At 72.3% G+C, this 93881-nt stretch carries 83 protein-coding genes and 2 riboswitches; of the genes, 44 read left to right on the plus strand and 39 right to left on the minus strand.

Annotation, left to right across the window (positions count from 1 at the left end):
- Positions 1-191 precede the first annotated feature (191 nt).
- Positions 192-1049, plus strand: a complete 858-nt coding sequence (locus ACFWI4_RS22065; RefSeq protein ID WP_387198758.1) for a ribonuclease BN — start codon at positions 192-194, stop codon at positions 1047-1049.
- 61 nt (positions 1050-1110) lie between these two features.
- Here the strand turns inward: ACFWI4_RS22065 and ACFWI4_RS22070 are convergent, their stop codons facing one another.
- The 4 genes from ACFWI4_RS22070 to ACFWI4_RS22085 form a co-directional block, all read right to left on the minus strand.
- Entirely contained in the window at positions 1111-2040 is a 930-nt protein-coding gene (locus ACFWI4_RS22070) for a hypothetical protein (protein ID WP_387198761.1), read from the minus strand.
- 180 nt (positions 2041-2220) lie between these two features.
- Entirely contained in the window at positions 2221-3030 is an 810-nt protein-coding gene (locus ACFWI4_RS22075; RefSeq protein ID WP_387198764.1) for a YoaK family protein, read from the minus strand.
- Between the two features lie 114 nt (positions 3031-3144).
- Positions 3145-4746, minus strand: a complete 1602-nt coding sequence (locus ACFWI4_RS22080; RefSeq protein WP_387198767.1) for an FAD-dependent oxidoreductase — start codon at positions 4744-4746, stop codon at positions 3145-3147.
- Positions 4743-5342, minus strand: a complete 600-nt coding sequence (locus tag ACFWI4_RS22085; protein ID WP_387198770.1) for a TetR/AcrR family transcriptional regulator — start codon at positions 5340-5342, stop codon at positions 4743-4745. The genes ACFWI4_RS22080 and ACFWI4_RS22085 overlap by 4 nt, the downstream gene beginning before the upstream one ends.
- 74 nt (positions 5343-5416) lie before the next feature.
- On the opposite strand from ACFWI4_RS22085, the gene ACFWI4_RS22090 reads away from it, so the two are divergent.
- A complete protein-coding gene (locus tag ACFWI4_RS22090) occupies positions 5417-7006 on the plus strand; it encodes an FAD-binding oxidoreductase (protein WP_387198773.1) in 1590 nt (529 codons plus the stop codon).
- Positions 7007-7124: 118 nt separating this feature from the next.
- Positions 7125-8006: a diacylglycerol kinase family protein gene (locus ACFWI4_RS22095; RefSeq protein ID WP_387198776.1), complete on the plus strand. Its 882-nt coding sequence runs from the start codon at positions 7125-7127 to the stop codon at positions 8004-8006.
- Between the two features lie 28 nt (positions 8007-8034).
- Here the strand turns inward: ACFWI4_RS22095 and ACFWI4_RS22100 are convergent, their stop codons facing one another.
- Together ACFWI4_RS22100 and ACFWI4_RS22105 are read right to left on the minus strand one after the other, a co-directional pair.
- Positions 8035-8988 (minus strand): Ig-like domain-containing protein, encoded by a 954-nt coding sequence (locus ACFWI4_RS22100; protein ID WP_387198779.1) that lies wholly within the window; start codon positions 8986-8988, stop codon positions 8035-8037.
- Positions 8989-9170: 182 nt separating this feature from the next.
- Positions 9171-10628, minus strand: a complete 1458-nt coding sequence (locus ACFWI4_RS22105; protein WP_387198782.1) for an MFS transporter — start codon at positions 10626-10628, stop codon at positions 9171-9173.
- Positions 10629-10856: 228 nt separating this feature from the next.
- Between ACFWI4_RS22105 and ACFWI4_RS22110 the strand changes: the two genes are divergently transcribed.
- A complete protein-coding gene (locus tag ACFWI4_RS22110; RefSeq protein ID WP_387198785.1) occupies positions 10857-11645 on the plus strand; it encodes an SAM-dependent methyltransferase in 789 nt (262 codons plus the stop codon).
- A gap of 354 nt (positions 11646-11999) precedes the next feature.
- Here ACFWI4_RS22110 and ACFWI4_RS22115 read toward each other — a convergent pair whose 3' ends face one another.
- From ACFWI4_RS22115 to ACFWI4_RS22140, 6 genes are all read right to left on the minus strand, one after another.
- Positions 12000-12524, minus strand: coding sequence for a DUF6328 family protein (locus ACFWI4_RS22115; RefSeq protein ID WP_387198788.1), 525 nt, complete (start codon positions 12522-12524; stop codon positions 12000-12002).
- Positions 12525-12553: 29 nt separating this feature from the next.
- Positions 12554-12880 carry a plasmid stabilization protein gene (locus ACFWI4_RS22120; RefSeq protein WP_387198791.1) on the minus strand — a complete coding sequence of 109 codons (327 nt, stop codon included), beginning with the start codon at positions 12878-12880 and terminating at the stop codon, positions 12554-12556.
- A gap of 82 nt (positions 12881-12962) precedes the next feature.
- Entirely contained in the window at positions 12963-13466 is a 504-nt protein-coding gene (locus tag ACFWI4_RS22125; RefSeq protein ID WP_387198794.1) for a DUF3618 domain-containing protein, read from the minus strand.
- A gap of 117 nt (positions 13467-13583) precedes the next feature.
- The gene (locus ACFWI4_RS22130; protein ID WP_387198797.1) at positions 13584-14597 is read right to left on the minus strand and encodes an NAD(P)/FAD-dependent oxidoreductase; all 1014 of its coding nucleotides are present in this window, start codon (positions 14595-14597) and stop codon (positions 13584-13586) included.
- Complete coding sequence (locus ACFWI4_RS22135) at positions 14594-15127, minus strand: isoprenylcysteine carboxyl methyltransferase family protein (RefSeq protein WP_387198968.1); 534 nt, start codon at positions 15125-15127, stop codon at positions 14594-14596. Before ACFWI4_RS22135 ends, ACFWI4_RS22130 begins: the two co-directional genes overlap by 4 nt.
- A 39-nt stretch (positions 15128-15166) precedes the next feature.
- Positions 15167-16225, minus strand: coding sequence for a type III polyketide synthase (locus ACFWI4_RS22140; RefSeq protein ID WP_387198800.1), 1059 nt, complete (start codon positions 16223-16225; stop codon positions 15167-15169).
- A gap of 141 nt (positions 16226-16366) precedes the next feature.
- Between ACFWI4_RS22140 and ACFWI4_RS22145 the strand changes: the two genes are divergently transcribed.
- On the plus strand, positions 16367-17239 hold the full coding sequence (locus ACFWI4_RS22145; protein WP_387198803.1) for a UbiA family prenyltransferase: 873 nt from the start codon (positions 16367-16369) through the stop codon (positions 17237-17239).
- A 234-nt stretch (positions 17240-17473) separates the two neighbouring features.
- Here ACFWI4_RS22145 and ACFWI4_RS22150 read toward each other — a convergent pair whose 3' ends face one another.
- Positions 17474-18031 carry a lamin tail domain-containing protein gene (locus ACFWI4_RS22150; protein WP_387198806.1) on the minus strand — a complete coding sequence of 186 codons (558 nt, stop codon included), beginning with the start codon at positions 18029-18031 and terminating at the stop codon, positions 17474-17476.
- A 713-nt stretch (positions 18032-18744) separates the two neighbouring features.
- Entirely contained in the window at positions 18745-18948 is a 204-nt protein-coding gene (locus ACFWI4_RS22155) for a cold-shock protein (RefSeq protein ID WP_037622929.1), read from the minus strand.
- Positions 18949-19516: 568 nt separating this feature from the next.
- Here ACFWI4_RS22155 and ACFWI4_RS22160 point away from each other — a divergent pair.
- Both ACFWI4_RS22160 and ACFWI4_RS22165 read left to right on the plus strand, forming a co-directional pair.
- Positions 19517-21028, plus strand: a complete 1512-nt coding sequence (locus tag ACFWI4_RS22160; protein ID WP_387198809.1) for a hypothetical protein — start codon at positions 19517-19519, stop codon at positions 21026-21028.
- A gap of 258 nt (positions 21029-21286) precedes the next feature.
- Positions 21287-25375 carry a molybdopterin-dependent oxidoreductase gene (locus ACFWI4_RS22165; protein ID WP_387198971.1) on the plus strand — a complete coding sequence of 1363 codons (4089 nt, stop codon included), beginning with the start codon at positions 21287-21289 and terminating at the stop codon, positions 25373-25375.
- Between the two features lie 24 nt (positions 25376-25399).
- Here ACFWI4_RS22165 and ACFWI4_RS22170 read toward each other — a convergent pair whose 3' ends face one another.
- Positions 25400-25900: an NUDIX hydrolase gene (locus tag ACFWI4_RS22170; protein ID WP_387198813.1), complete on the minus strand. Its 501-nt coding sequence runs from the start codon at positions 25898-25900 to the stop codon at positions 25400-25402.
- Positions 25901-26002: 102 nt separating this feature from the next.
- Between ACFWI4_RS22170 and ACFWI4_RS22175 the strand changes: the two genes are divergently transcribed.
- The 4 genes from ACFWI4_RS22175 (at position 26003) to ACFWI4_RS22190 (ending at position 32375) form a co-directional block, all read left to right on the plus strand.
- Positions 26003-27814, plus strand: coding sequence for a methylmalonyl-CoA mutase family protein (locus ACFWI4_RS22175; RefSeq protein ID WP_387198816.1), 1812 nt, complete (start codon positions 26003-26005; stop codon positions 27812-27814).
- Positions 27814-29988 carry a methylmalonyl-CoA mutase gene (gene scpA / locus ACFWI4_RS22180; RefSeq protein ID WP_387198819.1) on the plus strand — a complete coding sequence of 725 codons (2175 nt, stop codon included), beginning with the start codon at positions 27814-27816 and terminating at the stop codon, positions 29986-29988. The genes ACFWI4_RS22175 and scpA overlap by 1 nt, the downstream gene beginning before the upstream one ends.
- Complete coding sequence (meaB, locus tag ACFWI4_RS22185; protein WP_387198822.1) at positions 29985-30968, plus strand: methylmalonyl Co-A mutase-associated GTPase MeaB; 984 nt, start codon at positions 29985-29987, stop codon at positions 30966-30968. Before scpA ends, meaB begins: the two co-directional genes overlap by 4 nt.
- Positions 30969-31523: 555 nt before the next feature.
- A complete protein-coding gene (locus ACFWI4_RS22190) occupies positions 31524-32375 on the plus strand; it encodes a hypothetical protein (protein ID WP_387198825.1) in 852 nt (283 codons plus the stop codon).
- An 83-nt stretch (positions 32376-32458) separates the two neighbouring features.
- On the opposite strand, the gene ACFWI4_RS22195 is transcribed toward ACFWI4_RS22190, so the two are convergent.
- The 4 genes from ACFWI4_RS22195 to ACFWI4_RS22210 all read right to left on the minus strand — a co-directional run bounded on the left by ACFWI4_RS22195 (position 32459) and on the right by ACFWI4_RS22210 (position 35414).
- On the minus strand, positions 32459-33217 hold the full coding sequence (locus ACFWI4_RS22195; RefSeq protein WP_387198828.1) for a CbtA family protein: 759 nt from the start codon (positions 33215-33217) through the stop codon (positions 32459-32461).
- 20 nt (positions 33218-33237) lie between these two features.
- Positions 33238-33459, minus strand: coding sequence for a CbtB-domain containing protein (locus ACFWI4_RS22200; protein WP_387198831.1), 222 nt, complete (start codon positions 33457-33459; stop codon positions 33238-33240).
- Positions 33460-33498: 39 nt separating this feature from the next.
- Positions 33499-33646: riboswitch (cobalamin riboswitch) on the minus strand.
- A 65-nt stretch (positions 33647-33711) separates the two neighbouring features.
- Positions 33712-34785, minus strand: a complete 1074-nt coding sequence (locus tag ACFWI4_RS22205; RefSeq protein WP_387198834.1) for an enoyl-CoA hydratase/isomerase family protein — start codon at positions 34783-34785, stop codon at positions 33712-33714.
- 119 nt (positions 34786-34904) lie between these two features.
- Entirely contained in the window at positions 34905-35414 is a 510-nt protein-coding gene (locus ACFWI4_RS22210) for a cupin domain-containing protein (protein WP_385408703.1), read from the minus strand.
- A gap of 139 nt (positions 35415-35553) precedes the next feature.
- On the opposite strand from ACFWI4_RS22210, the gene ACFWI4_RS22215 reads away from it, so the two are divergent.
- From ACFWI4_RS22215 to ssuE, 11 genes are all read left to right on the plus strand, one after another.
- Positions 35554-35994 carry an RrF2 family transcriptional regulator gene (locus ACFWI4_RS22215; RefSeq protein ID WP_387198837.1) on the plus strand — a complete coding sequence of 147 codons (441 nt, stop codon included), beginning with the start codon at positions 35554-35556 and terminating at the stop codon, positions 35992-35994.
- Between the two features lie 56 nt (positions 35995-36050).
- Complete coding sequence (locus ACFWI4_RS22220; RefSeq protein WP_387198974.1) at positions 36051-36968, plus strand: DsbA family protein; 918 nt, start codon at positions 36051-36053, stop codon at positions 36966-36968.
- Between the two features lie 597 nt (positions 36969-37565).
- Entirely contained in the window at positions 37566-39140 is a 1575-nt protein-coding gene (locus ACFWI4_RS22225; protein WP_387198841.1) for an ABC transporter substrate-binding protein, read from the plus strand.
- Positions 39141-39172: 32 nt separating this feature from the next.
- A complete protein-coding gene (locus ACFWI4_RS22230; RefSeq protein ID WP_387198844.1) occupies positions 39173-40201 on the plus strand; it encodes an ABC transporter permease in 1029 nt (342 codons plus the stop codon).
- A gap of 2 nt (positions 40202-40203) precedes the next feature.
- Entirely contained in the window at positions 40204-41100 is an 897-nt protein-coding gene (locus ACFWI4_RS22235; protein ID WP_387198846.1) for an ABC transporter permease, read from the plus strand.
- Complete coding sequence (locus ACFWI4_RS22240; protein ID WP_387198849.1) at positions 41097-42008, plus strand: ABC transporter ATP-binding protein; 912 nt, start codon at positions 41097-41099, stop codon at positions 42006-42008. The genes ACFWI4_RS22235 and ACFWI4_RS22240 overlap by 4 nt, the downstream gene beginning before the upstream one ends.
- Positions 42005-42886 carry an ABC transporter ATP-binding protein gene (locus tag ACFWI4_RS22245; protein ID WP_387198852.1) on the plus strand — a complete coding sequence of 294 codons (882 nt, stop codon included), beginning with the start codon at positions 42005-42007 and terminating at the stop codon, positions 42884-42886. The genes ACFWI4_RS22240 and ACFWI4_RS22245 overlap by 4 nt, the downstream gene beginning before the upstream one ends.
- 26 nt (positions 42887-42912) lie before the next feature.
- Complete coding sequence (locus ACFWI4_RS22250; protein WP_387198855.1) at positions 42913-44238, plus strand: LLM class flavin-dependent oxidoreductase; 1326 nt, start codon at positions 42913-42915, stop codon at positions 44236-44238.
- 127 nt (positions 44239-44365) lie between these two features.
- A complete protein-coding gene (locus ACFWI4_RS22255; RefSeq protein WP_387198858.1) occupies positions 44366-45415 on the plus strand; it encodes an LLM class flavin-dependent oxidoreductase in 1050 nt (349 codons plus the stop codon).
- 1 nt (position 45416) lies between these two features.
- Positions 45417-46193 (plus strand): alpha/beta hydrolase, encoded by a 777-nt coding sequence (locus ACFWI4_RS22260; protein WP_387198861.1) that lies wholly within the window; start codon positions 45417-45419, stop codon positions 46191-46193.
- A gap of 120 nt (positions 46194-46313) precedes the next feature.
- A complete protein-coding gene (ssuE, locus tag ACFWI4_RS22265; RefSeq protein WP_387198864.1) occupies positions 46314-46871 on the plus strand; it encodes an NADPH-dependent FMN reductase in 558 nt (185 codons plus the stop codon).
- 29 nt (positions 46872-46900) lie between these two features.
- Here ssuE and ACFWI4_RS22270 read toward each other — a convergent pair whose 3' ends face one another.
- The 9 genes from ACFWI4_RS22270 to ACFWI4_RS22310 form a co-directional block, all read right to left on the minus strand.
- Positions 46901-47989 carry an NADAR family protein gene (locus tag ACFWI4_RS22270; RefSeq protein WP_387198867.1) on the minus strand — a complete coding sequence of 363 codons (1089 nt, stop codon included), beginning with the start codon at positions 47987-47989 and terminating at the stop codon, positions 46901-46903.
- A gap of 160 nt (positions 47990-48149) precedes the next feature.
- Positions 48150-49277, minus strand: a complete 1128-nt coding sequence (locus tag ACFWI4_RS22275; protein ID WP_387198870.1) for an MsnO8 family LLM class oxidoreductase — start codon at positions 49275-49277, stop codon at positions 48150-48152.
- A 14-nt stretch (positions 49278-49291) separates the two neighbouring features.
- Entirely contained in the window at positions 49292-50500 is a 1209-nt protein-coding gene (locus ACFWI4_RS22280) for an LLM class flavin-dependent oxidoreductase (protein ID WP_387198873.1), read from the minus strand.
- Positions 50497-51873 (minus strand): NtaA/DmoA family FMN-dependent monooxygenase, encoded by a 1377-nt coding sequence (locus ACFWI4_RS22285; protein ID WP_387198876.1) that lies wholly within the window; start codon positions 51871-51873, stop codon positions 50497-50499. Before ACFWI4_RS22285 ends, ACFWI4_RS22280 begins: the two co-directional genes overlap by 4 nt.
- Positions 51874-51892: 19 nt before the next feature.
- Positions 51893-53101, minus strand: coding sequence for an LLM class flavin-dependent oxidoreductase (locus ACFWI4_RS22290; protein ID WP_387198879.1), 1209 nt, complete (start codon positions 53099-53101; stop codon positions 51893-51895).
- A 204-nt stretch (positions 53102-53305) separates the two neighbouring features.
- Positions 53306-54331: an ABC transporter substrate-binding protein gene (locus ACFWI4_RS22295; RefSeq protein ID WP_387198882.1), complete on the minus strand. Its 1026-nt coding sequence runs from the start codon at positions 54329-54331 to the stop codon at positions 53306-53308.
- A 49-nt stretch (positions 54332-54380) separates the two neighbouring features.
- A complete protein-coding gene (locus ACFWI4_RS22300; RefSeq protein WP_387198884.1) occupies positions 54381-55166 on the minus strand; it encodes an amino acid ABC transporter ATP-binding protein in 786 nt (261 codons plus the stop codon).
- The gene (locus ACFWI4_RS22305; RefSeq protein ID WP_387198886.1) at positions 55163-56167 is read right to left on the minus strand and encodes an amino acid ABC transporter permease; all 1005 of its coding nucleotides are present in this window, start codon (positions 56165-56167) and stop codon (positions 55163-55165) included. Before ACFWI4_RS22305 ends, ACFWI4_RS22300 begins: the two co-directional genes overlap by 4 nt.
- Before the next feature lie 163 nt (positions 56168-56330).
- Positions 56331-56465: a hypothetical protein gene (locus tag ACFWI4_RS22310; RefSeq protein WP_387198889.1), complete on the minus strand. Its 135-nt coding sequence runs from the start codon at positions 56463-56465 to the stop codon at positions 56331-56333.
- 158 nt (positions 56466-56623) lie between these two features.
- A riboswitch (SAM riboswitch) is annotated at positions 56624-56766 on the plus strand.
- 213 nt (positions 56767-56979) lie between these two features.
- Between ACFWI4_RS22310 and ACFWI4_RS22315 the strand changes: the two genes are divergently transcribed.
- Positions 56980-57771 (plus strand): cell envelope biogenesis protein OmpA, encoded by a 792-nt coding sequence (locus ACFWI4_RS22315; RefSeq protein WP_387198892.1) that lies wholly within the window; start codon positions 56980-56982, stop codon positions 57769-57771.
- Positions 57772-57848: 77 nt separating this feature from the next.
- Here the strand turns inward: ACFWI4_RS22315 and ACFWI4_RS22320 are convergent, their stop codons facing one another.
- Positions 57849-58139, minus strand: coding sequence for a hypothetical protein (locus ACFWI4_RS22320; RefSeq protein ID WP_387198895.1), 291 nt, complete (start codon positions 58137-58139; stop codon positions 57849-57851).
- A gap of 129 nt (positions 58140-58268) precedes the next feature.
- Here ACFWI4_RS22320 and ACFWI4_RS22325 point away from each other — a divergent pair, with 129 nt between their 5' ends.
- Positions 58269-59228, plus strand: a complete 960-nt coding sequence (locus ACFWI4_RS22325; protein WP_387198898.1) for an expansin EXLX1 family cellulose-binding protein — start codon at positions 58269-58271, stop codon at positions 59226-59228.
- Positions 59229-59346: 118 nt separating this feature from the next.
- Here the strand turns inward: ACFWI4_RS22325 and ACFWI4_RS22330 are convergent, their stop codons facing one another.
- The 5 genes from ACFWI4_RS22330 to ACFWI4_RS22350 all read right to left on the minus strand — a co-directional run bounded on the left by ACFWI4_RS22330 (position 59347) and on the right by ACFWI4_RS22350 (position 63463).
- Positions 59347-60585, minus strand: a complete 1239-nt coding sequence (locus ACFWI4_RS22330) for a PP2C family protein-serine/threonine phosphatase (protein ID WP_387198900.1) — start codon at positions 60583-60585, stop codon at positions 59347-59349.
- 91 nt (positions 60586-60676) lie between these two features.
- Positions 60677-61435, minus strand: coding sequence for an IclR family transcriptional regulator (locus ACFWI4_RS22335; protein ID WP_387198903.1), 759 nt, complete (start codon positions 61433-61435; stop codon positions 60677-60679).
- Positions 61436-62073: 638 nt separating this feature from the next.
- The gene (locus tag ACFWI4_RS22340; protein ID WP_387198906.1) at positions 62074-62532 is read right to left on the minus strand and encodes a MarR family winged helix-turn-helix transcriptional regulator; all 459 of its coding nucleotides are present in this window, start codon (positions 62530-62532) and stop codon (positions 62074-62076) included.
- 60 nt (positions 62533-62592) lie between these two features.
- The gene (locus tag ACFWI4_RS22345; protein WP_387198909.1) at positions 62593-62952 is read right to left on the minus strand and encodes a DUF6204 family protein; all 360 of its coding nucleotides are present in this window, start codon (positions 62950-62952) and stop codon (positions 62593-62595) included.
- Positions 62953-63106: 154 nt separating this feature from the next.
- Complete coding sequence (locus tag ACFWI4_RS22350; protein ID WP_385404078.1) at positions 63107-63463, minus strand: hypothetical protein; 357 nt, start codon at positions 63461-63463, stop codon at positions 63107-63109.
- Between the two features lie 375 nt (positions 63464-63838).
- On the opposite strand from ACFWI4_RS22350, the gene sigK reads away from it, so the two are divergent.
- The 8 genes from sigK to ACFWI4_RS22390 all read left to right on the plus strand — a co-directional run bounded on the left by sigK (position 63839) and on the right by ACFWI4_RS22390 (position 71859).
- Positions 63839-64435 carry an ECF RNA polymerase sigma factor SigK gene (sigK, locus tag ACFWI4_RS22355; RefSeq protein ID WP_387198911.1) on the plus strand — a complete coding sequence of 199 codons (597 nt, stop codon included), beginning with the start codon at positions 63839-63841 and terminating at the stop codon, positions 64433-64435.
- Positions 64432-65166 (plus strand): anti-sigma factor domain-containing protein, encoded by a 735-nt coding sequence (locus tag ACFWI4_RS22360; protein WP_387198914.1) that lies wholly within the window; start codon positions 64432-64434, stop codon positions 65164-65166. Before sigK ends, ACFWI4_RS22360 begins: the two co-directional genes overlap by 4 nt.
- 196 nt (positions 65167-65362) lie before the next feature.
- On the plus strand, positions 65363-66208 hold the full coding sequence (locus ACFWI4_RS22365) for an MIP/aquaporin family protein (protein WP_385404085.1): 846 nt from the start codon (positions 65363-65365) through the stop codon (positions 66206-66208).
- A gap of 24 nt (positions 66209-66232) precedes the next feature.
- Positions 66233-67750 (plus strand): glycerol kinase GlpK, encoded by a 1518-nt coding sequence (gene glpK, locus ACFWI4_RS22370; RefSeq protein WP_387198917.1) that lies wholly within the window; start codon positions 66233-66235, stop codon positions 67748-67750.
- A gap of 288 nt (positions 67751-68038) precedes the next feature.
- A complete protein-coding gene (locus ACFWI4_RS22375; protein WP_387198920.1) occupies positions 68039-68530 on the plus strand; it encodes a peptidylprolyl isomerase in 492 nt (163 codons plus the stop codon).
- A 366-nt stretch (positions 68531-68896) separates the two neighbouring features.
- The gene (locus ACFWI4_RS22380) at positions 68897-69508 is read left to right on the plus strand and encodes a hypothetical protein (RefSeq protein ID WP_387198923.1); all 612 of its coding nucleotides are present in this window, start codon (positions 68897-68899) and stop codon (positions 69506-69508) included.
- Positions 69509-69808: 300 nt separating this feature from the next.
- Entirely contained in the window at positions 69809-70246 is a 438-nt protein-coding gene (locus tag ACFWI4_RS22385; RefSeq protein ID WP_387198926.1) for a DUF485 domain-containing protein, read from the plus strand.
- Positions 70243-71859 carry a cation acetate symporter gene (locus ACFWI4_RS22390; RefSeq protein WP_387198929.1) on the plus strand — a complete coding sequence of 539 codons (1617 nt, stop codon included), beginning with the start codon at positions 70243-70245 and terminating at the stop codon, positions 71857-71859. The genes ACFWI4_RS22385 and ACFWI4_RS22390 overlap by 4 nt, the downstream gene beginning before the upstream one ends.
- A gap of 49 nt (positions 71860-71908) precedes the next feature.
- On the opposite strand, the gene ACFWI4_RS22395 is transcribed toward ACFWI4_RS22390, so the two are convergent.
- Together ACFWI4_RS22395 and ACFWI4_RS22400 are read right to left on the minus strand one after the other, a co-directional pair.
- Positions 71909-73402, minus strand: a complete 1494-nt coding sequence (locus ACFWI4_RS22395) for a long-chain fatty acid--CoA ligase (protein WP_387198932.1) — start codon at positions 73400-73402, stop codon at positions 71909-71911.
- Positions 73399-74580 carry a TauD/TfdA family dioxygenase gene (locus ACFWI4_RS22400; protein ID WP_387198935.1) on the minus strand — a complete coding sequence of 394 codons (1182 nt, stop codon included), beginning with the start codon at positions 74578-74580 and terminating at the stop codon, positions 73399-73401. Before ACFWI4_RS22400 ends, ACFWI4_RS22395 begins: the two co-directional genes overlap by 4 nt.
- A gap of 158 nt (positions 74581-74738) precedes the next feature.
- Here ACFWI4_RS22400 and ACFWI4_RS22405 point away from each other — a divergent pair, with 158 nt between their 5' ends.
- From ACFWI4_RS22405 to ACFWI4_RS22445, 9 genes are all read left to right on the plus strand, one after another.
- Positions 74739-75740, plus strand: coding sequence for an AraC family transcriptional regulator (locus ACFWI4_RS22405; protein ID WP_387198938.1), 1002 nt, complete (start codon positions 74739-74741; stop codon positions 75738-75740).
- 377 nt (positions 75741-76117) lie between these two features.
- Positions 76118-77170 carry a 3-keto-5-aminohexanoate cleavage protein gene (locus tag ACFWI4_RS22410; RefSeq protein ID WP_385404110.1) on the plus strand — a complete coding sequence of 351 codons (1053 nt, stop codon included), beginning with the start codon at positions 76118-76120 and terminating at the stop codon, positions 77168-77170.
- A gap of 317 nt (positions 77171-77487) precedes the next feature.
- On the plus strand, positions 77488-78462 hold the full coding sequence (locus tag ACFWI4_RS22415) for a quinone oxidoreductase family protein (RefSeq protein WP_387198941.1): 975 nt from the start codon (positions 77488-77490) through the stop codon (positions 78460-78462).
- A gap of 49 nt (positions 78463-78511) precedes the next feature.
- Entirely contained in the window at positions 78512-79420 is a 909-nt protein-coding gene (locus ACFWI4_RS22420; RefSeq protein WP_385404114.1) for a TauD/TfdA dioxygenase family protein, read from the plus strand.
- A 100-nt stretch (positions 79421-79520) separates the two neighbouring features.
- Entirely contained in the window at positions 79521-80807 is a 1287-nt protein-coding gene (locus tag ACFWI4_RS22425; protein WP_387198944.1) for an MFS transporter, read from the plus strand.
- Complete coding sequence (locus ACFWI4_RS22430; RefSeq protein ID WP_387198946.1) at positions 80804-81382, plus strand: RBBP9/YdeN family alpha/beta hydrolase; 579 nt, start codon at positions 80804-80806, stop codon at positions 81380-81382. Before ACFWI4_RS22425 ends, ACFWI4_RS22430 begins: the two co-directional genes overlap by 4 nt.
- Positions 81383-81411: 29 nt before the next feature.
- The gene (locus tag ACFWI4_RS22435) at positions 81412-83394 is read left to right on the plus strand and encodes an acetoacetate--CoA ligase (RefSeq protein WP_387198949.1); all 1983 of its coding nucleotides are present in this window, start codon (positions 81412-81414) and stop codon (positions 83392-83394) included.
- 170 nt (positions 83395-83564) lie between these two features.
- Positions 83565-83939: a hypothetical protein gene (locus tag ACFWI4_RS22440; protein ID WP_339127370.1), complete on the plus strand. Its 375-nt coding sequence runs from the start codon at positions 83565-83567 to the stop codon at positions 83937-83939.
- A 247-nt stretch (positions 83940-84186) separates the two neighbouring features.
- Positions 84187-84561, plus strand: coding sequence for an ArsR/SmtB family transcription factor (locus ACFWI4_RS22445; protein ID WP_385404235.1), 375 nt, complete (start codon positions 84187-84189; stop codon positions 84559-84561).
- A 27-nt stretch (positions 84562-84588) separates the two neighbouring features.
- Here ACFWI4_RS22445 and ACFWI4_RS22450 read toward each other — a convergent pair whose 3' ends face one another.
- Positions 84589-85563, minus strand: coding sequence for a helix-turn-helix domain-containing protein (locus ACFWI4_RS22450; RefSeq protein ID WP_387198952.1), 975 nt, complete (start codon positions 85561-85563; stop codon positions 84589-84591).
- A 202-nt stretch (positions 85564-85765) separates the two neighbouring features.
- Between ACFWI4_RS22450 and ligA the strand changes: the two genes are divergently transcribed.
- Complete coding sequence (gene ligA / locus ACFWI4_RS22455; RefSeq protein ID WP_387198955.1) at positions 85766-87844, plus strand: NAD-dependent DNA ligase LigA; 2079 nt, start codon at positions 85766-85768, stop codon at positions 87842-87844.
- Between the two features lie 545 nt (positions 87845-88389).
- Here ligA and ACFWI4_RS22460 read toward each other — a convergent pair.
- Both ACFWI4_RS22460 and ACFWI4_RS22465 read right to left on the minus strand, forming a co-directional pair.
- Positions 88390-88881 (minus strand): GNAT family N-acetyltransferase, encoded by a 492-nt coding sequence (locus tag ACFWI4_RS22460; protein ID WP_387198977.1) that lies wholly within the window; start codon positions 88879-88881, stop codon positions 88390-88392.
- A gap of 124 nt (positions 88882-89005) precedes the next feature.
- Positions 89006-89416, minus strand: coding sequence for a Fur family transcriptional regulator (locus ACFWI4_RS22465; protein WP_387198959.1), 411 nt, complete (start codon positions 89414-89416; stop codon positions 89006-89008).
- Between the two features lie 613 nt (positions 89417-90029).
- On the opposite strand from ACFWI4_RS22465, the gene katG reads away from it, so the two are divergent.
- Together katG and lpdA are read left to right on the plus strand one after the other, a co-directional pair.
- Positions 90030-92252, plus strand: coding sequence for a catalase/peroxidase HPI (gene katG, locus ACFWI4_RS22470; RefSeq protein WP_387198962.1), 2223 nt, complete (start codon positions 90030-90032; stop codon positions 92250-92252).
- 126 nt (positions 92253-92378) lie between these two features.
- On the plus strand, positions 92379-93779 hold the full coding sequence (lpdA, locus tag ACFWI4_RS22475) for a dihydrolipoyl dehydrogenase (protein WP_387198965.1): 1401 nt from the start codon (positions 92379-92381) through the stop codon (positions 93777-93779).
- The last annotated feature ends 102 nt before the right edge of the window (positions 93780-93881 follow it).

Here is a 93881-nt window from a genome sequence, read left to right on the forward strand (position 1 = left end):
GTTCTACCCTGCGGCCGGCGTCTTTGTTGTTGCCTGGTGTTGCCCGCCCACCCAGCCCACGCGGGCCCGGCGGAGCCGCTGGGGGGCGGGGCCGACCCGTCATGGGTCCGGGGCCACGCGCCCCGCATCCTTCCTGTCGTGTCCTGTCCTGATGCTGTCGGCGCGGACACCGTCTGTGGTAGTCGGTCTGCATGCCGAAAACGGTCCCACCGGAAGCCGACGGCCCCGACCGGCCCACCCCGTGGGTACGGCTGCGCGCGGCGCTTCGCGACTCCGCGGCCGGCCGGGGCTGGCGGCACGGCAGGGACATCGAACTCGGGCAGTGGTCACTGGGCTTCGCGGCCCTCGGCTTCCTGACGCTCGTACCGCTGCTGATCGTCGTCTCGGCCGCGGATCCGGCGCACGGCAGGGGGTTCGCCCAGTGGCTGGGCGACGGACTCGGGGTGTCGGCGGCCGCGAGGGACGAGGTGGCGCGGCTGTTCGCGGGGCCCGCGCAGGTACGGCGGACCACGACGGCCTTCGGGCTCGCCGCGCTCGCGGTCTTCGGCCTGAGCTTCGGCGCGGCGGTGCAGACCGGTTACGAGAAGGTCTGGAACCTGCCGCCGGCCCGCTGGTACGCCCGCTGGCGCCACGTCCTCTGGCTCGCCGTGCTCATCGGCACCCTCTACGTGACCGCGACGACCACGCTGTGGCGCCACTCGGCCGCGGGAACGCTGGCCGCGACGTTCAGCGCCGTGCTCTTCTTCTGGTGGTCGCAGTGGATGCTGCTCGGCGGAAGGGTCCCCGGCAGGGCGCTGCTGCCGGGAGCGGTGCTGACGGCTCTCGCCCTGCTCGGCCTGCGGGTCTTCTCCCGGCACGTCTTCTCACCGCTGATCGCGTCCAGCGCCGTCGCCTACGGGCCGTTCGGCACCGTCCTGGTCGTCCAGTCCTGGCTGGTCGGTGTCGGGGTCGTCGTGTTCGGCGGTGCGCTCGCGGGGCGGCTCGCGCACGAGGTGCTCTCCACCGGGACGGGTGTTCCAGGGCGGCGGACCGGGCGCCGGGGGCGCTGAGCCCGGGCTGTCCCGTTGAGGGTGTCAGGGGCGCTGAGTCACGACCGTCCCGCTCCGGGTGTCAGGGGCGCTGAGCACGTACGGTCCCGCTCCGGGTCGGCGAGCGCGGGCCGGGCGGGGCGTCGGCCTGGTCGCCCGGCTCGGGAGGTCCGGCCGCGGCATCGTCCTGTTCTCCCGGCGCGGGAGGGCCGGCCGGGGTGCCGGCCGGGTCGCCCGGCGGGGGTGTCGGGGACGGCTCGCGGTCCCAGCGCAGGGCGAGGATCGTGACGGGGACCGCGATCAGGGCTCCGAGGACCACGGACATCACCACTGCCGTCCACGCGTCCCAGAAATGGCCCGCGACGAAGGCCATGGCGAACGGCACGACGATCACGGCCAGGGGCTTCGCCCCGATCGGGACCCGGGGGATCACGGGGCGGCCTGTGGCGAGGCAACGGGCCCGCCGTCCGGCGCCGAACGCGCCGATGAAGGCGAGGGCCGCCGACCAGACGACCGCCAGGGCCACCGCGGTCAGGACGGCGGGTTCCTCGTCCGGCAGTCCCGAGAGCGTCTCGCGCACCTCGCCCCTGCTCACGGCGATCATGTCGTTCCGCCACGTCGTGACGTCGACCTGCCTTCCGGGCCGAACGCTCTCCGCCAGGTCGCCGCGCGGGTCGAGGTCGATCGCGCCGTCGGCGGGAGCGGGGACCGGCGGCCGCAGGCGCACCCGGAGGACCTCCGTACGCCCGCTCTTGACGGTCCGGGCGGAGAGGACCGTCCCGCGGATCGTCCGCAGGCAGTTCGCGCCGTCGTCCCGCGCGGCGGCCCGGCCGGCGCAAGGCTTGGCGCCCTCGAAGGCCGTCTCCGCGGCCACCCTCCCGGGGATCAGGAAGCCCGGCACCACGGCCACGGCCGACAGGACCAGTCCGAGCAGCGTCCAGCCGGCCGCGCTCCACCACTCCCGCCGGATCCGCCGTGACGTCGCCCGCTCGTCCACCGTCCGCACCGTCACTCCCGTGTCTCCTCGCTTCCGGGAGCATTAGGTCACAGCCGCCCGTCCTGCGTGAACGGGGGGTCCTGGAAACACTCGACCCCGGCGGGACTGCCGGGTTCCGGCAAGGTCGCGAGCGGCAGGTCCCACGTACGAGGCGATCCCGCGTACGAGGTGATCCCGTCAGGGTGCCGCAGGGGTTCAGCCGATGAGCTCGGGCGAGAGCAGCCGGTACCGCGCCAGGACCACGTTGAGGGCGGCGGTGACCAGGACGGCGCCCGCGACGGCGAGCAGCGCCCGGCCCGTTCCCCACGGCGTGATGAGGGTGCCGAGCGCACCGCCCGCGAAGATGCCGCCGACGGTGGCGACGAGCCGGACGCGGGCGGTGGGCGCCTGCCCGGTCACCGGGCCTCCCTCGGCGCCGGGCCTCGCCTCCGACGGCGCATCCGACCCCGACGCACCGCCGGTTGCGGCTCCTGCTCCGACTCCGGTGAGACCGTGGATGAGGCGGACCAGGGACACCTGGACCAGGAGGGTCGGCATGCCGGGAACGGCCGCGCGCAGGGCGGTGTCGGCGCGCAGCCCCATGGCGAAACCGACCATGGCGATGACCAGGTTGTCCGGGTGTTCGGTGAGGGAACCGGAGCCGTGCCGCCACAGCACCGTGGCACCCGCGAGGGCCAGGAGCGCCCCTTCGACGGCCAGGGCGGCCGCGAACCAGTGCCGGTGCCGTGCGACGAGCTCGCTGGTGACGAGCGCCCCGGCGGCGGCCCCGAGGACGAAGGCGAGCAGGGCGACGGCCGGACGGGCCACCGGCAGCTCTCCCTCCCCGGCGACGGCGAAGGAGAGGAAGAGCAGGTTGCCCGTGGCCAGCGCGGTGAAGACGTGTCCCATGGTGAGGAAGCTGATCGCGTCGACGGCGCCGGCCAGGACGGTGAGGGTCGCCATGACGACGGTCCGCTGGCGTTCCCGTCGTCCGTCCGGCGCCGGCGGTCCGGTGTGTTCGGTCATGGGCTCAGTCTCGGGAACGAGGGCCGGGCGACGACGGTGCCCGGCCCGACACGCGACGCGCGTGCCGCCAATGGACGGCGCCGCGCGGCCCGTGCGAAGCCCCGCGGTCCCGCGTCAGGCCGACCGGGACGCGGCCGCGTCCAGGGCTTCCCGGGCCGAGGGGACCGCCGCGGAGCGGTCCTCCGGCACCAGGCCGATGCGGGTGCGGCGGTCCAGGAGGTCGGACTCGTCGAGGGCGCCCTCGTGCAGCACGGCCCAGAGCAGCGCGGCCCGCGTGACGGGGTGTCCCGGCACCACGGACTCGCCGAGCCGGGGATCGCGGGCGGCCAGGGCGTGGACCGCGGGTGCCTCGGCGCCGTACCGGCGGATCAGCGGCCCGGGGGCGGCGAGCGATCCGAGCCGGTGCGGGGCCGCCGCGCCCACCAGCGGCAGCGAGGCGGTCGTCGACGGACCCGCCGTCAGACCCCGGGCCTCGACGGCCGCGTCGACGGCGTCCTGGGCCATCCGCCGGTAGGTCGTGAGCTTGCCGCCGACCACCGTGATCACCCCGTCGTCCGAGGTGAGGACGGCGTGCCGGCGCGAGATGTCCGAGGTGCGGGCGGCCTCGCCCGAGCGGGCGGGCACGGTGTCGAGCAGGGGCCGCAGTCCCGCGAAGGCGCCGACGACGTCCTGGCGCCGCACCGGGGCGTCCAGCGCGGAGCCGACCACGTCGAGCAGGAAGCCGATGTCCGACTCCGGCGGCTCGGGCACGTCGGGCACCTCGCCGTCGACGGGTTCGTCGGTCAGGCCCACGTACACGCGTCCGTCGTCCTGCGGCAGGACGAGGACGAACCTGTTGGTCTCGCCCGGGATCGGGATGTGCAGTCCGGCGGGCAGCGGTCCGAACAGGTCGGCGCGCAGCACCAGATGGGTTCCGCGGGAGGGGCGGATGCGGATGCCCTCGACCAGTTCGCCGGCCCAGACGCCGGTGGCGTTGACGATCGCCCGGGCCCTGATCTCGCCCTGTTCTCCCGTGAGTTCGTCGCGGACGCGGGCGACGGTGCCGCCGGTCCCGAGGACCCTGACCCGGGTGAGGATCTTCGCGCCGTGGGCAGCGGCGGTACGGGCGAGCGCGGTGACGAGCCGGGCGTCGTCGGTCACCTTGCCGTCCCAGGACAGCAGGCCGCCGCGCAGTCCGGCGGGGCGCACCGACGGTGCCAGGTGGCGGGCCTCGACGGCGGAGAGCCGGCGCGGCGCGGGCAGGGTGGCGCGTGATGTGCGGGCCGCGAGCCGCAGGGTGTCCCCGGCGCGGAACCCGGCCCAGGCCAGGGAGGCCTGGCCGCGGGAGACCAGCGGGGTCAGCGGCAGCACGAAGGGCTGGGCGCGTACGAGGTGGGGGGCGGTGCGTTCCATGAGGGTGCCGCGTTCGACCGCGCTCTCGTGCGCGACGTCGAGCTGCCCGGAGGCCAGGTAGCGCAGTCCGCCGTGGATGAGCTTGGAGCTCCAGCGCGAGGTGCCGAAGGCGAGGTCGTGGGCGTCGACGGCGACGACGCTCAGACCGCGGGCGGCAGCGTCCAGGGCGACCCCGGCGCCGGTGGCGCCGAGTCCGACGACCAGGACGTCCACGGTGTCGCCGCCCACGGCCTCGGCGAGTTCACGGCGGCGACGGGCGGCGGAGAGCGACGATCCGGACGCCGGGCCGGACGGACCGCCGGAGGGACTGCTTGTGGGGCTCATGGCGTGAGGGTCCTCTCCAGAAGGGTGCGCAGCTCGTCGAGAAAGGCGCTGCTGGTGAGTTCGGGGTCTTCCTCGTCGGTCATGGTCCGCAGCGACAGGGTGAAGGACTGCACCACGAGCAGCACGGCCCGGGCCTGCCGCCGCGTGGGGGCGATCCGCACCGACCCGTCGGCGTGCCCCTGTTCCAGGGCGTCGGCGAGGAGTTCCAGGAGCGCTTCCTGACTGGCTCCGCGCCGGTCCAGTACGTACGGGAGCAGAAGTTCCGGGTCGACGTCGATGATCTTGCGGAAGAGCGGGTGGGCCCGGAAGCCCTCCACCCCGGCCACCAGACCGTCCACGATCAGGGTCCGCGTCTGCCCGTCCGGCTGCGGCTCCGGCAGGGCGCGGGTCGCCACGTCGATCCACTCACGGGTCATCAGGTCGCCGACGAGCGAGCGCACATCGGGCCAGCGCCGGTAGAGCGTCATGCGGGAGACACCGGCGCGGCGGGCCACGTCGGTCAGGGTGGTGCGGCGGACTCCGACCGCCAGGACGCAGTCGCGTACGGCGTCGAGGACGGGGTCGCCGTCCGAGTGGTTGTGACGAATGGGCGCCATGTGTCACAGTGTAACGCCCTGAGCGGCCGTGCGGGAGCCGGCGCGTCGCGAACCGACCGATGAGGACTACGTTCATGGACATGCTGTGGAGTGGCTGGGGCGACCCGGCGAAGGCGGCACCGCTGCCCGACTCGGTGACCGGCCTGCTGCGGGATCTGCTCGGCGTGAAACCGCGGGACACCGCCCCACACACCCTCGACGAGATCTCCCTCGCCGAGCCCCCGCCGGCCCCGGTCCTGCACGCGCTCGCGGACGCCGTCGGCGACGCGGCCCACGTACGCACCGACGCCGAGACCCGGATCAGGCACACCCGCGGGAAGTCGACGCCCGACCTCCTGAAGATCCGCGCGGGCGACGCCCGGGACGCCCCCGCGGCGGTGGTGCTGCCCTCGACCCACGACGAGGTGCTGGCCGTCCTGCGCGTCTGCGCCGAACACGGCCTCGCCGTCGTCCCGTTCGGCGGCGGCACCTCCGTCGTCGGCGGACTCGCCCCCGAGCGCAGCGCGTTCGTCGCGCTCGACCTGCGGCGGATGAACGCCCTGCTCGGCATCGACCCCGTCTCCCGGACCGCGACGCTCCAGCCGGGCCTGCGCGCCCCCGACGCGGAGGCCCTGCTCGCCGAGTACGGCTTCACCCTCGGGCACTTCCCGCAGTCCTACGAGTGGGCCACCATCGGCGGGTTCGCCGCCGCGCGGTCCAGCGGCCAGGCGTCCGCCGGATACGGCCGCTTCGACGAGATGGTGCTCGGCCTCACCGTCGCGACCCCGGAGGGCACCCTGGACACGGGCCGCGCCCCCCGCTCGGCGGCCGGCCCCGACCTGCGCCAGCTGATCCTCGGTTCCGAGGGCGCCTTCGGCGTCATCACCTCGGTCACCGTACGGATCAGGCCGGTGCCGCGGACGCGTGTCTACGAGGGCTGGCGGTTCGCCTCGTTCGAGGAGGGCGCCACCGCGCTGCGCAGGCTCGCCCAGGACGGTCCGCGGCCCACAGTGCTGCGGCTGTCCGACGAGACCGAGACGTTCATCGGCCTCGCCCAGCCCGATGCGATCGGTTCGGCCGAGGCCCCCGCGGTCACCGGCTGCACGGCGATCGCCGGGTACGAGGGGACCGAGGAGGAGACCGCGCACCGCCGCGAGGAGGCCGCGGCCGTCCTGCGCGCCGCCGGGGGCACGTACCTGGGCGCCGAGCCCGGTGAACGCTGGGCGCACGGCCGCTACTCGGCTCCCTATCTGCGCGACGCGCTGCTCGACGCCGGGGCGTTCGCCGAGACCCTGGAGACGGCGACCTTCTGGTCACGCGTGCCCGAGCTCTACGCCGCCGTGCGCACCGCGCTGACGGACACGCTCACCGCCGCCGGGACCCCGCCCCTGGTCATGTGCCACATCTCGCACGTCTACGAGAACGGCGCCTCGCTCTACTTCACGGTGGTCTCGGCGCAGGGCGAGGACCCCGTGGCCCACTGGGCACCGGCCAAGGAAGCCGCCTGCGAGGCCGTGCTGAACGCGGGCGGGACCATCAGCCACCACCACGGGGTGGGCACCGACCACCGTGACGGGTACCTGCGCGAGGCGGGCCCCCTGGGCATCGAGGCGCTGCTGGCCGTCAAGCGGCGGCTGGACCCCGACGGCGTTCTCAACCCGGGGATCCTGCTGCCCCTCGACTGACACCCACCGCGATCGACCCGCGGCGGCCGTCCCGACGGCGCCGCCGCACCCCGCGTTCCGCCCCCGCTCCGTCCGGCTCCGCCCCGCTCCCCACCCGTCACAGCCCGGAGGCACACCGATGCGACAGTTCACCGCGGTCGTCAATCCCACCGCGGGCGGCTCCACCGGGGCGGCCGCGCTGCTCCCGGTCGCCCGCCTGCTGCGGGAGGCCGGAGCCGGACTGGAGACCGAGTACAGCCGCAGCCTGGCCCACGCGCAGGAGCTGGCGCTGCGCGCGGGAGAGCGGGGCAGGGTCGTCCTGGCCGTGGGCGGCGACGGGATCGCGGGCGGGATCGGCGGGGCCCTCAGCGGGACGGACACCGTCCTCGGGCTGGTCCCGGCCGGGCGGGGCAACGACTTCGCCCGCGCGCTCCGGCTGCCCACCGCCCCGGCGGACCTGACCCGCGTCCTGCTGCGCCACGAGCCCCGCCGCGTGGACACCATCGAGGTGGAGTCGGCGGTGCACGCGCGCACCGTCGTGCTCGGCAGCGTGTACGCGGGGGTCGACGCGCTCGCCAACCAGCACGCCAACCAGGCGCGCGTGCTGCGCGGGGCCGCCTCGTACTACGCGGGAGGTCTGCGCGCGGTCGCGGGCTGGCGACCGGCGTCGTACCGCGTCACCGTCGACGGTGAGGAGCACTTCCACCGGGGCTACACGGTGGTGGCCGCCAACTCCGCCTACTACGGCTCCGGTCGCATCATCGCCCCGCTGGCCCTCACGGACGACGGGCTGCTGGACGTCGTCATGATCCGCCAGGCCCCGCGCCGGCTGTTCTTCACCCTCATGAACGAGCTCAGGACCGGCGCGCACGTGGCCCGGCCCGAAGTGGTGATCCTGCGGGGCCGGGAGATCCGCATCGAGGCGGACCGTCCCGTGCCCTACGGAGCCGACGGGGAGGTCGAGGCCACCCTCCCCGTCACGGCCCGGGTGTGGCCGGGTGATCTGGCCATGCTCTTCTGATCACCCGGCCCGGCCGTACCGGCCCGACTCAGCCGGCGGTGGTCTCGCCGCTGGCGCTGCCGGCCAGCCACTGGTCCCAGCTCAGGTTGAACGAGGCGAAGCCGTTGTCGGCGGAGGCCTTCGCCCGCGGGGAGCCGGTGACGGACACCGGGTCGCCCTGCTTGACCTGGTTGTAGAACCACTCGGCGTCGGAGATCGACAGGTGGACACAGCCGTGCGAGCCACGGGCGCTGCCGCTGCCCGGGTTCGGGTCACCGGTCGAGTAGTGGACGTACGTCCCGGACTGGGTCAGGTGCACGTCCCAAGGCAGCGTCAGGTCGTAGTAGTTGGGGGCGCCCTTGGTGCAGCTGATGCCGACGCTGCAGGAGGTCATGTGGACCGTCTTCGCCTTGTCGATCACCGCCATCACCCCGTTCCACGTGGGGTACTGGGCGCTGCCCGCGTTGATCGAGAGCGTGCGCACGGGCGCGCCGTTCTTCGTGACCTTCATCGTGTGACCGGTGACCGACACATCCGCGCGGACGTCGTCGCCGACGGTGAAGTCGTGCACGTAGGTACGCGTCCCGAAGCGGCCGTTGCCGTTGGCGACGCCCTTCAGATCGGCGGTGACCTTCACCTTGGTGCCGGTCGCCCAGTAGGACTTCGGCCGCCAGTCGGCGCGCCGGTCGCCGAACCAGTGCCACGCACCCGTCATCGGCTGGGAGCTGGTGACCTTCATGTGCTTCTCGATGTCGGCACGGGCCTTCTGCCCCACCGGGTTGGTGAAGATCACCGAGATCGGCATCGCGACGCCGACCGTGGCGCCGCTCTGCGGCGTGATGGTCTCCAGGAGCATCGGCGGCCCGGCGGGCTTCGATGGAGACGGCTTCACGCTGGCCGTCGGCTTGCTCGCCCCGGCCTTTCCGTCGTCTGAACTCGCCTTCGGTGTACCCCCGCCACAGGCGCTGGCGCCCGCCAGCACCGCCGCCATGACGAGTGCCATCGATATCCCGCTACGTCGCTTCACTTTTACCCCGGCTCACAATCGTGCCTGCCTCACTCTCTCTTTTGGACTGCGGGCGCCCGTCCGCGGTTGCAGTGGATGTGTAAAGCGCGGTTCAAAACCCGACTCGGGAGGCCCTGGTACCCCCGGACGCGGGGTGAAACACCTCCGGTGCCCGGGTGTTACGAGCGCGTCCGCGGAGCCGCGTCGACCTCCCCCGCCGTCGCCGCGGGCCGGTCCGCGGGTGTCCCGGCGCCCGAGCGGACGAGCGGCACCAGCACGGCGGCGCCGGCCACGGCGAGCAGGGCCACCACCCGCAGCACGAGGTCGATCGCCGAACCGTAGGACGCCGCGACCCCGGCGGAGCCGCTGAGCTCCTCCACGACGGTCGCGGCCACCGTCACGGCCACCGCGCCCCACAGCACCAGCGAGGTGAGGACCAGTCCCGAGGCCGCCGCCAGCCGCCCGGCGGGCACGTAGGACTGGGTCGCCGCGTTGGTCAGGGCCCAGCCCAGGCCCACGCCCGCTCCCACCACCGCGAACACGGCGGCGTAGAGGGGCAGCGGACGCGCCCAGGTCAGCGCGCCGAGCGCCACCCCGCTCAGCAGCAGCCCGACCGCCATCAGCACCTCCGCCCGCCACCGGCGCGCCAGATGACCCGACCAGTAGCTCGCCGCGCCGACGCCCGCCGACAGCGCGAGGAAGACCACGCCCGAGTCCAGCGGCGACAGCCCGCGCGCCTGTTGCAGGTACAGGGCGGCCAGCACGGCGACCAGGCAGTACACGATGTTCGAGACGGTCCCGGCCGCCGTCACGGTCACGAACGGCCGGTTGCGCAGCAGCGACAGATCGATCAGCGGTTCCTTCGTCCGGCGCTCGATCACCACGAACAGGGCGAGCGCGAGGGCGCCCAGGGCGAAGCACAGCAGGGTGGCCGCGGAGTCCCAGCCCCAGGCCGATCCCTGGTCGACGGCGAGCATGCCCGCGGTCAGGCCGCAGGCCAGCACGACCGCGCCGGGCAGGTCCATCCCCCGCGCGGCCCCCTCGTCCCGTGACTCGGTGACGTACCGCAGCACGAGCAGCACCGCGAGCAGGCAGAACGGCACGTTCAGCAGGAAGACCGCGCGCCAGCTGACGAGCTCGGCGAAGGACCCGCCGACGAAGGGCCCGAGCGCGGTGCCGACGGCGCTGAAGGCGAGGACGGTGCCGACCGCCCGGCCCTGGCGGCCGTCACGGAAGTGCGCGGTCACCACGGCCACCGCGATCGGCAGCACGAGGGCCGCCGTCATGCCCTGGACCACGCGTCCCGCCGTAAGCCAGGCCGCGTTCCGGGCGGTGCTGCACACCACGGACATCACGGCGAAGCCCGTCAGACCGATGACGATGACGCGTCTTCGGCCGTAGAGGTCGGCGGCCCGCCCGCCGACGATCATCAGGGCGCCGAGGGTGAGCATGTAGCCGCTCACCAGCCACTGGAGGTCGGTGGAGGGCGTCCCGAAGTCGCGGGCGATCACCGGCAGCATGAGGTTGAGCGCGAACCAGTCCAGCTCCACCAGCAGCATCGCGATCGAGGCGGCGGCGATGACCGCGCGGTCACGGCGGGAGAACAGTCTCGTCGTCCGGCGTGCGGCTCCGCTCACGACGACCATCCCCTGCCACGGGTCACCCCTCAAGCCAGCGTGCGTGCGCTCACGGAGCCCCGCAACCGGAACCCGTCCGGCCCGGCGCCGGAACCCGTTCCCGTCCGCGCGCCGGACCCGTGTTCACCGTTTGCTCAACTCCCGTATCACGCCGACCACATGGCCGTTCCGAGTAGGATGATCGAACATTTGGCCTGCCGCGTTTCCGTGGTGCGATGGGAGCTTGCCATGACGATCGACCGACAGTCGTTTCCTCCGCTCGACACCAGCAAGGCGCATCCCGCGCGGGTCTACGACTGGCTGTTGGGCGGCAAGGACAACTACCCGGTCGACGAGGCGGTGGCCGAGAAGCTGCCGCCCGAGGCCAGGGACGCGGCCCGGCAGAACCGGGAGTTCATGCACCGGGCGTCCGCCTGGCTCGCCGAGCAGGGCATCGACCAGTTCCTGGACATCGGCACCGGGATCCCGACCCAGCCGAACCTGCACCAGATCGTCCAGGACATCACGCCGTCGGCGAAGGTCGTCTACACCGACAACGACCCGATCGTGCTGCGTCACGCCGAGGCGCTCCTGGTCAGCCGGCCCGAGGGGGTCACGGACTACATCCAGGCCGATGTGCGGCAGGCCCAGGAGATCGTCCAACACGCGCGGCACGTCCTGGACTTCAGCCGTCCCATCGCGCTGTCGCTGATCGCGCTGATGCACTTCATCCCCGACGACGAGGACGCCCACTCCATCGTCCGCAATCTGGTCGCCACGCTGCCCTCGGGCAGTTACCTGGTGCTGTCGCACGCCTCCTCCGACGTGTACCCGGAGCTGTCCGCGCAGGTCACCGCCGAGTACGCGAAGGGCGGCATCCGGCTCGGCTTCCGTACCCGGGCCGGGGTGGAGCGCTTCTTCGAGGACCTCGACCTCGTGGACCCCGGTCTGGTGACGGCGACGGACTGGTTCAAGTCGGGTCCGGTGCCGACGCCGGAGAACAGCGGCATCTACACGGCGGTGGCGCGGGTCCGCTGACCGGAGCGGGCACCCGCGCACGGGCCCGGCGAACCGCGCCGGGCGGTCCTCGGTCGCGTCCATGCGGGTGGCGTATGGGGCGGTGGCGAGCCCCCGACGGCATGACCGGCGTTGTGCAGGGTGCCAGCTCACGATCAGTCAGAGAGGACGTCCTGTGCGTCGAACCATGCTGTTTTCTGTCTGTGCTCTCGTCGCCGCCGCCGCCACCGGATTCTTCACCACCAGCGCCATCCGCAACCGCTGACGGCACGACGCCCCGACGCGGCCGCGCGGGACACGCGACCGCGGCGCCGCCGGGACGGGACGGCCGGTCAGGCCGTCCCGCCCCGGATGCGCACGGGACACGGCCCCGGTTCAGTCCGGCCCGCCGGCGTTCCTGCCGGAAGCACGGCCGGTACGGCCCGCCCGCATCCGCAGGACGACCGGGAGGACGATCCACCACACGACGTACAGTCCGGCCACGCCCGCGACGATCCACGGCACGTACGAGTCGTCGTGGGTGGCCGTACGCAGCACCAGCAGCAGCGAGGCGGTCATGGTGAGCAGCAGGAGCGTCAGACCCAGCAGGGTCAGCCTCGACGCCCACACGACGGCCTCCGGCTTGATGAAGCGGCCCGTCACGATCCGGTGGAAGGCCACCGGGGCGACCAGCGCACCAATGGCCGTGGCCCCGAGGACGATCGTGACCATGTACAGGGTCCGGTCCGCGGCCGACAGCCGCCAGTAGGCCGGCTGGAACACCACGGTCAGCAGGAAGCCGAACAGGATCTGTACCCCGGTCTGCGCCACGCGGATCTCCTGGAGCAGGTCGCCCCATTTCCGGTCGGCCCGCTCCTCGGGCGATTCGTCGCGCCCGTCGTCCCGCACGCCGCCCCGCACCGGCGGTCTCCCTTCCGGCGGCACGGCTCTCAGCGGCCCAGCGCGTGCTTCAGCTGCTGTTTGCTCATGGAGGAGCGTCCGGGGACATCGCGCTTCCTGGCCTCCTCGTAGAGCTGGTCCCTGGTGGGGCCCTGGGCGCCGGAGTGCGAGCGCTCGCCGCCCCGCTGCGAGGCCGACCTGGGGTCGTGCAGGGACGCCTTGCTCGCCGTCCTGGACTCTCCCGCCCTCGCCCGCTCCTTGTTCACCGTGCGCGCCGCGATCTCCTCGGCGCGGCTCTCGGACTCCCCGCGGTCCCGCGCGCTCTCCTTGATGTGCTCGTACTGCCGCTGCCGCTTCCTGCTCGATCCCGCGGGCATGGTGCTCACCTTCCTTGATGCGACCTGTGCGTGGACACCGGTACCCCCGTCGGCGACGACTCCCTGCCGCGGGGTGCCCGCGTCACGCCTTGCGGTGGCGGGCCGCCAGCCAGAGGACGATCGCGGTGCCCGCGGCGGCCAGGACCAGGGTGCGGTTCTCGCGCGCCAGCCGCGCCCCCTGGGCCGCCCGCTGCCGCAGTGGTTCCGGCGCCTTCTCCTGCCACACTCCACCGGCCCACGCGGCGCCGCCCCGCACCTGCTCCGCGGCCTGGGCCGCCCTGTCCCTGACCGGGTCGGGCACCTTGTCCTGGACCGCGTGCGCGGCCTTGGCGGCCCCGGCCTTCAGCTCCCCCGCCCTGGCCACGGCCTGCCCGGCGACCTCGGCCGTCCTCTCCCTCGCCTGCCCGGCGACCTCCACCGTCCTGTCCTTGACCTCGGCGCCCTTCTCCCTGGCGCGCGCCGCGACGTCGGTCTTCTCGGCCGGCGTCTGGACGGTCGCCCCCAGCTCGGCGCGGGTGCGCTCGACCTGTTCACGCAGCTCGCCCGGGGTGGTGGCGGTGTGCTTGTCGTGCGACGGTTCGCTCATCGGTGGGCCCTCCTCCATGGGTTCTCCAGCCATGTCCGAGGTACCGGGTACCCCGAATCCGACGGTCGCTCGCTCCCTTCGCCCGAAGGCGACGGACGCACGGACGGCCCACCGGCCCTACTGCAACGCGCGGACCGCGGCCGTGAACACCGGGGGCAGCCGGGACGCGGCCGGGACGACGAGACGGGCGGTCGCGGGGCGGCGGGCCGCGGCCAGCAGCGCTCCGGTCAGCAGCCGGTGCCGCCTGGTCAGCACGGCCCAGGCCCGCTCGTACTCCGGTGTGCGGCCCGCGACCAGGCAGCGTACGGCGGCACCGGCCGTCGCGAGGCCCAGCGCGATCCCCTCCCCGGTGAGCGCGTCGACGTAGCCGGCGGCGTCCCCGACGAGCAGGACGCGCCCGGCGACCCTGCGGCGCGCCCGCTGGAGCAGCGGCCCGGCCCCGCGCACCTCCGTGGCCCCGGCCCCGCGCAGCAGCGCCCCGAGGTCCGGGAACCCGGCCAGGTGCGCGTCGTAGCCGCGACGCACCCGGCTCAGGACCGCGACCCCGACCAGATCGCCGGCGACCGGTGTCACATAGGCCTCGCCCGGGCCGGACCAGTGGACCTCGACGAAGTCGGTCCAGGGCTCGACACGGTAGTGGCGGCGCAGGCCGTAGCGGCGGTGCGGTCCGGCCGGCAGGTCGAGCCCCAGGCCGCGGCGGACGGCGGAGTGCAGTCCGTCGGCGGCGATCAGCCAGCGTGCGGTAAGCCCCGCCGCGGTGACGGTGTCCGCGCTCTGGCTCACCTCCCCCACCCGGCCCGGCACGATCCGTACACCGAGCCCGAGTGCGCGCTCGTACAGCGCGCGGTGCAGTTCGGTACGGCGGATCCCGAGGCCGCTCGGGCCGCTGAAGCCGGCCTCGGCGCGGACGGTTCCGGCCACGTACCGGATGCCGCGCAGTTCCCGGCCCGCGGGCTCGACGCCCAGCGCCCGCAGCCCGGCCACTCCGCTGGGCATGACGCCCTCCCCGCAGGCCTTGTCCACCGGCGCGGTCCGCGGTTCGACGACCACCGCCTCCAGGCCCGCCAGCGCGCTGTGGATCGCCGCGGCCAGACCGGCCGGGCCGCCGCCGGCCACCAGGACGTCGATCATGCGGGGACGGACTCGTACGGGGGCGTCGCTCCGGCGAGCGCCCGGTTCTCGCAGCGGACGCGCACGGTGAGCAGCACGGCGTCGGCCAGGGTGAACAGGAGCGCCGTGATCCAGGCGGTGTGCACCAGCGGGAGGGCCAGTCCCTCCGCGACGACGGCCACGTAGTTCGGGTGCCGCAGGAAGCGGTAGGGGCCCCGGGCCACGAGCGGCAGACCGGGGACGACGATCACGCGGGTGTTCCAGCGGAACCCGAGGGTGGTGATGCACCACCAGCGCAGCGCCTGAGCACCCAGGAGCACGGCCAGCATGGTCCAGCCCAGGGCCGGCAGGAAGGGCCGGTCCCCGAGCCGGACCTCGGCCGCGCAGCCCAGTAGCAGGGCGGTGTGCAGGGCGACCATCGCCGGGTAGTGGCCCCGGCCCGCCTCGATCGCGCCGCACGCGCGGCTGCGGCGCTCGTTGCGGCGGGCGACGGCGAGTTCGCCCACGCGCTCGGCGGCGACGGCGGCCACCAGAAGTCCGTACCAGTCCATGTCCTCGCGTTCCACCGTTCCATGTCGTGCGCGGGCGGCCTACCAGCGCAGCAGCACCAGTTCGCAGGCGAAGCCCGGGCCCATCGCCAGGAGCAGACCCGGGGTGCCTGCGGGCGGGGGCCGGGTGTCCAAGGTGTCGCGCAGGATGTGCAGCACGGACGACGAGGAGAGGTTGCCCACGTCGGCCAGATGACGCCTGCTCAGATCGAGCGCCCCGTCGGGCAGGTCGAGTGCCTCGCCGACGGCTTCCAGGATCTGCGGGCCGCCGGGATGGCAGACCCAGGCGCTGACGTCCTTCGGCTTCAGACCGTGGCCGTCGAGGAAGTCCCGTACGTCGTCGGCGAGATGACGGCGCACCACGTCGGGGATCTCCGGGCCCAGGACGACCCGGAACCCCGAGTCCTTGATCTCCCAGCCCAGGATGCGGCCGGTGTCGGGGTACAGCCGGCTGCGCGTGTCCACGATCGTGGGGCCGGCGACCGTGCCCGTACGACGGGATCCGCGGGCCACCACCGCTCCGGCGCCGTCGCCGAACAGGCCGGTGGCGACCAGGTTGGCCAGGGAGGGGTCGTCGCGCTGGAAGGTGAGGGAGCACAGTTCCACCGACAGCAGGACCGCCACCTCGTCGGGCCTGCCCAGCAGATAGTCGTGCAGCCGGGCCAGGCCCGCGGCGCCTCCGGCACAGCCGAGGCCGAACATCGGCACCCGTCTCACGTCGGGCCGCAGTCCGAGGCGGCCCACCAGCCGGGCGTCGACGGAGGGGGCCGCGATGCCGGTGACGGAGGTGAAGACGAGGAGGTCCACGTCGGCCGCGGTCAGACCGGCCAGCCGCAGTGCCTCGCGTACGGTCCTGGCGCCCAGGTCGGTCGCGGCCTGGATGAAGACGTCGTTGGCGGCGCCGAATCCGTCGAGTGTCCCGTACGCGTCGAGCGGCAGCGTCATATGGCGGGCGCGGACCCGCGCGGCGCGGTGCAGCCGGTCGAGGGCGCGTCGGTCGGCACCGTCCGGCAGGCATCGGCGGGCCACCATGTCCGTGATCGCGGACTGGTCGTAGCGGTGCGGCGCGAGGGTTCCGTGAACGGCGGCGATCCGCGTCATAGGGCTCCCGTCCGAACCGACTGGGGTGGGCTGCAGACAGGCCTTCCCCGGCGGCTCGCATCGCCACCAGGGATCCCCCGTCCGGCCGTTCCTCCCGTGGCGCGGGAGGACCGCGCGGGCCCGGGCTCCTACCATCGCCGGGTGGGTACTCCCGAGCACACGACGGCCGGTGGCACCGCGGGACGCGGGTACGGCCTGGTGGGCGCTCTGGGCCGGGCGTGCCATCCCGGGCCGGTGCTGGCCGTCACGTCGCTGGCGGCGGCGCTGGCCGTGATCACCGGCCGTGGGCCGCAGGGCTGTGTCCTGGCCGGGGCGGCCGTGCTGACGGGGCAGTTGTCCGTCGGCTGGTGCAACGACGCGTTCGACGCGCGGCGGGACAGCGCGGCGGGCCGCCGTGGCAAGCCGGTCGCGGACGGCGCGGTCGGAGCGGGGCAGGCGTGGGCGGCCGCGTACGGCGCGCTGCTCCTGTGCGTGCCGCTGTCGCTGTTCAGCGGCGTGGGGGCCGGCACCGTCCACCTGGCCGCGGTCGCCGCGGGATGGGCGTACAACCTGCGGCTGAAGGCGACCCGTTGGTCCTGGGCGCCGTACGCGCTGGGGTTCGGAGCGCTGCCCGCCTTCGTGACGCTGGGGCTGCCGGGCCGTCCGTGGCCGGCCTGGTGGGTGCTCTGCGCCGGGGCGCTCCTGGGTGTCGGGGCGCATCTCGGGGATGTGCTCCCGGACATCCGCGAGGATCTGGCGACGGGTGTACGGGGGTGGCCCCAGCGGCTGGGGCCCGAGCGGGCGCGGCTGCTGCTCCCGGTGCCGCTGGTGGCCGCGTCGGCGCTGCTGGCGCTGGGGCCCGCGGGTCCGCCGGGCCGACGCGAGGTGGTGGCGCTGGCCCTGGTCCTCGCGGTCGCGGTGACGGGGACGGTGCTGGGGCGCCGCCGGGAGCGGCTGGCGTTCGCGACGGCGGTCGTCGTGGCCGCCGTGGACGTGCTGCTGCTGCTCGGCGGCTCCTGGACGGGGCCCGCCTGACGGTCCCGCTCCCTCCGCGAAGAGAGCGGAAGGGTTCTGCGTTCCGTTCGGCCCGGCGGTGACGGCGCACCCGGGGCCGGGACCGGAAACGCGGAGGACCCGCACCGTGCGGTGCGGGTCCTCCTCAGCGAGGCCGTCCGGCGAGCCGAGTGATCACGGGGTCTGGCGGTGTCCGGCCCTCGGCCGGTCAGCTGCCATCACCCGGCTCCGGACGGGCGTGCCGTCAGGGGCCGTTCAGTGACCGTGGTTGTCGCCGTGGCCACGGTGGTCGTCGCCGTGACCCCGGTGGTCGTCGCGGCCGCGGTTGTCGTCACGGCCGTGGTCGCGGTCGTGACGGCTTCCCCACGAGACGCTGTCGACGAAGCGTCCGCGCTCGGTGCGCAGGGTGGCGACGTCTGCGTGGTTGTTCCACACCTCGTTGCGGCGGTCCTGGTACAGGTCACGGTTGGTGTCGCGGCCGAAGCCGGTGTGGACGCGGACGGTGGAACGCGGAGCCAGACGGTAGTGGTTGAAGGTGTAGCGGTTGCCTTCGCGGTCGGACAGCGTCCAGCCGTCCAGGTTCACGCCACGGCGGCCCGAGTTGGTGAGTTCCACCCACTCCGCGTTCAGGGACCGAGCGGAGCGGTCGTCAAAGCCCGGAGCGTCGGCCTGGACCCGGCTGATCGCGACGTGGCTGCGCTCGAAGCGGGGCTCCGCGGCCGAGGCCGATACGGAGGCGGAACCGACCAGAGCGCCGGCCGCCAGAGCGGCGGCCACCATACGGCGGGCAGTGACAGACGTGGAAACGGACATGAAAGCTCCTCAAGGTTCGAGAGCCGGCACACCTTTGCGGGACTCCTCACGGAGAACCCGCACGGTGCGACCCTGTGCTGGTCCCGGCCCGGTGGCCGAGGACTCATAACTTGCTGCACATCCCCGCCCAGGACGGGCGACACCAGACCCCTGTTACGAATTACGAACATGTCGGTTACAGATGCTTGTATCAGCCCTTTAACCGCTGAAAGCCGATGCGTGACATGTCGTCACCCTCAACTCCCTTGCACCTGCGGCCTCCTGGAGATGAGGGACGGCCCTCCGCTTCTGGACGCCCCGACCGGCCGTCACCCGAAAGTGAGTAACACCGTTCCGGTCCGCGGGGCCCCGGAATCGGCGCGGAGTGCGGCACCACGGCTCACGGCTCACGGCTCACGGCTCACGGCTCACGGCTCACGGCTCACGGCTCACGGCGAACGGCGTCGCGACAAGGGGCGTCGGCCGCGTGCCGGTGAGATTCGCGGGCCCGGAATCCCGTGCGCCGGGGCGAGGCCTCGTGCGAGGGACGCCGGACACGGAGTGAAGGGGGACGGCTCTCCGGCCGTCACAGCATCGGCGCAGAGGGCGCCGGAAGGGCGGTGCGGGCCGCTCGTGGGCGTGTCGCACACTGCCGGTGTGTCAGGACGCTTTACGGCGGCCTCTCCTGGAGGCCGCGGGGCGGGCGTCGTCCGCCGTACGGCGTGACGCGAAGGTCAGGCGGGGGTGATGTTCTCCGCCTGCGGGCCCTTCTGGCCCTGGGTGATGTCGAACGTCACGGCCTGGCCCTCCTGGAGCTCACGGAAGCCAGTGGCGTTGATGTTGGAGTAGTGCGCGAAGACGTCGGGGCCGCCGCCGTCCTGCGCGATGAAACCGAAGCCCTTTTCGGCGTTGAACCACTTGACAGTTCCGCTGGCCATGCCAGTGCCTCTCACTCGATGACGGGTCCGCACCGCGCGAACCCGGAGGTAGTCGTCCTGGTCCTCGGGCACTGCACAGCAAAACGCCCGCACCACGGCGCGGGCAGGTACTGCGAACCACGACATCTGCCAGCGACGTTACACGGCGAGAGCGCCTCTCACCAGAGAGCGAGGGCCGTCAGGTGGAGCGGCACTGGAGACACACACGCCCCACCGAGGCCCGGGAACCGCCTCACGGACCCGGTCGCCGAGGAGGATCGGAGCACGGCCGGGGCACCGCACGCCGTCACGAACCACCCGTCAGGACGGCACCGGAAGGGACTACGGAAACGCGCCCGCGTGTCCCCCGACCTCAGCGGCGACCAGGCCGCGCGACACGAACGCACGGTGCGCGAGGGACGGGCGTGGACGGTGTGTCCCGCGGGTCGCAGACGGTCGACGCCCGCTCTGTCGCGGGCCACTGACTGTCCGTACGCTGACAAGTGAGGCAACTTCAGGCGTGATCGACGGGGGGACCGTCATGTCCTGGGATCATCAAGGTGCTCGTGACGGCTTCGTCGTTCCACCGATGCCGACCGCGCCGCCACCCGCTCCGGCCAGCCCGTGGCGGGCGCTCGCCGTGGCGCTGCTGAACCTGAGCGGGCTCGGGCTCGGTTACGCGGTGGTGCGCCGGTGGTGGCTGATGGGCGTGTGCTGGGCCGCGACCGCGGTCCTGCTCCTGGTGGCGCTGCCCGCGGATCCCGACGGGGTCCCCGGTGCCGCGCTCGTGCTCTACCTGGTCCTGCTGGCGCTGGCCGCCGCGCACGGCGCTTCCGTCGGTCTGCGGACCCGGCTGGCGCTGCTGCCGAGCGCCCTGATCGCGGCCGTGCTCGGTGTGGTGCTGCTGGCCGTGCCCGCCGCGGGGGTCGTGCTGTACGACGGGGCGCGCGACGAGGCGACGGAGCGGATGCTCCTCGACCGGCTGGACCGGGCCGACGCACTCGTCGCGAAGTCGGGGAAGCAGGACTTCGCGTCGGCCGAGGCCGGCTATCGCCGTGCCCTGTCCGCCTACGGCGCGCTCAGCGACGACCACCCGGACTCCCGCGCGGCCCGGCGCGTGCCCGACCGGCTCAGGGCCTACTACGAGACCGTCGCGGCCCCCTACGCGCGCGAGGACTACTGCTCCGCCGTGGCGCCCTTGAAGTACCTGCGTACGGTGCCGCGCACGATCGGCACCAAGGACCTGGGCGACCTCGTCGGCTGGCCGGACGACCGGCTGGCCACCTCGCTCTACTCGTGCGCGGCGGCCTCGCTGAGCGCGGGGAGCGAGGGCTGGACCACGCAGTTCGGCGAGCTCCTGTCGACCTTCCCCAGGTCCGCTCAGGCCGGGAAGGTCGAACCCGCCGTGAAGAGCGCGGTCGACAAGGCGGTGGCGTCCGTGGGCGGCGACGACCCGTGCGCCGCGGTGCAGCGGCTCGACGGCCTCGACACCCAGGTCCGCGGACTGCCGGGCGAGCAGGCCGGCGTGGCGGACGCCCTCGGCAAGGACGCCGACCGGGCCTCGCGCAGCGCGCGTTCGGGCGGGTACGCCTGCGGTGTGCACCAGTACAAGGACGGGGACTTCGCCGACGCCGTCACCACCATGAACGACTTCGTCCGGGAAAACCCGCACGACGGGAACCGGACGCGCGCCCAGAAGACGGCCATCGCCGCGGAGGTCGCGCAGACGGTGCCCGCGGCCGGAAAGCACCTGCCGACCACCGCGTCGGGCGGCAGCATCGCCGTCACGGTCAAGAACGACAGCCCCGACGACATCACGGTCCTGTACACGGGTCCGGTGACCGGGAGCTTCACCCTCAAGGGCTGCGCGAGCTGCACGTCGTACTCGCTCGGCACCACGCTGGGCCTCGGCTTCAAGCCGTGCAGCGACAGCGGCAGGCACTACCCGCAGCGGACCATCCACCTGCCGGTCGGCACCACCTACTTCGTGCACAAGTCCCGCACCAGCACGAGCAAGACCCCGGCCTCGGACACGGCCAGACTGACCCCCGGCTACATCTACACGGAATGCGCGTACACCACCACGGGCCTCGCCTACTGAGGACGGCGGCGGACGTCCGGAAGCGGGACCGGGCGCCCGCCGCCGCCGTGCGCGACAACACGCGGTCCGCACCTCACAGGGCCCGTCGTGGCGGTGTGTGGAGTGCGTAACCCCTGGTGGGCGAGCGGCGTGACAGGGGTGTAATGGGGGCTTCGTAGCGTCGGTGGGGAAAGGTGCCGATCACACGGAGGACCGCTCGTGACCACGACCACCCAGCAGGTGCGGACGGTCTGCTCGTACTGCGGTGTCGGCTGCGGGATGGTCCTCGACATCGGCATGGGGCCCGACGGACGGCGTACGGTGCTGAAGGCCTCCGGCGACAAGGCGCACCCCGCCAACTTCGGCCGGCTGTGCACCAAGGGCGCGACGACGGCCGACATGCTCGCCGCGCCCGGACGGCTGGCCTCGGCCCTCGTGCGGGAGGAACGGGGAGCGGAGGCCGTGCCCGCCCCGGTGGACGCCGCGATCGCGGAGACGGCCCGGCGGCTGCGGGCGGTGATCGACGAACACGGCCCGGACGCCTTCGCGTTGTACGTGTCCGGGCAGATGAGCCTGGAGGCGCAGTATCTGGCGAACAAGCTGGCCAAGGGGTTCGTCGGGACCAACCAGATCGAGTCCAACTCCCGGCTGTGCATGGCCAGCGCGGGCACCGGCTACAAGCTGTCGCTGGGCGCGGACGGCCCGCCCGGCTCGTACCAGGACTTCGAGCACGCCGACGTCTTCCTGGTGATCGGCTCCAACATGGCCGACTGCCATCCGATCCTGTTCCTGCGCATGATGGAGCGGGTCAAGTCGGGCGGCGCCAAGCTGATCGTCGTCGACCCGCGGCGCACCGCGACCGCCGACAAGGCGCACCTGTTCCTGCCGGTGCGGCCCGGAACGGACCTCGCGCTCCTCAACGGTCTGCTCCACCTGCTGTACGAGAACGGGCACACCGACCCCGCGTTCATCGCCGCGCACACCGAGGGGTGGGAGGCGATGCCGGAGTTCCTGGCCGGCTATCCGCCCGCCGCGGTCGCGGACATCACGGGAGTCCCGGAGGACGACCTGCGCGAGGCGGCCCGGCTCATCGGCGAGGCCGGGGAGTGGATGAGCTGCTGGACCATGGGCCTCAACCAGTCGACGCACGGCACCTGGAACACCAACGCGCTGGTCAATCTGCATCTGGCGACCGGCGCGCTCTGCCGGCCGGGCAGCGGCCCCTTCTCGCTGACCGGCCAGCCCAACGCCATGGGCGGCCGGGAGATGGGGTACATGGGTCCGGGACTGCCCGGCCAGCGGTCCGTCCTCGTCGAGGAGGACCGCGCCTTCGTCGAGGACCTGTGGGACCTGGCCCCCGGCACGCTGCGCGAGGACGGGGTCGGCCGGGGCACGGTCGAGATGTTCCGGAGGATGGCCGAAGGGGACATCAAGGCCTGCTGGATCATCTGCACCAACCCGGTCGCCTCCGTGGCCAACCGCAGGACCGTGATCGAGGGCCTGGAGCGGGCCGAGTTCGTCGTCGCGCAGGACGTGTTCGCCGAGACGGAGACCAACGCGTACGCGGACGTCGTCCTGCCCGGCGCGCTGTGGACCGAGACGGAGGGCGTCCTCGTCAACAGCGAGCGCGATGTGACACTCGCCAGGCCCGCGGTCGAGCCGCCCGGGGAGGCGATGGCGGACTGGCGGATCATCGCCGCCGTCGCCCGAGCGATGGGCTACGAGCGGGGCTTCTCGTACGACAGCGCGGAGGAGGTCTTCGCGGAGATCAGGCGCGCCCACAACCCGAAGACCGGCTACGACCTGCGGGGCGTCAGCTACGACCGGCTGCGCTCCACCCCTGTGCAGTGGCCCTCGGCGCGCGAGGACGGTCCCGACCGCAACCCGATCCGCTATCTGGACGAGCACGGCGGGGGTCCCGTGTTCCCCACCGCGAGCGGGCGGGCCAGGTTCTTCGCCCGCCCGCACCTGCCTCCCGCCGAGATGCCGGACGACGACTACCCGTACGTCCTGAACACCGGCCGGGTGCAGCACCAGTGGCACACCCTCACCAAGACCGGCCGGGTCGCCAAGCTCAACAGACTCAACCCGGGCCCCTTCGTGGAGGTGCACCCGGACGACGCCGCCGCGCTCGGGGTCGCCGACGGCGACTCGGTGGAGGTCGCCTCGCGGCGCGGCCGGGCGGTGCTGCCCGCGGTGGTGACCGACCGGGTGCGGCCGGGCTGCTGCTTCGCGCCCTTCCACTGGAACGACCTGTTCGGCGAGTACCTGAGCGTCAACGCGGTCACCAGCGACGCCGTGGACCCGCTGTCCTTCCAGCCGGAGTTCAAGGTGTGCGCGGTGTCCCTGACCAAGGTGGCGACCCCGGTGACCGTGACGGCGCCGCACACGGCCACGGCCGCGGTCTCGGTACCGGCATCGGCCACGCCGGGAACCGGGACCGACGCGCAGGCGGCCGTCGCGGTGGCCGCCCTGCCCGCGGGCCCCGCAGGCGCCTTCGGCCTGGAACCCGCCCCGCCACCGGTCCTGGCCGAGCACGAACGCCGCTATCTGATCGGGTTCCTCTCCGGCATCGAACCGGGCGCTCCCGGCGTGCCGGTGCTGCCGCCGGGCGCGCCCTTCAGTCCCGAGCACGCCCTGTGGGTGAACGGCGTCCTCGCCGGCCTGTACTCCCGGGCCGCACCGGGAACCGCGCCCGAGGCCCCGGCGCCGGCGGGCCCCGTCAGGGAGGTCGTCGTCCTGTGGGCCTCACAGACCGGCAACGCCGAGGAGTTCGCCACGGCCGCCGCCGACCGGCTCACCACCACCGGGCACAAGGCCACACTGGTCGGCATGCACGACACCCACCCGGGTGAACTCCCGGCGGGCGCCGACGTCCTGCTCATCACCAGCACCTTCGGCGACGGCGACGCCCCCGACAACGGCTCCGGTTTCTGGGACGCGCTGGCCGCGCCCGACACGCCCCGGCTCGACGGCCTGCGCTACGCGGTCCTCGCGTTCGGCGACTCCTCGTACGACGACTTCTGCGGGCACGGCCGCCGGCTCGACCGGCGCCTCGGTGAACTGGGCGCCGTACGGCTCGCGCCGCGCACGGACTGCGAACCCGACTACGGGCCCTCGGCCACGGCCTGGCTCGACCAGGTCCTCGCCTCCCTGACCGGCGCCACCGAGACAGCGGCGGCGGGGACACCCTCCACCCAGGGCCCGCCGTCCGTGGCACCTGTGGCACCGCCCGCCTCCCCGCCGAGGCGACCCGCCCCCGTCACCGCGCGCCTGACCGGGAACGAGCTGCTCAGTCTGCCCGGCGCGGGCAAGGAGGTACGGCGGTTCACCTTCGACACCCGGGACAGCGAGACCCCGCTCGTCTACCGGGCCGGCGACGCGCTCGGCGTACGTCCCGTCAACGCCCCCGGACTCGTGGCGGAATGGCTGGCCACCACCGGACTCGCCCCGGACGGCGCGGTACGTCTGGAGGGAGGCGGGGAGATCGCGTTCCACGACGCCCTGCACCGGCATCTGGACATCACCCGGATCACTCCGGGCCTGCTGCGCTTCGTCGCCGAACGCACCCACGACCGGGCGCTGAAGAAGCTGCTGCGCCCCGACAACAAGGACGAACTGGCCCGCTGGTCCTGGGGACGCCAGGCGGTCGACCTCGTCGCCGAACACCCGGTCCGGGCCGGCGCCCAGGAGTGGGCGGACGTGCTCAAGCCGCTACAGCCACGGCTGTACTCCATCTCCTCCAGCCCGCTGACCGACCCCGGTCTCGTCTCGCTGACGGTCTCCGTCGTGCGCTACGAGAACCCCCGCGGGCGTCCGCGCCAGGGAGTCTGCTCGCCGTTCCTCGCGGACGCGGCCCCCGGCACCCCGGTACCGGTCTTCGTCCAGCCCTCCCCCAGGTTCCGCCCGCCCGCCGACCCGGCCACCCCCATGGTGATGGTCGGCCCCGGCACCGGGATCGCGCCCTTCATCGGCTTCCTGCACGAGCGTCGCGCCCTCGGCCACTCCGGACCCAACTGGCTGTTCTTCGGCGAACAGCACCGGGCCACCGACTTCTACTACGAGGACGAGCTGGCCGCCCGCCTCGCCGACGGCACCCTCAGCCGCCTGGACACGGCGTTCTCCCGCGACCAGCGGACCAAGGTCTACGTCCAGGACCGGATGCGCGAGCACGGCCCCCAGCTGTGGTCCTGGCTCCGGGACGGGGCGCACTTCTACGTGTGCGGCGACGCGTCCCGCATGGCCAAGGACGTCGACCAGGCCCTGCGGGACATCGCCGTCACCCACGGCGGCCACAGCGCGGAGGGCGCCGCCGCCTACGTCAAACAGCTCACGGCCGAGAAACGGTACGTCCGCGACGTGTACTGACCCCGGCCGGGGCCCGGAAGCCGCTCACGACTGAGCGGGTCCTCCGCCGGGGGTGAAACCCAGGTCGACGGGGGTCGTGGGAGGACCGTCCCGCCGTACGGACTCGAGGAGTTCCGGAAGCCTCGGCGGCCACAGCGCCTCCACGGCGGCCGACAGGTCGTCCGGCGACCACCACCGGCCCCCGAGGATGCCCTCCGCCGCCTGGAACGCGCCGAGTTCGCCACCCGGCAGCCTGCGCGGCCCGTAGGCGAGGAAGATGTGCTCGTACTGCCGCACCGGAACGCCGACGCGGGTGAAGTCGTGCTCCCAGAACCACAGGGGCGTGCCGCCGAGTTCGATGTCCGTCCAGCCGGTCTCCTCCCGCACCTCGCGCACGGCCCCCTGGTGCGGGGTCTCCCCCGGGTCCAGTCCGCCGCCGGGCAACGCCCAGTGGACGCCGACCTCCTCGTTGTCGTACCGGAACATGAAGACGGCTCCCGCCGGGTCCAGCACCGCGACCCTGGCCGCCTGTCGGGGTATCCGCATCGGCTCAGCCTGGCAGAGAGATCTGGATCACCGCCACCGAGAGGTCAAGGTCACAGGCGCCGCCTCTGCTGTCGCCCTAGTGCTCTGACCTAGCATCCGAGCATGACAGTCCTGCCCAACGACGGGCTCGCGCTGGCCGCCGAGTTCCCTTCCGCGACCCATGACCAGTGGCAGCTCCTGGTAGAAGGCGTGCTGCGCAAATCGGGCAAGGAGGCCTCGGGCCCGGCAGCCGAAGACGCGCTGTCCACCCGGCTCGAGGACGGGCTCACCACCAGGCCCCTCTACACCGCGCGCGACACGGCCGCCGACGCCGGTTTCCCCGGCTTCGCCCCCTTCGTCCGGGGCGGCAGGCCCGAGGGCAACACGGCGGGCGGCTGGGACGTACGGCAGCGGCACACCGCGGCGGACAACGCCCTGGTCCTCGGCGACCTGGAGAACGGCGTCACCTCGCTGTGGCTCACGGTCGGCGAGGGCGGCATCCCGGTGGCCTCGCTCGAAACGGTCCTGGACGGGGTGTACCTCGATCTGGCGCCCGTCGTCCTCGACGCGGGAGCCGACGTCGAGGCGGCGGCCGAGGAGCTGCTGCGGCTGTACGCGGCACGCGGTGTCGCGTCCGGTGCCGCGCGCGGGAACCTGGGCGCGGACCCGCTCGGCCACGAGGCCCGCACGGGCGTGGCGACGGAGCTCGCCACGATCGTCCCGCTCGCGCTGCGCTGCGCCCGGGAATACCCGGGACTGCGGGCCCTGACCGTCGACGCGCTCCCGTACCACGAGGCCGGCGGCTCGGCGGCGCAGGAACTGGGCGCCTCGCTGGCGACCGGCGTCGCCTATCTGCGCGAGCTGACCGAAGCCGGACTGTCCGTCGAACAGGCCTGCGCGCAGCTGGAGTTCCGGTACGCGGCGACCGCCGACCAGTTCCTGACGATCGCCAAGCTGCGGGCGGCGCGACGTCTTTGGGCGCGGGTGGCCGAGGTGTGCGGGGCGCCCGCCGCGGGTGCGCAGACGCAGCACGCCGTGACCTCGCCGGTGATGATGTCGCGCCGCGACCCGTGGGTGAACATGCTGCGCGCGACCATCGCGACGCTCGCGGCCGGCGTGGGCGGCGCCGACTCCGTCACCGTCCTGCCCTTCGACCACGCGCTCGGTCTGCCGGACGCGTTCGCGCGGCGCATCGCCCGCAACACCTCGACGATCCTCATCGAGGAGTCGCACCTGTCCCGGGTGATCGACCCGGCGGGCGGCTCCTGGTACGTGGAGAAGCTGACCGACGAACTCGCCCACGCGGGCTGGGAGTTCTTCCAGGGGATCGAGCGGGACGGCGGCCAGGCCGCGGTGCTGCGCTCGGGCCGGCTGGCGGGCGACCTGGCGGAGACCTGGGCGGCCCGTTCGGTGAAGCTCGCCAAGCGGCGCGAACCCATCACCGGGGTCAGCGAGTTCCCGCATCTGGCGGAGCGCCCGGTGGAGCGCGAGCCGGCTCCCGAGGCGCCCTCCGGCGGTCTGCCGCGGGTGCGCCGCGACGAGGCGTACGAGGAGCTGCGGGCCCGCTCCGACGCGCACCTCGCCGCCACCGGGGCCCGGCCCCGGATCTACCTGGCCACGATCGGCCCCGCCGCCGCGCACACCGCGCGCAGCACCTTCGTCGCGAACCTGTTCCAGGCCGGCGGCATCGAGCCGGTCACCGACGGCACGTTCGAGGACAGCGGCGCCACCGAGGCCGTCCTGTGCTCCAGCGACGCGCTGTACGAGGAGCGGGCCGCGAGCACGGCCGAGGCCCTCGCCGCGGCCGGTGCCCGGCACGTCTTCCTGGCCGGCCGCCCCGCGGACCACGCCGGGGTCGACTCCTACGTCTTCGCGGGCTGCGACGCCGTCGCCGTCCTCTCCGCCACCCTCGACCGCATGGGAGTGTCCTCCTGATGGGAATCCCCGACTTCTCCGGGATCGACCTGGGGACGCCCACCGCCGACGGCGGCGCCGACGCGTGGAAGGCCGCCGCGGGCAAGGCCACGGGCGCCGGTGACACGTTCTGGGAGACCCCGGAGGGCATCGCGGTCAAGCCGCTGTACACCGGCCGGGACGTGGAGGGCCTGGACTTCCTGGAGACGTACCCGGGCGTGGCGCCGTATCTGCGCGGCCCGTACCCGACGATGTACGTCAACCAGCCCTGGACGATCCGCCAGTACGCGGGTTTCTCCACGGCCGAGGAGTCCAACGCCTTCTACCGCCGCAACCTCGCCGCGGGCCAGAAGGGTCTGTCGATCGCCTTCGACCTGCCCACGCACCGCGGTTACGACAGCGACCACCCCCGGGTGACGGGCGACGTCGGCATGGCGGGCGTGGCCATCGACTCCATCTACGACATGCGGCAGCTGTTCGACGGCATCCCGCTGGACAAGATGACCGTGTCGATGACGATGAACGGCGCGGTGCTGCCCGTCCTCGCGCTGTACATCGTGGCGGCGGAGGAGCAGGGCGTACCGCCCGAGAAGCTGGCCGGAACCATTCAGAACGACATTCTGAAGGAGTTCATGGTCCGCAACACCTACATCTATCCGCCGAAGCCGTCGATGCGGATCATCTCCGACATCTTCGCGTACACCTCGCAGCGGATGCCGCGCTACAACTCCATCTCCATCTCCGGGTACCACATCCAGGAGGCGGGCGCGACGGCCGACCTGGAGCTGGCGTACACCCTCGCGGACGGTGTGGAGTACATCCGGGCGGGCCGCGAGGCGGGCCTGGACGTGGACGCGTTCGCGCCGCGGCTCTCGTTCTTCTGGGCGATCGGCATGAACTTCTTCATGGAGATCGCCAAGATGCGGGCGGCGCGCCTGCTGTGGGCGAAGATGGTCCGGCAGTTCGACCCGAAGAACTCCAAGTCCCTCTCCCTGCGCACCCATTCGCAGACGTCGGGCTGGTCGCTGACCGCGCAGGACGTGTTCAACAACGTCACGCGTACGTGTGTGGAGGCCATGGCCGCGACCCAGGGGCACACCCAGTCGCTGCACACCAACGCCCTCGACGAGGCGCTGGCCCTGCCCACCGACTTCTCCGCGAGGATCGCCCGCAACACCCAGCTGCTGATCCAGCAGGAGTCCGGCACCACCCGGGTCATCGACCCGTGGGGCGGCAGCGCGTACATCGAGAAGCTGACCTACGACCTCGCCCGGCGTGCCTGGCAGCACATCGAGGAGGTCGAGGCGGCGGGCGGTATGGCCCAGGCCATCGACGCCGGCATCCCCAAGCTCCGCATCGAGGAGGCGGCGGCCCGCACCCAGGCCCGCATCGACTCCGGACGCCAGCCGGTCATCGGCGTCAACAAGTACCGCGTGGAGACCGACGAGCAGATCGACGTCCTCAAGGTCGACAACTCCTCCGTGCGCACGCAGCAGATCGAGAAGCTGCGCCGGCTGCGGGCCGAGCGCGACGGCCGGGCGGTCCAGGAGGCGCTGGAGGACCTGACGCGGGCGGCGGCCGGTGAGGGCAACCTGCTGGAGCTGGCGGTGCGCGCGGCCCGCGCGAAGGCCACCGTCGGCGAGATCTCCGACGCGCTGGAGAAGGTCTACGGGCGGCACGCGGGCCAGATCCGTACGATCTCCGGGGTGTACCGCAACGAGGCAGGGGAGTCCCCGTCCGTGGACCGTACCCGCACGCTGGTGGACGCGTTCGAGGAGGCCGAGGGCCGGCGCCCGCGCATCCTGGTCGCCAAGATGGGCCAGGACGGTCACGACCGCGGCCAGAAGGTGATCGCGACCGCCTTCGCCGACCTCGGTTTCGACGTCGACGTCGGCCCGCTGTTCCAGACGCCGGGCGAGGTGGCCCGGCAGGCGGTCGAGGCGGACGTGCACATCGTGGGCGTCTCGTCGCTGGCCGCCGGACACCTCACCCTCGTACCGGCGCTGCGCGAGGAGCTGGCGGCGGAGGGGCGTGAGGACATCATGATCGTGGTCGGCGGGGTGATCCCGCCGCAGGACGTGCCGACGCTGCTGGAGATGGGCGCGGCCGCGGTCTTCCCGCCCGGGACGGTGATCCCGGACGCGGCGTACGACCTCGTCCAGCGGCTCTCTGCCGACCTCGGGCACGACCTGTGATCGAACTCGACACCTATGTCAAGGGTGTGCTCGACGGGAAGCGGTCGCTGGTCGCCCGCGCCATCACGCTCGTCGAGTCCACCCGGCCCCAGCACCGCGCGCTGGCACAGGAGTTGCTGACCGAGCTGCTCCCGTACAGCGGGAAGGCGCGGCGGATCGGTGTCAGCGGGGTGCCGGGCGTCGGCAAGTCGACGTTCATCGACGCGTTCGGCACGATGCTGACCTCGCTCGGGCACCGGGTCGCGGTGCTCGCCGTCGACCCGTCCTCCAGCCGTACGGGCGGCTCGATCCTGGGTGACAAGACCCGGATGGAGCGCCTGGCCGTGGACCCGGCGGCGTTCATCCGCCCCTCTCCCACCGCCGGGACGCTCGGCGGCGTGGCGAAGGCGACCCGCGAGTCGATCGTGGTGATGGAGGCGGCCGGCTACGACGTGGTGCTGGTGGAGACGGTCGGCGTCGGTCAGTCCGAGACCGCCGTCGCGAACATGGTCGACTCCTTCCTGCTGTTGACGCTGGCGCGGACCGGGGACCAGTTGCAGGGCATCAAGAAGGGTGTCCTGGAGCTGGCGGACGTGATCGCCGTCAACAAGGCGGACGGCCCGCACGAGCGGGACGCGCAGTCCGCCGCCCGTGAACTGGCGGGCGCGCTGCGGCTGATGCACGGCAAGGACGCCGTCTGGACTCCCCCGGTGCTCAGTTGCAGCGCCCGGGAGGCGGCGGGTCTCGACACCGTCTGGGACCGGCTTGAGCAGCACCGGACGCTGCTCGACTCGACCGGCGCGCTCGCCGGGAAGCGGCGTGACCAGCAGGTGGACTGGACCTGGACCATGGTCCGGGACGAGCTCCTGGGCCGTCTGCACGCCGATCAGGCCGTACGCGCCGTCGCCCCCGACCTCGAACGGCAGGTCCGCGAGGGCGGGTTGACGGCGACGCTCGCGGCGGAGCGGATTCTGAAGGTCTTCGGCGGCGAGAGCCGCTGATCTGAACGGCGGTGGCGGGGCAGGTCGGAGCCCGGCCACCGCTCGGACCCGTGGCCGTGGGCCGGGCACCCGCACCCGTGCCCGGGCCCGGCCGCCGCGGCGCCGGGTGATCGCCCGAACGGCCGACGAAGCGGCCCTGCTCGTCGAGCCACGAGCAGCCCTGCTTGCCGAGTCCCGAGCGGCCCTGCTCGAACAGCCCCAAGTGGCCTTGCTCGTCCAGCCCCGAGCGACCGTGCGCGTCGGGCCCCGAGCGGCCCTGCACGTCGGGCCCCGCCGCACGGCATGAACACCGGCCGCCCGGCCGCCGTACACAGGAGCACCGGAGACCTTCCGGTGCTCCTGCTCGTGGACCCTGCGGCGTTCCCGCCCCGGGTCCCCGAGCCGGACGGGCGTCGCTATCGGGCGAGGTGCAGACGGTGCCGAGAACCAGAGTGGGATCAGCACGGGCGCAGTACGTCAATACGTATGCCGCGCCCGTTCAGGACGCGTTCAGGTTGACCTTGTCAAGGTTCGACAGAGATCAAATCCCCCACATGCCGCAGGAGAACCCTTTTGATGACGAAGTCCGTGATGAAGAAGCTCCCCGAGGTCACCCTGGCCTTCTGGATCATGAAGATCGCCGCGACGACCCTGGGTGAGACGGCGGGCGACCTCTTCGCCCAGACCCTCAAGCTCGGTTACTTCGTGACCACGATCATCCTGTTCCTGCTCTTCGTCGTGACGCTGGTCGTCCAGCTCAGGTCCCGCCGGTACAACCCGTTCTTCTACTGGACCGTGATCCTGTCGACCAGCATGGCCGGCACCACGATGTCCGACTTCATGAACCGCGACGCCAGCGCCAAGTACCTCTCGGGCGGAGCCACTTCGCTCGGCTGGGGCCCCCAGGGCCTCGGTCTGGGGTATCCCGAGGGCGCCGCCATCCTGATCTCGCTGCTCCTGGCGATCTTCCTCGTCTGGAAGCTGAGCGGGATGACCTTCCAGATCCGGGACATCGTCACCTTCCGCGGCGAGGCGCTGTTCTGGTCGGCGATCCTCGTCTCCAACACGCTCGGCACGTCGATGGGCGACTTCCTCTCCGACAGCTCCGGCCTCGGCTATCTGGGCGGGGCGCTGCTCGTCACGGGGCTGCTCGCGGTGCTCGTCGCGCTGATGAAGGTTCCGTCGGTGTCGAACGTCCTGCTGTTCTGGATCGCCTTCGTGCTCACCCGCCCGCTCGGCGCCACCGCCGGTGACTTCCTCACCAAGCCGCTCGCCAAGGGCGGACTCGACCTCGGCACCGCCGGCTCGTCGGCCGTGCTCCTCGTCGTCCTGTTCGGCCTCATGGCCTACGCGCAGGTCCAGGAGCGCCGGGGTGCCGAGCCCGGTCCGGAGGCGGAGGCGGTCCGCCAGGAGGCCGGCAGCCGGTGAGGCCGGACCCGGGCCCCTCTCGGCGGGCATGACGCGCGAGAGCCCCTCGGAAGGACCGAGGGGCTCTCGCGTACGGGAAGGACTCAGCTCGCGGTCGGAACCGTTCGCCCGGAGGCGACCGTCGCGGGCTTGGGGTTGAGCATGCGTTCGGCCAACTCGCCGAAGACCAGGCCGAATCCGGCCCACAGGACGGTCTGGATGGCGAGGGCGGAGAGCCTGAACCGCCACAGCAGGGTGGCCGGGAAGTCCTTCGGCACCTCGTTGATGACGGGCAGGAACTCGTAGGCCAGGCCGATCACGACGGCGAAGGCGGCGACCGCGACGACGGTGGCGTACCAGGTGCCGAGGCTCGGGGCCAGGCGCTTGCCGAGGAGGGTGGCACTCACCGCGAGGAGCACGCTGAGGACCATCATCAGGAAGTACAGGGCGGTCCGCTTGCCGATGGTGTCGGGGTCGCCGACCGACGGCGGGTTGGCCGGGTACTTCAGGAACGGCACGACGTACACGGCGAGCAGCGCGGTCCCGGACAGCAGGAGCGCGGTCGCGCGCGGAGAGAAGCGGCCCACGCGGCCGAGCGCGAAGCAGTAGGCGAGCGCGGCGATGCCGCCGAACGAGACGCCGTAGACGAGGACGCCGGTGGCGAGGCCGGCGGTGGACTGGAGGCTGCGGGAGACGAGTTCGACCTCGTGCCCGTGGGCGTGCGAGTGGGCCTCCTCGAAGCCGATGGCGCTGTCGACGGTCGGTTCACCGAGCAAGTAGGCGACGACCAGGGCGAGTACACCGGCCGCGAGGCCGGCGAGCATGCCGCGGACGAGCAGGTTTCTTACCGTTGCGGAGTTCATGATGAGCGCTCTCCCTCGCGTCAGTGGCAGGGGAAGCCGAGCAGGTGGCGGGCGTCGTGCACCCACTCGTGGACGTCCTCGCCGGAGACGACGGAGGTGGCGCCCTGTTCGGCGCCGACGAAGTAGAGCAGGACCAGCATGAGGATGCCGAAGAAGACCGCCCAGGGAGCGATCGCCTTCAGCGGCAGCTTGGCGGGGATGGCGGGGGTGTTGGCTGTCGGCTGAGCGACGGTCTGCGCCATGGCAGGACCTCCTCGGGAGTTCGCGTCCCATCTCGGTGGTGCACAGGATGCCGTCTACGGGTCTGACTCACGCGGCGCCCGGTGTGGCCGGGCGTCGCGCTCACAGTGGCGCGACCGTGCCGGATTTTCGCCGGCTTCCGTCTTGACGTCATCGATATCGGACCGACCGTACCGCGTGCCGCGTGGCTGGCCAAGACCGCGCCGACCGGGGTGATCTTCCTCTCGTCCCAGGTGACGGGTCCTCGCGGACCGTCAGAAAGCCCCGCCGGACAGCCCGAGTTCACGGTCGCCGAGCGGCGCGAAGAAGCGCTCCACGTCGGCGTCGGTGACCTCGTCGAGGGTGGCCGGGGACCAGCGGGGCCGGCGGTCCTTGTCGATGATCTGGGCGCGGACGCCCTCCACCAGGTCGGGGGCGGACAGGGCGGCGCAGGACACCCGGTACTCCTGGTCCAGGACGGCCTCCAGCGAATCGAGCCGCCGGGCCCGGCGCAGTGCGGTCAGGGTGACCTTCAGCGCGGTGGGCGACTTGCCGAGCAGGATCTCCGCCGTCTCCTTGGCGTCCGGGTCTCCGGCCGCGAGCAGCCGCCGGATGATCTCCTCGACGGTGGCGGCGCCGTAGCAGGCGTCGATCCACTCGCGCCGGCTCGCGAGTTCCCCCGTAGGCGCCGGCCGGGCGTGGGCGGCGACCGCCTCCTCCACGGGCCGGTCCGCGAGGTCGGACAACAGCCGCGGGAGCGCGGCGGACGGCACGTGGTGGTCGGCGAGACCGCACAGGATCGCGTCCCCGGCGCCGATCGAGGCGCCGGTCAGGGCGAGATGGGTGCCGAGTTCGCCGCGGGCGAGGCTGAGCAGGCGGGTGCCGCCGACGTCGGGGACGAATCCGATGCCGGTCTCGGGCATGGCGACGCGCGAGCGTTCGGTGACGATCCGGACGCCGCCGTGCGCGGAGATCCCGACGCCGCCGCCCATGACGATGCCGTCCATGACCGCCACGTACGGCTTGGGGTAGCGCGCGATCCGGGCGTTGAGGTGGTACTCGTCGCGCCAGAACGCGGCGGAGGCGGTGCCGTCCCCGTCGCGGGCGTCGTCGTGGACGACCCGGATGTCGCCGCCCGCGCACAGTCCGCGTTCTCCGGCGCCGGTGATGACGACGGTCTCGACGGCGGGGTCGTGTTCCCAGTCGGTGAGTGCCCGGTCGATCCGGCGCACCATCGCGTGGTTCAGGGCGTTCAGCGCTCCGGGCCGGTTGAGGACGATGCGCGCGGCCCGTCCTTCGGTGCGGAGCAGGACGGATTCCCCGGCGCCGGACGCCTCGGTGCCGTTCACTCGGACACCTCCGCCGGGCGGCCGGCCACGATGACGCGCATGATCTCGGTGGTTCCTTCCACGGTCCGCTGGGATCGCCGGTGCCGACGATCTCCCCGCTACCGTACCCACCGGGCCGGTCAGGCCTCCTCGCCCTCCCCGAGCGCGTACAGCCGCGGCAGGTTGACCACGATCGCCTCCTGGGTGCTGCGCGCGATGACGACGACGGCCTCCTCGTCGGGGTCCGGGTTCTCCTCGCGGTGCGGGACGAACGGGGGCACGAAGATGTAGTCGCCGGGCGAGGTGCGCAGGCGTACCTCCTCGGGCCCGTCGCCCGAGTCGTCGACGAAGACGAACTCGGGGTGCCCGCTCACCACGTGGATCGCGGTCTCGGACTCCCCGTGGTGATGGTCCGAGGACGCCGTGGAGGGGGCGACGTGGGTCTGGCCCATCCACAGTTTCTCGGATCCGACGGTGGCGCCGCTGACGGCGGCGAATCGGCGCATGCCTCCCGTCTGCGCCGTGTCGCCGTCGAGGGCGTCGGCGCGGATGTGGTGCAGACGGGCCCGCAGCGGGCGCCCGGACTGCGCTGCGGCGTCCGGGAGATGGGGGTGGAAACCTTCACCGGGGATCGTGGGCGGCTCGCTCATGGAGGGGGACGCTAGAGCGGCCCGGAAAAGGATGTCAAGAGGTGTCCATTGCCGTTCACCTGCGGCAATGTTCCCGCAATGTAGGCGGGGAAGGGAGCGAAACCCGTTCGGCGGACACCGTGTCGGGCATCATGTGCGCATGCATATCTCCGCGAAGGCGGACTACGCCACCCGGGCTCTGCTGGAGCTGGCCCGCGAACCGGCCCGCCCGCTCACCTGCGAGGCGATGGCCTCCTCCCAGCACGTTCCGTTCCGTTTCCTCAAGTCCGTGGTGGGCGAGCTGCGCCGGGCCGGTCTCGTCCGCAGCCAGCGGGGCTGCGAGGGCGGGTACTGGCTGGGCCGGCCCGCCGACGAGATCACCCTGCTGGACGTCGTACGGGCCGTGGACGGCGAGCTGATCACCCTGCGGGGCGAGCCGCTGACCGGGCTCGACTACCCGGGGCCCGCCTCCGGTCTCCCCGGGATATGGCGCCGTATCGAGGCGGACGCCGCCGCGGTCCTGGGCGGGACGACGCTGGCCGCGCTGCTGCCCGCCGGGGCCGGGGCGGCCGGACGGATGGACCGCGAGGGAGCCGCGTGAGCCACGCCCCGGACCGGGCGGCGCCGGAGACGGACGCGGTGGACGGGGGCGAGGCCATGCACCGGGTCGAGGCCATGCACGGGGTCGAGGTCGTGGAGTACACCGACCCGCTGTGTCCCTGGGCCTGGGGGTCGGAGCCGGTGTTCCGCGGGCTGCGCGCCGCGCTGGCCGGCCGGGTCCGCTGGCGACGCGTGTACTGCGTCCTGTTCGATGACGACGACGACCCGCCGCCCGATCCCGCCGCGGAGACCGCCTGGTACGCCGAATACGTCGAGGAGATCGGCACCCATACGGGGGCTCCGCGGGCGCGGCGGCTGAGCCGGGTCGCGGCGAGTTCCTGGCCCTCGTCGCTGGCCGCCAAGGCCGCGGAACGGCAGGGCGACGAGACAGCCGAGCGGGTGCTGCGGCGGCTGCGGGAGAGCGTGTTCGTGCTGGGTGAACCGGCGGACACGATGGCGCTGGCGCTGTCCGCGGTACGGGGCGTGCCCGGCCTCGACCGGGAGCGGCTGGCCGCCGACGCGGCGTCAGCGGCCGTACGGGAGGCGGTACTCGCCGACCGGGCCGAGGCGCGGCGGCCGGTCGCCGAGGTGCTCTCGGTGCGGGGCGGCTCGCCGCATCCCGGTGCCGCGAAGGAGACCGCCGAGGGCGGGCACCGCTACGCCCTGCCGACGCTGCTGGTGCGCGCTCCCGGAGGCCATCGCGTCGTCCCCGGCTGGCGGCCGTACGAGGAGTACGCGGCGGCGTTCGAGGAGTTGAGCCCCGGGCTGCCGACGAGGCCCGCGCGGCCCGCGGCATCGGAGGCGCTCGCGCGGTACCGGAGTCTGACCGGCCCCGAGGCGGCGGCCCTGAGCGTCGGACCCTGGCCTCCCCCGGCCGCCGTGCGCGTCGAGACGGGCAACGGCCCCCTGTGGCTGCACCCGGACGAGGCCGCCGTGCACCCGGCGCGCGACGACGACGCACCCACGGCACCCTGACGGCCCTGAGACCTCCGGCGCACGATCCGCCGGGTTCCCGCCGGGGGGGTGGGCCGTTACGACCGGCGTGAGGAACATCCACGACCGGCGTGAGGCACATCCCCCGTCCCCGCGGGCTTCTGATCAGCGGTCAGCACCCGTCCCGCCCAATGAGACACCAATAGGTGTCCATTGACAGCCGTCGAGAACCGGCCCCAGGATGTGCACCATGCTCACGACGCACCCCGGCGTGGTGTGCCGCTACGTGGACCTGCGGCGCACTTCCAGCGCTCTCTGTCGCTGACCGCCTGCCGACCACGGCCCCCAGGCGCCTGACTCCCGTCCCGCCGGTACCGGCCCTCCGCCGTACCGACGACCGGTCGCCGTCATCGCGCGCCGCCCTCTCGGCGTTCCTCCGCCGCTCCTCCCCCAGTCTCCCGGCTCGCCCCGCGGCCGGCCGACGCCTCCTGCCCTGACACGGCATGCCTCCGTGTGCGCCCGAGCACGCACAGGCATGCCCTTCGCCGGGCTGCGCGTCGCCCGCCGTCGGGGTCCGCCGTCCTTCGCTCCCCCTCCGTCGCCCCGGCGCGGGCGGGAGCTCTCGCAGAAAGCGAACCGATGTCCGGACGCATCACGCCCCGTAACTCCGCAGCGGCAACCCGCTCCTCCCGGCGCCCCGGTCGGCTCCGCGCGGCCGCCCTGGGAACCGCCCTCGCCTCCGTGCTCGTCCCCGCGCTGAGCGCCTGCGGCGGCGAGGCCGCGTCGGCCACCGGCTCCGCCGCGCTGAAGTGGACCTCCTCCTACTTCCCCGCCCACTGGGACCCGGTCGTCAGCGGCAGCGGCGCCCAGTTCCGTGAACTCGCCCTGGTCTACGCCTCGTTGACACGAACGGACGCGACCGGGAAGGCCGTCCCCGACCTGGCCAAGAGCTGGGACTACAACGCCAAGGGTGATGTGATCACCTTCCATCTGCGGCCGAACCTGAAGTTCAGCGACGGCGCGCCGGTCGACGCCGGCGCCGTGAAGGCCGCGATCGAGCGGGCCAAGAAGCAGAAGAACTCCGCCCTGTTCGGCGATCTGACCTCCATCACGTCGGTGGACGCCAAGGGTCTCGACGCGGTGATCCACCTGAGTCAGGTCGACTACCAGATCCCCCAGCTCCTGGGCGAGCGCGTCCTCCAGATCGCCAGCCCCAAGGCCGCGGCGTCTCCCGGCAAGCTGGACCAGAGCCCGGTCGGCGCGGGCCCGTTCGTCGTCACCCAGCTCGTCCCCGGCACCAAGGCGGTACTGAAGAAGAACCCGGACTACTGGGACGCCAAGAACATCCACATCGACCGTGTCGAGCTGAGCTCCGCCCCCGACGCCTCCACCGTCGTCTCCGGACTCCAGACCGGCGTCTACAACTTCGCCGACATCACGCCCAGTCAGGCCGACGCGGCCAAGAAGGCCGGACTCGACGTCTTCGTCCAGCCGGGCTTCAACGCCTCCAACCTCAGCCTCAACACCAACAAGGCGCCGTTCGACAACGACAAGGTCGTCGACGCGGTCCGCTACGCGATCAACCGTCAGGAGTTCGTCGACAAGCTGACGTTCGGCTACGGCTCGGTGACCGACCAGCCGTTCCCCAAGGGGTACGTCGCCTACGACCCGCAGTCCGAGAACGCGTACGCCTACGACCCCGCGAAGGCCAAGAAGCTTCTGAGCGAGGCCGGTTACAAGGCGGGCGCCCTCAAGCTCAACCTGGTCATCCCGGCCGAGGACCCCCAGGCCGAGATCGTCCAGGCGCAGTTGGCGAAGGTCGGCGTCAAGGTCACGATCAAGATAGACAAGAACTGGGCCACCCCGTTCTTCGCCAAGGACCTGACGTTCTCGCTCTACGGCACCACCGGGCGGGACTCCGCGGCGCAGACCCTGACCGCGCACTTCGGCCCGAACGGTCCGCTCAACCTCAGCTCCCCCTACGAGCCGGCCGGCTTCGAGGCGGCCATCGCCAAGGTGCGCCGGACCCCGCTGGACTCGCCGGACTACGCGAAGGTCCTCCAGGCGGCGACCCGGGCCGGCCTCAAGAGCAAGGCGCTGGTCTTCACGTACTCCTCGCCCAACCTCATCGCCAAGAGCAAGTCCATCTCGGCCCTGCCGAAGAACCCGGCCCACATCGACTGGACCGGCGTGACCATCGCCGGCGGCAACTGACCACCCGCCCATAACAGTTAAGGGGGCAACCCATGACGACGACGGAGGCACCGGCCCCGTCCGGTGTCCGTCTCCCGGGGGCCGCGGTCAGGACCGGGCACACCCTGGGCCGTGCACTGGCCGTCCTCGCCCGGTCGGCCGCGATCTTCGTACCCGTGTTCGTGGTCGCGACCTTCGTGACCTTCGCCCTGCGCTCGCTGAGCGGACTGAGTCCGGCGCGCATCCAGCTGGGCGAGGAGGCGACGCCCGCGGCGGTGGCCCGGGTCGAGGCGCACTGGGGCCTCGACCGGCCGTTCCTCGTCCAGTACGGGGACTGGTTCGGGGGCGTCCTGCACGGACGGCTCGGCACGAGCTGGACCAACGGCGCCGACATCTCCACCCTCATCGGCCTCGGCCTCGGCGTGAGCCTGTCGGTGGCGACGTTCGCGCTGGTCATCGGCGTCGTCGCGGGGTTCGGCCTCGGCACGATCGCGGCGGTGCGCCGCTCCACCTGGATCGACCGCGCGATCACGGGCTTCGTCACGCTGATCTCGGTGATGCCGGCCTTCGTCGTCGGGATCGTGCTCGTCGCCGTCCTCTCGGTGGGACTGCACCTGTTCCCCTCCGCCGGGTACGTTCCGGCGGAGGAGGGGTTCGGGCCGTGGCTCGCCCACATCACCCTGCCCGCCGTCGCGCTCAGCTTCGACGTCGTCGCCGACGTGGCCCGCCAGCTGCGCGGCAGCCTCGTCGGCGCCTACCGCGAGAACTACGTGACCGGCGCGGTCGTCCGGGGCCTGAGCCCGCGCCGGATCTTCTTCGGCCATGTCCTGCGCAACGGCCTCGGACCCGCGCTGGCCACCCTCGGACTGAAGTTCCCCGCCCTGGTCGGCGCCTCCGTCGTCACGGAGTGGATCTTCGGTCTCCAGGGGTTCGGGCGGTTCGCCAACGACTCCGCGCAGGCCGGCGACGTACCGGCCGTCCAAGGGGTCCTCGTGGTGTCGATCGTCCTGGTCGTCGCCTTCAACCTGCTCGTCAATCTGGTGCTGGCCCGCGTGACGCCGGCCGCCCGGCGGGGGGTGTGACCATGGTGCGCCGCGTCCTCGCCCTCACCCCGGCCCGGATCGCCCTGGCCGTCCTCGCCGCGATCGCCGTGCTCGCCCTGTTCGGGCCGCTGCTCGCTCCGCAGGATCCCCTGGCCACCAGCGACCACACGCTCGCCGCCGCCTCCGGTGCCCACTGGCTGGGGACGGACTACCTCGGCCGTGACGTGCTGAGCAGGCTGCTGGCCGGCTCCCGCGTCAGCGTCCTCGGTTCACTGGAGGTCGCGTTCACCGCGCTGGCCATCGGCGCCGTCCCCGGCATCCTGTCGGTCCACCTCGGCCGCGCCTTCGAATGGGTCACGCTCCGGCTCGCCGACACCCTGGTCGCCCTGCCCTTCCTGCTGTTCGCCGTCGCCGTCGTCGCGCTGCTAGGCAACGGGCTCACCCAGGCCATGCTCGTCACGGGCGCCCTGGTGTCCCCGCTGTTCTACCGCGTGGCCCGGGCCGCCACCCTGGCCGTCGCCCGCTCGCCGTACGTGGAGGCGGCGATCGTCTCCGGCGCCTCGACCGGCTGGATCGTACGCCGTCACGTGTGGGCCAAGGTGCTCCCGCCGATCGCGGTGGCGCTGGCCCAGACCGTCGGCGTCGGCTTCGTGATCGTGTCGAGCCTGACCTTCCTCGGCATCGGGGTGCAGCCTCCCGCGCCCACCTGGGGCGGTCTGCTCGCGTCCGATCTGGGGTATCTCAGCCACCAGCCGTGGGCGCCGCTCGCCCCCGCCCTGCTGATCATGGTCACCGTCTGGGCGTGCAACGTCCTCGCCGACGCCGTCCGTGACGTCTCAGGCGAGGCGGGCCGCACACCGGCCGGCCGCGCCGGGGCCCGCCCCGACCGCCGCTCCCAGGCCGGTCCCGCTCCCGCTCCCGCCGGAGGTGCGCGATGACGACCCTGTCCGGGAAACTCCTCACCGAGACCCCGAAGGGCGAAGAAGCCCCGCGGAACGTCGAGTTGACTCCCCGGGTGCCGGCCGAACCGCCGGCCCCCGTGCTGGCCGTACGCGATGTGCGCATCGGCGAGAGGGGCGGCGGCCGGGAGATCGTCCACGGCGTCGGCTTCACGCTGGCGCCCGGCAGCGCCGTCGGCATCGTCGGCGAGTCCGGCAGCGGGAAGACCCTCACCTGCCGTGCCGCGCTCGGGATCCTGCCCGCGCCGTTCGAGATCACCGGCGGCTCCGTGGAGATCGACGGCCACGACATCGCCGGTCTGTCGCCGGCCCGGTGGACGGAGCTGCGCGGCGCCACGATCAGCGCCGTCTTCCAGGACCCGGCCTCCTATCTCAACCCCTCGATCCGCGTGGGGGCGCAGATCGCCGAGGTGCTCCGGGTCAAGACCGGTCTGAAGCGGCGCGCCGCACGGCGCCGGACGACCGAACTGCTGCGGTCGGTCCATCTGCGTGACCCGGAGCTCGTCGCCTCGCAGTACCCCCACGAACTGTCCGGCGGCATGCTCCAGCGGGTCCTCATCGCCGTGGCCATCGCGGCGGGCCCGCGCATCCTCATCGCCGACGAGGCCACCACCGCGCTCGACGTCACCGTCCAGGCCGAGATCCTCGACCTGCTGGCCGACCTGCGCGAACGCACCGGCCTCGCCCTGGTGGTGGTCTCCCACGACCTGGCCGTCGTCGCCCAGCTGTGCGACGAGGTCCTCGTCATGCGCCACGGCGAGGTGGTCGAACAGGGCCCGGCCGAGGACGTGCTCCACCGTCCGCGGCACGAGTACACCCGGCTGCTCATCGCCGAGCACGAGCAGTACGGCCTGGAGAAGTTCCTCGCACCCCAGGAGGAGTCATGACCACGCTGACCCTACGGTCCGCCCCCGCCCCCGGATCCGCCGCGTCCGGGGAGCCGAAGCGGCCGGTCCTGGAGATCAGGGACCTCGGCGTCCGCTACGGAGCGCGCAGGCGGTCCCGACTCGCCCTGCACGGCGTCTCGTTGAGCGTCGCGCCGGGCGAGACCGTCGGGATCATCGGCGAGACGGGTTCGGGCAAGTCCACCCTGGCCCGGGCGGTGCTCGGTCTGGTGCGGCCCTCGGCGGGGTCCGTGGTCGTCGACGGCGAGGACGTCACCGCGTACGGCCGCAGGCAGTGGCGTGCGCTGCGCCGCCGCGGCCTGGTCCAGTACGTCTTCCAGGACCCCCTGCGCAGCCTCGACCCGGACCTCACCGTCGAGGCCTCGCTGAGCGAACCCCTCCTCGTCCAGGGTGTGTCCCGCGCCGAGACGGCACTCCGGGTCCGCGCCTTCCTGGCCCGTGTCCACCTCTCCGAGGACCTGCTGGACCGGCTCCCCGGTGAACTCTCCGGCGGTCAGCGCCAACGCGTCGCGGTGGCACGGGCGTTGGTGACCGAGCCCCGGCTGGTCATCCTCGACGAGCCGGTCAGCGCCCTGGACTCCGCCAACCGCGTCCAGATCCTGCGCATCCTGGAGGAACTCCGCGACGACGGGGTGGCCCTCGTCTTCATCTCGCACGACCTCGGCTCCGTCGCGGGGATCGCCGACCGCATCGCCGTGCTCTACCGCGGCGAACTGGTCGAGACCGGCGCCGCCCGCGAGGTCATCGGCCGCCCCCGGCACCCGTACACCCGCCTGCTCGTCCGTTCCGCGCCCACCCTGCGCTCCGCCCCGGCCGACCGGGCCGAACGCGCCTCCCTGCGCGCCCTGCTGAACGACTGAAGCCCTCGAAGGACAGGAAGAACACCATGACCCGCACCATCCATCTCGCGCTGCACCCCTACGGCGTCGGCGGTCCCGGCCAGCACGGGCTGTGGAAGGACCCGCGCGTCGCGAACAACGCGAGCATCGACATCGACTACTACATCCGGCTGGCGAAGGCGGCCGAACACGCCCTGTTCGACGCCCTGTTCATCGTCGACAGCCAGTTCATCAACGCCACCTACCCGGCGCACTACCTCAACCGACTCGAACCGCTCACCCTGTTGTCGGCGGTCGCCACCCACACCCGGCACATCGGCCTGGTGGGAACCGCCAGTTCGACCTACAACTCCCCGTTCAACCTGGCCCGCCGGTTCGCCTCCCTCGACCACATCAGCGGCGGCCGGGCCGGCTGGAACGTGGTCACCAGCTTCGACACCGGAACGTCCCGGAACTTCGGCCTCGACGAACACCTCGACTACACCACCCGCTACGGCCGCGCGCTGGAGTTCGTCCGCGTCGCCCGGGGCCTGTGGGACTCCTACGAGGACGACGCATTCCCGGCCGACGTGGACCGGAACGTCTTCCTCGACCCGGCCAAGCTGCACGCCCTCGACCACGACGGCGAGCACTTCAAGGTGGCCGGACCGCTGAACCTCTCCCGCTCCCCGCAGGGCCAGCCGGTCATCTTCCAGGCCGGGGTCTCCGAGGAGGGACGCGATCTCGCGGCGCAGGTCGCCGAGGGCATCTACGCGCCCGGCGGCACGCTCCAGCAGGCCCAGGAGTACTACGCCGACATCAAGAAGCGCACGGCCTCCTACGGACGCGACCCCGACCACATCAAGATCTTCATCCACGGGAGCCCGGTGGTCGCCGGCACCGACGAGGCGGCCCGGCGCAGGGAACGGGAGATCTTCGAGGAGGACAACGACTTCGACCGCAATCTCGCGCTGCTCGGACGCTCCTTCGGCGCCTACGACTTCAGCGCGCACGACCTGGACGCGCCGTTCCCCGACGTCGCGCACCTCGCGGAGAAGGGCGGCCGCACCGGAGCGTCGGCACTCATCGAACGGGCCCGGTCCGAGAACCTGACACTCCGCCAAGTGGCGGAGTCCGTGAACCAGTTCCGCGGCTCACCGTTCGTCGGCGCGCCCGAGACCGTCGCCGACACCATCGAGAAGTGGTTCGACGCCGGCACCTTCGACGGCATCAACCTCGCCTTCCGCACCGAGGACGAACTGAACCTCTTCGTCGACGGGGTCGTGCCGATCCTCCAGAAGCGCGGACTGTTCCGTACCGAGTACGCGGCCGACACCCTCCGCGGCAACCTCGGCCTGCCCGTCCCGGCCAACCGGTACACCCGGAACGACTGAGAGCCCGCCGCGCGCGGCCGGTGGAGGCGGACCCGCCGCCACCGGCCGCGACCGGGCAGCCTCACCCGAGCGCCGTGCGGCACGACCGCCCCGACGAGACGACCCGCCACCGAAAGGCCGACATCCCATGACGAGCGAGCGACCACGCCTCCGGCTCGGCTTCCTCACCCACGTCCAGGGACGCGATCAGGACATCGCCCGCACCTACCGCAACGCGCAGGAACTGTTCGCCGTGGCCGACGAGCTCGGCTTCGACGTCGGCTGGGTGGCCCAGCACCACGTCGCCCACGGCGGTGGCGGACTGTCCTCGCCCTGGACCTTCCTCGCCCACGCGGCCGCACGGACCCACCGCATCCGCCTGGGCACGGCCGTCACCGTCCTCCCGCTGGAGGACCCGGTCCGCCTCGCCGAGGACATCGCCACCGTCGACGCCCTGAGCGGCGGCCGCGTCGAGATCGGCGTGGGCAGCGGATCGAGCGCCCAGGAGTACGCCGCGTTCGGCAAGGACGCCGCCCGCAAACGCGAACTGACCAGCGAGAACCTGGACGTCCTGCGGCGGGCCCTGGCCCACGAGGAGGTGGGCACGGCCGGCTTCCGCGTCCAGCCCCGCCCCGGCGACTTCGGCCGCCGCGTCTGGCAGGGCGTGTTCAGCGCGCAGGGCGCCGAGTACGCGGCGCGCCGCGGTTCGAACCTGCTGCTCAACCGGGCGGCCTACGGGTACGACTCCCCCACCGACGAGGTGCAGCGGCCCTGGGCCGACGCCTTCCTCGCCGCCTGGGACCGGCCGCACCGCCCGCGCGTCGGACTGTCCCGCTTCGTCTTCCCGGCCAAGGACCGGCGCACCGCGCTCCGCGCGATCGGCGACGACGTGCACCGGGCGGCCCTGCGCATGGCGGAGAGCGGCGCGTTCCCCAAGGGCCTCGACCGGGACGAGGCGCTGCGCCGCTTCCACTCCTTCCACGGCCATCCCGAGGAGATCGTCGAAGCTCTGGGCCGCGAGCAGGTCCTGCCCGTCGCGACGGATCTGATCGCCCAGTTCAACCCCGCCGTCCCCGACCACGACGCCGCCGTCCGCGCCCTCGAACTCATCGCGACCGAGGTGGCGCCCGCGCTGGGCTGGAAGCCCGCGCACCGGGGCGAGCCCGCACCCGTCGAACCCGTATCCGCAGGAGCCTGACATGCCCCAGTACACCGACCACCACGGGCCCGAAGGGCTCCTCGTCCGCGGCACGATCCTCGTGGTCCCCGGCCGCGGCGAGACCCGGGCGACCTACGCGCGCCTCGGTGCGCGGCTCGCCGCCGACGCGTACCGGGTCCGGGTGATCGACCCTCCGGCCCTCGACGCCGACGACCCGGCCGCCTCGCTGAACGAACTGGAGGCCGAGCTCGCCCGGGCCGTCGAGGACACCGCCCCGCAGGAGGGTGTCGTACGGCCGGTCGTCCTCGTCGGCGCGGACTCGGGGGCCCTGGCGCTCGCCGCGCTCCTCGGCGGGTCCGGGACGCCGGCCGCCTGGTGGCCGAACGCCGTGGTCCTCGCCGGCCTTCCCGGCCCGTCCGCGAAGACCGGCGCCGTGGGCGAGACGTGGGACGCCGAGCTCGACGTCCGCACCGCGTGCCCCACGCATCGGGGCCGCCTCACCGAGGACCCCGAGGTGCGGCGCGGGTCGCTCGACGACGCTCTGCCGGACGCGCTGCTCGCGGCGGCGTACGACAGCGAGTCACCGCTGCCCACCCTGCTGCTCGTGGGCGACTCCGATCCGCTCGCCGACGACGAGGCACTCGCCCGCCTCGCCAAGTCCCTTCCCCTGGCCCGCCTTTCGGTCGTCCACGGCGCTCACCACGACGTCCTCAACGACCTCCAGCACCGCTCGGTGGCGGCCGAGGTCGTCGGCTTCCTGGAAGCCCTGCGGGGTGAACTGCGGCCGCTGATCAGTGTGCGGTCCAGCGCCTGGTGAGCCCCTCGGGCGGGCCGGCCGACGTGCACCGGCCGGCCCGCCCGGCGCGAAGGCCCGCCCGACCGGCCGGCGCACGGCCCCCGCTTTCACCCAACCGCATCCCGACCCGGAAGGTCCGCCATGGCCACCATCGTGTCCGTCTCCGGAAGCCCCTCCCCCACCTCCCGCACCACACGGCTCCTGCGCCACCTCGACGACCGGCTCCGCCGCCAGGGCCACGAGGTCGTCCCCCTGGACGTCCGTACGCTGCCCGCCCACGCCCTGCTCGGAGCCGACTTCGGGCATCCGGCGATCGTCGAGTCGGCGGCGCTGTTCGAGCGGGCGGACGGCGTGGTAATCGGCACGCCGGTCTACAAGGCCGCCTACTCCGGCCTGCTGAAGGCGTTCCTCGACCTGCTCCCGCAGTACGCGCTGGCCGGCAAGACCGTGCTGCCGCTCGCCACGGGCGGCAGCACGGCCCATGTCCTCGCCATCGACTACGCGTTGCGTCCGGTGCTCACGTCCATGGGAGCGTCGCACATCGTGCCCGGCTGGTTCACCCTCGACAAGGACATCACCACCGGCGAGGACGGCACGGCCGTGATCGCACCCGGCACGGCCCAGGCCCTGGAGCAGGTGACGGACCACTTCTCCGTCGCCCTGGGCGGCCGAACGACGGCCCTCGCGTCGACCGGCTGAACGCGGGCGCCGGCGTCCCCGGAGCGGAGCTACTGCCGGGCGGCGAGCTCGGAGCGGGTCAGTTCGAGCAGCCGCCCGACCCAGTTCCGCCCCCGGCCGCCGGATTCGTCTCTCCAGAACGGTGCGTCCCAGAGGCCGGTGTAGCTGATCCGGGCGTCTCCGGTGGAGACGAGGACCTGGGCGAGTTCGGGGTGCTGGGTGAACTTCGCGCGCAGGAGTCCCGCCATGACCGCGAGGCGGACGTCCGGCCAGTCGCTCCGGTGTTTCACCTCGCCGCCCAGGTCACGCGCCTCCCGGCCGGAGGCCGCGTCCTTGATCCTGCTTCTGTCGGCGTCGTCGGCCGCCGCCATGGCCCAGTAGCCGTGGAGCACGGACGCGTAGCACTCGCCCGCGAACTCGATCCGCGCGGGGAAGTCGTTGCGGAGCATGAACAGCCCCGGCTCCTCGGGCCAGCCGTGAGGGTAGACGGTCTCGTGCGAGACGAGGGCGGGCCGGCCGGGTCCTGAGGGATCGTCGGAATGCTGGACGGCTCGCCGCTCTCGCTCCCCCTGCACTCCCTGGTCTCCGCGGTCGAAGTAGTCCAGGACGTCCTGATGCATCGTCTCCGTCACCACGGGGCCGTCGCCGCCGACGCTCTCACCGATGTCCGTGAGCAGGATCCTCAGGGGCCGGTCCTGACGGTCCATGTCTCCGAGGACATAGATCCGACGATGCGCCGGCACCGCCAGATACGCCGCTCGCAGAAGCGCCCGGTTGCACTCGGTCGGCTCCCGCTGAAAGCGCCGGATCGCCTCCCAGCAGCGCTCCCCGGCCGTCGGCCGCTCGTTGAGCTCTTCGATGCGGTCGGCGACGTCCAGGAGAAATCCCTCCGGCGTCAGCGGTTCGCCGCCACGAGAGGCCCACTTAGAGGGTTCCGCGGGAAGCGGCGGCCTGCCGGGGCGGGTCACCGCCAGCCGGCCCGTTTCCAGCATTCTCCCGAGCCCGGCCAGGTCCGTGCGTTCTCCGCAGGTGATCGCTCCGTCCGCGAAGACGATCAGGTCCTCGGGGTAGTACTCGCCATCCGGTCGGTACCGCAGCCAGACGTGGCACCAGGCCCCGTCGATTCGCTCTCCATCCACCGTCCGATAGGTCGGTCTCCGCCATGTCATGGGCGCACGCTATCGCCCGTCCCTCGTGAGGAGCGCGCGGGCGCCCATGGCGCCGCCCCGTGCCCGGAACTCCGGGCACGGGGAGCCTTGTTCGTCGGACACGGCGGTCTCGCCAGGGGCCGGTGCCGGTTCACCGCTTGCGCCACTCCTCGGCCAGCAGCTCGTACGACCGCACCCGGTCGGCGTGTCCGTGGGTGATCGTGGTGATGAGCAACTCGTCTGCCCCGGTGGCCTCTTGAAGCTGTTCCAGCTGGTCGGCCACCCGCCGGGGCGAGCCGACGAACTGGGTGTCGAGGCGGTCCTGGACGAGGGCCAGGTCCGCGTCCGACCAGACGTGGGCGCGCGCCTCGTCCGGGGTGGGGAACGCGATGGCCCCCTCGGCGTTTCGGATGCTGCGGACCCAGAGGCCGTATCCCGTGGCGAGTTCACGGGCCCGTTCGTCGTCCTCGGCGACCACGACGTCGGCGGACACGCTGACGTACGGCTTGTCCAGGACGTCGGAGGGCTGGAACGCGGCACGGTAGGCGTCCACAGCCTCCAGCACCGTGGCCGGACTGACGTGGTAGTTCGCCGCGAACCGGAGCCCGCCCCGGCCCGCGACCTCGGCGCTCTGCCCGCCGCTGCTGCCGAGTATCCACAGTTCCAGGTCGGCTCCCTCGCCGGGGACGGCGTGCGCCTCGACGCCGTCCGCCGAACGGTAGGTGCCCGCGAGCAGCGCGAGGATGTCGTCGATCTGCTCGCCGTAGTCCTGCGACTCGGCGTTGGGCTGCTGGAGAAGGGTGCGCTGGAGGGCGACCCTCGGTGACCCGAGGAGGTGCTCGAAAGAGAAGCGGGCCGGGATGCGGAGTCCGTTCGGAGCGAGGCCGTCGGTCACGGGCGTCGCGGTCACCGGCGCTGCGGCCGGCGTGGCGGGCGGGCGGCCGCCGGAGCGTCCGAGGCCCAGGTCGAGGCGCCCGGGGTGCAGCGCGTCGATCAGGCCGAACTCCTCGACCGTGGACAGGGCTGTGCGGTGGCCGAGCTGCACGGCGCCGGAACCGAGACGGATGGTCGAGGTCGCCGAGGCGGTCAGGGCGATGACGACCGCGGGCGAGGTTCCGGCGACTCCCGGGTTGAGATGGTGCTCGGCGAACCAGTAGCGCGCGTAGCCGAGGCTCTCGGCCCTGCGGGCCAGGTCGATGGAGTTGCGCAGGGCGTCGCCGGCGGTGGAACCGGAGGAGACCGGGACCAGGTCAAGGACGCCCAGAGGGATTTCGGACATGTGCGGAGGCCTCCTCAGCGCTCGGTGGTGGTGTGGAGGGGCCCGAGTGCCGGTATGGCTTGGGACCCCGGAGATGCCGGTACGGCTTCGGACCCCGGCCCGGACGACGGCTCGGGCCAAGACCCGGACGAGGGCTCGGACCAGGGCTCGGGCAAGGGCTCGGCCTTCCCGAGGACCGGCCCCCAGGGGAACGGCGGATCGGGAATCTCGCGGCGCAGCACGGGCGCCACGGCCGACTGGAACAGTTCCAGCGAGTCACGGTGCTGAGAATCCGTCAGTCCACCCGCGTCCGCGTGCAGATGCAGCACGCTGTGCCCGAACTCGGCGTGATACCGGTGCACCTTGTCGATGATCTGCTGGGGACTGCCGATCAGCGCCGAGCTGCGCTCCACGAAGTCCTCCAGCGTGGTGAACACCGGTGCGAGACCGAGCCGCTTCTGGAACGCCAGGTTCCCCTCGAAGACGGGCCGGTAGGCGGCGAGGGCCTCCTGGGAGGTCCGGGCCACGTGGACGCCTGCGGTTCCCGCGCCGACCGCGATGGCGGCCGGATCGTGTCCGTGGTGTTCCCAGCGTTCGCGGTAGTGGCGGATCAACTCGGCGTACGGCTCGATCGGGTTGGTGACGTTGGCGGAGAAGAGCGGGTCGCCGTGACGGGCCGCCAGATCGACCGACTCCTTGCTGGTGGCGCTGCCGTGCCAGACGCGGACGGGCCGCTGGAGCGGGCGGGGCCACACCTCGGCGTCCCGGAGTTCCGGGCGGAAGCGAGTCGCCGCGGTGACCTTGTCCTGCCGCCAGATCCGGCGGAACACCTCGTAGCTCTCGGCGTTGCGGTCCCACTGGTCCTCGGCGGTGACCCTGAACAGGTCCCGCTGCGCGGCGCCGTTGCCCTTGCCGACGATCAGCTCCAGGCGTCCGCCGGACAGATGGTCGAGGGTCGCGTAGTCCTCGTACGCGCGCACCGGGTCGAGCAGGCTCAGCGTGGTCACCGCGGTGAACAGCCGGATCCGCGAGGTGAGGGCGGCGAGGTGGCTGAGGACCACGGGCGGCGACGACGAGATGAACGGCCGCTCGTGCCGCTCCCCCACCCCGAAACCGTCGAAGCCCAGTTCCTCGGCGAACAGGGCGTTGTCGATCACCTCGCGGAAGCGCTCGTTCGTGGACTTCCGGATCCCCGTGACGGGATGGGGGGCGTGCACGATCAGGGTGATCGCCAGGAACTTCACGACGCCGCCCGGTCGGCGAGCGCCTCGCCGTCGGGATGGGCGAGGCCGAGGTGGTCGCGCAGGGTGGTGCCCTCGTACTCGGTGCGGTGGACGCCTCGTTCCTGGAGCAGCGGTACGACGGTGTCGGCGAAGGCGTCGAGCCCGCCCGGGGTGATGTGCGGGACCAGGATGAACCCGTCGGAGGCGTCGGCCTGGACGAACGCGTCGATGGTCCGGGCGACCGTCTCCGGACTGCCCACGAAGGCCTGCCGGTTCCCCGTCTCGATGACGAGGTCGCGGATGGACCAGTTGTTGGCGGCCGCCCGCTCGCGCCACTCGCGGGCGGTGGCCAGCGGGTCGCGGTACATCCGGACCTGGGCGCGGCCCCGGGCGACGGTGTGTTCACCGAGGTCCGGGTCGATGTCGGGCAGCGGCCCGTCCGGGTCGTACGCGGACAGGTCGCGGTTCCACACGAACTCCAGGTGCTTGATGGCGGTGGCCCCGCTGACCTGGAGGCGCCGCACCTCCCTGGCGTTGTCCTCGGCCTCGGCGTCGGTGTCCCCGAGCACGAAGGTCGCCGCGGGCAGGATCAGCAGCTGGTCGGGGCGGCGGCCGTGGCGGGCGAGGCGGGCCTTGACATCCGTGTAGAAGGCCTGGCCCTCCTTGAGGGTGGAGTAGCGGCTGAAGATCGCGTCGGCGCTCGACGCGGCGAACTCGCGGCCCTCCTCGGAGTCACCGGCCTGGAAGATCACCGGACGGCCCTGCGGGGAGCGCGGGACGTTGAACCGGCCCTCGATGTCGAAGTGCCGGCCCTCGTGGACGAAGGCTCCGGCCTTGGCGTCGTTCAGGAACGTCCCGGTCTCCTGGTCGGCGACGATCTCGTCGCCCCGCCAGGAGTCGAAGAGTTCGTTCGCCGTGCTCAGGAACTCCTTGGCCCGGGAGTAGCGCTCCTCCTGCGGGAGGAAGCCGCCGCGGCGGAAGTTCTCGCCGGTGAAGGCGTCCCAGGAGGTGACGACGTTCCAGGCGGCGCGCCCGGCGGAGAGGTGGTCGAGGCTGGCGAACTGGCGGGCCACCTCGTAGGGCTCGTTGAACGTGGAGTTGATGGTGCCGGTCAGACCGAGGCGATCGGTGACGGCGGCGAGCGCGGCGAGGACGGTGAAGGTGTCGGGCCTTCCCACGACGTCCAAGTCGTAGATTTTTCCGCCCTGTTCACGCAGCCGCAGGCCCTCGGCGAGGAACAGGAAGTCGAACTTGGCGCGCTCGGCGGTCCGCGCGAAGTGCGCGAACGAGCTGAACTCGATGTGGCTGCCGGCCTCGGGGTCGCTCCACACGGTGGTGTTGTTGACGCCGGGGAAGTGCGCCGCGAGGTGGATCTGCTTGAGCGGCTTGCTCATGATCGGGGGTCCTTCCGGCTCAGGCGGTGGTGGAGTAGCGGTTCGCGGGGCGGGTGAGTCCGAGCAGTCCGCGCAGGGTGCCGGCCCCGTAGGCCCGCCGGAACACGCCCCGGCGCTGGAGCTCGGGCACGAGGCCTCGGGTGATCGCGGGCAGGTCGTGTCCGGCGACGCCGGGCCGCAGCCGGAAGCCGGACAGTCCCGCCTCGCTCAACTCCTGCAACAGGTCGGCGAGTTGCGCCGGTGTTCCGGTGAAGATCCGGGCGTCGCTGGTGTACGGGTGGTCCGCGAGGGCGTCCAGTCGCTCGCGGCGGGCCTCGGCGGCCCGGCGGTCGTCGTCCAGGAAGACCACGAGGTCGCCGAAGACGTGCACGGTCTCGTCCCCGCGCCCGGCCGTCGTCTGCTCGGCGCGGATCTCCTCGACGGCGGCGCGCGCCTGTTCCGCGTCGTGCGGGGTGACGTAGCCGACGTCGGCGGCGCGGGCCACCAGCCGGTTGGGGACGGTGGCGTGGGCCAGGGCGCTGACGACGGGCTGCCCCTGCGGAGGCCGGGGGGTGATCGAGGGGCCCTTGACGCGGAAGTGGGCGCCCTCGAAGTCGATGTAGTGGAGCTTGTCGCGGTCGATGAAGCGGCCGGTTGCGGCGTCGCGGATCTCGGCGTCGTCCTCCCAGCTGTCCCAGAGCCTGCGGACGACCTCGACGTAGTCGGCGGCCTCGTCGAAGAGCTCGGTCACCAGTTCCTGGGCCGCGGGCGTGTCGTATTCCTCCAGCCGGAACGGCGGGAAGGTGCGCCGTCCGAAGTGCGCGGCCTCGTTCGGGCGTGCGCTGACCTGCACCCGCAGGCCCGCGCGGCCGGAGCTCACGTAGTCGAGGGTGGCGATCGCCTTGGAGAGGTGGAACGGTTCGGTGTGGGTGGCCACGACGGTCGGCACGAGGCCGATGTGGCGGGTCACCGGCGCGACCCGGGACGCGATGAGGACCGCGTCGAGGCGGCCGCGTACCTGGTCGGTGCGTCCGTCGGGTCCGGTGGACGAGGAGGACTGGAGGCCGAGTCCGTCCTCGATGGTCACGAAGTCGAGCAGTCCGCGCTCGGCCTCGGTGACCAGGCCGGTCCAGTAGCCGGCGGTCAGCAGTTCGTGGGGGCGGGCCACGGGCTCGCGCCAGGCGGCCGGGTGCCAGCCGGCGCCGTCCAGGGCGACGGCGAGGTGCAGCGAAGAGGGTGACGAGGACACGGGGTTGCCTTCCTGATCGACCGTACGGGGAGGCCCGCCCCGGCGAGCGGGGCGCGGCCGCGTGAGGGGGGGCGCCTCGGCGAGCGGACCGCGGGCCGCGTGGGGGGCGACGCCCCGTCGACCGGGGTGGTGCCTCCCACGCGGGCGGGCCGGGGCGGTACGGGGTGCCGGTGCCCCGCGGTGGTCCGAAGTGCGGCCGATGGTTCAGGAGTTGTCGAGCGGCAGGCCGGGCGGGTTGACCTCGGAGGTCTTCACCGCCTCGTTCGAGAGGTTCCAGGCGGCCAGCCACTTGGCGTACTGCCCGTTCTCGATCAGGTGGTTGATGGCGTCGGCGACGGGCTTGGCGAGCCCGCTGTCCTTCTTGGCGGTGGCCGCGATCAGCCCCTGGATCGTCGCTCCGGCCCCCGAGAACTGGCCCGCGTTGCGGGTCGGGTCGGGGGACTTGGCGTTCTGGGTGACATGGTAGGCGACCGCCGGGTTGGGGCCGAAGGAGGCGTCGATCCTCCCGCTGTTCAGGGCAAGGGCGGTGGCGTTGCTGTCCTGGTAGTACTTGACGGTGAGCTTCTTGCCCTCCTGGGCCAGCTTCGCCTTCCACTCCAGGAGGATCTTCTCCTGGTTGGTGCCGGCGCCGACCGCGATCGTCCTGCCCGCCAGGTTCCGGTAGTCGCCGTCGAAGTTCCAGGTGCTCTTCTTCGGCACCTCGAAGGCGAGGTTGTCCTCCCGGTAGGAGGCGAACTCGTACTTTCTCTTGCGTTCCTCCGTGTCGGTGACGTTGGAGAAGGCGACGTCGACCTTGCCGCTGTCGACACCGACGAACAGGTTCTCCCAGGTCGAGTTCCTGACCACCGGCTTCAGTCCGAGGACCGCGGCGACCAGCCGGCCGAGGTCGGGTTCGCTGCCGGTGAGCGTCCGCTGGTCCGAGCCGACGAAGTTCAACGGCGGTGATCCGGCCGGCAGGGCGCCGACGCCCACCACCAACGTGCCCTTCGCGGCTATCGACTTGGGGAGTTCGGCGCTGATCGACTTCACCTCGGACACCTTCAGCGTGGTCTCCTGGGCGGCCCCGTTGGACAGGGCGCCGACGGTCACGGTGCCGGCCGCGTCGGTCCGTGTCCGGGTGGCCGCGTCGCTGTCCGCGCCGCACGCGGCGAGCGACACGGCGAGGGAGGCGACGGCGGCGGTCGCGGCGACGCCGCGGAGGGTCCTGCTGTTCGGGCCGGGGGTGCGCATGGCTGTCCTTTGCGGTCGTACGTGAGGAAGACGGGAGAGGCGGGAGCGGTCAGAGCACCTTGCTCAGGAACTCCCTGGTGCGCGCTTCGCGCGGATGGTCCAGCACCTGCTCGGGCGGTCCCTGCTCGACGATCCGTCCGCCGTCCATGAAGACCACCCGGTCGGCGATCTCACGGGCGAAGCCGATCTCGTGGGTGACGATGACGAGCGTGGTGCCGCTGTGGGCCAGGTCCTTGATGACGGCGAGGACCTCGCCGACGAGTTCGGGGTCGAGGGCGGAGGTCGGTTCGTCGAAGAGGATGATCCCGGGGCGCAGGGCGAGGGCGCGCGCGATGGCCACGCGCTGCTGCTGGCCGCCCGACAACTGCCGTGGATAGGCGGCGGTCCTGTCGGCCAGGCCCACGCGTGCGAGCAGTTCGCGGGCCAGTTCTCGGGCCCCGGCCCGGGACAGCCTGCCGGTCGCCACCGGGGCGGCGGCCACGTTGTCGAGCACGGTCAGATGGGGGAAGAGGTTGAAGTTCTGGAACACGAACCCGATGCGGCCGCGCTGGGCCAGGATGACCCTTTCGCTCAGCTCCTTGAGCCGGTCGCCGTGCCTGCGTACGCCGATGAGCTCGCCGTTCAGGCTCACATGGCCGCGTTCGGGCTTCTCCAGGTGGTTGATCACGCGCAGGAGGGTGGACTTCCCGGAGCCGGACGGACCCACGACGACCGTGACCTCGCCGGGCCGCACGGTCAACTCGACTCCGTTCAGGACCTGCTGGTCGCCGTACCACTTGTGGACGTCGTGCACCTCGACCGCCGCCGGCCGCGGTCCGCTCGTCACGCCGGTCATGTCGCCGTCTCCCTGCGGACCCGGGCCCGCGCCTCGCGCAGACCGCCTCGTACCTTCTGCAACGGGGTCGGCGGCAGGGTGCGCAGGGCGCCCCGCGCGTAGTACCGCTCGACGTAGAACTGGACGACCGAGACGACGCTCGTGAGGATCAGGTACCAGGCGGTGGCGACGAGGAGCAGGGGCACGATGTCGCCCGGGTAGGTGCTGCCCATGCTCTGCACGGTTCCGAACAGGTCAAGCAGGGACACGTAGAAGACCAGCGAGGTGCCCTTGACCAGACCGATCAGCTGGTTGACGTAGTTGGGGACGATGGAGCGCAGGGCCTGCGGGAGGACGATCCGCGTGAACCGGTAGCGCAGCGGCAGGCCCAGGGCGGCGGCGGCTTCGTGCTGCCCCTGGTCGACGGAGAGAAGGCCGCCCCGTACCACTTCGGAGGCGTACGCCGCCTCGTTCAGACTCAGTCCCACGACGGCGACGGCCATGTCGGTGGCCAGGCGGGACTCGTCGAAGGTGAAGAAGGACGGGCCGAACGGGACGCCTACGCTCAGCGTCCGGTACAGCGCACTGAAGTTGTAGAGGAACAGCAGGACCACGATGAGGGGCACCGAACGGAACAGCCAGGTGTAGACCCAGCTCACCGCGCGCAGCACCGGGCTCGGGGAGAGCCTGCCGAGAGCCAGCAGGACGCCGCCGAGCAGGCCGAGGACGGCGCTGAAGAGGGTGACTTCGAGGGTGATCAGCAGTCCGTCGAGGACGGTCGGGCGCAGGAACCAGTACGAGAACCGGTCCCACTGGTAGAAGGGGTTGGTCACCAGGCCGTGGGCGATCTGGGCGACCAGGACGAGCACCAGGGCCGTGACGATCCAGCGGCCGGGGTGCCGAAGGGGCAGCACCCGCTGGGCCGCCGGAGGCGCGGGGGCGGCGGGGACGTCGGTACGGGGGATCGCCTCGGCGGGCGGCGCCGTACCCAAGGGCACGGCGCTGCCGGGGAGTTGACTCATGGAGAGCTCCAGCGGACGCGGACACCCCGGATCCACGCGGGCGCGGCGCCGCGCCGAGCGGGAGAGGCTCGGTACGAGGCGGTGCGCGGCCTACGCGGAACGGGGGCTGGGCAGGAAGGGACGTACCGCGAGGGCGGCGGTCGTCAGAGACGCGGAGGAACCGTCAGCCCCGGCTGAGGGGGTGACACATGCCCGTACACAGTGCGCTGTTGACGCGCAGCAGGTCCACGGAGCGGTCGGCGCAGAGCACTTCGCGGCCGCGGCGCCGCCATGCGGCCGTCCCGTCAGCTGAGTGCATCGCCGTCACCGTTTCCACTCCGGCCGAAGAGGGCATCCCTTCGTGGGCCGCACGTTAGGCCCGCCCCGAAAAGAATGTCAATGCGGGTGACCACCAGATGAGACCGTGCTCGCGGCCTTCTTGACGGCGCAACAGAGCGCCCCGAGACTGACGGGGACGGTCACGATTGTCAGCGCCCACGGTGCGGTCCTCCGCCCCAGTGGTCATCGGCCCCGGCCCGCTGACAGGCAACCCTTCCACCGCGACGGGGTGCCCCGGGTGACGACCGGGTCCCGCCGGCGCGGTGGGGCAAGCGTGGTCTCGCGTCTCGCGAGCCCTGAGGTCGGGACCGGTGGAATGCCAAGGAACGGCTTGACGAGGCGCCTTCACATCGATCTGTTGCGTGTCTCCAGCGCCTACTGATCCGCGACCGGTCCGTTGATCCGGACCGGTGCGACAGGCGCGGTCAATCCGCATTCCGGCCGCCGGTGCCCACAAAGCGGCGGTGGCTTCCTTCTTCCCCCAAGGGAGAGTCATGCCCGAGACAGCTTCGCGCACGTCCAGTTCCGTCGACTCCCGTCCCTGTGAGCAGATTTCGCTGCCCTCCGCCCTCCGTTTCAAGCCGCCGGCGGCGCCGTCCGTCCTCCCCCACCGTGTCGACAGCCGCATCGGTGTGGGGCTGGCCGGCGGCTTCTACCCGGCCCCGCACCGCTACGAGCTGTATCTGTCACGAGGGTGTCCGCGCTCGCTGCGGATCGCCATCACCCTCGGGCTGCTCGGGCTTCGGGACTCGGTCGCCACCACGCTCCTCACGGACCCCGCGCGCACTCCCGAGGCCTTCGCCTCGCTGCGCCGCGCCTACGAGGCCACCGAGCATCACTTCGACGGGCCGCTGACGGCACCGGCGCTGTGCGACCGCTGGAGCGGACGCATCGTCAGCAACCACACGCCCGACATCCTCCGCGATCTCGCGGGACTGCTCTCCGGCCACACCACGACCTGCCCTTCCACGCTGTGCCCTCCGGAGCTGACCGCCGACATCGAGGCCCTGCGTGATCTGCTGGAGCGTGAGGTCACCCCGTCCGCCCGCCCCTCGGAGCTCGCGGCGGCCCTTGACCTGCTGGACTGCCAACTCGCCGCGCGTCCCTACGTCCTGGGCGAGAGCCTCACGGCGGCGGACGTCGACGCGTGGGTCGCGCTCACCGGGCTGGGCGGCCCGGAGATCCTCGGTACACGTCCCCGGCTCCTGGACTACGTACGCCGTCTCGGCGCCCACCCCGCCTTCCGGCCGGGCACCGACGCGGTGCCCGTGGCGGCGGACGCCTGACGCTCCCGGCCGCGGGGCCGGTCGCCGGCACTCGGTTCCGGGTGGACCTCGGCGGCCGGCCCCGCGGCCGGGCGGGCTCACTCTCGGGGGATCAGCAGGATGCTCAGGCCGCTCAGGGTGGAGGCCCACTTCCGTCCCTGGTCGAGGGTCTCACGGCCCGAACCCAGAATCCGGTCCTGGAGGAGCAGCGCCGCCGCGCGGAGTTCCTCCCACGGTTCCGGCGTGTCGAAGGCGCGCCGGGACCGCTCCACGGATCCGACCAGCGCACGACAGGCCGCCTCCACGTCGGCGACGTTCTGACCGGCCGAGCCGACACCGTCGATCGACCACGTCATCCACAGGCGGCCCATGGCCTCACTCTGTCCCATCGCGGGAACCGCCGCACGCCCGTGGCATCGAGCGCCCTCATTCTCTCGACGTGGCCCCGTCGACTCTCGGTCCGTAGTAGACATGCGGCGTGTCCCGCCCGGTCCGGAGCGGGTGGAGAACGGATACCGATGAACGAAACGAGTCGAACCGCACGGCGGCGCGGACTCGGACCGAAGCCCCGGGGCATCGCCGTGGCGGCGCTGGTCGCGGCCGGGGCACTGGTCTGTCTGGTCGTGGCGTTCCGGCCGGGCGGCCACCAGGCCGACGCGGGGCGCACCAGCGCCACGGCGGCCGCCGGTTCCCGGGGGACCCAGGACCCGGGCCGGGCGGCTCCGGCCGCATCGATGTCCGCCGCGGCCACCCGGTCGCCGGGGCCCACGTCCTCCCCGGCGGTGACGGCCCGCCCGTCCACCACGTCGGCACGCCCGTCGGCCCCGGACACCCCGCGGACCACGGCGAGGACCGCCTCCCTGGCGGGGCGGATCCGCCCGGGCACCGACTACCGGGGGGTGGCGACGACGTACGACGCCGGGAACGGGGACGGCTCCTGTTCGTACGGCCCGAGCAGTGACGTCTTGACCGCGGCGATGAATCACACCGACTACGAGACGTCCGCGGCGTGCGGCGCGTACGTGCTGGTGCGCGCGGCGGACGGCGCCACCGTGACGGTCCGGATCACCAACGAATGCCCGACGGGCTGCGCTCCCGGGCAGCTCGACCTCAGCGCCCAGGCGTTCGCGCGGCTCGCGGCCCCGTCGGCCGGCCGCATCCCGATCACCTGGAAACTGCTGAGCCCCGGCGCCTCCGGTACGGTCGCGCTCCGCTACAAGACGGGGTCCAGCCGCTACTGGTGCGCGGTCCAGGTGATCGGACACCGCAACCCGGTGGCCCGGCTCGAACTGCGCACCGCCGGCGGATGGCGGTCTCTGCCGCGCACCGAATACAACTACTTCCTCGCCGAGGACGGCGGCGGCTGCGGCGGCACGGTCAGGATCACCGACATCTACGGTGAGCGCCTGACCGCCGAAGGCATCGCGCTGCGCCCCGACGTGGTTCAGACGACCCGGCTCCAGTTCGCCCGGCACTGACCCGTACCGGCGGAGGCGCCGGGAGTGCGTCCCTCGCCCCGTGTACTCCCGTCGCACGCCGGGGCGCACCGGGGACGAGCACCCCGGAGCCCCCGGCCCTCGGCTCTCCCCGGCCCGCCTACTCCGAGCCCTTGGCGCAGCCCACCACGGCGGCCGCGGGACCGGCTCCGGCCACGGCGGGGCCGGGGACACCGCCCGCCGCGACGACCTCCGCCGGCTCCGCGGGGAGCGGCTTGCGGAGCAGCAGCAGCGCCGCGTCGTCGTGCAGACGCCCGCCCACGTGGGCCTGGAGCTCGGCGTCGAGCGCGGCGAGCGTGGAGGCCGGTTCGTCGGACACGTTCCGGGCCAGGCCCTGGGCGAGGGCGTAGAACTCACGGCCATGGTCGCGGGCCTCGGTGACCCCGTCGGTGTACAGCAGGAGCTGGTCGCCGTCGGCCAGCGGCAGCACCTGAAGACTCGGGGTCTCCCCCGTCAGAGCCCGCAGCCCGAGCGGAGGGGCGGGATCGACGGGGTCGACCGACACGACGCTGCCGGACGCGTGGACGTGCAGCGGCGGAGCGTGGCCGCAGTTGACGACCTCCAGCCGGCCGGACTCCGGATAGCCGGCGACCACGGCGGTGACGAAGTCGTCGTACTCCAGGTTGCGCGCCAGACTCCGTTCGATCCGGGCGACGACGTCGAGGAGATCCGGTTCGTCGTAGGCGGCCTCACGGAAGACGCCGAGCACGAGCGCGGCCGTCCCGACGGCCGGCAGCCCCTTGCCCCGGACGTCTCCGATGATCATCCTGACGCCGTACGGCGTGGGCACCAGCGCGTAGAGATCGCCGCCGATCCGGGCCTCGGCCGCGGCGGCGCTGTAGCGGACGGCCACCTGGAACGGGCCGACGTTCGACGGAATGGGCGCGAGGAGCGCGTGCTGCGCCGCCTCGGCGACCGAGCGGACGGCCGCGAGGACGCGCTCGCGGCGCCAGCGCAGCGCGCTGGCCAGGACGCTCGCCAGGGTGACGGAGGCCAGCGCGGACAGGACGGCCACGAGCTCGCCGCCCGGAACGCCGTCCCGCAGGCCGAGCATCGCGCTCAGGACCGAGGCCAGGACGCCGACGCACAGGACTCCGTACGGCCGGCTGGTGGTGGCCGCCAGCGCGGGCCCGGCGGCCAGCAGCGGCAGCCAGAAGATCCCGGCTCCGCCCGCCAGGTCGGCGAGCACGATGGTGCCGACGATCAGTAAGGGCAGCACCGAGGTGCCGAAGGCGAGGTGGGCGACGCGTTTGCGGGCCGCCGTCCAGGAGCCGGCACCTCGTTTTCTGAACGTCCGTTTCAGCCAGTGCTCGCCGGCGTGCTCTCGGGCCCGACTCATACGCGTCCGCAGTCCTCACCTGGGTTTGTCCCTGAAATGTCCGGTTGGTCTAGGAAAGACGTTCGAGACGTGATCCACAAGAACGGAGATTTCAGATAGTGAACGAGAGGCTCCTGGTCACGCGGTTCGCGGTCGGGATCAGCTTCGTCACGACGTCCGCGAGCCGGGGCAGCCGCTCGGCGGGGAGCGAGACACCGAGGGATCCGAGCGTGTCCCCGCTGTAGACGGGTACGGCGACGCAGACCGTGCCGAGAGCGTACTCCTCCAGGTCGGTGACCGCCGGGGCGACCGGGGACGTGGCCAGGCGCCGGAGCAGTTCGGGGCGGCTGGTGATGGTCCGCGGGGTGAGGTCGGCGAGGGTGTGCCGGGCGAGGTAGTCGTTGCGCGCGTCCTCGTCGAGTTCGCGCAGCACCGACTTGCCGAGCGCGGTGGCGTGCCCGGCGTCCTCGAATCCGACCCAGAGGTCGACCCGGGGCGCCCGGGGACCGTCGACGATCTCGGCGACCCTGATCTCGCCCTCCTCGTAGAAGGTGAGGTAGGCGGCCGAGGCGAGTTCGTCGCGCAGGGCGGCGAGCGTGGGGCGGACGCGGCTGAGCCGTGTCTGCCCCACGCCCTGGCTCTGCAGCGTCTGCATCTTGTCGCCCAGGATGAACCCGCCGTCGTCGAGCTTGCGGATGTATCCGTCGTGGACGAGCGTCCGCAGCAGGTGGTAGGCGGTGGCCAGCGGGAGCTCGGTCTCGCGGGCGAGCTGTTTGGCGGGCGCGCCGGTCTCGTGCGCGCTCACCGCCTCCAGCAGGCGGAAGGCTCGCTGGACGGAGGTGATGAGCGTGGGCCCGTCGCGAGCTCCCATGCCACCAGCGTGCGCCGAGCCGGCAGGACAGGCAAGGCAGGGTCGACGGCGCGCAGTGCCTCCGGCAGGGCATGCTAGCGATCCCGGCGGCCCGATCCCGGGCGAGGGCCACGGGGGCCACGCCGCCGGAACCCGGCCGACGGCCCGCCTTCAGGACCCGCCGGCCCCGGACCCGAGCGAAGCACCGCAGGAGCCACGCCTCCGGACAAAGCCGGGCCCGGCCCGCCCCACCCGACCAGCCCGTCCGACGCGATCCCGGACCACTCCGCCCGAGCCGGCGAAGCTGTCCGCGGCGCGGCTCGGACGGAGCCGTCCGAGCCTGAGTCGGACTGAGTGGTCGGGGGTGAGGCTCGAACGGAAGGGACCAGGCCCGTCTTGGGCCGGGCGGTCCAAGGGCGGGCCCGCGTCCCCACCGTCCGAGACGCGCCCGGACCGCTGAAAAACCGAACCGCCCGTCCGAGGCGGGCCCGGACCGAAGCGCCTGCCCGAGACGGACCCGTACCTCGACGTCCAGGACCGGCCCGCGCCCCTCCATCCGGGACGGGCGGCCCGACCGACGGCAGCGAGGGCCGCGGGACCGGGTCGAGGCGACGACGCCGGGAAGCGCGGGATCTCGTACCGGCCGGAGGCCGACCGCCTCAGGAGCCGCCCGACCCGCGCCGCCCGACCCCGGTGCCGCCGAGGCGTCCGAGGAGGCCGGCGAGCCGGGTCGTCTCCTCCGCGGTCCACGCCGGTTCGGCGAAGACCTCCTCGGCCACGTGTTCGGCGGTGACGAGCATCTCCCGCAGCCGCTCCCGGCCGGTCTCCGTCAGGGCCGCGTAGGCCACCCGCGCGTCACGGGCGTCCGCGTCCCGCCCGACCAGCCCGATGCGCTCCAGGGGCACGAGACCCCGGGTGACACCGGACGCCGTCAGGCCGAGCGCCTCCGCCAGGTCCACCCGGCGCATCCGGTCGCCCGGAGCCTCGGACAGCCGCAGCAGCAGCGTGAAGTCGGCCAGGCTCACGCCGTGCAGTCCGCCGAGACTCGCGTCGAACCGCTTCGCCAGGCCGGCCTGCGCCCTCATCAGACGCAGTGCCGCGTCCAGCCCCTCACTCATTGACACCTCCTTGACTACTCAAGCATATCGGCAACGAAGATCCTGGTTCGCCACGAGGGATCAGGGGGTGTTCTGCGCCGCGGCCCGGCGCTGTCGCTTGCCGAGAGGCGCCTGGGAGAGATCCTCGGCCTGGGACTTGAGCCGCTTGAAGCCGTAGCCGCGCTCGGTGAGCCAGGCGGTCGCGGTGGCCTCGGCCCGTTCGACCGCCTCCAGGATGTCCTCCTCGGCCTCTCCCGAGTCCAGGAAGCGGAAGGTGAAGGCGGGCCGGGCGGCCAGGTCGTAGCTGAGGTGCCCCTCGGGGGTGAAGGCGGCGCGCAGGACATCGTGCTCCGGCGCGCGTGCCAGCAGTTCCGCGCGCTGTTCCGCGCCGAGCCCGTCGAAGACACCGCGAACGGTGATACGGAAAGTTCGTGTGGTCATCCCGCGAGCCTAACCAACGCGAGCGGCGACGCTCCACCACGTTTCCCGCGCCCGGTGCCTCTCCCCGACGGCGGACCGGACGGCCCGGACACCGCCCGGAGCGGACCGGGCGCGGCCGCGCCGCACCCGGTCCGCGCTTCGGCCGCCGGATCCCTCAATGGCGGTGTTCCCGGCAGTCCCAGTGCCCCTTGACCCACACCTTGTCCCAGTGACCGGGGACGTAGACCCACTTCTGCACCCAGCCGTGCGCGTGGTGACCGTGGTGCCAGGAGTCCTGGTGGACCCACTTCTTGACCCAGTGACCCGGCACCCACTTCTTCTCCCAGTGGCCCTTCTTCCACTCGCAGCGGTCGTGGTGACCATGGTGGTCGGCCGACGTGCCCGAAGGCGCGGGCGAAGGCGTCGTGGTCGCGGCGGCGACGCCGGACGTGCCCAGCGCGGCCCCACCGGCCAGCAGGCCCGTCGCGGCCGCGCCGGCGAGCAGGCGCCGGACGTTCACGTGTGTGGTCATCGGACTCACCTCCCTCTGGATGTGATCGACGTGCGCAACGAGAGCCGGTGTCACGGACGTTCGCGCCGACACCGTCGGTACGTTCCAAGGCCCTCGATGCGCGGGACATAAGTCATTCGGAGTGACAAAAGGTACGTATGAGGATAGACCTGGGTAAGTTTTCGGTACGAGTTTTCAGGAGACCCGTCCGGGATCCCGGGTGACGGGTCCGCACCTTCGGGCGACCGCTCCGAGTCGCCGGCAGACCGTCCGGGCCCGGCTCCCCGGATGCCGGCCCCGTCACCCCGCAGGGGGATTTCGCGGCACCCCCGGCTCATCCGAGGGCCGGGACGGCTACGAATACACGCCGGGAGCGACGGACGGATTCTGTGAGCGATGCCCAAGACCGGCCAGGACGGACACGGTTCGCGACGGCGCCCACCGGCGGAAACGTGGCTGGACGCCCGGCTCGAACGCGCCGCGCAGGGTGACCAGGACGCGTTCGCCGACGTGTACGACACCCTCGCGCGCCCGGTCAAGGGCCTGATCCGCCGCGTACTGCGGGACGAGGCGCAGGCCGAGGAGGTGACGCAGGACGTGATGGTGGAGATCTGGCGGACCGCCGACCGCTATCGCCCCGAACTCGGCGGCGCCCGGGGATGGGTCCTCACGCTCGCACACCGACGGGCCGTCGACCGGGTCCGGCAGGTCCAGGCGAGCACGGACCGGGAGCGGCGCAGCGCCCTGCTCGCGGAGGACCGCCCCTTCGACGAGGTGGCCGAGGCCGTGGAGCTCCACGAGGACCACGACCGCGTGCAGCGCTGCCTCGCCGGCCTGGAACGGCATCAGCGCGTGCCACTGGTGCTCGCCTACTACCAGGGCATGACGTATCTGGAGGTGGCCGCCTGCCTGGCCACCCCGGCGGGCACCGTGAAGTCCAGGATGCGCTCGGGGCTGCGTCTGCTCCGCAGATGCCTGGAGGCCGGCCCGTGACGGCCGCCGAGGACCCGCACGAGCTCGTCGGCGCCTACGTCCTGCACGCGCTGCCGGCGGCCGAGGAAGCCTCCTTCGAGAACCACCTGGCGGGCTGCGCGGCCTGCCGGGACGAGGTGGCGGAGCTGTCCGGGGCCACGCTGCGGATGGCCTCCGTCCAGGACGCGGCCCCCTCCCCCGAGCTGCGCGGGCGCGTCCTCGAACAGATCGCCCGGACCCGCCAGGAACACCTGCCGCGCGCCCTGCCGGTCCGCCACCGGGCCCTGCGCGCGGCCCTCGCCGCATGTCTGGCCCTCGCGGCCGCGCTCGGCGGGATCGCCGCCTGGCAGCACACCCGGGCGGACGACGCACGCGCCGAAGCCACCGTCAGACAGGCGCAGGCCGCCGCCCTCACCGACCTCCTGACGGCACGGGACGCCACGGTCAGCACCCGGAAGCTGGACAACGGGGCCGACATCGCGGTGGTCGCCTCACGCTCCCAGGGCCGGGCGGCCTTCGTCGCCTCGGACCTGCCGCGCCTGGCGCACGATCAGGTCTACGAACTCTGGTACGCGGCCAAGTCCGGTGACCTCCGGCCGGCCGGTCTGCTCCCCGGCACCGGCGGCGGGCACGCCCGGCTGCTCCGCGGATCCCTTGAGGGCGTCAGCGCCGTGGGCATCACGGCCGAGCCCGCGGGCGGTTCGCGTCAGCCGACGAGCGAGCCGCTCGGCATCGTCACGGTGCCCGCGTGACGACCTCACGGTCCGGCCCGTCCGGCACGCAAGCCGCCGTTCCCCGTCGCTTCAACGCATCCGATTCCGGGCATGACGGAGAAAAGACGATAGTTCACTTTTAATGCAAATTGCCCTTGATCATCCTATTCTGAGGGGAGGGAGGGCTCGGGCGGCGGTCAACAGCCGGTCCTGGACCGGCGGGAAGCGGGCTTCCATGACTGAGCGGTTCAAGCGGTCGGGGCTGATCGGAGAGTTGTCCGGTGAGTTCCTCGGCACGATGATTCTCATCCTGTTCGGGTGCGGCGTGGTGGCCCAGGTGGTCGCCGGCGGAGCACTCACGACGCCGCCGGGCGGTCTGGGAAACCACGACAGCATCGCCTGGGCCTGGGGTATCGGCGTCACCATGGGCGTCTACGTCGCGGCACGGCTGAGCGGCGCCCACCTCAACCCCGCGGTGACGGTGGCACTCGCCACGTTCAGGGGTTTCCCGTGGCGCAAGGTGGCTCCCTATGTGGTGGCCCAGACCATAGGCGCCTTCGTGGCGGCCATGATCGTGCGCTGGAACTACACCGAGGCCCTGGCGAAGGCGGACCCCGGACACACCATCAAGACGCAGGGCGTGTTCTCCACGCTGCCCGCCAACGGCAATCCGAACCTGCCGGTCCACGAGTGGGGCGCGTTCCGCGACCAGATCATCGGCACGGCCATCCTGCTCCTGGTGATCATGGCGATCACCGACCTGCTGAACACCCCGCCCGGCGCGAACCTGGCCCCGTTCGTCATCGGCCTGCTGGTCGTCGGCATCGGTATGGCCTGGGGCACCAACGCGGGCTACGCGATCAACCCCGCACGCGACTTCGGGCCGCGGCTGGCCAGCTTCCTCACGGGATACGGAGGGGCATGGCGAGATCAGTACGGGAACTTCTACTTCTGGGTACCGATCATCGGTCCGCTGATCGGCGGCGTGCTCGGCGCAGGCATGTACAAGTTCTTCATCGGCCGGTTCCTGCCGACCGCTGAGCCCGAGCCCCCGGGACGCATCCCGGTTCCCGAGGCCTGACACACCCGGCAGAGGCGGCAACTCATGGCTGACTTCGTGGGCGCGGTGGACCAGGGGACCACCAGCACCCGATTCATGATCTTCGACCACGCGGGCAACGAGGTGGCGAAGCACCAACTGGAACACGCCCAGATCCTTCCGCGCTCCGGATGGGTCGAGCACGACCCGGTGGAGATCTGGGAACGCACCAACTCCGTGATCCAGAACGCCCTGCGGCACAAGAACCTGACCGCCGAGGACCTCGCGGCGATCGGCATCACCAACCAGCGGGAGACGACCGTCGTCTGGGACCCGCGCAACGGACGTCCCTACTACAACGCCATCGTCTGGCAGGACACCCGCACCGACTCCATCGCCGCGGCCCTGGAGCGTTCCGGGCAGGGCGACGTCATCCGCCGCAAGGCGGGGCTGCCCCCGGCGACGTACTTCTCCGGCGGCAAGATCCAGTGGATCCTGGAGAACGTCGACGGGGTCCGCGAGGCCGCGGAGCAGGGCCACGCCCTGTTCGGCAACACGGACGCCTGGGTCCTGTGGAACCTGACCGGAGGTCCCGACGGCGGCATCCACGCCACCGACGTGACCAACGCCAGCCGCACCATGCTGATGGACCTCGAAACCCTCGACTGGGACGACGAACTGCTGGGCTTCTTCGGCGTGCCGAGGGCCATGCTGCCCAGCATCAACCCCTCGTCCGACCGCGAGGCGTACGGCACGGCGCGCACCTCCCGGCCGCTGCGCGCAGCCATCCCCATCACCGGGGTCCTCGGCGACCAGCAGGCGGCCACCGTCGGACAGGTCTGCTACGCGCCGGGCGAGGCCAAGAACACGTACGGCACCGGCAACTTCCTGGTCCTCAACACCGGTACGGAACTGGTCCGTTCGCAGCACGGCCTGCTGACCACCGTGGCCTACCGGTTCGGCGGCGAACCCGCCGTCTACGCGCTGGAGGGTTCCATCGCGGTCACCGGATCCGCGGTGCAGTGGCTGCGGGACCAGATGAAGATCATCAAGGACGCGGCCGAGAGCGAGAGGCTGGCCCGCTCGGTGGAGGACAACGGAGGCATGTACTTCGTGCCGGCGTTCTCCGGGCTGTTCGCCCCGTACTGGCGTTCCGACGCCCGCGGAGCGATCGTCGGACTCGCCCGGTACAACAGCAACGCCCATCTGGCCCGCGCCACGCTGGAGGCGATCTGCTACCAGAGCCGCGATGTCGTCGAAGCGATGGAACAGGACTCCGGGGTCCATCTGGACGTACTGAAGGTCGACGGCGGTGTGACCGCCAACGACCTGTGCATGCAGATCCAGGCCGATGTCCTCGGCGTACCCGTCAGCCGTCCGGTCGTCGCCGAGACCACCGCGCTCGGCGCCTCGTACGCGGCCGGTCTGGCCACCGGGTTCTGGAAGGACACCGAGGAACTGCGCACCCACTGGCAGGAATCCAGGCGCTGGGAGCCCCAGTGGTCCGAGGACCGGCGTCAGCAGGGGTACGCGGACTGGAAGAAGGCGGTGGAACGCACGCTCGACTGGGCGAAGGTGGAATAGCCGGGGGCGTCGGTCCACCGGTGACCGACCGTGCTCCGTCCGGCCCCCGCCGCGCATCGCGCCGGGGGCCGGAGGCGTTCCGCAGGGGCTTTCCGTGTGCGGTCGCGAACCCGCCAGGGCGGGCCCGGCACGCTTCCGTCCTGCACGTCTTCACGGCCACCGGCGTCGGCGGGGGCTCGTTCGCCGCTCACCGGCCACGCGCCGGACGATCACCCCCGGTCACGCATCCACCCCTTCCGCTTCTCTATGCTCGGGGGCGAACCTTTCGTACCCATGAGGAGCAGAGCAATGAGCCAGAACGTCTTTTTCGAGGTCACCGCGGACGGCGAGCCGCTGGGCCGCATCGAGTTCAAGCTCTACGACGACGTCGTCCCGAAGACCGCGCAGAACTTCCGTGAGCTCGCCACCGGCCAGCACGGTTTCGGTTACGAGGGCTCGCCGTTCCACCGTGTCATCCCGAAGTTCATGCTCCAGGGCGGCGACTTCACGCGCCAGAACGGCACCGGCGGCAAGAGCATCTACGGCGAGAAGTTCGCCGACGAGAACTTCAAGCTCAAGCACACCAAGCCGGGCCTGCTGTCCATGGCCAACGCGGGCCCGAACACCAACGGCTCGCAGTTCTTCATCACCACCATCGTCACCGACTGGCTGGACGGCAAGCACGTCGTCTTCGGCGAGGTCGTCGAGGGCATGGACGTGGTGAAGGCCATCGAGGCGCTCGGCAGCGGTTCCGGCACCACCTCCAAGAAGATCGTCGTCTCCAAGAGCGGCACCGTCTGAGCGGACCGGCACCCGGCCGGGTCCCTCCCGCGGACACCGGCAGGTGAGGGCGGCGGGTGACGAACCCGCCGCCCCCGCCGGGCGGCCCGCCACACCCGCGGCCCCGCCGCACCCCGCCGGGCGGCCCGCCGCATCCGGCCCCGCCGCCACCACGGCCGATCGGGCCCCACGCGTCGCGGCCCCCCGAAAGGGTTCAGCCGGATTCATGGCCGGATCCCGTACACCAGGGGACCTGCCCCGCCGCGAGGGGTAGCCCTTCCCGGACACGCGGAAGCGCGTCAGGGTTGGGGGGAGCTGGCCCGGGTGAGTTGGTGGGGGCGGACACCCGCGCGACGCCCGTCGGGTCGCGCGCGACGACGGTCGGCCGTGCGCCGGCTGCGTGCGGAAGGGGCCTACGGGCCCGCACTTCGAGAAGTACTGCCCGCCCTCGCGGCGGTCGTCGTCCTGATCTGCGCGGTCGTCGCGGGGCTCGCCGTCGGATACCGCGTGGCGGGCATCGCCGTTCCCGTCGGCGCGCTGGCCGTGCTCGCCGTCGCCACGCCCGCCGCGATACGGCGCAGCCGTCCGACCGCCCGCCGCCGCCTCGGCATCTACACACCCGAGGAACTGGCGGATCTCGACACCCAGGGACTGGCCCTGGCCGTCTCCCGGATGCTGCGCCGGGACGGCTGGCGCGTGGTCCCGCCCCGCAGGGCGGAGAACCGCGTCCGGGTCCGCGCGCGGGACGGACACGGGCAGCGCCTGGAGGTCGCCTTCCGGCCCGTGGCGGAACCGCTGCCCGACGAGGACACGCCCCCGCGGTCCGGACGCCCGGGCGGCCCCGGCCCTCCGCTGCGCCTCGTGGTGCACCGCGGAACCTTCACCCGGCGTGACGTCCAGTGGGCGCGGAGACAGGGCGGTGTGCGTCTGATCGACGGTTCGTGTCTGCGCCGGTGGGCGCACGGGACACCGCTGAACGAACTGAGCGACTCCCCCTGAAGCCGTACGGCCGCGACGCACCCCGTACGGCAGCCGCCCGCGCGTACCGGGGACCCGGCCGCCCGGGCGGACCCGCCGACGCCACAGGCCTCACTCCGGACCCGGGCGCAACAGCGGTTTCTCCGACAACGGTCGAGGTCAGCGGCCTGGACACGTTCCCATCAGGTAGTTGAAGGAAAGCCCTTCGCACACACCTACGAGCCGCATAGCGTGCGAGGGCGTGTCCGTCCCAGGACCCGAGCCGTCCCCACTGTCCCGCGGTCCGCGCACGCCGGGCCCCTACCCCACGAGGAGACCGGCATGTCGTACGACAGCTCCGCCCCAGGGCCCGAGCGACCGCCCCGGGGACACCACAGCTCCTTCGCCGACCACGTCCCCGACCCGGCCGCGGCGGAACCCTTACGCGGCGGGGCAGCACCCCGCGCCTGGACCGGGCACCACCGCGATCTGCGAATCCTGCGCCGCGCCTACCGCCGCCAGCGGCGCGTGACCACCTTCGCGGTGCTCGGCTGTTTCACCGTCTTCCTCGGCCTCTGCGCCGGCTGTCCCACCCTGATGGACCGTCCCGTCACCCCAGGTCTCTCGACCGGTCTGGTGATCGCCCTCGCCCAGATCCCCGCCACCTGGCTCGCCGTGCTCGTCTACGAGCGCACCGCCCGCCGCTATGTCGACCCGCTCGCCCGCCGCGTGAACCGGAGTGTCCCGTGGGCCGGTGGCGAGCAGGAGCGGCAGCGGTGAGCGCCTTCTCCGGTTCCACCCAGTCCTGGTCCCTCGTCGCCTTCTCCGTCGCCGTCACGGTCACCCTGCTGCTCTGCGTGCTGACGGGCCCCGACAGTGACGACCTCGCCGAGTTCTACACCGGATACCGCTCGCTCTCCCCGCTGCGCAACGGACTCGCCATCGCCGGCGACTACATCTCCGCGGCGACCGTCCTGACCATCGGCGGCGTGATCGCGCTGTGCGGTTTCGACGGGGTCGTCCTGGCCCTGAGCACCCTGCTCTCGCTGCTGGTCCTGATGTTCCTGCTGGCCGAACCCCTGCGGAACACGGGCAAGTTCACCATGGGCGACGTGCTGGCCCGCCGAATGCCCGGACGTTCCGTGCGGATCACCGGGTGCGCGGTCACGATCGCCGCTCTCGTCCCGATGATGCTCGTCCAACTCGCCAGCACGGGCCAGCTGCTGGCGTTCATCCTGGGCTTCACCGACAGTTCCATGAAGACGGGCTGCATCGTCGGGGTCGGCGCTCTGATGATCACCTACGCGGCCATCGGCGGTATGCGGGGCACCGCCTTGATCCAGCTCCTGAAGATGGTCGCGCTCCTCGGTTCCGGAATCGTCGTCGCGCTGCTGATCCTCAGCCGGTTCCACTGGAACCCCGGGGCGCTGTTCACCGCGGCCGCCCGGCGCAGTGGCTCACCCGACGCGTTCCTGCACGGCGGACTGGAGTTCGCCGGCGGCCCGCATCCCCGGCTCGACATGATCAGCACCCAGTTCGCGATCGTGCTGGGCGGGGCCTGTCTGCCGCATGTGACCATGCGGATGTTCACCGCCAACAGCGCCCGCCAGGTGCGGCGTTCGATGTCCTGGGCGGTGTCCTCGGTGGCGTTGTTCATGCTGCTGGCGGGAGTTGTCGCCATCGGCGCCACGGCGCTGATCGGCCGGGCCGGTGTCACCGCGGCCGATCCGCGCGGGCACACCGCCTATCTGCTGGGCTCACGTGCCGCGTTCGGCCCCGTGGTGTCCCGGGCGGAGACCCTGGTGTTCACCACCGTCACCACGGCGATCTTCCTCACCCTGCTCGCCTCGGTCGCCGGGATGACCCTCGCGTGCGCCAACTCGCTGGCCCACGACGTCTTCGCGGGCCGCGGCACGGCCATGTCGTCCCAGCGCGAGACCGGTTTCGCCCGCGTCTCGGCGCTGGTCGTCGGCGCGCCCGTGATCGCCCTCGCGGTCGTCGTACAGAACCGGTCCCTCCAGCCGCTGGCCACCATGTCCTTCTGCGTGGGTGCCTCGGCGATCGCGCCGGCCCTGGTCTACAGCCTGTTCTGGCGGCGCTTCACCCGTGCCGGTCTGCTGAGCACCCTCATCGGCGGCACCCTCGCCGTGCTGATCCTGATGCCGGGCACCCGGCTGGTGTCGGGCTCCCCGACGTCCGCGTTCCCCGGCACCGACTTCAACTGGTTCCCGTTCACCACCACGGGGCTGGTGTCGATCCCGCTGGGGTTCGCGTTCGGCTGGCTCGGCAGCGTCCTGTCCGGGCGCCGCACGGCCGACCGGGAGCGCGGGGTGTACGAGAGGGTCGAGAGCCTGATCCTCGCGGGACCGCGGCCCCGGCCGCGGGAACGGTGACGGCGCGGGGTCGCCGCCACCGTCACCGGGCGCTCCCCCGCGGTCCGGTTCAGCTGCCCCCGACCACGATCTCGCGCTTGAGGATCTTGCCCGTGGGGCCCTTGGGTAGCTCGGCCGCGACCTCGACGATCCGGGGGTACTTGTACGCGGCGACCCGCTCCTTGGCGTGGGCGCGGATCTCCTCGGCCGTCGCCTGCGCCCCGGGCCTGAGGGTCACGACGGCCGCGACCTCCTCGCCGTGCAGGGGGTGCGGCACCCCCACGACGGCGGCCTCGGCGACGGCGGGGTGCTCGTACAGCACCTCCTCGATCTCGCGCGGGTAGACGTTGTAGCCGCCGCGGATGATCATGTCCTTCTTACGGTCGACGATGAAGTAGAAGCCGTCCTCGTCGACGCGGGCCAGGTCCCCGCTGTGGAACCAGCCGTCGCGGATCGCCTCCGCGGTGGCGTCCGGGCGGTTCCAGTAGCCGGTCATGACGTTCTCGCCGCGGATGGCGATCTCGCCGACCTCTCCGGGTGCGGCCGCACCGCCGTCCTCGGTGACGAGCCGCATCTCGACCCCGCGGATGGGCACACCGATCGAGCCCGCCTTGCGGGGGCGGTCCGGGTGGTTGAACGCGGCGACCGGTGAGGTCTCGGACAGTCCGTAGCCCTCCAGGACGGCGGCACCGAAGCGCCGCTCGAATCCGTGCAGGACCTCGACCGGAAGCGCGGCCCCGCCCGAGACGGCCAGGCGCAGCAGACCGGGGTCGAAGCCGTCCGGAAGGTCGGCGTGCAGCAGGGCCGCGTACATCGTCGGCACTCCGAGGAAGACGGTGACCTTGTCCCGGGCGACGACCTCCAGCGCGCCGCGCGGGTCGAACCGGGGCAGCAGGGTCAGCGTGGCTCCGGTCGCGACGGCCACGTTGAGCGCGCAGGTCTGGCCGAAGGCGTGGAAGAGGGGCAGGCCGCCGAAGAGGACGTCGTCCGGTCCGACCTGGAGGAGGGTCTCGGCCGTGGTGAGCGTGTTGCGGGCGAGGTTCCGGTGGGACAGCTCGGCGCCCTTGGGGGTTCCCGTGGTGCCCGAGGTGTAGAGGATGAGGGCGGGATCGTCGTCGGCGCGGTCCGGGGTCTCGCGCAGGGGTTCGAGGCCGCGCAGCAGGGCGTCGAAGGTCCCGGGGTCGGTGACCAGGCAGTCGGTGCCCGTCTCGGCGGCGGCCTTCGTCACCTCCTCGGCGAACAGCGGGAAGACCAGGGCGATCCGCGCCCCGCAGTCGCGCAGGGCGAAGGCGACCTCACGGGCCTTGAGGAGCGGGTTCATCGGGACGACGACGCCGCCAGCGCGCAGGATGCCGTAATAGAGGACCGGGAACAGCGGGACGTTGGGCATGGTCAGGGCGACCCGGTCGCCCGGCGTCAGACCGCGGTCGCGCAGCAGCGCGGCCACCCGGGCACTGGCGTCGTCGAGTTCGGCGTAGGTGAGCGTGCTGTCGTCGTGGCGGACGGCGACGCGCTCGCCGTGGGCGGCGACGGTGGCGGCCAGCAGGGTGACGAGGTTGGTCATGCCGGGTTTCTCCTTGGGTTCGTCGCGCGGGGCGCGGCGGTGGCGCGCGGTCGGATCACATCGCGAAGCGTGACCCACGGGGGTGCGTCCTGGCCACCGGGTCTCCCCGGAAAGGCCAGCCACAGGCGCAGCAGATGGCCTGAACGGTCCGGCGGCCGGTGCTCCCCGAAGGCCGGAGGGGTGTGCAGGACCCGGTGGGTGTTGACGAGCAGCAGGTCCCCGGCCATGAGATCGAGGTCGAGGCGGTGCTCGGGGGAGGCCGCCACGGAGTCGAGGAGGTCGAAGAGTTCCCGGTCCGCGGGCTCCAGGCGGGGCACGTCGGGGAAGCGCTGGGCGGATTCGATACGGCCGCGGTCGTAGCGCGTGCTCGGCCCGCCGCCGGGACCGTCGTGGCGGGAGACCAGCGGAGCGGCCGTCCAGGGCCGCTCACCGGGAGCGTGTTCGCCGCGGCGGTCGAAGTGGTACGTGCGGTGGAGGCGTTCGGCGAGATCGGGGCGCCGCTCCAGGACGGCGTCGTGGACGGCGGCCGAGCCGGCCAGTCGGACGCGCGCGCCGGTGCGGGCCGTGCGCAGCGCCAGCAGGGCGAGGAGATCGGTGGGGTCGGTACGGAAGGCCGGGGTTTCCCGGGTCCGGGGGCCGGGTCGGGAGGGGGCGTCCTGGTGGCGTACGGAGTGGGCCTCCAGGCGAGATACGGAGGCGGCGTCCTGGCCGGGCCCGGAGAAATCTTCCTGGCCGGGCCCGGAGGGGTCGTCCGGGCCGGGTCCGAAGGGATCGTCCGGGTCTGGTCCGGTGTCCCGGACGTGGCCGAGGACGAGTCCGTCGGCGTTCTGCGGGACCGGGTGCCCGAGGTGCCGGCCGATCCCCCAGAACACGGTGTTCGCGGCGGTCTCGCCGAGGCGCTCCACGGGGATCCCTCGGACGACGGCGAACCCGCGGCCGTGTTCGAGGGCCTCGCGGACCTGTGCCAGGCCGGCGGCGAGACCCGGCAGCGGGAAGTCCGCGGCCGTCAGTCTGAGCAGGGTCAGGTCCCGTCGGCGCGCCTCCCGCAGGGCGGAGTCGATCTCGGCGATCCGGGCCTCCGACAGTGTCCATCGCCATGGCGGGAGCGAGGTCCGCCCCGGTCCGGGAGACGTCGGCTCCTGCCCGGAGAGCGCCGGCTCGTCCGGATGTCCTGTCATGTTCGCCTCCAATCCGTCGCGCGTTCACCGGCCGGTGAGCGGCCTCCCCTGGTGGGCCCGGCCGGTGAACGGCGTCATGCTAGGTTCCTCGACCACCACCCCGCTTGTCGCAGCGGGACAGGAGACTTGGCTTTTCGGGACATCCCTGGAGCGCACCCATGAGACCACTGGTCCGTACCGCCGCCCTGAGCGGCTACGTCGAGCTGTGCCGCTCCCTGGGGATCGATCCGCAGGCACTGCTGAAGCGGGTGGGCCTGGACACCGCCGCCCTCACCGTCCAGGACCGGTGGATCTCCGGTACCGCGGCCGTCCAGGTGCTGGAACTGTCGGCGGCCGAGTCCGGCCACGAGGCCTTCGGGGTGCTGCTCGCGGAGTTCCGGCGCTTCTCCACACTCGGCCCGATCAGCCTGGTCGTCCGCGAGGAACCGGACGTACGCAGCGCGCTGGAACTGCTCATCCGCCATCAGTACATGTACAACGAGGTGCTGCACACCCGGCTGTCCGAGGGTGACGGCCTGGCCACGCTCAAGGTGGACCTGCGGCTCGGTGAGCCGATGGCGTCCCGGCAGGCGACGGAACTGGCGGTCGCCGCGTTCCACCGCATCCTGAGCGACTTCCTGCACGCGCGCTGGCAGCCGCTCTCCGTGTGGTTCCGGCACTCCGCGCCGGCCGACACCTCGGCGCACCGCAACGCGTTCGGGCCCATCGTCGAGTTCGGCCGCGAGGTCGACGGGATCGTGTTCTACGCCGACGACCTCGACGCGCCGAACGCCATGGCGGACCCGTTGATGCGCGAGTACGCCCGCCAGTACTTCGACGCGATCGCCGTCCCCAAGGACACGACCGCCGCGGACCGCGTGCGCGAGCTGATCGAGGTCCTGCTGCCGACCGGGCGCTGCTCGATCGAACAGGTCGCGCGCAGCCTCGGCGTCGACCGGCGCACCGTCCACCGTCATCTCGCCGAGTCGGGCGAGACGTTCTCCTCCCTGCTCAACGTCACCCGCCGCCATCTCGCCGAGCAGTTCGTGGCGAATCCCCGGCGGTCGTTGACGGAGATCTCCGACCTGCTGGGGTTCTCGTCCCTGAGCGGGTTCTCACGGTGGTTCCGCGAGCAGTTCGGATGCAGCCCCCGAGCGTGGCGCGGCAGCAGGACCCTCTAACGGTCCGGAGGCGGCGACGCGTCAACTCCCTTGCAGGGGGGCGGCCGTGACGGAAGGGACAGGTGTACGGGCCACGCGTCCCCTGACCACGCGTCGCACCGCCGATGTCCCCAAATGACAAATCATCTGTCCCCTGGCGGCAAGCACGTCCCTGGACTCGGCCCTACCTTTGCACCACCGCACAGAAGACGCGGTCGGCCGTCGGAGGGAGCCGAACCACTCCCCCGGGCTCCCTCCGGACCGGCCGATCGCAGTGGGCCGGCTCGCGCCCGCTGTCACCGGTGACCCGCATCGATCCCCGCCGGAACCCCCAGGCCCGCACAGCACGCGGCGATGCCCCCGGCGAGTGATCACCGATCCGACGAAGGAGACGGACCGTGCATTTCCACGACGACTCGCTCTTCCCCGAGAACCAGGAAAAACTGGTCATCCAGGCCGCCCCCTACGGGCCCGAATGGCTTCCCGGCGACGCCGACGACCTTCCCCTGACGATGGACGAGCACGTGCAGGCGGCAGTCGACTGCTACAACGCAGGCGCCACCGTGCTCCACATCCACGTACGCGAGCTCGACGGCAAGGGCTCCAAGCGGCTGTCCATGTTCAACGAGCTGATCGGGCGACTGCGCGAGGCCGTGCCGGACATGGTCCTCCAGATCGGCGGGTCGATCTCCTTCGCCCCCGAGGGCGAGGGCTCTGAGGCCAAGTGGCTCGACTTCGACAGCCGTCACATGCTCGCCGACCTGGACCCCAAGCCCGACCAGGTCACCATCGCGATCAACACCAGTCAGATGAACATCGTCGAGATCATGACCGACGACGATCTCGAAGGCACCTCGATCGCCAAGCCGGACTACTACAAGGCGTACCGGGACATGTACCTGGAGGCCGGTCCCGACTTCTACCTCGAGCACCTCAAGCGGCTCGGCGCGAGCGGGATCCAGCCGCACTTCCAGCTCGCGACCCTCGCGCAGCTCGAAACCGTGGAGCGCCTGATCCGGTCCGGTGTCTACACCGGCCCGCTGGTCCTCAACTACGTGGCCATCGGCGGCGGTTTCGCCGGCCGGCACCCCGCCGACCTGATCGAGTTCGTGCGCCGCGTCCCCGACGGCGCCGTCCTGACCATCGAGAGCTCGATGCGTGCGGTGGCGCCCATGAACGCGATCGGCATCGCGCTCGGTGTGCACGTCCGCGTGGGCAACGAGGACAACCTGTGGCGGCGCAAGGGCGAGCGCATGTCCAGCGTCGAGCAGGTCGAGCAGATGGTGCAGATCTCGCAGGCCCTCGGCCGTGACATCGCCACCGGCGCGGAGGCCAGGAAGATCTACAGGATCGGCGAGACCTTCGCGAGCACCGACGAGACGCTCGCCCAGCTCGGCATGGTGCCGAACCGCCGCCCCGGACAACGCGGGTTCATGCTCCGCGACGCGTGACGCGAAGGTTCCGCGCCACGTGATCCGCGGGTCCCGCGCCACGTGGCCCTCGGATTCCGCGAAACGCGATCCCAAGGTTCCGCGACGCGTGATCCCAGGGTTCCGCGACGCGTGACCCGCCGGTTCCGCGACACGTCACCCGAAGGTTCCAGGACGCGTGACCCGAGGGTTCCGCGACGCGTGACCCGCGGGTGCGCCGACACCTGACCCGAGCCGCCACGGGGCCGCCGGGGCCAGACCCCCCGGCCCCGGCGGCCCCCTCCCCTCGCGTCGCCTCCCCTCCCCATCCACCCGACACCGATCAACGGAGCACCCCCGTGGCCCACGCCATTCGATTCAAGGAGACCGGCGGTCCCGAGGTCCTGAGCTGGGAGGAGGTCGTCGTCGGCGACCCCGGTCCCGGCGAGGTCCGGGTACGCCACCACGCCGTCGGACTCAACTTCGCCGACACCTACTTCCGCACCGGGCTCTACCCCGCACCGCTGCCCGCCGGGCTCGGCGTCGAGGCGGCGGGCGTGATCGAGGCCGTGGGCGAGGGCGTCACCGGATTCGCCGAAGGGGACCGGGTCACGTACACCGGAAGCCCGCTCGGCGCGTACAGCACGGAGCGGGTCATGCCCGCCGCTTCACTGATCCGGCTGCCGGACGGCATCCCCTTCGAGACCGCGGCGGCGATGACCATGCGGGGTCTGACCTCCGCGTACCTGCTCCGCAGGATCCACCCGCTCAAGGAGGGGGAGACGATCCTGCTCACCGCGGCGGCGGGCGGCGTCGGACTCATCGTCTGCCAGTGGGCCAAGCTCCTCGGACTGAACGTCATCGGCACCGTCTCCACCGACGAGAAGGCCGAGCTGGCCCGGGCCCACGGCTGTGACCACGTCATCCGCTACCGGCAGGAGAACGTGGCCGAGCGGGTGCGCGAACTCACCGACGGCGCCGGTGTCCCCGTCGCCTTCGACAGCGTCGGCAGGACCACGTACGCCTCCTCGCTCGCCTCGCTGCGCCGCCGGGGCCTGCTCGTCTGCTTCGGCACCGCCTCCGGTCCCGTCCCGCCGATCGACGCCATGCAACTCGCCGTCCAGGGCTCCCTGTTCGTCACCCGGCCCGCCCTCGCCGACTACATCGCGGACCCCGCGGAACGGGCCGAGCTCGCCGGCGAACTCTTCGACCACGTCGGTTCCGGACGCATCGACATCAAGGTCAACCAGCGCTACTCCCTCGAGGACGCCGCCCAGGCGCACCGCGAACTCGAGGCGGGCGGGACCACCGGATCGTCCGTCTTCGTGCTCTGAACCCACCACTCCCCCGCGGTCAACTCCACTGTCACCAGGAGGAAGCACCATGGAACACACCCTCGCTCCGCCCGAGGGCGCGCCGGTCCGCGCCCACCACCGCGGCTCGATCCGGGTCGAACCGCTGACCTGCTCGATCGGCGCGGAACTGTCCGGCGTGAACCTCGGCGACGCCGCCCGCGACGACGACCTCTTCGCGGAGATCAAGTCCCTGCTGCTCCAGTACAAGGTGCTGTTCCTGCGCGACCAGGACTTCACCCGTGCCGAACACGTCGCCTTCGCCGAGCGGTTCGGCGCGCTGGAGGACCACCCGGTGGCCGGCAGCGACCCCGAACACCCCGGCCTGGTACGGATCTACAAGGACCTGGACAGCCCGGCCGAGCACTACGAGAACGCCCTGCACACGGACGGCACGTGGCGCGAGAACCCGGCGATGGGCGCCGTGCTGCGCTGCATCGAGGGGCCGCCCGTGGGCGGGGACACGATCTGGGTCAACATGGCCGAGGCGTACCGGCGGCTGCCCGAGGAGATCCGTACCAAGATCCGGGGGCTGCGGGCCCGGCACAGCATCGAGGCCACCTTCGGCGCCGTGATGCCCGAGGAGAAGCGGCACGCCCTCAAGGCGCAGTTCCCGGACGCGGAGCACCCGGTGGTGCGCGTCCACCCGGAGACCGGTGAGGAGATCCTCTTCGTCAACGCGTTCACCACGCACTTCGTCAACTACCACACCCCCGGGAACGTCCGGTTCGGGCAGGACTTCGCCCCCGGCGCGGGACTGCTGCTCAACTATCTGATCGCCCAGGCCGCGATCCCCGAGTACCAGGTGCGCTGGCGCTGGACCCCGAACAGCGTCGCCATCTGGGACAACCGCTCCACCCAGCACTACGCCGTACAGGACTACTGGCCCGCCGTCCGCCGCATGGAGCGCGCGGGCATCGTCGGCGACAGACCGTTCTAGCCCTCTTCCTCCAACAGCGCGTGAGGTGATGACAATGGAGTTGCACACCACTGCTGGTTCCATCCCCGGGACGGACTCGACCGCCTCGTCCGGATGGCCCGTGTCACGACGTTATGCCTGGGTGGTCTTCGCCCTCAGTTTCGGCCTGCTGCTGTCGGACTACATGTCACGGCAGGTCCTCAACGCCGTCTTCCCCGACCTCAAGAGCGAGTGGCTGCTCACGGACGCGAAGCTCGGCACGCTCAGCGGTGTCGTCGCCCTCATGGTCGGTCTGTTCACCTTCCCCATGTCGCTGATCGCCGACCGCTGGGGCCGGGTCAAGAGCCTGCTGCTCGCCGCGGGGATGTGGAGCCTCGCGACCCTGGGCTGCGCGGTCTCCGCGAACTACGGCCAGTTGTTCGTCGGCCGCCTCTTCGTCGGCATCGGCGAGGCGGCGTACGGAAGCGTCGGTATAGCCGTCGTCCTGAGCATCTTCCCGATCGCCCTGCGTGCCACGCTGTCCGGTGCCTTCATCGCGGGCGGCGCATTCGGTTCGGTCCTGGGCGTGTCGATCGGCGGCGCGGTCGCCCAACACCTGGGCTGGCGCTGGGCGTTCGGGGTCATGGGCATCTTCGGCCTGGTGCTGGCAGTGGTCTACGGCTTCGTCGTCACGGAGAAGAAGCTGACGCCGGAGGCCGGTTCCGGGGACGCGGAGCCCGATCTCGGAGTCCGGGGCCGGCTGCGGGTGCTGCTGCCGCGGCTGTTCTCCTCGGTCTCGGTGATCAGCGCGTACGTCGGCAGCGGTCTCCAACTGTTCATCGCCGCCTCGCTGATGGCCTGGCTGCCCAGCTTCTTCAACCGCTACTACGACATGCCCACCGCCAAGGCGGGCGCGACGGCCGGTGTCTTCATCCTCGTCATCGGCGTCGGCATGATCGGCGGCGGTATCGTCTCCGACCGCATCAGCCGGGCTTTCCCGCTGCGCAAGTGGACGGTCGCCATCGCGTGCAGTCTCGGCTCGCTCGCGCTGCTGATGGCCGCCTTCCGGCTGCCGACCGGCCCGCTCCAGCTGGCGGTCCTGGCCGCCGGAGCCCTGCTCTCGGCCGGCACCGCGGGGCCCGCGACCGCCATGGTGGCCAACCTGACCCCGGCGTCCATCTCCGCGACGGCCTTCGCCACCCTCACCCTGGCCAACAGCCTGCTGGGGCTGGCTCCGGGACCCGCCGTGACCGGCGCGCTCGCGGACGGCATGGGACTGCTCGGCGCCCTGCGGATCATCCCGCTCACGGCACTCGCCGCCACCGTCGCGTTCCTGGTCGGCCGCCACTTCTACGAGCGTGACCTGAGCCGCCTGACGAGCGGCCCCGCCCCCGCGGCGGAGCCCGAGGACGCGGTGGTGACCGCGTGAGCCCCGCAGAGGAGCCGGTGATCGTGATCGTCCCGGGCCTGCGCGACCACGTGGCCGACCACTGGCAGACCCTGCTCGCGGAGCGGCTGGCCGAGGCCGACCGGACCGTGCGCACCGTCCCGCCGCTCACCGAGGACGCGCTGAGCCGCGCGGCCCGCGTGGCCGCGCTCGACAAGGTGGTCTCCGAGGCCGGGGCCCCGGTCGTCCTCGTCGCGCACAGCGCCGGGGTGATCACCACGGTCCACTGGGCCCATCAGAGCACGGCACGGGTGCGCGGAGCGCTGCTCGCGACGCCGCCGGACTTCGACACCCCGCTGCCCGAGGGCTATCCGACCCCCGAGGCGCTCCGCGAGAAGGGCTGGACACCGGTGCCCCGGAGTCCGCTGCCCTTCCCCGCGGTCGTCGCCGCCAGCGCCGACGACCCCCTCGGCAGCGCCGAGCGGGTGGCCGCGCTGGCCGGCGACTGGGGGGCCGCCCTGGTGGAACTGGGCGAGGTCGGCCATCTCAACCCCGCGTCCGGCTACGGTCCGTGGCCGCGCGCGGAAGAACTGCTCCGCGAAGTCGAAACCGGCTGAACGCCGCGTCCAGCCCAGGAAGGCATCCGATGAACACCGACACCGACCTGCTCTGGTCCCCCGGTCGCCGCGAGCTGGAGGACTCCAACGTCGCCCGCTTCATGGACCGGGTGGCCGAGGCCAGGGGTCTGCGCTTCCGCGACTACGCCGAGCTGTGGCGGTGGAGCTCCACCGACCTCGCCGGATTCTGGTCGGCGGTGTGGGAGTTCTACGGGCTGGACGCGGTCAGCGGCTACGACCGGGTGCTGGGCCAGGCCTCGATGCCGGGCGCCGACTGGTTTCCCGGCGCCCGGCTGAACTTCGCCGAACGCTGCCTCGCCCGGGCGACGGACGCCCGCCCCGCGCTCGTCTGCCTGACCGAGGACGGCACCCCGGAGGAGACCTCCTGGGACGAGCTGCGCCGGCAGGTCGCCGATGTGTCGGCGGCGCTGCGCGCCATGGGCGTGACGCCCGGCGACCGCGTGGCCGGATATCTGCCCAACCTCCGCCAGACCGTGGTGGCGCTGCTGGCCACGGCCGCCGTCGGCGCCGTGTGGACGGCCTGCTCCCCGGACTTCGGCACGCCCAGCGTGCTCGCCCGGCTGCGTCAGGCGGAGCCGACGGTCCTGGTGGCGGCGGACGGCTACCGCTACGGCGGCAGGACCTACGACAAGCGGCCGGACGTGGCCGAACTCGCGGACGGGCTGCCCACCGTCCGCCATCTCCTCGCCGTCGACAGCCTCTTCGGCACCCCGGCCGAGCCGTGGTCCCGGCGGACGGACGTCGAGCAGCACGTCTGGTCCGCGCTCCCGGCGGCGGACGGCCCGCCGGAGTTCGCCGACGTGCCCTTCGACCACCCGCTGTGGATCCTGTGGTCGTCGGGAACGACGGGCATCCCGAAGGGGATCGTCCAGAGCCACGGCGGCATCGTGGTCGAACTGCTCAAGGCCCTGGGCCTGGGCGTCGACCTGCGCGCCGACGACCGCTATCTCTTCATCACCTCCACCAGCTGGATGGTGTGGAACTTCCTGGTCGGCGGGCTGCTGCACGGCAGCACCGTCGTCCTGTACGACGGCAGCCCGACGTATCCCGACGTGGACGGCGCCTGGGCGGTCGCCGAACGGACCGGCGCGACCGTGCTCGGCCTGGGCGCCGCCTACCTCACCGCCGCGGAGAAGGCGGACTCCCGCCCCGCCCGGACGTTCGGGCTCGGCCGGCTCAGGACCGTCCTGCAGACCGGGTCGACCCTTCCGTCGGGCACCTGGCACTGGGTCCACGAGGCGCTGGCACCGGGCACACGGCTCCAGTCCATCTGCGGCGGTACGGACGTCTGCTCGGTCCTCGCGGGCAGCACCCCGCTGCTGCCCGTCCGCGCCGGCCGGATCCAGGCACCCGCCCTCGGTGTCGCCCTGGCCTCCTGGGACCCCGACGGGAACCCGCTGACCGGTGAGCAGGGCGAGCTGGTGGTGACCGCGCCCCTGCCGTCCATGCCGCTGCGCTTCGTCGGGGACGCCGACGGCACCCGCTACCGGGCCAGTTACTTCGACACGTACCCCGGGATCTGGCGCCACGGCGACTGGGTCACCGTCGACGCCGACCTGTCGGTGGTCGTCGCGGGGCGTTCCGACTCCACGCTGAACCGCTCCGGCGTACGCATGGGTTCCGCCGACATCTACGCCGTCGTCGACCAGGTCCCCGGCGTCGCCGACAGTCTCGTCGTCGGTGTCGAACAGCCCGACGGCGGCTACTTCATGCCGCTGTTCGTCGTGCCCGCCGAGGGCACGGCGTTCGACGAGGGACTGCGCCGGGACATCGTCTCGGCCATCAGGGGCCGGCTGTCCCCGCGCCACGTGCCCGACGCGATCGTGGCCGTGCCCGCCGTCCCGCGCACCCTCACCGGCAAGAAGCTGGAGGTCCCGGTCAAGCGTGTCCTCCAGGGCGCCCGCCCCGGCGAGGTCAGCAGCCAGGGTGCCGTCACCCATCCGGAGATGCTGACGTGGTTCGAGGAGTTCGCCGCGCGACGACATTCTTGATCACGGGGCGGGCAAGGACGATCAGTTCCACGCCTCCCGAAGCACTGTTCCATGCTCCTTCCGCCAGTCCCGAAACAACCCGGCCGCCGACGCCGGACGGTCCGTAGGGTCCGGGTCACCGGCCGGTCGGGAACTCCTCCGTCCGCGCGGTCACCCGAAGGAGCATCGGTATGGCAAATGTGGAGATCTCCCTCAAGGAGACGATGACGTCGATCGAGGGCGCGCTGGGCGTGGCCCTCGTCGACTACACGAGCGGCATGGCGCTGGGCACGCTGGGGGGCGGCAAGGATCTCGACCTGAACGTCGCGGCGGCCGGCAACACCGACGTGGTGCGGGCCAAGGTGCGCACCATGGAGCACCTCGGACTCAAGAGCAAGATCGAGGACGTCCTCATCACGCTGGAGAAGCAGTACCACCTGATCCGCCCGCTCACGGGCCGTGACGGCAACGGGCTGTTCCTCTACCTGGTGCTCAACAAGGCGACGTCGAACCTCGCCATGGCCCGCCACCAGCTCGCACGCATCGAAGCCGAACTAGAGGTGTAGACAGCCACGTTCTCCGCGCCTTCGCATGCCCACGACTTGAAGACTTCTTCAATTAGGTAAATCCAGATCGAGTCAATCACGTGGGCATGCGGAGGCGGAGCCGCCAGGATCGGTCCTTCAGGCACCGCTCGGGCGCGCGGACAACCACCGCACCAGCGGGAGAGACAGCCCGTCCCCAGGCGGCAGGGAGCGAACGAATTTGACCAGGCAGGTTCCCCTCTACCAGGCCAAGGCCGAGTTCTTCCGCATGCTCGGGCACCCTGTACGCATCCGCGTCCTGGAACTGCTCCAGACCGGCCCCGTCTCGGTGCGCGACCTGCTGAGCGAGATCGAGGTGGAACCGTCCAACCTCTCCCAGCAGCTGGCGGTGCTGCGCCGTTCGGGAATCGTCGTGTCCATCCGCGAGGGATCGACGGTCAGTTACGCGCTGGCGGGCGGGGACGTGGCCGAACTGCTGCGCGCCGCCCGCCGCATCCTCACCGAACTGCTCGCGGGGCAGACCGAGTTGCTGGCGGAACTGCGGCAGGCCGACGTCGACACGGGCCTGCCTCCCGGGCCGCGCGAACCGGACCTCGTCGTCACCCGGTCCGCGCGGCCCTCGCCCGCCGGGCGGGGGCACTGAGGCGCCGGGAGGCCGCCGGAGCGGCCGTCAGGCCCAGCCCCTGCGGGCGGCGTGCCAGCCGAGCTGGATACGGCTCTCGGCGCCGGCCCGGGCCATGAGTTCACCGATGCGCCGCTGAACGGTGCGCCGGGAGACCCCGAGGCGCGCCCCGACCGCCTGGTCGGTGAGGCCGGCGAGCACGAGGGCGAGCATCCTCGCGTCGAACTCGTCTATGGCGTCCGGCCGTTGTTCCACCAGCCCGCCGCCCGCCGCCTGCGGCGCCAGCGGATAGGCCTGCTCCCAGGCCTGCTCGAAATAGGCGACGAGGGCGTCCAGCAGACCGCCGGGATGCACCAGGACGGAGGCGGCGGCGGTGTTGCGCCCGCTGAACAGCGGGAGCATCGCCAGGTCGTGGTCCGCGATCATGATCTTGACCGGTATCGCGTCGGCGATCCTCACCTGCTGTCCCTCCGCCAGCACCGCGAGAGCCTGGGCGACGGCTCCGGGCTCGGTCAGGGCGTCCCGGTGCAGGATCGTCCGGTAGAGCACACCGCGGCGCATTCCGGCCCCCTCGGCGGCGTTGTCGTCGCGCGTCACGACCCGCTGGTCGGGCACCATCATCGACCGCACCTCGTGCCGGGCGGACTCCTGGAGCTGCCGGAACCGGTGCCGTACCGCGTCGACGTCGCTGATGACCTCCACCGCTCCGCCCTCGGCGCCCGTGCGGTGCTGTTCGGCGAGGGTGAGCACGGCGTGCTCCGCGGCGCTCAACTCGTCGCGGCGGCGCCGCAGTTCCCCGCCGAGGGCGACCGCGGGAGGCGCCGCCACGAACAGCGTGGCGCCGCTCTCCACCGGCTGCGGCACGACCAGGCCGCGCTCGGCCAGGGCGGAGAGGATGCCGAGCGTCTCGGACTCGGGGCGCCCGCTGTCGGCCGCCAGTTCCTGGACGGCTGCCCGTCCACGCTTCACCAGGAGACGGTAGATCTCCTCCTCGGCCGGACCGAGACCGAGCGCGGCGAGCATGGGCCACTCCTTGAAGTCGGCTGGCGGGACCGGGGCGAGGCCCGCACGGCGGAGCCCGGGCCCGCCGGTTCCCACGGACAAGCCAAGGTCTACTTCACCCCCCGGGCCCCTGTCATCTCCGCGTGGGGCACTTGCCCGCATCGCCCCAAGTGCGGGCCCGGCACGGGCCGGCGGGAGGGCGTTGTCAGTGGTGGCAGGCAGGATGGCGGGTATGACAACACCTGTTGCAGTGATCGTGGACGCCGTCGCCTACGCGCAGGCGGTCGAGGACGCGCTGAAGGCGTCGGCCGCCTATTACGAGGGCGGCACCTCCGTGCTGGACGACGACGCCTACGACCGTCTGGTGCGGGGCATCGCCGCGTGGGAGGCGGACCATCCCGATCAGGTGCGGCCCGACTCGCCGACCGGGAAGGTCGCGGGCGGCGCCGTCGAGGGCGACGTCCCGCACACGGTGCCGATGCTCAGCCTGGACAACGTCTTCTCCGGCGAGGAGTTCACCGCCTGGACGGCGTCGCTCGCCCGGCGGACCGGTCACGAGGTGGAGCGGTACAGCGTCGAGCCGAAGCTCGACGGCCTGGCCATCGCGGCGCGCTACCACCAGGGCCGGCTCACCCGGCTGATCACCCGCGGGGACGGGACGGCCGGTGAGGACGTGTCGCACGCGACGGGGACGATCGAGGGTCTGCCCGCTGAGCTCGCCGAGCCCCTCACGCTGGAGGTGCGCGGTGAAGTCCTCATGACCACGGCACAGTTCGAGCACGCCAACGAGGTGCGCACCGCGCACGGCGGTCAGCCGTTCGCGAACCCGCGCAACGCCGCGGCGGGCACGCTGCGCGCCAAGGAGCGTGCCTACACCGTCCCGATGACCTTCTTCGGCTACGGACTGCTTGCGGTGCCCGGCACCGACGCGGACACGGCCGCCCGGCTCGAAGGTCTCGCGCACAGCGAGCTGATGGCGCGGGCCGCGGAGCTGGGGGTGAACACCACCGCGAGCACGGCCGTCCCCGGAATCACCGCGACGACCGCCGAGCAGGTCCTGGACCGGGTGCGGGAGATCGGGGGGCTGCGCGCCGAGCTGCCGTTCGGGATCGACGGCATCGTCGTCAAGGCCGACCTCGCGGCCGACCAGCGGGCGGCGGGGTCCGGTTCCCGCGCGCCGCGCTGGGCGATCGCGTACAAGCTCCCGGCCGTCGAGAAGATCACCCGGCTGCTCGCGGTGGAGTGGAACGTGGGCCGCACCGGCATCATCGCCCCGCGCGGCGTCCTGGAGCCGGTGGAGATCGACGGCTCGACCATCACGTACGCCACGCTCCACAACCCGGGGGACATCACGCGGCGCGATCTGCGGCTGGGCGACCATGTGATGGTCCACCGCGCGGGGGACGTCATCCCCCGTATCGAGGCGCCCGTCGCCCATCTGCGCACCGGCGAGGAACAGCCCATCGCCTTCCCCGAGTCCTGCCCGAACTGCGGGTCGGCCATCGACACCAGCGAGCAGCGGTGGCGCTGCGAGCAGGGCCGCAACTGTCATCTGGTCGCCGCCCTCTCGTACGCGGCCGGCCGCGACCAGCTCGACATCGAGGGCCTCGGTCACACCCGGGTCGTCCAGCTCGTCGAGGCGGGCCTGGTCACCGATCTCGCGGGTCTGTTCGCCCTGACCCGCGAGCAGCTCCTCGGTCTGGAGCGGATGGGCGAGACCAGCACCGACAACCTCCTCGCGGCGATCGAGAGGGCCAAGGGCCAACCGCTGTCCCGGGTGCTGTGCGCGCTCGGGGTCCGCGGCACCGGCCGTTCCATGTCCCGGCGCATCGCCCGCTACTTCGCCACGATGGACGCGGTCCGCGCGGCGGATGCGGAAACGATCCAGCGGGTCGAGGGCATCGGCACGGAGAAGGCTCCCTCGATCGTCGCGGAGCTCGCCGAGCTCGCCCCGCTCATCGACGGGCTCGTCGCCGCCGGGGTCAACATGACCGAGCCCGGCGCCACCCCGCCCGCCGAACCCGGCGAGGACGGGACGGAGGCGGAGGGCGGGCCTCTGGCCGGGATGACGGTGGTGGTCACCGGGGCGATGACCGGGGCCCTGGAGCGGCTCAGCCGCAACCAGATGAACGAGCTCGTCGAGAGCGCCGGGGGCCGCTCCTCCTCCAGCGTGTCGAAGAAGACGAGCCTGGTCGTCGCCGGTGAGGGCGCCGGATCCAAGCGCGCCAAGGCCGAGACCCTCGGCATCCGTCTGGCGACACCGGAGGAGTTCGCCGAACTGGTCGCGGACTACCTCACCTGACCGGGGGCGGCCGGTGGTCCGGCGCCCGGCACGGACCCCCGCCCGGTCACCGTGCCGGGGGGTGGCACTTACCCTCTACCCGATCACCGCGCCCGGGCGGGTGGTGAACCACCGCTCGCGGTCAGGTCCCGGGCCCGGCACGGGCCTCTGTTCGGTTACCGCGCTCGGGCGGGCACGGATCGCCCCGGCTGGTCATCGGGCCCGGCGGGTCGCGGACCCTTCACCCGATCACCGCGCCCGCGCGGGTGATGGACCACCTCTCGCGGTCAGGGCCCGGGCCCGGCACGGACAGCCGGACGGTCGCCACTCCCGGGTGGGGCACGAACCGCCCCGGCTGGTCACCGGGCCCGACGGACCACGCACCCTCCACCCGCTCGCCACGCCCGGGCGCGAAGCGGACCACCTCTCGCGGTCAGGTCCCGGGCCCGGCACGGGCCGCCGACCGGTCACCGCGCCCGGGCGGACCACGGACCCTTCAGCCGATCGCCTCGCCCGGGCGGGGCACGGACCGCCCCGGCTGGTCACCGCACTCGGCGGGTCGCGGGTTACCCCGACTGGGCAACGGGGCCGGGAGAGTCAGCGAGGCGGCGGGCCAGGACCTGGCCCGGCCAGGTTCCGGACCGGAAGGGTTCGGTGGGGGTGAATCCCTGGCGCTCGTAGTACGCGACCAGTTCGCCCCCGCCGCCCGCCCAGCAGTCGACCCGCAGCAGACCGACGCCGGCCCGCCGGGTCTCCTCGGCGGCGCGCGCCAGGAGCGCGGCCCCGACGCCCCGGCCGGCGTGCCGGCGGTCGGACACCAGCAGCCGGACGTAGCGCTCGGGTTCTCCGGCGGGTCCGATCGGCATCTGCGGGTTGGGGCCGGTGTCGAGGACCATGGCTCCGACGGGTGTGCCGCCGGCCTCCGCGACGAAGGCGGTGTTCTCGGTCAGGTACCGATCGACCCGCTCCACCAGGCTCGGCGTCGTCGAGAAGGGGGTCGTGCCCCACTGCTCGGTGTTGCCTCGGGCGTTCATCCAGACCACCGCTCCGTCGAGCATGCCCAGAACGGCTGGTGCGTCGGCCGGCTCCCCCGGCCTGATCCGTATCGGCTGTGAGATGTCCCACTCGATCGTGTCCACGGCGGAAGCCTAGGCGGCGATCCGGGCGGATGTCAGGCAGGCCCTAGGCGCACGAAGGGCACAGTCCCCGGTAGGTGACCTCCACGGCGGCCACCGTGAACCCGAAGCGTTCCGTCGCCGGAAGGTCGGCCAACGGGTTCCCGGTCGGGTGGACGTCACGGACGGTGCCGCAGCTGGAGCACACCAGATGCTGGTGCGGATGGTGGGCGTTGGGGTCGTACCGCTTGGCCCGGCCGTCGGTGGAGACCTCGATGACCTCGCCGAGCGAGACGAGCTCGCCCAGGGCGTTGTAGACGGTCGCCCGGGAGATCTCGGGCAGCCGCTCGGCCGCGCGGGCGTGCACCTCGTCGGCCGTGAGGTGCACGTGGTCACCGTCGAGGACCTCCGCAACGACACGCCGCTGGGAAGTCATGCGCCAGCCGCGCCCGCGCAGTCGCTCCAGCAGGTCACTCATATCGGTTCACCTTTTCGGGATCGGTGGGAACCCGCAGTTTATCTGTGTGCATCCTGGGTCCGATCGAATATGGGTCTGGTGTCCTTCTTGACTTGGACTCTGTCCATCGTAGGATCGGTTTTGGCACTGGCCAAGGGACAAGAAGACTTCGGTACGGGCAGGAGAGACACAGATGTCGGGACCACCGCCGTGGCACCCCACGGCGCCGGTCTGCGCGTGACGGCCCCCGTGACACGCGGACCGGGACTGTCCCGGAGCGCGGGACCCTCGCGGCGGCGACCCGTTCGCCGCCGGGAGGGACGACCCGGCGCCGTACCTCCCGGGGCATGTCCGCACAGTCCCGGCACGTCGCACCCAGCCCTCCGTCCGCCCTCCGTGGCGGGATGCGTACCCCGTTTCGGACCGGTCCAGCCGGTCCGGCGCGAGCCGTGTACGGCGTCCCCGCCCCCGGCCGCGCGGCCGGGCACCCCCTTCGCCCGTTCCCGACCGAAGACCAAGGCCTCCCCGTCGAACCCGTCGACGGTTCCGGGGCCCGCCGCCGGGGCCCCGCCCCGGCTGTACCCCCCACCCGCAGTCGCTGAGCACCGAGATCGGCCCGTCCGGAAGGATTCCCATGTCTGAGAACCACGACGCGATCGTCACCGACGCGAAATCGGAGGCCGCAGGCGGCTGCCCCGTCGCGCACGACCGCGCCCCGCACCCGACCCAGGGCGGCGGCAACCGCCAGTGGTGGCCGGAGAGGCTCAACCTGAAGATCCTCGCCAAGAACCCCGCCGTGGCCAACCCGCTCGGCGAGGACTTCGACTACGCGGCGGCCTTCGAGGCCCTCGACCTCGCCGCCGTGAAGCAGGACATCGCCGAGGTGCTGACCACCTCGCAGGACTGGTGGCCCGCCGACTTCGGCAACTACGGCCCCTTCATGATCCGTATGGCCTGGCACAGCGCCGGCACCTACCGCATCAGCGACGGCCGCGGCGGCGCCGGCGCCGGCCAGCAGCGCTTCGCCCCGCTCAACAGCTGGCCGGACAACGGCAACCTCGACAAGGCCCGCCGTCTGCTGTGGCCCGTCAAGAAGAAGTACGGCCAGAGCCTCTCCTGGGCCGACCTCATGATCCTCACCGGCAACGTGGCCCTGGAGCAGATGGGCTTCGACACCTTCGGCTTCGCCGGCGGCCGCGCGGACGTTTGGGAGTCCGAGGAGGACGTCTACTGGGGCCCGGAGACCACCTGGCTCGACGACGAGCGCTACACCGGCGACCGTGAGCTGGAGAACCCGCTCGGCGCCGTCCAGATGGGCCTCATCTACGTCAACCCCGAGGGCCCCAACGGCAACCCGGACCCGATCGCCGCGGCCCGCGACATCCGCGAGACCTTCCGCCGGATGGCGATGAACGACGAGGAGACGGTCGCCCTGATCGCGGGCGGTCACACCTTCGGCAAGACCCACGGCGCCGGCCCGGCGGAGAGCGTCGGCGCCGACCCCGAGGCCGCCCCGATCGAGGCGCAGGGCCTGGGCTGGAAGAGCACGTACGGCACCGGCAAGGGCGCCGACGCCATCACCTCCGGCCTGGAGGTCACCTGGACCACCACGCCCACCCAGTGGAGCAACGGCTTCTTCGACAACCTCTTCGGCTACGAGTGGGAGCTCACCCAGAGCCCCGCGGGCGCCAACCAGTGGAAGCCGAAGGACGGCGCGGGCGAGGGCACCGTCCCGGCCGCCCACGACCCGTCGAAGAAGATCGCCCCCTCGATGCTCACGACGGACCTGTCGCTGCGCTTCGACCCGGTCTACGGTCCGATCTCCCGCCGCTTCCACGAGAACCCGGCCGAGTTCGCGGACGCCTTCGCGCGCGCCTGGTACAAGCTGACCCACCGTGACATGGGCCCGAAGTCCCTCTACCTCGGCCCCGAGGTCCCGGCGGAGACGCTGCTGTGGCAGGACCCGCTGCCGGAGGCGGAGGGCGAGGTCATCGGTGCCGAGGACATCACGGCCCTCAAGGCGAAGATCCTCGCCACCGACCTGACGGTCGCGCAGCTGGTCTTCACCGCGTGGGCGTCGGCCTCGACGTTCCGCGGCAGCGACAAGCGCGGCGGCGCCAACGGCGGTCGCATCCGTCTGGAGCCGCAGCGCGGCTGGGAGGCCAACGACCCCGACACGCTGGCGTCGGTGCTGCGCACGCTGGAGGGCGTCCAGCGCGACTTCAACGCCGGTGACAAGCACGTCTCGCTGGCCGACCTGATCGTCCTCGGCGGTGTCGCCGCGGTCGAGAAGGCCGCCAAGGACGCCGGGCACGACATCCAGGTGCCCTTCACCCCGGGCCGCGTCGACGCGACGGACGAGCACACCGACGCGGAGTCCTTCGCCGCGCTGGAGCCGACCTCGGACGGCTTCCGCAACTACCTCGGCAAGGGCAACCGGCTTCCGGCCGAGTACCTGCTGCTCGACCGGGCCAACCTGCTGACCCTGAGCGCGCCCGAGCTCACCGTCCTCGTCGGCGGTCTGCGCGTCCTCGGCGCGAACCACGGCCAGTCCTCGCACGGTGTCCTCACCGCGACCCCCGGACAGCTCACCAACGACTTCTTCGTCAACCTGCTCGACCTGGGCACGACGTGGAAGGCGACCTCCGAGGACGCGACGACGTTCGAGGGCCGTGACGACGCCACCGGCGAGATCAAGTGGACCGGCACGCGTGCCGACCTCGTCTTCGGCTCGAACTCCGAGCTGCGCGCGCTCGCCGAGGTCTACGCGAGCGACGACGCCGGGGCGAAGTTCGTGAAGGACTTCGTCGCCGCCTGGGACAAGGTCATGAACCTGGACCGGTTCGACCTCGTCTGACGCCTGACACGAGGGCCGGCCTCCGCCCGGGGGCCGGCCCTCCCGCGTGCCGCGGCGCGGTGACCCCGGGCCTCCCGGCCGCGCTCGTCCCCTCGCCGAGGCCGCCGCCGTTCTAGGCTGGCCGCCATGAGCACTCACTTTGACGTGGTGGTCCTGGGCGCCGGCCCGGGAGGATATGTCGCGGCGATCCGGGCCGCCCAGCTCGGACTCAGCACGGCGATCGTCGAGGAGAAGTACTGGGGCGGTGTGTGCCTGAACGTGGGGTGCATCCCGTCGAAGGCGCTGCTGCGCAACGCCGAGCTCGCCCACATCTTCACCCAGGAGGCCAAGACCTTCGGCATCCAGGTGAACGGCGAGGTGAGCTTCGACTACGGGGCGGCCTTCACCCGCAGCCGCAAGGTGGCCGACGGACGCGTCAAGGGCGTCCACTACCTGATGAAGAAGAACAAGATCACCCAGTACACCGGCCGGGGCACCTTCCGCGACGACCGCACGCTCGACGTCGCCCTGTCCGACGGCGGCACCGAGACCGTGACCTTCGGCCACTGCATCATCGCCGCCGGCGCCACCACCAGGCTGCTCCCCGGAACCTCGCTGAGCGAGCGCGTGGTGACGTACGAGGAGCAGATCCTGTCGGACACGCTCCCGGACAGCATCGTCATCGCGGGCGCCGGTGCCATCGGTGTGGAGTTCGCCTATGTGCTCCACAACTACGGGGTCGAGGTGACCCTCGTCGAGTTCCTCGACCGGATCGTCCCGCTGGAGGACGAGGAGGTCTCCGCGGAACTGGCCCGCCGTTACAAGCGGCTCGGCATCAACGTACTGACGTCCACCCGGGTCGAGGCGATCGACGACTCCGGCGACCGGGTCAAGGTCATGGTGACGACGGGCGGCCAGCGTCAGACGCTGGAGGCCGGCAAGGTGCTCCAGGCGATCGGGTTCCAGCCGCGCGTGCAGGGCTACGGCCTGGAGAACACCGGTGTGAAGCTCACCGACCGCGGTGCGATCGACATCGACGGCCGGTGCCGTACGAGCGTGCCGCACATCTACGCCATCGGTGACGTGACGGCGAAGCTGATGCTGGCCCACGCGGCCGAGTCGATGGGGGTCGTGGCCGCCGAGACGATCGCCGACGCGGAGACGATGGAGCTCGACTACGTCATGATCCCGCGGGCCACCTACTGCCAGCCGCAGATCGCCAGCTTCGGCTGGACCGAGGCGCAGGCCCGTGAGCGGGGCTTCGACGTCAAGGTGGCGAAGTTCCCGTTCACGGCGAACGGCAAGGCCCACGGACTCGGCGAGACGGCCGGATTCGTCAAGATCCTCAGCGACGCGCGCTACGGCGAACTCCTCGGCGCCCATCTGATCGGCCCCGAAGTCACGGAACTCCTCCCGGAGTTGACGCTCGCCCAGCAGTGGGACCTGACCGTCCACGAGGTCGCCCGCAACGTGCACGGCCACCCGACCCTCGGCGAAGCGGTCAAGGAGGCCGTCCACGGACTGGCCGGCCACATGATCAACATGTGAGCCCGAACACCGCCCGACCCTTTCGGGCGTGCGCGGGGGGCCGGGGTGGGCCCCCCGCCCCCGCACCCCCCGGAGGGGCGGGAGAAGTGGGGGTGAAAGTGG

It is taken from the genome of Streptomyces sp. NPDC127038 (assembly GCF_042725875.1).
Taxonomy (GTDB): Bacteria; Actinomycetota; Actinomycetes; order Streptomycetales; family Streptomycetaceae; genus Streptomyces.

Bases quoted from the DNA above. Each gene is read 5' to 3' on its own strand.
- ACFWI4_RS22065 (WP_387198758.1), top strand. From the start codon at position 192: ATGCCGAAAACGGTCCCACCGGAAGCCGACGGCCCCGACCGGCCCACC.
- ACFWI4_RS22075 (WP_387198764.1), bottom strand. From the start codon at position 3,030: ATGACCGAACACACCGGACCGCCGGCGCCGGACGGACGACGGGAACGC.
- ACFWI4_RS22080 (WP_387198767.1), bottom strand. From the start codon at position 4,746: ATGAGCCCCACAAGCAGTCCCTCCGGCGGTCCGTCCGGCCCGGCGTCC.
- ACFWI4_RS22085 (WP_387198770.1), bottom strand. From the start codon at position 5,342: ATGGCGCCCATTCGTCACAACCACTCGGACGGCGACCCCGTCCTCGAC.
- ACFWI4_RS22090 (WP_387198773.1), top strand. From the start codon at position 5,417: ATGGACATGCTGTGGAGTGGCTGGGGCGACCCGGCGAAGGCGGCACCG.
- ACFWI4_RS22095 (WP_387198776.1), top strand. From the start codon at position 7,125: ATGCGACAGTTCACCGCGGTCGTCAATCCCACCGCGGGCGGCTCCACC.
- ACFWI4_RS22100 (WP_387198779.1), bottom strand. From the start codon at position 8,988: ATGGCACTCGTCATGGCGGCGGTGCTGGCGGGCGCCAGCGCCTGTGGC.
- ACFWI4_RS22110 (WP_387198785.1), top strand. From the start codon at position 10,857: ATGACGATCGACCGACAGTCGTTTCCTCCGCTCGACACCAGCAAGGCG.
- ACFWI4_RS22120 (WP_387198791.1), bottom strand. From the start codon at position 12,880: ATGCCCGCGGGATCGAGCAGGAAGCGGCAGCGGCAGTACGAGCACATC.
- ACFWI4_RS22125 (WP_387198794.1), bottom strand. From the start codon at position 13,466: ATGAGCGAACCGTCGCACGACAAGCACACCGCCACCACCCCGGGCGAG.
- ACFWI4_RS22130 (WP_387198797.1), bottom strand. From the start codon at position 14,597: ATGATCGACGTCCTGGTGGCCGGCGGCGGCCCGGCCGGTCTGGCCGCG.
- ACFWI4_RS22135 (WP_387198968.1), bottom strand. From the start codon at position 15,127: ATGGACTGGTACGGACTTCTGGTGGCCGCCGTCGCCGCCGAGCGCGTG.
- ACFWI4_RS22140 (WP_387198800.1), bottom strand. From the start codon at position 16,225: ATGACGCGGATCGCCGCCGTTCACGGAACCCTCGCGCCGCACCGCTAC.
- ACFWI4_RS22150 (WP_387198806.1), bottom strand. From the start codon at position 18,031: ATGTCCGTTTCCACGTCTGTCACTGCCCGCCGTATGGTGGCCGCCGCT.
- ACFWI4_RS22155 (WP_037622929.1), bottom strand. From the start codon at position 18,948: ATGGCCAGCGGAACTGTCAAGTGGTTCAACGCCGAAAAGGGCTTCGGT.
- ACFWI4_RS22160 (WP_387198809.1), top strand. From the start codon at position 19,517: ATGCCGACCGCGCCGCCACCCGCTCCGGCCAGCCCGTGGCGGGCGCTC.
- ACFWI4_RS22165 (WP_387198971.1), top strand. From the start codon at position 21,287: ATGGTCCTCGACATCGGCATGGGGCCCGACGGACGGCGTACGGTGCTG.
- ACFWI4_RS22170 (WP_387198813.1), bottom strand. From the start codon at position 25,900: ATGCGGATACCCCGACAGGCGGCCAGGGTCGCGGTGCTGGACCCGGCG.
- ACFWI4_RS22175 (WP_387198816.1), top strand. From the start codon at position 26,003: ATGACAGTCCTGCCCAACGACGGGCTCGCGCTGGCCGCCGAGTTCCCT.
- scpA (WP_387198819.1), top strand. From the start codon at position 27,814: ATGGGAATCCCCGACTTCTCCGGGATCGACCTGGGGACGCCCACCGCC.
- ACFWI4_RS22190 (WP_387198825.1), top strand. From the start codon at position 31,524: ATGACGAAGTCCGTGATGAAGAAGCTCCCCGAGGTCACCCTGGCCTTC.
- ACFWI4_RS22195 (WP_387198828.1), bottom strand. From the start codon at position 33,217: ATGAACTCCGCAACGGTAAGAAACCTGCTCGTCCGCGGCATGCTCGCC.
- ACFWI4_RS22200 (WP_387198831.1), bottom strand. From the start codon at position 33,459: ATGGCGCAGACCGTCGCTCAGCCGACAGCCAACACCCCCGCCATCCCC.
- ACFWI4_RS22210 (WP_385408703.1), bottom strand. From the start codon at position 35,414: ATGAGCGAGCCGCCCACGATCCCCGGTGAAGGTTTCCACCCCCATCTC.
- ACFWI4_RS22215 (WP_387198837.1), top strand. From the start codon at position 35,554: ATGCATATCTCCGCGAAGGCGGACTACGCCACCCGGGCTCTGCTGGAG.
- ACFWI4_RS22220 (WP_387198974.1), top strand. From the start codon at position 36,051: ATGCACCGGGTCGAGGCCATGCACGGGGTCGAGGTCGTGGAGTACACC.
- ACFWI4_RS22225 (WP_387198841.1), top strand. From the start codon at position 37,566: ATGTCCGGACGCATCACGCCCCGTAACTCCGCAGCGGCAACCCGCTCC.
- ACFWI4_RS22230 (WP_387198844.1), top strand. From the start codon at position 39,173: ATGACGACGACGGAGGCACCGGCCCCGTCCGGTGTCCGTCTCCCGGGG.
- ACFWI4_RS22235 (WP_387198846.1), top strand. From the start codon at position 40,204: ATGGTGCGCCGCGTCCTCGCCCTCACCCCGGCCCGGATCGCCCTGGCC.
- ACFWI4_RS22240 (WP_387198849.1), top strand. From the start codon at position 41,097: ATGACGACCCTGTCCGGGAAACTCCTCACCGAGACCCCGAAGGGCGAA.
- ACFWI4_RS22245 (WP_387198852.1), top strand. From the start codon at position 42,005: ATGACCACGCTGACCCTACGGTCCGCCCCCGCCCCCGGATCCGCCGCG.
- ACFWI4_RS22250 (WP_387198855.1), top strand. From the start codon at position 42,913: ATGACCCGCACCATCCATCTCGCGCTGCACCCCTACGGCGTCGGCGGT.
- ACFWI4_RS22255 (WP_387198858.1), top strand. From the start codon at position 44,366: ATGACGAGCGAGCGACCACGCCTCCGGCTCGGCTTCCTCACCCACGTC.
- ACFWI4_RS22260 (WP_387198861.1), top strand. From the start codon at position 45,417: ATGCCCCAGTACACCGACCACCACGGGCCCGAAGGGCTCCTCGTCCGC.
- ssuE (WP_387198864.1), top strand. From the start codon at position 46,314: ATGGCCACCATCGTGTCCGTCTCCGGAAGCCCCTCCCCCACCTCCCGC.
- ACFWI4_RS22275 (WP_387198870.1), bottom strand. From the start codon at position 49,277: ATGTCCGAAATCCCTCTGGGCGTCCTTGACCTGGTCCCGGTCTCCTCC.
- ACFWI4_RS22285 (WP_387198876.1), bottom strand. From the start codon at position 51,873: ATGAGCAAGCCGCTCAAGCAGATCCACCTCGCGGCGCACTTCCCCGGC.
- ACFWI4_RS22295 (WP_387198882.1), bottom strand. From the start codon at position 54,331: ATGCGCACCCCCGGCCCGAACAGCAGGACCCTCCGCGGCGTCGCCGCG.
- ACFWI4_RS22300 (WP_387198884.1), bottom strand. From the start codon at position 55,166: ATGACCGGCGTGACGAGCGGACCGCGGCCGGCGGCGGTCGAGGTGCAC.
- ACFWI4_RS22305 (WP_387198886.1), bottom strand. From the start codon at position 56,167: ATGAGTCAACTCCCCGGCAGCGCCGTGCCCTTGGGTACGGCGCCGCCC.
- ACFWI4_RS22310 (WP_387198889.1), bottom strand. From the start codon at position 56,465: ATGCACTCAGCTGACGGGACGGCCGCATGGCGGCGCCGCGGCCGCGAA.
- ACFWI4_RS22315 (WP_387198892.1), top strand. From the start codon at position 56,980: ATGCCCGAGACAGCTTCGCGCACGTCCAGTTCCGTCGACTCCCGTCCC.
- ACFWI4_RS22320 (WP_387198895.1), bottom strand. From the start codon at position 58,139: ATGGGACAGAGTGAGGCCATGGGCCGCCTGTGGATGACGTGGTCGATC.
- ACFWI4_RS22325 (WP_387198898.1), top strand. From the start codon at position 58,269: ATGAACGAAACGAGTCGAACCGCACGGCGGCGCGGACTCGGACCGAAG.
- ACFWI4_RS22330 (WP_387198900.1), bottom strand. From the start codon at position 60,585: ATGAGTCGGGCCCGAGAGCACGCCGGCGAGCACTGGCTGAAACGGACG.
- ACFWI4_RS22335 (WP_387198903.1), bottom strand. From the start codon at position 61,435: ATGGGAGCTCGCGACGGGCCCACGCTCATCACCTCCGTCCAGCGAGCC.
- ACFWI4_RS22340 (WP_387198906.1), bottom strand. From the start codon at position 62,532: ATGAGTGAGGGGCTGGACGCGGCACTGCGTCTGATGAGGGCGCAGGCC.
- ACFWI4_RS22345 (WP_387198909.1), bottom strand. From the start codon at position 62,952: ATGACCACACGAACTTTCCGTATCACCGTTCGCGGTGTCTTCGACGGG.
- ACFWI4_RS22350 (WP_385404078.1), bottom strand. From the start codon at position 63,463: ATGACCACACACGTGAACGTCCGGCGCCTGCTCGCCGGCGCGGCCGCG.
- sigK (WP_387198911.1), top strand. From the start codon at position 63,839: ATGCCCAAGACCGGCCAGGACGGACACGGTTCGCGACGGCGCCCACCG.
- ACFWI4_RS22365 (WP_385404085.1), top strand. From the start codon at position 65,363: ATGACTGAGCGGTTCAAGCGGTCGGGGCTGATCGGAGAGTTGTCCGGT.
- glpK (WP_387198917.1), top strand. From the start codon at position 66,233: ATGGCTGACTTCGTGGGCGCGGTGGACCAGGGGACCACCAGCACCCGA.
- ACFWI4_RS22375 (WP_387198920.1), top strand. From the start codon at position 68,039: ATGAGCCAGAACGTCTTTTTCGAGGTCACCGCGGACGGCGAGCCGCTG.
- ACFWI4_RS22385 (WP_387198926.1), top strand. From the start codon at position 69,809: ATGTCGTACGACAGCTCCGCCCCAGGGCCCGAGCGACCGCCCCGGGGA.
- ACFWI4_RS22395 (WP_387198932.1), bottom strand. From the start codon at position 73,402: ATGACCAACCTCGTCACCCTGCTGGCCGCCACCGTCGCCGCCCACGGC.
- ACFWI4_RS22400 (WP_387198935.1), bottom strand. From the start codon at position 74,580: ATGACAGGACATCCGGACGAGCCGGCGCTCTCCGGGCAGGAGCCGACG.
- ACFWI4_RS22405 (WP_387198938.1), top strand. From the start codon at position 74,739: ATGAGACCACTGGTCCGTACCGCCGCCCTGAGCGGCTACGTCGAGCTG.
- ACFWI4_RS22420 (WP_385404114.1), top strand. From the start codon at position 78,512: ATGGAACACACCCTCGCTCCGCCCGAGGGCGCGCCGGTCCGCGCCCAC.
- ACFWI4_RS22435 (WP_387198949.1), top strand. From the start codon at position 81,412: ATGAACACCGACACCGACCTGCTCTGGTCCCCCGGTCGCCGCGAGCTG.
- ACFWI4_RS22440 (WP_339127370.1), top strand. From the start codon at position 83,565: ATGGCAAATGTGGAGATCTCCCTCAAGGAGACGATGACGTCGATCGAG.
- ACFWI4_RS22445 (WP_385404235.1), top strand. From the start codon at position 84,187: ATGCTCGGGCACCCTGTACGCATCCGCGTCCTGGAACTGCTCCAGACC.
- ACFWI4_RS22450 (WP_387198952.1), bottom strand. From the start codon at position 85,563: ATGCTCGCCGCGCTCGGTCTCGGTCCGGCCGAGGAGGAGATCTACCGT.
- ligA (WP_387198955.1), top strand. From the start codon at position 85,766: ATGGCGGGTATGACAACACCTGTTGCAGTGATCGTGGACGCCGTCGCC.
- ACFWI4_RS22460 (WP_387198977.1), bottom strand. From the start codon at position 88,881: ATGCTCGACGGAGCGGTGGTCTGGATGAACGCCCGAGGCAACACCGAG.
- ACFWI4_RS22465 (WP_387198959.1), bottom strand. From the start codon at position 89,416: ATGAGTGACCTGCTGGAGCGACTGCGCGGGCGCGGCTGGCGCATGACT.
- katG (WP_387198962.1), top strand. From the start codon at position 90,030: ATGTCTGAGAACCACGACGCGATCGTCACCGACGCGAAATCGGAGGCC.
- lpdA (WP_387198965.1), top strand. From the start codon at position 92,379: ATGAGCACTCACTTTGACGTGGTGGTCCTGGGCGCCGGCCCGGGAGGA.